The sequence below is a fragment of the Haloarcula nitratireducens genome, from assembly GCF_019599505.1.
On record NZ_RKLT01000003.1, the window covers coordinates 167388 to 276839 of the forward strand.

The following is a 109452-nucleotide window of genomic DNA, read 5'->3' on the forward strand; positions in this document are numbered from 1 at the left end:
GTACTGGCGACGTGTGCCGGCCTCATCGTCGCCGCCAGCGACGCCCACGACGACCGCGTCGAGACGCTGAACGTCCTCGACGTCTCCGTCGAGCGCAACGCCTTCGGCCGACAGAAGGACAGTTTCGAAGCGCCGCTTTCGGTAACTGGCCTCGAAGAGCCGTTCCCGGCGGTGTTCATCCGCGCGCCGGTCATCGACTACGTCGGCGACGACGTGGAGGTGCTGGCGTCGTGGGACGACCGCCCCGTCGCGGTCCGCGACGGTCCCGTCGTCGGCACCTCGTTCCACCCGGAACTGACCGAGGACCCGCGTATTCACGACCTCGCGTTCTTCGACAGCGTGGAGACGTAGCGCTTCGACGGCCTGAATAGGACCCCGGCCGACCGCCCGGTATGGACGACGCCGACGCCGATGACGTCATCGACGACCTGTTCGCGGTCATCGAGGACCGCAAGGAGAACCTCCCCGAGGACTCCTACACCACGTCGCTGTTCACCCACGAGAAGGGGGAAAACGCCGTCTTGGAGAAGCTCGGCGAGGAGACCACCGAGCTGATTCTCGCGGCGAAAGACGACGACCGCGAGGAGCTCGCTCACGAGTCGGCCGACATCGTCTATCACCTGCTCGTCTTGCTCTCGATGAAGGACATGGACGTCGAGGACTTGCGATCGGAGTTGTCGAAGAGGCGGTAACGAGGGGCGTGAGCGCAGCGGAGAGGGACCGAAAGTCCCTCGGGCAGTCGAGCGGGCAGCGCCCGCGAGACAGCGAACCGCAGAGCGCGAGGGTCTGAGTGAAACGAAGACCCTCGAATAGTGAACGAAGAGCGTAGCGACTCGTGAGCAGTAGCGGGACCCCGCTCGCAGAAACTGATCTCAGAGCTAGATTTAAACCGCTGCCAAGTGGTTCCTCGCTCGTATGAGCGGGGAGACGATACGCGGGACGATAGCGGGGTTGGGGCGGCGAGCGAACCCGGGGTTCGCGGTCGGGGTGGTCGCCATCTCGGTCGTCGCGCTCGCCTACGCCGCGACGGTCGCGTCGATCCAACAGCACACGTACGTCCACGTCATGGCGGGCGTCCTCTGGACCGGCACCGACATCTTCATCGGTGCGATTCTCGGCCCGGTCATCGGCGGTCTAGAGGAGAAACAGAGCGCCGCGGTCTTCGAGCGGCTGACGCCCAAGACCGCCTTCTTCCTGCCGTCGATGGCGTTTCTCACCATCGCTTCGGGCATCGCGCTGGCGCTCCGACTCGAGATATTCGCCCACTCGGGACCGTGGCTCGCGCTGTTCACGGCGGCCAACGTCATTCCGATATTCCTGTTACTGGGCTGGCGGCTGAACGCGTACGGGGACTGGCGCTGGCAGGTCCCGTTCGCCGTCGGCACCGTCGGATCGCTGGCGTGGGTCGCCACCACTATCGGCGCGTTCCAGATGACTTCGCCGGCCATCGTCGTGGCGCTCGTGCTCGTCACCGTCCTCTCGGTGCAGGGCTTCGGTTTCCTGATGCCCGGCGAGGTCCGCATCTACAGGGAGATGGTGTCGGCCGCCCCGGACACGAGCGTCATCTCGGCCGTCGGGCAGCAGAACGCCATGCTTGGCGGCGTGCAGGGCCTCGTCCAGTTGCTGCTCATCGCCGACATGGTGTACCTGCGCTGGGGCGGCTTTCCCGGACTGCCGTAGTCGTCGGAAGTCGCCCGCTACTCGCCTACGATTCGACGGGCGCGAACCGGTGCCGGACGACATCGTTGTCGTCGTCCCACTCGAACTCGTCGTGGACGCGGGCGAGTCGATCGCGATAGGCGGCTAAGTCCTCGGAGCCTTCGCGCCGTGCGTCCTCGTCGGTCAGGTCGCCGAGCGTCCGCTCGGTCACGTCGGTCACCTCGTAGGTGGTGCCGTCGATGTCGAACGTGTCGCCCTCGTCGGCGTAGCGGTGACCGCGGTGCATCTGCGTGATTTCCCCCTCGGCGGCCATGCGCTGGACGTGCTCGTTGGGCAGGAGTTCGCCGGCGTCGATGTGTGCCATACCGGGCGTACGCCCGGACCAGTGAAAAACGTGGGTCGCAGTTGTTTGGGCCCCCCGTCACCCAGCGTCCACGCACACTTCTCGCACAGCTGTCGTCGATTGGACGCGTTTTTACGCGCTGGCCGTCTACGACGGCCCAATGAGCCATCCTTTCGAGAATCTACCGACGACGCCGACCGCCGAGGAGGTCATCGACAAGGCCTTCTCGCGGGCGACCCGCGCCGGCGGCGCGAAAGAGGGCGTCGAGGCCCAGCAGTCAATGCTGATGACGGCCTCGAACATCGTCTCGGACAACCTCCAGAACGTCGCGCAGTCGTGGCCGACCATCGACGAGTTAGACCCCTTCTACGTCGAACTGGCCGACGCCGTCGTCAGCGAGTCCTACCCCGCCGACGACGACCCGGGCATCGACGCCCTGAAACAGCACCTCTCCGAGGTCTCGTGGGCTGGACGGAAGGCCAAGGAGATCCGACAGGAGTACGAGGGCCGACTGGTCCGCGGCGACAAGGACACCGCCCGCAAACTCCGCAAGCAGGCGTTCGCCCGCATGGCCGACGTGGTCGAGGAGGTCGAGGACGACCTCGCGGCCGTCTCGACGGCCCGGGACGCGCTGAAAGTCCTGCCCGACATCCGCCCGGACGAGCCGGCCATCGTCGTCGCGGGCTACCCCAACGTCGGCAAATCCTCGTTCGTCAACCGCGTCACGCGCGCCGACAACGAAATCGCTTCCTATCCGTTCACGACGACCCAGATCCGCGTCGGCCACTTCGAGGACCAGCGCATCCGCTATCAACTGGTGGACACGCCGGGACTGCTCGACCGGCCGCCCGAAGAGCGCAACGAGATCGAATCGCAGGCCGTCAGCGCGCTCGAACACCTCGCCGACGCCGTCCTCGTCCTCGTCGATCCGAGCGAGGAGTGCGGCTACCCGCTCGCCCAGCAACTCGAACTGCGGAACGACATCCAGGCGCGCTTCGACGTGCCGGTGCTCACGATCGCCAACAAGAGCGACCGCTCGACGGACGTGGAGGCCGACCACTACATGAGCGTCACCGAGGACGACAACGTCGGGGGCGTGTTGCAGGCGGCCGTCGACGCCGTCGGCTACGAACTGGAACTGCCGTTCGACGACGAGTAGCGAGCGGACAGTCTCAGCCGAGGACCCCGAGCAGTCCGAGCGCCCACCGGACCATCTCGGAGGCCGCGAACAGCGCCCCTTCGAGTCGCGAGAGCACCCGCCCGGTCCACAGCGCCGCGACCATGACGACCGAGATGCCGACCAGCCACAGCAGCGTCGCCGTCGCCGTCCCGCTCGCCGCGAGGGGTCGAACGAGCGCCGCGACGCCGACGATTCCCGTCAGGTTGTAGACGTTACTGCCGATGACGTTCCCGACCGAGACGCCGAGGCTTCCCCGCCGAATCGCCACCAGCGAGACGGCGAACTCCGGCGTCGACGTCCCGGCCGCGACGACGGTCCCGCCGATGACCCACTCGGAGATGCCCGCGCCGCGCGCCAGCGCCGACGCCGCCAGGACCATGTAGTCCCCGCTCACGAGCACCAGCGCCAGCCCGCCGAGCAACAGCAGGCCGTCCCGACCGCGGAGCGTCACGCGCTCGGTGACGGCGCTCGTCACCGGGTCTCCCGACCGCTCCGTCCCCGTCTTGCCCGACTGCTCGGCCCGGAGCAGGTACGCGGTGTAGGCGACGAACGCCCCGACCAGTACGACGCCCTCTAACCGCGTCACCGCCCCGTCGAGCAGAACGGCGACGCCGAGGAGGGTGCTCGCGAGCAGCGCCAGTCCGTCCCGTCGAACCAGCGTCTCGGTTATCGGGAGTACGCGGATCAGCGAGACGACGCCGAGGATGAACGCGAGGTTGTAAATGTTCGACCCGAGGACGTTCGCGACGGCGATGTCCCCCAGTCCCTTGAGCGCCGCGTCGACGGAGACGGCCAGTTCCGGCGTGGACGTTCCCATCGCCACGATAGTCAGCCCGATCGTGAGGTCCGACAGGCCGAACCGGCGGGCGAGTCGGACGACGGCGTCGACGAGGAAACGCGCGCCGACCCACAGCCCGAGAATCGACAGAACGATGACGACGAGTTGGACGAGGGGGCCACCGGCAACCATGCTCTAGTCGCTATCACCGATGGCGGGATGATGAAAACTTTGCCCGCGAGGCCGTTGGGGCGACCGCGACCCGTCGGGCCGCTCACCCGAGTTCGTAGGTCACCTGCACCGCCGCGTCGACGGTGACCGGACCGGGCGAGATGACCGTGCTCCCGCCGGCGCTCCCGGCGTCGGCGGCCATCTCGGCTCGGACGACGTATCGGCCGCTGTCGCTCGTCTGGATGGCGGCGACGCCGTCGACGGAGCGCTCCTCGGCGGCGGCGACGGTCTCGGCGTCAGTTCGCGCGCGGTCCATCGCGGTCGTCAGGGCCTCCTGTCGCGCGTCCTGTCGGGTCTGTTCGCTCAGGCCGTAAGTGATGCCCTCGACGCGGTCCGCACCCGCATCGACGGCGACGTCGATTAGCGAGCCGACCGCGTCGACGTCGCTCGTCTCGGCCTCGACGGTGTGGACGGCGACGTAGCCGACCTGTTCGCGGCCCGTCTCGGTCCGCTCGTACTCGGGGTGAATGCTGAAGCGGGCGGAGGTGACGTTCGCCCCCGCGTCTTCGAGCGCCCCCTGGACGGCGTCGGCGTCGCCGCTCAGGTTGTTCCGGGCGGCGGCGGCCGTCTCGCCGCGGCCGACGGCGGCGACGGTGACGGTCGCCCGGTCGGGCGCGCGTTCGACCGTCGCGTCCGCGCTGACGCTGACGGTGGCGTTCTCCGCCGACGGGACAGGTCCGCCGCTTGCGAGGGCGAACCCGACGCCGCCGGCCAGTAGAACGGCCAGTACACCTGCGATCGCGAGTGGTCTGGAGACCATACGCTGTCGACGCGCTCTACCGTATTTATGTAATCGTACGTTCAAAACCGCGTTTGAGCGTCAGGCGGCGCTCTCGACGACGACGTACTGGACCGACACCGAGACGTCCTGACCCGCCGCGGCGTCGGCGGCCGAGTCGATCTCGTCGACGAGGCCCGGCGGGTCAGTTCCGGGCGGGAGACCGACGGTGACGGTGACGTGACTGGGTTCCTGAAATATCACCGTGTTGGTGTGCTGAACGTCGACGGAGACGAGGTGCGCCGGGGGTTCGACCACCCCGTCTATCTGAGTCCGTATCTCCTGTTGGGTGGTCGCCCGCTGGTAGGAGTCGAGCGTCACGCCGCCGAGGAACGCCGACAGCACGAGGATGGCGACGGCGAGGACGCCGATGCGTTTGATGGTCGCCGACCGCGCCTCGCCCTTCTGGAACCACTGCTCGGGCCGGTAGCCCTGATACCAGAGCCCGATGAGGGCGGCGAGGTTGATCGAGAGGACGTTCACCAGCAGGAGGACGCCGGAGCCGAGACTGACGAACGGCGCGCCCCACGCGATACCGATGCCCACCGCGGCGGCGGGCGGGATGAGCGCGACGGCGATCATGACGCCGACCATGGCCGTCGACACCCCCGAGGTGAGACTGAGGATGCCCGCCGCGCCGGAACCGAGGGCGATGGCCAGCGAGAGGAAATCGGGGGAGACCCGCTCGCCGATCTGGTCGATCGCGGTGATGTCGGATATCGGCGGGATGAGGTTCGCCGTCCGGACGAAGAACGCGAAGACGGCGGCGCTGACGATAGAGAGGAGGAGGCCGACGACCTGTAATTTCACGCCGCGGCGGAACATATCGCGGTCGTCAACGACGGTGCCGACGTTCGCCGACAGCGCCGGGCCGATGAGCGGCGCGATGACCATCGACCCGACGATGACGGCCGCCGAGTTCAACAGGAGCCCGGCGGTGGCGACGACGGCGCTGATCACCGTCATCACGGCGTAGATCGGGAACGACGGGGCGAGTTCGTTGGCCTTCGCCATCAGTTCCTCGCGGGCGATGCGGTCCTCGCTCTCCTCGTTGGCGTACTTCTCCTGCAGCTCGTCGAACTGCCGGGAGATGACGGTGTTCGCCTCGACGACGACGGTGTACGTGTCCTCGTCTAAGCCGACCTCTCGCAGCGCCGCGAGGACGGGTTCGAGCGCCTCCGTTGGGATGGGGAACGAGACCACGGCCGCGATATCCCGGTTGCTCGTCTCGTTGGAGACGACGTAGTCGATGCCCTCGCCGTCGAGGACGTCGAGCGCGGCTTCGAGTTTGCCCGTCGGGACCGTGAGTTGTACCAACCGCACGGCTATCGGTGAGAGGGCGGCGGGTAAAAACCCGCGTGGTCGATACCGAGAACCGGCTGACCCGCCGCTCGATGCGGCAGCGATTGCCGACGACGGTCCCGCTTGCACCTAACGGCGGCCTTTTTCCCTCCCACCTCGGAGAGGGGGGTATGGAAGTCTCCCCGGTCGAGGGGTTGCCGGAGGTCCGCCCCGGCGACGACGTGGCCGCACTCATCGCGGAGCGGACGGACCTCCGAGACGGCGACGTCCTCTGTGTCGCGAGCACGATCGTCTCGAAGGCGGCGGGTCGTCAGGCTGACCTCGACGAGTTCGAGGCGGGCGAGCGAGCGGAGCGGATCGCCGAGCGAATCGGGGCCGTCACCGGCGAGGAGAAGGACCCCCGGTTCGCGCAGGCAGTTCTCGACGAGAGCGAGGAACTCGTCACCGACGCCCCGTTCATCCTCGCGGTCACGCGCTTCGGTCACATTACCGTCAACGCGGGCATCGACCGTTCGAACGTGCCCGACGCCGACCTGCTCCTCCTGCCCGAGGACCCCACCGAGAGCGCCGAGGCGATTCGGGCGGGAATCCGCGAGCGAACGGGGGCGGACGTGGCGGTCGTCGTCACGGATACCTCCGGTCGGCCGTTCCGCCTCGGCCAGCGCGGGGTCGCGCTGGGCTGGGCGGGTATCCCCGCCGCCCGCGATTGGCGCGGCGAGCGCGACCGCGACGGCCGCGAACTCGGCGTAACCGTACAGGCCGTCGTCGACGAGCTCGCCGCCGCGGGCAACCTCGTCACCGGCGAGGGCGGCGGCGGCACGCCGGTCGCTCTCGTCCGCGGCTTCGACTTCGGCGACCACGGCGAGAGCGACGCCCTCTACCGCTCGCCGGAGAGCGACGTCGTCAGGCAGGCGCTCAGGGAGTGGTCTCATGAACGCGATTGAACTCACCCCGGAACACCCGGTCGCACAGCTCTCGGACCTCGCCGTCGAGGCCGAGAAACAGGACTTCGACGCCGTCTTCGCCAGTCACCACTACAACAACCGCGACCAGTTCATGGCGCTCGCGGAGATGGCCAACAGGACCGACGAGGTCCTGCTCGGGCCGGGCATCGCCAACCCCTACGAGACCCATCCGGTGACGCTGGCCTCGCGGGTCGGGACCCTCTCGGAGATGAGCGGCGGCCGCGCCGTCTTCGGCGTCGGCCCAGGCGACAAGTCTACGATCCGGAATCTCGGGTTCGACCACGACGACGCCCTGCGGCGCGTCTTGGAGACGGTCAAGGTCGCCGAGCGGCTCTGGGACGGCGAGCGCGTCGACCACGACGGGACCTTCGAGGCGGTCGACGCGGGCCTCAACTACGAGGTCGGCGAGATCCCCACGTACGTCGGCGCGCAGGGGCCACACATGACGCGGATGGCCGCGAAGCACGCCGACGGCGCGCTGTACAACGGCGCGCACCCGAGGGATCTCGCGTGGGCGCGAGAACGGGCCGAGGAGATGGCCGACGAGCGCGTGCCCGACACCGAGTTCGACCTCGCGGCCTACGCCAGCGTCTCGGTCGCCGAGGACGGAGACGCCGCCCGCGAGGCCGCCCGGCCGCCGGTCGCGTTCGTCGCCTCGGGGTCGCCGCCGCCGGTGTTAGAGCGCCACGGCATCGACCGCGACGTCGCCGCGGACGTCGGCGACGCCATCTCGGCCGGCGAGTTCGAGCGGGCCTTCGGGCTGGTCACCGACCCGATGCTCGACGCGTTCTGTATCACCGGCACGCCCGAGGACGTGGCCGACCGGGTCGAGGCGCTGCGAGAACACGCCGACAGCGTCGTCTTCGCCTCGCCGCTCGGTCCGGATATCGAGGAGGCTATCGGTCTGCTCGGGGCGGCGACCGACCGCTCCCCGGACGCATGAACAGCGAGACGACCGCGCCGAGCGAGAGGTAGCCGAAGACGGCCGAGGCGACGCCGACCAGCAACGCGCCGACGACGATGAGAATCGCCGAGAGGGGGTCGGACATGGCGATCGTGACGAACTCGCCCGGTGCGTCGAGGATGCTCTGAACGAACTGTGAGAGGAGCCCTTGCATGCCCGGGCGTTGGCAGTGCCCCCACTTTGCGTTTCCGTTCGCGGCGACGCTCCAGACAGCTATTTGGCGCTCCCGTTCGGAGCGACTGTTATGAGCGAAGACGCCTCGCTGGACCGGTTCCTCGACGAGGACGACGCCGAGGCGGACGAGAGCGATTCGGCGGCCGCCGAGTCGGACGCGAGAGACGATCCGGTGGCAGTCGGCGCGGAGTCGGCGTCGGTAGACGGCACGGAATCGAGCGACGGGGAGCCAGGTGACGAGGAGCCGACCGACGACGGCGGTGTGACGCCGGCGACGACGACCTACGCGTGGTCGGGCGAGGGCGCGGCGTGCGGTGCGTGCGGCGGGACCGTCGAGCGCCGGTGGCAACAGGACGGCTCGCTGGTCTGTGCCGACTGCAAGGAGTGGGACCGCTCCTGACCGCCCGCGTGGGAAAGGTCTCCATCCAGCAAAGTTACGTGTACGCACTCCTAACACGTAGCTACATCGGAACTGCGCACGGTGCGGACGAGCGACGGGCGAACTGACTCACTCGTCGCGGGGTGGCGCGCTCTCCCACCGCGCGGTCGGGTGCTCGCCGCGCAGCATCTCCACACATGACAGACACGGACACAACACGCGGCCAACAGTCGGACAGCGCGCTCCGCGACGCGAGTCGCGTCGCGACACAGGTAATCGAGAACGTCGAGGAGGTCATCGTCGGCCACCACGACGAGATCGAACACATCGTGACGGCGTTGCTCGGCCGGGGCCACATCTTACTGGAGGACGTCCCCGGCGTCGGCAAGACGATGCTGGCGCGGTCGGTCGCGGCTTCCTTCGACGGCGAGTTCAAGCGCGTGCAGTTCACGCCGGACCTCCTCCCGACGGACGTCACCGGCGTCAACGTCTACAACCAGAAGACGCAGGAGTTCGAGTTCCGCCGCGGCCCCATCTTCGCCAACGTCGTGCTGGGCGACGAGATCAACCGCGCGCCGCCGAAGACACAGTCCGCCCTGTTGGAAGCGATGGAGGAGGGACAGGTTTCGGTCGACGGGACGACCCACCCGGTCCCCCAACCGTTCACCGTCATCGCCACGCAGAACACGGTCGAGCAGAACAAGGCCTACGACCTGCCGATGGCCGAACTCGACCGGTTCATGACGAAGCTCCACCTGGGCTATCCCGGAGAGGAGGAGGAGACGGCGATGCTGGGAGCGGTCGTCGGCAACCACCCTATCGACGAGCTGTCGCCCGTGGCGACGCTCTCGGACCTCCAGGCCGCCCGCGACACCGTCGCCGACGTGACCGTCGAGGAGGCGATCCGGTCGTACGCGACCCGCCTCGCGCGCTACACCCGGGAGAACGCCCAGCTCGGCGTCAGCCCGCGCGGGAGCATCTCGCTGCTGCGAGCGGCACAGGCCCGCGCCGTCCTGAACGGGCGGACCTACGTCGTCCCCGACGACGTCCAGCGGGAAGCGCCGGTCGTCCTCCCCCATCGGATCCGGACCGATAGCAGCGAGCAGACCGCCGACGCCCTCGTCGCGGCGGCCCTCGATACAGTCGACGTCGAATGAGACCGACACGTCGCGGCGTCGGCGTCCTCCTCGTCGCCGCCGCCGCCGTGGCCGTCGCCGCCCGATTCGGCCAGCAGGCGCTGGGCGCGGTCGCCGGCCCGCTGCTCGTGGGGTTCGTCGTGGCCGTCGGACAGGTGTACGTCGCCGGCACGCCGACCGTCGAGCGGTCGTCGCCGCGGCGCGGCTTTCCCGGCGAGCGCCGAACCGTCGAGCTCACCGTCGAGGGGAGCGGCGTCGCCCGCCTCACCGACCGCCTCGCCGAGGGACTCAGCGGTGGCGGCACCGTCCGCCGCTCGCTCCCGGCGACAGTCCGGTACGAGGTGACCTACGACCGGCGGGGCGAACACCGCCTCGGGCCGGTCGACGTGGCGCTGACCGACGCGCTGGGCCTCGTCGTCTCGAAGACGACGGTCGACGCGACCGCCGACGTCCTCGTCTACCCGTCGGTGTATCGGGTCGGCGGCCCGGACACCTTCGTCCAGACGCTCGTCCCCGACACCGAGGACCGGCAGTCGTTCGACCGCCTGCGCGAGTACGTCCCCGGCGACTCCCTGCGCGACGTCCACTGGAAGTCCAGCGCCAAGCGCGACGACCTCCTCGTCAAGGAGTTCGCCGACCGGCGCAGCGACCGCGGCCTCCTCGTCGTCGCGGAGGCCGAAGACGGGCACGGCGACGAGATGGCGGCCGCCGCCGCCACCGTGGCGATGGGCGCGCTGGAGACGGGATTGGCCGTCGAACTGGCCGTCCCCGGCGGGACCGTCGGGAGCGGCTACGGCGACACCCACCGCACGCGGCTGCTGGAACTGCTCGCTCGCACCCCGGCCGGCGAGACGGGCCGGGCCGACGACGCGGACGTGTTGGTCACCGCGGACGAGAGCGGCGTCACCGTCACCGTCGAGGACCGTAACCAGACCTTCGAGGACGTGACGACGAGCCGAGACAACCCGCTCGTCGGGGAGGTGGGGTCGTGAGCGGCGTCACCGGCCGGCTCCGCGGGGCGCTCCCGTGGAGCGAGACGCGGGTGCTCGCGCTGCTCGCCGTCGCGCTCGCGCTCGGCGCGCCGCTGCGGACGATGTATCACCTCATCGACGTGGTCGGCGACCCGACGCTGTTTCTCGCGGTCAGCGCCGTCTCGCTGGCCGCGGCTGCCCTGTTGGCGCGCTTCCTGCCGCCGGTAGTGGCACTCGTCATCGGTGTGGTGCTGTTCGCGGCGGGGCTGGTGTGGTACATCACGAACCTCACGACGGACCCCGCTATCGCCGACTTGCTCCGGGACACCGCGGCGCTGCTGTCCGGACGGCGACTGCTGCAGATAGCGAACGTCCGCCTGTGGGTCATCTCCTTCGCCCCCGCGCCGGTGTTTCTCGCGACGTACTTCGCGCTCCGGCGGTGGTACGTCACCGCGGTCATGGCCGCCGGCACGACGCTCACGTTCTTCGTCCTGACGACTGACGCCGGCGTCGTGACGACGCTGCTCGGCGTCGTCGGCGGGTTCGCCGCCATCGGCTTCGGCAACCTCGATACGCTCTCGCCGCCCGACGAGACGATTCCGCCGGCGTCGTCGGACACCGCTTCGGCGACCGGGGGGGACGCGGCGGAAGGCGACGCCGGCGTCGACTCCGGCCGACGGGCGGTCCTCGAACAGCTGGCCGCCATCATCGTCCTCCCGACGATCCTCTCGCGTGCGCCCTCCGTCTCGGGGAGCGCCCTCTCCTTCACCGACGAGAGCGGCACGACCGTCGAGGGCAGTCTGCTCGACGCCGACGAGTCGCTGACGGTGCAGGGCGACATCTCGCTGACGCCGACGGTCCGGTTCACCGTCGAGAGCGAGGAGCCGCGCTACTGGCGCGTCGCCGCCTACGACCGCTACACGGGCGACGGCTGGGTCCGCACCGGGAACGCGAGTCCGTACGGCGGTAACCGCCTCACCGGCCCGCCCGGCGATAGCCGCCCGCTGCGCCAGTCGTACGAAGCCGAGTCGGCCATCAGCACGGTCCCGGCGGCGTGGAAGCCGATTCGCTACGACGGGGAGATCGACGTGGAGCTGACGACCCACCGCGGCTTCCAGCCGATCGAGCAACTCACGGCGGGCGACAGCTACGAGGTCACGAGCGAGGTCGTCGTCGCCACGCCGCGGCAGTTGCGCGACGCCGGGGAGGACTACCCCGACCGGATCACGCAGCGCTACCTCCAACTGCCCGACAGCACGCCCGACCGGGTCCGCGAGACGACGACGACGCTGACCGCCAACGCGGAGAACCCCTACGAGACGGCGCTGGTCGTCGAGCGCTGGCTCCAGAACGAGCGGGAGTACTCCCTCGAAGTCGACAAGCCCGACTACAGCGTCGCCGACCGATTCCTCCACGAGATGGACCGCGGCTACTGCGTCTACTTCGCCACGACGATGGTAGTGATGTTGCGGACCCAGGGCATCCCCGCCCGATTCGCCGTCGGCTACACGTCGGGCGAGCAGGTCGACGAGAACCGCTGGGTGGTCCGCGGGCTCAATTCCCACGCGTGGGTCGAGGCGTACTTCCCCGACCACGGCTGGATCCAGTTCGACCCGACGCCGAGCGGACCGCGCGAGTCGGCCCGGCAGAACCGAATCGAGGAGGCTCGCTCGGACGGCGACGACTCGGCCGATACCGACGAGACGGGCGGCGAAAGCGGGTTCACGCCGACGCCGACGGCCACGCCGCCGCCGCTGACCGAGACCCCCGAGGAGAACGAGACGCCGACACCGACGCCGAACGGCACCGACGATGCAGGCGACACGCCGACGCCGCGGGACCGGTCCGGCGGCGGCACCGACGGCGGCGACGGCGGCACGACGCTGCCGGAACTCCCCTCGCGCGAGGAGGCCGCACTCGGCCTCGTGGCGCTACTGGGAACGGCCGCCGGCCTCCGCCGCGCCGGCGTGACCGACCGCGTCTCGCGGGCGATCTGGCTCCGGTACCAACGGCGCGAGGACCCCGAGACCGACGTCGAGCGCGCGTTCCAGCGCGTGATGGCCGTCCTCGCGGACGAACATCGTCCCCGCGAGCGCGGCGAGACGGTCCGAGCGTACCTAGACGCCATCGACGCCGGCGCGGAGGCTCGCCGAATCGCGACCCTTCGCGAACGACTTCGCTACGGCGGCGACGTCTCCGAGGCGGCCGCCGACGAAGCGGTCGAAATCGCGGACAGCGTGGTCGAAAACCGGTAGGCGCGGCTTTCGCCCGACAGTGTTTAATACGAAGGTTTCGTACGGGCCGGTGTAATGTCGGAAGTCTGCTCGCTGCTCAAGGCGAGTACACCGCAAGTCCAAAGATACGGCCAGCCAAGTACGAATAAAACACTTGGAGGATACCGTGTCTGAGGTCTGCTCGACGTGCGGACTGCCTGAGGAGCTCTGCGTCTGCGAAGACGTCGCCAAAGAGTCCCAGCAGATCAACATCCGCATCGACGAGCGCCGTTACGGGAAGGAGGTAACGATCATCGAAGGGTTCGACCCCAAAGACGTGGACATGGACTCGCTGTCTTCGGACCTCAAGTCCAAGTTCGCCTGCGGGGGGACGGTCGAAGACGGCCAGATCGAGCTCCAGGGCAACCACACCGGTCGCGTCGAGGACTTCCTCCGCGACAAAGGCTTCAACGTCGCCTGACCTCCCGATCGTCGGAACGGTTCTGCGGCAGCTGGTTTTCGAGTGGCTACGACGTCGCCGTCCTTGACCCGAGGACGAATCAGCCCATATCGGGCCGCTGTCGGCGGTGGAGCGTGAACTCCCCGTCGTCGAGTTCGATGTCGACTTCCCCGAGCGTCGACCGGTAACGCGTACACTCGCCGGCACGCCCGTTGGCACCGAGTTCCGGCGTCAGCAGGCCGTACTCGGTCAGCGTCTCGATCTGTCGGTAGATGGTCGGGAGCGACGCGTCACACTCCGCCTCCAGTTCGTAGGGGGTCATCGGCTCGGTGCTCGTGAGCCGAAGGATCTGGCGGACGTACTCGTTTCCCAAGAGGTCGAGAATCGAGTTGGCAGTCGCTCGTTCGCACATGAAGTATCGGAGCCACCACTCTTATTGTAAAGGATTTTGCGGTTTCGGTAGTACCAGAAAGATGTCTCTGAAACAATACAACGTTATCGATGAATAATAATCAACATAATTATTACACGACGTGGGGTTCGAGTCGTCGCCGGAGTGATACGCTATGGCAATCGAGTTCGCACACAGTCCGTTACTGACGTTCGTACTGGCGCTGGTAGCGGTCGTGTTCCTGTTGGTCGTTCTCGACCTCCCGGCGTTCGTCGGGTTGATAATCGCGGCGTTCTTCGTCGGCGTACTCAACGTCGTCTTCGTCCCCGACTTCGGGGCGGCACAGGCCGCCAGCGCGGTCGCAACGGCGTTCGGCAACGGGATGGCCGGCATCGGCATCCCCATCCTGATGGCCGCGGTGATCGGAAAGTCGATGCTGGAGAGCGGCGCGGCACAGCGCATCGTCAGGGGGTTCCAGAACCTGCTGGGGAAGGGAAACTCCGACTATGCGCTGTGGGGTAGCAGCACTATCCTCGCTATCCCGGTGTTCTTCGACAGCGTGTTCTACCTCATGGCCCCGCTCGCCCGGTCAATGCGCGCCCGCGTCGGGCGCGACTACACGCTGTTCATCGTCGTCGTCGGCGCCGGCGGGGCGACGGCCCACGTGTTCGTCCCGCCGACGCCCGGCCCCCTCGCCGTGGCGGCGGAGATCGGAGCCAACCTGGGGATGACTATCCTCCTCGGCATCGTCACCGCGATCCCCGTGGCGTTCGTCGCGGGAATCGTCTACGGGCGCTGGATAAACTCGCGAATAGACATCCCGCTGCGGGACGCGATGGCCACCACTACTGATGAGTTAGAGGAACTGGCCGACCGTGACACGCGGAGCCTCCCGGGCGTGCTCGAATCGCTCGCGCCCATCCTGCTCGCCGTCCTCCTCATCGCGTCGCTCACCGCGATCAATACGTTCGAAGACGCCGTCCCCGCACTGTCGGTGCTCAGACCCTACGCCGCGTTCTTCGGCGACAAGAACGTCGCGCTGACCATCGCGGCGCTCGCGGCCGCGTGGACGTTCTACCGGTACAACGATATGAGTCAGAGCGAATGGACCGACGAGCTGACGGAGGCGCTGAAAAGCGGCGGCAACATCGCCGCCATCACGGCCGCCGGCGGCGCGTTCGGTGCGCTGCTGGCCGCGTCCGGCGTCGGCGACTACATCACCGGCGCGCTCTCCGGCGTCGGTATCCCGCTGCTGGTCAGCGCGTGGCTCATCGCCGCCATCATCCGCATCGCGCAGGGCTCGGCGACGGCGGCGATGCTCACCACTGCGGGTATTATGGCCCCGCAGGTGCCGGAACTGGCCGTCCATCCGGCCTTCCTCGTGATGGCTATCGGGGCCGGCGGCAACATCTTCTCGTGGTACAACGACAGCGGGTTCTGGCTGGTCAAGGAGATCGGCGGCCTCACGCAGGCCGAGACGCTGAAGACCTGGACCGTCCTGACGACGATAATCGCCGTTACGGGCCTCATCACGACGCTCGTGTTCGCGTCCGTCGTCCCGCTGGCCTGACTGACAGATGACCGCCATTGGAGGGGGCGTTCCTCTCCGCTGGCTCGTTCGTCGAGTCCCGTCAGAAGAACTGGAAGAGGTCGTCCCGCTGTGCCTCGTGTAGATGGTGGCGAACCGCCTCGTTCAGCGCGTCGATGTTCCCGCGCTTCGCGGAGATGGGAGCGATGGTCTCCTGCCACTGCTGCCACGGCGGGTGGAGACCGAGGCGGTCGCAGAGGTCGTCTAAGCGCTCGTCCCCGTCGTCGACCTTGTCCATCTTGTTGACGGCGACGACGGGTTCGACGCCGACCTCGCGGAGGAAGTGGAACATCTCGACGTCGTGAGGGATCTCGTCGGGACCGGAGTGACGGTCGATGATGTCCACGACGCTCTTGCCGTCGACGACGAGAATGCCGACCAGAATCTTCTCGGCGTTCGCTTCGACGTAGCGGACCACGTCGGTCTTGATCTCCTCGCGGACGTCCTCGGGAACGCCCTTCATGAAGCCGAAGCCGGGGAGGTCCGTGAGGACGAAATCCGGCCCGGCCCAGTCGTAGTGATTGGGCTCGCGGGTGACGCCGGGACGCTGGCCGGTGTCGAACGTGTGGCCGGTCAGCTCTCGCATCAGCGTCGACTTGCCGACGTTGGAGCGGCCGACGAGGACCACCTCGGCGTCGCGGTCCGGGCGTGAGTCGAACATACCGCCGGTACAGCGCCGACGGGGAAAAGCGCGTCAGTTTCGCTCGGCGGATCGAGCGAGAGAACTACTGCTCGTGCAGCGTCACGTCGAGGTCGCCGTCTCGCACCGTCGCGGTCATCATCGTCGTCCGGTCGGCGGGGGCCGCGCCCGTTACGCTCCCGGGGTTCAGTAGCCGGACGCCGCCGTGAGTCGTATCCAGCACTTCGTGGGTGTGGCCCGAGACGCCGACGGCGTCGCCGTCCGCCTCCTCGGCCTCCTCGCGGACGATCCCGGCGACGCGGTCCTCGTACCCTCGATGCGAGCCGGTGCCGTGCGTGACGACGAAGGTGACGCCGTCGAGTTCGACCGTCGCTCGCTCGGGAAGCCCGATACGCGGGTCCATGTTCCCCGCGACGGCGGTCAGCCGCGCCGACATCGCTCTGACGTTCGCCAGCGCTCCTTCGCTGTCGAAATCCCCGGCGTGGATCACGTGGTCGGCCGCTTCGATGCGCTCTTGGAAGGCGGCGGGTATCTCGGCGGCCCGCGACGGGATGTGCGTGTCGCTGATGAGTGCAACGTCCATGACTGCTGGTTCGACGGCCGGCGACAAAATCGTTGGTCCGCTACTCGGCGGCTTCCGTCGTCGTAAACAGTTCTTCGAGGTCTTCGAGGCGATCGACGAGCGTCTCGATACCCTCGTTTATGTCTGCGACCCGCTGATCGATGTCGTCGGCCGGGATCGCTCCCTGCGGCGTCGGGTCGACCAGTTCGTCGTCCTCCAGCATCCGGAGCGAGTACCGTACCTTGTGTTCCGGAATCCCCGTCTCCTCGGAGAGCCGAACGATGCCGATCGGTCCGTTGTCGATGACCGCTTCGAGAATCGTCAGGTCTCGTCCCTCCTTTTCGACCTGATCGCTCAGTCTTTCCATGCCCATAGAGAATCGTATCTATCCGTACTGCGTGCCGATACATAAACGCCCCAGTTGTGACACCGTCAGCGTAGCGAATCGGTCCCGAGGCCCTCGGTTTCACCCGACCCTCGCTACCGCTCGCTCGTCCGGAGACCCCTCCCTCCGATCGGGCTCTCCCTACTCGTGGGTCACTTCCTTCCCCGTTCGTAGTTCGTGGTTCTCGCTCGCTTCGCTCGCTCCGAACCACGCGACTGCTCGCGTGTCGCTGACGCTCCCGCTCGCTTCTTCGAGGGCCTTCGCTTCGCTCAGCCCCTCGTTACTGCTCGCGGCTTCGCCGCTCACTTATCCGGAGACCCCTCCCTCCGGTCGGGCTCTCCCTACTCCTCTACGGGCGTCCGCCGCAGCTCGTCCAGCTGGTCGCGCAACTTCGAGAGCTCCGTCTCCAGTTCCTCGCGGCGGTCGATGAGCGCGCTCAGCTCCTCGGTGTTGACCGAGTAGTCGTTCTCTAGGGCCACGTCGAGGGCGTCGGTGGTCGCCGCCGCGAGGTCCGTCGAGACCCGGAGCACTTCACTCGGCGTCCCGCGCGATTCATACAGTTGCTGGTCGCCCGAGAGCGGGCTGTAAGCTATCATCGGCGCTTCGACGCCGTGGTGATACGTGACCGTGTAACTGGTGTCCGTCACCGGGTTGAGCCGATCCTCCGCCCGCTCGGTCCTGACGATGTTGAACGGCTCGGCGAGCGTCGGATAGGTCTCCGCGAGATCTCGCAGGCGGTCGGCGGCGGTCACGTCGAGTTGCGCCTCGACGTCGCCGAAGAACTGTCGGGAGTTCGTCAGACTGAACGCGACGGTGTAGAAGACGGACTCGTCGCTGTCCGCGAGGTTCCGCACCCGCTCGCGGACCTCGCCGTGACGCCCCTCGATGGTCAGCTTCTCCAGTTCTTCGAGCAGCGCCCGGACGCCCTCCTCGCGTTCGAGGAACGCCTCGACGATCGCGCCGGGCATCGCCTCGTCCTCTACGTCGTCCATGCCCTCCGTTGGGACGTACCCACTAAACAGTCTATCGGCGCGCTGGCTGGCACGCCGACGCGACAGCGGGGACAAAACATATGCCGGATTGGCGTCTTGCTTCCTACGTCCGCCTCCCGGGGCGGGCCTATGACAGGGTGAGGGGCGCACACCCCTCACACGCCACACTTTCCCCCGGTAGGTCATTGTTATAGCCGCGCTAATTCCGCTATCACTCGCGAGAGCCGTCGCTATACACGTGCTAACGGGTTCCAATCCCTTCGTCCGCGTTTCCCCGAACTCGCCGTCGCTCGGCGACGAGACGCCCCGCTGGGGAGTTGAGTTAGAGAGAAAGCGCCCGGAGCGGGAGTGAGCAATCGCTACGCGATTGCGAACGCCGAGAGACTTCGTCTCTCGGAATTTGAACCCGAGAGAGACTCGCTTCGCTCACTCGTTCCGTGCTTCAAATCCCTTTCATCGTTTCACCTGCTCACGGTGACGAGCACACGCTACGCGGTGCTCTTGGATTCGTTCGCGGTAGAAGACGCCCGGAGCGGGATTGAACCGAAACAAGAAATGCTCGCTCCCGTTGGTCGCTGCGCGTTCTCGTAGGGTTCAAACCCGTTCGTTACGCATTCACCGAACTCGTTCTTGCTCGGCGACAAAACGCCTCGCTGGAGGTCGAGTTCGGAAGAAGTACGCCCGGAGCGGGATTTGAACCCGCGTCACGACCGTGACAGGGTCGTATGATGGGCCACTACACCATCCGGGCACGCTGCCTTGCTGCACTTCTTCGTATCCCGGTGTTAGTATTAAGGCTTTCCAAAGGAAGGCGCCCTGGGATGGGTACCCGTGGCGGGACCCAAACTTCTATATCTGGGCTGGCCGAACTGGCCGGTACGCGAGGTCATCCCAAAGCTCCCGGCGTGGGGGAGATGGGTCGAGTAGCTACTGCCGGCCGAGTTAGTAAGCGTTATACCGATGCCGACAATAACGACCTGTAGTATCTCGTGACAGCAACCTTCTCCAGTAGCAGGCCCCACGCACACGCACACACATGGTAGATGTAAGTCAACACGACCTCGTCCCCGACCACAGCGTCGTCGACGAGGACGACCTCGACGCGGTGCTCGAGGAGTACGACATCAAACGAACCGACCTTCCGAAAATCAAACGAGCCGATCCGGCGCTCCCGGAGGAAGCCGAGATCGGCGACGTCATCCGAATCGAACGCGACTCGCGAACGACCGACGTCGCGGTCGTCTATCGACTGGTGGTGGAATAATGGACACACAGGACCGACGCGCAATCTCGCGTGAGTACTTCGCCAAGGAACGGCTCGCAGAACATCACTTCCGCTCGTTCAACTCCTTCCTCGACCGGGGGATGCAACAGGTCGTCGACGAGAAGGAGACCATCGACACCGACATCGGCGACAAAGAGGGGCAGGAACCGGTGTGGGTCGAACTCGGCGACGTCCGCGTCGTCACCCCCCGAGTCCGAGAGGCCGACGGCAGCGAGGAACTGCTCTACCCGCAGGAGGCTCGCCTCCGCAACATCACCTACTCCGCGCCGGTGTTCATGGAGATGGCCATCGTCCGCGGCGGCGAGGAGGAACCCGAGGAAGTCGTCGATCGGACCGAGACCAAGATCGGGCGGATGCCCGTCATGGTCGGCTCGAACAAGTGTAACATCGCCGGTTTCTCCGACGAGGAGCTCATCGACATCGGCGAGGACCCCGCCGACCCCGGCGGCTACTTCGTGGTCAACGGCTCCGAGCGGGTGCTGATGACCAGCGAGGACCTCGCCCCGAACAAGATTCTCGCCGAGTACGACACGAAGTACGGCGACGAGGTGCAGGTCGCGAAGACCTTCTCCCAGCGCCGCGGCTACCGCGCGCTCGTCCTCTGTGAGCGCACCCGCGACGGCCTGCTCGAAGTCTCCTTCCCGTCTGTTTCGGGGAGCATCGACTTCGTGACGCTCGTTCGCGCGCTGGGCCTCGAATCCGACGAGGAGATCGTCCACCGCGTCAGCGAGGACCCCGAGATCGTGAAGTTCATGCTCGAGAATCTGGAGGAGGCCGAGGTCCAGACGACCGAGGGCGCGATCGAGACCCTCGGCCAGCGCGTCGCCTCCGGCCAGGGCAAGAACTACCAGCTGAAGCGGGCCAACTACGTCATCGACCGCTATCTGCTGCCGCACCTCCACGAGGAGGGCGTCGACGAGGAGGAGGTCCGCATCAACAAGGCGTACTACCTCTGCCGGATGGCCGAGGCCTGCTTCGAACTCGCGCTCGACCGCCGCGAGTCCGACGACAAGGACCACTACGCCAACAAGCGCCTGAAGGTCAGCGGCGACCTGATGACCGACCTGTTCCGGACGGCGCTGAACAAGCTCGCCCGGGACGTGAAATACCAGCTCGAACGCGCGAACATGCGGAACCGCCAACTGTCTGTCTCCACGGTGGTCCGCTCGGACGTGCTGACCGAACGGCTGGAACACCCCATCGCGACGGGGAACTGGGTCGGCGGCCGCTCGGGCGTCTCGCAACTGGTCGACCGGACCGACTTCATGGGGGTTCTCTCCCACCTTCGCCGCCTGCGCTCGCCGCTCAGCCGCTCGCAGCCCCACTTCGAGGCGCGTGACCTGCACGCGACCCAGTGGGGTCGCATCTGCCCCTCGGAGACGCCGGAGGGTCCGAACTGCGGACTGGTGAAGAACTTCGCACAGGCGATGGAGCTGTCACAGGACGTCGAGGACAATCAGGAACTGAAGCAGGAACTCGCGGATATGGGGGTCCAGGGCATCCCCGGAATCGAATCCATCCAACAGCAGCCCGCGGACGATTAACATGAGTCAGGGACGCGAAGCCAAAGTATACGTGAACGGTAGCCTGGTCGGGACACACCCCGACCCCGAACAGCTCGCAGAACAGGTCCGGCAGGCCCGACGGCGGGGAGACGTCTCCCAGATGGTCAACGTCTCGGTCAAGGACCGCACCGAGGAGGTCATCATCAACGCCGACGCCGGCCGCGCCCGGCGTCCGCTGCTGGTCGTCGAGGACGGCGAGCCGCTCATCTCCGAGGAGGAGGTCGAGCAGGTCAAAGACGACGAGCTGGAGTTCGAAGAGCTCGTCGAACGCGGCGTGGTCGAGTTCATCGACGCCGAGGAAGAGGAGGACATCCTCGTCGGCGTCGACGAGAGCGAACTCACCGAGAACCACACGCACCTCGAAGTCGACCCGCAGCTGATGTTCGGGATCGGCGCGGGGATGATTCCGTACCCCGAGCACAACGCCAGCCCCCGCATTACGATGGGGTCGGGGATGATCAAGCAGTCGCTCGGGCTGCCGAGCGCGAACTACCGCATCCGCCCCGACACGCGCCAGCACCTGCTGCACTACCCGCAGCTCTCGATGGTCAAGACCCAGACCACCGAGCAGATCGGCTACGACGACCGGCCGGCCGCACAGAACTTCGTCGTCGCCGTCATGAGCTACGAGGGGTTCAACATCGAGGACGCGCTCGTGATGAACCAGGGGTCGGTCGACCGCGCGCTCGCCCGCTCGCACTTCTTCCGGACCTACGAGGGCGAGGAGCGGCGCTACCCCGGCGGACAGGAGGACCGCTTCGAGATGCCCGACGACGAGGTTCGCGGCGCTCGCGGCGAGGAGGCGTACACGCACCTCGACGACGACGGACTGGTCAACCCCGAGACGGACGTCGGCGAGAACGCCGTCCTGCTCGGGAAGACCAGCCCGCCCCGGTTCCTCGAAGAGCCGGACGACATGGGCGGTCTCTCCCCGCAGAAGCGTCGTGAGACGTCCGTGACGATGCGTTCGGGCGAATCGGGCGTCGTCGACACGGTCACGCTGATGGAGGGCGAGGACGGCTCGAAGCTCTCGAAGGTCTCGGTGCGCGACGAGCGCATCCCCGAACTCGGGGACAAGTTCGCCAGCCGACACGGCCAGAAGGGCGTCGTCGGCCACATCGCACCGCAGGAGGACATGCCCTTCACCGAGGAGGGCGTCGTCCCGGACCTCATCATCAACCCGCACGCGCTGCCGTCGCGGATGACGGTGGGCCACATCCTGGAGATGATCGGCGGGAAGGTCGGCGCACTGGAAGGCCGCCGCGTCGACGGCACCGCCTTCACCGGCGAGGACGAGGAGCGACTCCGCGGCTCGCTCGAGGAGCACGGCTTCGATTCCTCGGGCAAGGAGACGATGTACTCCGGCGTCACCGGCGAGAAGATCGAGGCCGACATCTTCGTCGGCGACATCTTCTACCAGAAGCTCTACCACATGGTCTCGAACAAACTGCACGCTCGCTCGCGCGGGCCGGTGCAGGTGCTCACCCGCCAGCCCACGGAGGGGCGCGCCCGCGAGGGTGGTCTCCGTGTGGGTGAGATGGAACGGGACGTGCTCATCGGGCACGGCGCGGCGATGGCGCTCAAAGAGCGCCTGCTCGACGAGTCCGACCGCGAGTTCATCAACGTCTGCGGCCAGTGTGGGATGACCGCCGTCGAGAACGTCGAGCAACGGCGCGTCTACTGTCCGAACTGCGAGGAGGAGACGGACATCCACGAGGTGGAGATGTCCTACGCGTTCAAGCTCCTCTTAGACGAGATGAAGGCGCTCGGCATCGCCCCGCGAATCGAACTGGAGGACGCAGTCTAAGATGAGCTCTCAACAGACACCACAGGAGATCGGTCAGCTCAGTTTCGGGCTGATGGACCCCGAGGAGTACCGCGAGATGTCGGCGACGAAGGTCATCACGGCCGACACCTACGACGACGACGGCTTCCCCATCGACATGGGGCTGATGGACCCGCGACTGGGCGTCATCGACCCCGGCCTGGAGTGCAAGACCTGCGGGAAACACAGCGGGTCGTGTAACGGTCACTTCGGCCACATCGAACTGGCCGCGCCCGTCATCCACGTCGGGTTCGCGAAGCTCATCCGACGGCTCCTTCGGGGGACCTGTCGGGAGTGCTCGCGGCTCTGTCTCGACGAACACGAGCGCGACGAGTTCACCGACCGCCTCCAGCGGACCCGCGACCTCGGCCGCGACCTGAACGACGTGACGAAGGCCGCCATCCGACAGGCCCGAAAGAAGGACCGCTGTCCGTTCTGCGGCGAGAAGCAGTACGACATCAAACACGAGAAGCCGACCACCTACTACGAGGTCCAGCAGGTGCTCGCTTCCGACTATCCCGACCGCCTCGCCGCCGCGATGGAGGAGGCCGAGGACCGCATCTCGCCGCCGGAACTCGCGGAGGAGACGGGGATCGACTCGGACCGCGTTCAGCAGATCCTCAGCGGCGAGTTCCGCCCGCGACAGGAGGACCGCCGCGCGCTGGAGAAGGCGCTGTCGGTCGACCTGACCGAGGAGGACATGAACAAGCTCATGCCATCGGACATCCGGGACTGGTTCGAGGACATCCCGGACGGGGACATCGAAGTGCTCGGGATGAACCCCGAACGGTCCCGCCCCGAGTGGATGATTCTGACGGTGCTTCCGGTGCCCCCGGTCACCGCCCGACCCTCGATCACGCTGGACAACGGCCAGCGCAGCGAGGACGACCTGACCCACAAACTGGTCGACATCATCCGCATCAACCAGCGGTTCATGGAGAACCGCGAGGCGGGTGCCCCCCAGCTCATCATCGAGGACCTCTGGGAACTGCTGCAGTACCACGTCACCACGTTCATGGACAACGAGATCTCGGGGACGCCGCCGGCGCGACACCGTTCCGGCCGCCCGCTGAAGACCCTCTCCCAACGGCTCAAGGGGAAGGAAGGCCGGTTCCGCGGTTCGCTCTCGGGGAAGCGAGTCAACTTCTCGGCTCGTACCGTCATCTCGCCGGACCCGACGCTGTCGATGAACGAGGTCGGCGTCCCGACGCGGGTCGCCCGGGAGATGACCCAGACGATGAACGTCAACGAGCGCAACCTCGATAAGGCCCGTCGCTACGTCGCTAACGGACCGGAGGGCCATCCCGGCGCGAACTACGTCCGACGACCGGACGGCCGCCGGCTGAAGGTCACCGAGAAGAACTGCGAGGAACTCGCAGAGAAGGTCGAACCCGGCTGGGAGGTCTCCCGACACCTCGTGGACGGCGACATCATCATCTTCAACCGGCAGCCGTCGCTGCACCGGATGTCCATCATGGCCCACGAAGTGGTCGTGATGCCGTACAAGACGTTCCGGCTCAACACCGTCGTCTGCCCGCCGTACAACGCCGACTTCGACGGCGACGAGATGAACATGCACGCCCTGCAGAACGAGGAGGCCCGCGCGGAGGCCCGCGTCCTCATGCGCGTGCAGGAACAGATGCTCTCGCCGCGCTTCGGCGAGAACATCATCGGCGCGATTCAGGACCACATCAGCGGGACCTACCTGCTGACCCACACCAACCCGCACTTCAACGAGACGCAGGCGCTCGACCTGCTCCGGGCGACGCGTATCGACGAGTTGCCCGAACCGGACGGCGAGGAAGACGGCGAGGCGTACTGGACGGGACGGTCCCTGTTCTCGGAGCTCCTGCCCGACGACCTCAACTTGGAGTTCACCGCCTCCGCCGGCGACACGGTCTCCATCGAGAACGGCGAGATGACCTCGGGGACCATCGACGAGGACGCGGTCGGCGCGTTCGGCGGCGAGGTCGTCGACACCATCGCCAAGGACTACTCGAAGACGCGCGCCCGCATCCTCGTCAACGAGGTCTCGGCGCTGGCGATGCGCGCCATCATGCACTTCGGGTTCTCCATCGGGATCGACGACGAGTCGATCCCCCGCGAGGCCGAAGAGCAGATCAACGACGCCATCGACTCCGCCTACGACCGCGTCGAGGAGCTCATCGACACCTACGACCGGGGCGAACTCGAATCGCTGCCCGGCCGGACCGTCGACGAGACCTTAGAGATGAAGATCATGCAGACGCTCGGCAAGGCGCGTGACTCCGCCGGCGACATCGCCGAGGACCACTTCAGCGACGACAACCCGGCGGTCGTCATGGCCGAGTCCGGCGCCCGCGGGTCGATGCTGAACCTGACCCAGATGGCCGGCTGCGTCGGCCAGCAGGCGGTCCGGGGCGAACGGATCAACCGCGGTTACGAGGGCCGCACCCTCTCGCACTTCGAGGAGGGCGACCTCTCCGCGGACGCCCACGGCTTCGTGGAAGCCTCCTACCGCTCGGGGCTCGGGCCGAAGGAGTTCTTCTTCCACGCGATGGGTGGCCGCGAGGGGCTGGTCGACACGGCAGTCCGTACCTCCAAGTCCGGCTACCTCCAGCGCCGGCTCATCAACGCGCTCTCCGAACTCGAAACGCAGTACGACGGCACCGTCCGAGACACCTCGGACACCATCGTCCAGTTCGAGTTCGGCGAGGACGGCACGTCGCCGGTCAACGTCTCCTCCAATCAGGACGAGGCGGCCGTCGACGTCGAGCAGATCGCCGACAGCGTCCTGAACGAGGAGTTCCAGGACGACAAGCAGAAAGAGAGCTTCCTCGGGCAGCGCACCGAGCGCACCAACCTCTCGGAACACGCCGACGACTGGTGGATGGCCGAGGGAGACGACTGAACCATGACGAACGTCACCGAAGACATCGAAGCCGTCGTCGAGGACACGGAGCTCCCGCGCCGGCTGAAAGACGAAGTGTACAGTTCCATCGAAGCCCGCGACGTCACCGTCGCGGAGGCCGACGAGATCGCCCAAGCCGTCGAGACGCGCTACATGAACACGCGCGTCGATCCGCTGGACCCGGTGGGGACCGTCTCCGCGCAGTCCATCGGGGAGCCGGGGACGCAGATGACGATGAACACGTTCCACTACGCGGGCGTCGCCGAGATCGACGTGACCCAGGGCCTGCCGCGGCTCATCGAGCTGGTCGACGCGCGGAAGACGCCCGACACGCCGATGATGACCGTCCACCTGGACGAGGAGCACGCCGCCGACCGCGAGCGCGCACACGAGGTCGTCTGGAAGATCGAGGCCACGCGCATCCTCGCTCTGGGTGACATCTCGACGAACGTCGCGGACATGCTCGTCCAGATCGACCTGAACGAGGACACCCTGCTCGAGCGGTGGCCGACGATGAACGACACCGAGGCCATCGCCGAGGAGATCGCCGAGATAATCGAGTCGAACCTCGGCGTGCAGACCCAGCAGGCCGGGACGGTCATCGAGTTCGGCCCCGAGGAGCCGAGCTACCGCGACCTCCTCCAGCTCGTCGAGGAGCTGCGCGACATCGTCTTCAAGGGCATCGAGGAGATCTCCCGCGTCGTCATCCGCAAGGAGGAGACCGACAACGGCGAGGAGTTCGTCCTCTACACCGAGGGCTCGGACTTCGGCGAGGTACTGGGCATCGAGGGCGTCGACGCCTCCCGGACGACGTGTAACAACATCCACGAGATATACCGGAGCCTCGGCGTCGAGGCGGCCCGCGAGACGCTCATCAACGAGACGATGAACACGCTCGAAGAGCAGGGTCTGGACGACGTGAACGTCCGGCACCTGATGCTGGTCGCGGACATCATGACCAACGAGGGGACCATCGAGTCCATCGGCCGCCACGGGATCAGCGGGTCGAAAGACTCCGTGCTCGCGCGCGCGGCCTTCGAGGTGACGGTCAACCACCTGCTCGACGCCGCCATCCACGGCGAGGTCGACGAACTCGACGGCGTCACGGAGAACGTCATCGTCGGCAAGCCCATCAAGCTGGGCACCGGCGACGTGGACCTCCGGATGGGCGCGAGTCAGGACTGATGCGGATCGAAATCTCGGACGAAGCGCGCCGACTGGTCGCCCTCTTCGAGGACGAGGCCGACGTCACCGTCCGGGATTGCGTCGTCGACGAGGCCCACGACCAGATCGTCTATCTGATCAAGCGCGGCGAGATGGCCGACGCCATCGGCCCGGGCGGCCAGACGGTCGGCACCGTCGAGGAACGACTCGGCCGCGACGTGAAACTCGTCGAAGACGCGGAGACGGCCGAGAACTTCGTCGCCAACGCGCTCGCGCCGGCGGCGGTGTACAACGTCACCGTCTCCGAGAACGACGACACCGTCGCCTACGTCGAGGTGGCGCAGGAAGACCGCGGGGCGGCCATCGGCCGCGAGGGGCGCAACATCGACGCCGCGCGCCAACTGGCGAAGCGGCACTTCGGGATCGACGGCATCGAGCTGACCTGAAAACGAGCCGATCGAGCTTTTCACTCAGTCGTCGCCGGCCACCGAGCTATCGGTAGCGTCGGGATCGTAGACGTCCGTGTCGGTCATCGGCGTCTGTGCCGTCTCCACGTCGAACTGCGCGAGGAGGTCGCGGAGGTCGGTCGCCTTGCCGGACAGGGACTCGATGCTCGTCGTCACCTCGTTGATGGTGGCCGTCTGTTGCTCCGCGGCCGCGGCGACGTTCTCGGCCTGACTGGCGGTCTCCTCGCTGATGGAGCCGACTTCGTCCACCACGGCGACGGTCTCCTCGGTAGCGCTCGCCTGCTCGTCCGTCGCGTGGTTTATCGACTGGATACCGTCGTTGACGGCGTCGACCCGGTCGACGATGGTCTCCAGGGACTCGATGGCGTCGTCGACGGTCTCGATGCCGTCGGTGACGCTGTCGCCCATCTCCCGGATGTCGTCGACGGCGGTGCTCGTCGAGGACTGCACGTCGTCGATGACGGCCGACACCTCGTCGGTGGCCGCGCTGGTCTCCTGTGCGAGTTGCTTGATCTCGTCGGCGACGACGGCGAATCCCTCGCCGGCCTCGCCGGCGCGGGCGGCCTCGATCGAGGCGTTGAGCGCGAGCATGTTCGTCTGTTCCGCGATGTCGTCGATGAGGTCGACCACCTCGCCGATGTGAGCCATCTCCTCGTCCAGGGCTTCCACCCTGTCGATGGTCTCGTCGGCGCGCGCCTCGATATCGTTCAGCACGTCCATCGCCTCGGTGGCTCGCTCGCTGCCGGTCTCGCCGACGTCGGCGGCCTCGTCGGCGGTGCCGGCTACCTCGTCGGCCTGTGCGGCGACCTCCTCGATGGTCGCGGAGAGGTTCGACATCTCGTCCGCGGCCTGCTGGAGGTTCTCGTGCTGTCTGTCCGCGCCGGAGGCGATCTCCTGGACGGACTCGCTGACCTCCTCGCTGGCGTCGCGGACCTCGGTGGCGCTCGCGGTGATCTGGTCGGCAGAACCGTCCACGTCGGCGGCGAACTCGCGGATGTGGACGACGGTCTGACCCAGCTGGACGAGCATCGCGTTGAACGCCCGTGCGATTTCGTCCATCGCCTCGGTCCCGGTCTCGGTGTCGAGTCGCTGGGTCATGTCGCCCTCCGCGGCCAGACGCATCACGTCGGAGAACTCCTCGGCCTGTCGTTCGAGCGAATCGGCGAGTGCCTCGGCCTCTCGCTGGGCGGTCTCGGCGTCCGTCTTCGCCGCCTCGATCTCGGCGACGAACTGTTGGAGGTCGGTCTGCATGGTCGAGAGCGACTCGCCGAGGCGACCCGGCACCTCCTCGTCTAGAACCGGGTCGTCGAACTCCTGTGCGGCCAGCGCGTCGGCCTGGTTCGCGACGGTAGCGAGATACGATTGGATGTCGGTGAACGCCCGCTCGACCTGTCCGATCTCGTCCATCCGCTCGCTCGACTCGTCCTCGCCATCGATCCGGCCAGCGGCCAGCGCCTCGGCGCGGTCGGCGACGCCGGTCAGCGACCGCTTGATGTCGCGGCCGACGAACGCGCCGAAGGCGACGAACCCGAGCAGTGCGAGACCGACGAGCGCGAACAGGTACTGCTGCACCTGGTTGCGTAACGCGAAGACGTTCTCGGCGGGTGCGCGCTTGACGACGACCCAATTGGTCCCCGCCACGGGCGCGTAACTCAGCACTTCGTCGCCGGCCTGCACGACGCCGCTGGAGCCGTTCGCAGCCGCCGAGACGGCACCCCGCTCTGAATCACTTTCGTAGGAATCGAAGATGAGCGAGGTGTCGTCGGCGAAGACGATCTCGTTGTTCGCGCTGCCCGACTCGACCACCTGTGTCTCACCGCCTTCGATGGAATTACTGAACGCCTGTGAGCGCCGGCTGACGTTGTAGAAGGCGACGGTCATATAATCGGTTCGCGGGACAGTGCTGGCGAAGGCCATGTAGTAGTGATCCTCGTATTTGAACACCTTCGACCGTGCGACGTCGTCGGTACCGCTGAGGACGAGCGAGCCCCGGTTCCACGCGACGCCGAACTGGAAGAGCGAGCGGCCCGGATACTCTTCGACCGTACTCCGGTCGATTCGCATCGTCGACTGATTCACGAGGTTGATCGCGTGAATCGACCCGCCCATCCGCTGTTTTTCGTTGCTGAACGTCGCTTCGGCCCGCGTCGCCGTCGCGTCGCTGACGAAGTAGTGATTCGACAGCAGCCGCGTCGTCCGCGACTGTCGTTCGAGCCAGCCCTCCATCGAGTCCGCTTCCTGCTCGGTGGTCGTTCGCAGTTCGTTCGTTCGCTGGTCGGTCAGTTCGCCCGCGATGGCGTTCTGTGCGGTCAGGCCAGCGCCCGTCACGACGACGGCGATGACGGCCACGGCGACGGCGAACTTCCGGAGGTAGCTCCGCCGTATGAAATCTGGGAGAAGTTCGGTTGTCTTCATCGACTCTCGGCTCTTCTGTAGCGGTTTTTCGACGCTCTACCTAAGTTCTCGCCCCCAGTTATCACGAGTAAGTATCGCGGCCGAGACGGGAGAAACGATGTTCGCCGTCCACGGTGCGATCGTCGGCGTCGTGTGTGCGAACGCCACGCATCGGCCGTCTCGGTCGCCGACGAAAGAGGAGTCTTAAGTATCTCGGCAGGATACGGAAGCGTACTATGGCAAACGGCAAATACGCCGCGCGCAAACTCAAGAAGGACCGCCAGCAGCACCGGTGGTCCGACTCTGATTACGCGCGCCGCGAACGCGGGCTCGGCAAGAAGTCCGACCCGCTCGAAGGCGCGCCGCAGGGTCGAGGCATCGTCTTAGAGAAGGTGGGCATCGAAGCGAAACAGCCCAACTCCGCGATCCGGAAGTGCGTCCGCGTTCAGCTCATCAAGAACGGGAAGCAGGTCACCGCGTTCTGTCCCGGTGACGGCGCGATCTCGTTCATCGACGAGCACGACGAGGTCACCATCGCCGGGATCGGCGGTGCGAAGGGTCGTGCGATGGGCGACCTCTCCGGTGTCAACTACAAGGTCGAGAAGGTCAACGGCGTCTCGATGATCGAACTCGTCCGCGGTAACGCCGAGAAACCGGTTCGATAACCATGAGCGAGGAAGAACCACCCGAACCCGACGCCCCCGCCGGCACAGACGACGAGGAAGAGGAGACGGCCCGCGCCGAACTGTTCGGTACGTGGTCGGTCACGGACATCGAGTACTCCGACCCCTCGACCGAGCGCTACATCACGGTCACGCCCATCGCGCACACGATGGGCCGGCACGCCGACAAGCAGTTCAAGAAGTCCGAGATCAGCGTCGTCGAGCGCCTCATCAACCGCCTGATGCAGACCGACGAGAACACCGGCAAGAAGCAGCTGGCCACCTCCATCGTGCAGGACGCCTTCGACATCGTCCACGAGCGCACGGAGGAGAACCCGGTGCAGGTGCTCGTCCGCGCCATCGAGAACAGCGCTCCCCGCGAGGAGACCGTCCGCCTGAAGTACGGTGGCATCTCCGTCCCGAAGGCCGTCGACGTCGCGCCCCAGCGCCGCGTCGATCAGGCCCTGAAGTTCCTCGCCGAGGGCGTCTACGGCAGTTCCTTCAAGACGACCACCAACGCCGAGGAAGCGCTGGCCCAGCAGCTCGTCGGCGCGGCCAACGACGACGTCCAGGCGTACTCGGTCAACCAGAAAGAAGAGAAAGAGCGCGTCGCGGCCGCCGCTCGCTAGTCTGCGACTGTCTTTTTCGATTTTCTCGCTTCGAGAGCGGTCGCTGCGTCTCTCAGCGCGGTGAACCGTTGAGTATATTCTGGTTGACGAGAGAGGATAGCGCATGTCACAACAGCACGAGTCCGTCGAGTTGGTGGGCGACGAGACGGTCAGGCACTTCACGACGGCGGTGCTCATCGCGGCGCTGACGGCGGCGCTCTCGTACGTCTCGATACCGCTCCCGGGGGCGCTCCCGCCGTTCTCGCTGCAGCACTTCGGGATGTTCTTCGCGGGCTTGCTGCTCGGACCGCTGTGGGGCGGGCTGGCGCTCTCGCTCTACCTCTTGGTCGGGCTCGCCGGCGTCCCGGTGTTCTCGAACGGCGGCGCTGGACTCGGGTACTTCCTCGGGCCGACCGGCGGGTTCCTGCTCGGCTTCCTGGTGGGGGCGGTCGTCGCCGGGGCGGTCGTCCACCGCGGCGTCGAGCCGCGCTCTCTCGCGTCGGTGTCGACCGCGGTGCAGGTCGCGGGGCTGCTCGCGGCGGTGGTCGCGGTCTACGTCGTCGGCGTCCCGTGGATGGCGGCCGTCACCGGGCTGTCGCTCGGCCGCGCGGGCGCGACGATGGCCCCGTACTTCGCGGTCGACGTGGTGAAAGCCGGCGTCGCCGTCGCCATCGTCCGGGGCGGCTACCTCGCGCGTCGATGATCGCCGTCGAGGACCTCGTCTCCGGCTACGACGACCCGGTTCTCGACGGCGTCTCGATGTCGATTCCCGAGGGAGAGTTCTGCCTGCTCGTCGGCCCGAACGGGAGCGGGAAGACGACGCTGGTCCGCCACTTCAACGCGCTGTTGACGCCCGACGAGGGGACGGTCACGGTCGACGGGACCGACGTGAGCGAGCGGCCGGTCGCCGCGCGCACGAGCGTCGGGATGGTGTTCCAACGGCCGCGGGACCAGTTCGTCGCCGCGACGGTCGGCGCGGACGTGGCGTTCGGCCCGGAGAACCTCGGGCTGGACCGCGAAGAGATCGACCGTCGAGTCGGGGCGGCGCTCGCGGCGGTCGACTTAGACGGTCGCGCCGACGAGCGGCTGGACGAACTCTCGGGCGGCGAGCAGGCCCGGGCGGCCATCGCCGGCGCGCTGGCGATGGAGCCGTCGTATCTCGTGTTGGACGAACCGTTAGCGGGGCTGGACTGGCCGGCGCGGGAGTCGGTGCTCGCCCACCTCGATACGTTGCACGCCGAGGGAACCGGCGTCGTCGTCGTCACCCACGACCTGCGCGACCTCCACGAGCGGGCCGACCGCGTCGTCGGACTGCGCGACGGCCGCGTCGTTCTCGACGACGTTCCCGAGACCGCACTCGACGAAGTGGCGGCCCTCGGAGTGCGAGACCCCCGATGCTGAGCTATCGGCCCGGAAACACCGTCGTCCACCGGCTCGACCCGCGGTCGAAACTGCTGGCGCAGTTCGGGCTCGCCGTCGCCGTCGTCGCTCACCCGACCGCGCCGTGGCTCGCCGGGGCGACGCTCCTATCGCTGCTGGTGTTGGCGGCCGCGCGGCTCTCGCCCTTCGCGGTCGTTCGCTCGTATCGGGTCGTCTTCGCGGTGCTGGCGCTCGCGCCCCTACTCGCGGGCATCGCGCTCGGCTCGCCGTGGTTTCGCGTCGAACCGGCGCTGCGCTCGGCGCGACTCGTCGCCCGCGTCGTCCCCGTGCTGTTCGTGAGCGCCGCCTACCTGACGACGACGCCGGTCAGGGAGACGCGCGCGGCCGTCCAGCGGCTCGTCCCGGGCAAACCCGGGCAGTTGCTCGGCGTCGGGATGGCGCTGGTCGTCCGCCTCTTTCCGGTCGTGCTGGGCGACGTTCGGGAGGTGCGGGACGCGATGCTGGCCCGCGGGGGGGAGCGCCGCCCGGTGTGGGTCCGCGCGCGGCTACTGGCCGTCCGCTCGCTCGACCGGACGCTCGCGCGCTCCGACCGCCTGAGCGTGGCGCTCCGGGCGCGTTGTTTCGCGTGGAACCCGACGCTGCCGCCGCTCTCCTTCGAGCGGCGCGATTATCCGGTGCTCGCCCTGGGAATCGCGCTCGCGCTGTCGCCGGCGACGGCGCTCCTCTAGTCGGCGGCCCGCTCGCCGTCGCCGCTGGCGTACGCTCTGGTGACGTCGACGAGCGCCTTCCGGAACTCCGATTCGTCGGGGTCGGGCGACAGCGACTCGAAGTGGCGCTTGAACTCCGCGAGGTCCACGTCGGCGGCGTCGTGGGCGGCCGCGTGGGCGAGGTCGTACATGCGGTGGCCCTCGCCGACGAGGTCGTGGCGCTCGCAGAGCGCCAGCGCGAACGCGGCGTTGACCGCGGTGATCTCGGGATCGGACGCCGGCGTCAGCCGCTCCCAGCCCGGTTGCTCGACCGGCCGGTCGGCGACGGCCGCCGCGAGACTCGCTTCGAGGAAGCCGACGAGTTTGTCGCCCGGTGCCATCGCCATCCAGACGTCGTCGGCGTAGACGTCCTTCATGTGGTTCGCTATCTGGTAGCAGTGCGTGAGCTTCCGCCGCTCGACGGAGCGACCGGCCAGCGCGAGGAAGATGGCCTCCTCCGTCGATTGGGTGTGCGAGGGGTGGCCCCGCTCGTGGTGGTGCATGTGGGCGAACTCGTGGAGCGCGAGTTCGCGGGCCATCGCGCTGGTCGCCGCCTGCCGGGAGATGGTCAGCCGGTGGCCATGGTCGTCGTGGCTCACCCGGGTTCGCTCGTCCGGGCTCTGTTCTATCCGTACTGTCACGGGTCGCTCGAGATCGTACTCGGTCGAGAAGAGGTCCCGGGCCCCGAGAAACGGTTCGGCCGGCCCGCCCCGTACGTGGACATCCATGTGTCACGTTCACAGGCGTCGGAAACGTATGGCTCTTGTGGAGCAGACACTCGTCACCGGATTTGCGACCGTGACGTCGCTCTCGATGGCGGTCATCTTCCGTTCGCGTCGCTCGGCTTCGGACCTTCGCGTGCGAATGGCACCCTCACGCGGAAACACCGGAAGTCCGCTCGACAGGGTCGCTCCCCGCCGAGCTTCCGCGTTCGAGTGTCTCTGACACCCTCACGCGGAAACACTATCCTTTTGACCCTCCTGTTGATACGCTTCTGTATAATGGGCCGACGTAAGAAAATTGTTCAAGAATGTGAGACACTGATGGACGACCCGGAGCACATCCGGAACATCGCCATCGCCGCTCACGTCGACCACGGGAAGACGACGCTGACGGACAACCTGCTCGCCGGCGCGGGCATGATCTCCGACGACACGGCCGGCCAACAGCTGGCCATGGACACGGAGGAAGACGAACAGGAGCGTGGGATCACCATCGACGCCGCGAACGTCTCGATGACTCACGAGTACGAGGACCAGAACCACCTCATCAACCTCATCGACACCCCCGGCCACGTCGACTTCGGTGGCGACGTGACCCGCGCGATGCGGGCCGTCGACGGCGCGCTCGTGGTCGTCGACGCCGTCGAGGGCGCCATGCCTCAGACCGAGACGGTCCTCCGGCAGGCCCTGCGCGAGGGCGTCAAGCCGACGCTGTTCATCAACAAGGTCGACCGCCTCATCTCCGAGCTGCAGGAGGGTCCCGAGGAGATGCAACAGCGCCTACTCGCGGTCATCCAGGACGTCAACGATCTCATCCGCGGGATGACCGAGGAGATGGACGACATCGATGACTGGACGGTCTCCGTCGAGGAGGGCACCGTCGGCTTCGGCTCCGCGCTCTACAAGTGGGGCGTCTCGATGCCCTCGATGCAGCGCACCGGGATGGACTTCGGCGAGATCATGGAACTGGAGCGCGCCGACAAGCGCCAGGAGCTCCACGAGCGCACGCCGCTCTCGGACGTCGTGCTGGACATGGTCTGTGAGCACTTCCCGAACCCGGTCGACGCCCAGCCCCGTCGTATCCCGCGCATCTGGCGCGGCGACGCCGAATCGGAACTCGCAGAGGACATGCGTCTGGTCAACGAGGACGGCGAAGTCGTCCTGATGGTCACCGACATCGGCGTCGACCCCCACGCCGGCGAGATCGCCGCCGGGCGCGTCTTCTCCGGAACGCTGGAGAAGGGCCAGGAGCTGTACGTCTCCGGCACCGCGGGCAAAAATCGCATCCAGAGCGTCGGCATCTACATGGGCGGCGAGCGCGAGGAGGTCGAGCGCGTCCCCGCCGGCAACATCGCCGCCGTCACCGGTCTCAAAGACGCCATCGCCGGCTCGACCGTCTCCAGCGTCGAGATGACTCCCTTCGAGTCCATCGAGCACATCTCGGAGCCGGTCATCACGAAGTCCGTCGAGGCCCAGAACATGGACGACCTGCCGAAGCTCATCCAGACGCTCCAGCAGGTCGCGAAGGAGGACCCGACCATCCAGATCGAAATCAACGAAGACACCGGCGAGCACCTCATCTCCGGTCAGGGCGAACTCCACCTCGAAGTCATCGGGCAGCGGATCGAGCGCAATCAGGGCATCCCGATCAACACCGGTGAGCCTATCGTCGTCTACCGCGAGGCTCCCCAGAGCGAGTCCCGGGAGGTCGAGGGACGGTCGCCGAACAATCACAACCGGTTCTACATCACCGTCGAACCGCTCAGCGAAGACATCGTCGAGACCATCAAGCTCGGCGAAGCCTCGATGGACATGCCAGAACTGGAGCGCCGCGAGGCGCTGCAGGAGGCCGGCATGGACAAGGACGACTCCCAGAACATCGAGCACATCCACGGGACGAACATCCTGCTCGACGAGACGAAGGGTATCCAACACCTGAACGAGACGATGGAACTCGTCATCGAGGGCCTCGAAGAGGCGCTCGACGACGGTCCGCTGGCCGCAGAACCGGTACAGGGCTCGCTCCTCCGACTGCACGACGCCCGACTGCACGAGGACGCCATCCACCGCGGTCCGGCACAGGTCATCCCCGCCGTCCGTGAGGCCACCCACAACGCCCTCGTCGACGCCGACATCAAACTGCTGGAGCCGATTCAGCAGGTCCGCATCGACGTGCCCAACGACCACATGGGCGCGGCCTCGGGCGAGATTCAGGGCCGCCGTGGCCGCGTCGACGACATGTACCAAGAGGGCGACCTGATGGTCGTCGAGGGCGTCGCGCCCGTCGACGAGATGATCGGGTTCTCCTCCGACATCCGCTCGGCCACCGAGGGTCGCGCCTCCTGGAACACCGAGAACGCCGGCTTCCAGGTCATGGCCGACAACCTCCAGCCGGAGAAGATCACCGAGATCCGAGAGCGCAAGGGCATGAAGACGGAACTGCCCGCCGCGATCGACTACTTCTAAGTCGCTTTCTCTCTCGCGTTTTCTCTCGACACCGCGTAGCTCCGTTCGTCCCACAGGCTTAGGCTCTATCCCGTCCAACCGGCCGTATGGCGAATCGATTTCACCAACTCGTGGACCTCCTCGTCGCGGCGCTCATCGCGGGGACGTCGGTCGTCCTCTGGGGGCTCGTGGTCCCGCCGGCGGTCGCGCTCTGGTTGGCGACGCTCTTCGCGGCGATGTACTACTTCTCGCGGAACCCGTGGGGCACTCCGCGAGGCGAGCAGTTCAACGCGTTCATCGACGACCTCTACGACCGATACTTACCCTGACGCCGCCCGCCAAACGGACGGTTTCTTATACGTGCCCCTGCTGAGTCTCCCACAATGAGCGGCACTACTTCACAGGAGGTGAGCGGGCGATGAGCGACTCGACCGACGAGGTGCGGTCCTACACAGTTCGGCTGGAACTGGTCGACGAACCGGGCGAGCTGTTGCGAGCGCTCGGTCCCATCGCCGACAGCGGCGGGAACCTCCTCTCTATCTTCCACGAGCGGGGTAACGTCACGCCCCGCGGACACATCCCCGTTGAGGTCGACTTAGAGGCGACGCCCGAGCGCTTCGACGGGATCGTCGACGCGCTTCGGGACGCAGGCATCAACGTCATTCAGGCCGGTGCCGAGCGCTACAGCGAGACGATGACGGTCATCCTCTCCGGGCATCTCATCGATACCGACCTCTCGGATACGCTCTCGCGCATCCAGGCGGCGACGAACGCCACGGTGACCGACCTCTCGCTTTCGGCCCCCGAGGGCACCGACGACGCCTCCAGCGCCCGCATCCGACTGGCGACCGAACAGGGCGCAGCCGACAGCATCCTCGAGACCGTCCGCGGGGTCGCCGACGAGAAGGAACTGCGGGTCATCGAGCCGCTGGCGACCGGAGGCGACCTATGAGACTGGCCGTCCTCGGTGCCGGTGCGGTCGGCTCCTCGGTGGCCGAACTGGCCGCCGACTACGGGCATACCGTCACCGCCTACGCGGACTCACAGAGCGCCGCGCTCGACGCCGACGGTCTCGACGTCCCGGCCGTCTTCGACCGCAAACAGACCGACGGCATCGTCGGCGACGACGCCGCCGACGCGGCGCTGACCGGCGACTACGACGTCCTCGTCGAGGCGACGCCGACGACGCTCGGCGACGCTCAGCCCGGCTTCGGCCACGTCGAGGCGGCGCTCGAACGCGACCGCCACGTCGTGTTAGCCAACAAGGGCCCAGTCGCCGAGCGGTACGCCGACGTGCGCGCGCTCGAACGCGAGAGCGAGGGCACCGTCCTCTTCGAGGCCACCGTCGGCGGCGCGATGCCGGTCCTCTCGACCATCGACGACTTCGACCCCGAACACATCAACGCCGTCCGCGGCGTCCTCAACGGCACCGCGAACTTCATCCTCTCGCGGATGGCCGCCGAGGGACTCGGTTACGAACACGTCCTCGCGGAGGCCCAGGACCTCGGCGTCGCCGAAGCCGATCCGACCTTCGACGTGGACGGCACCGACGCGGCGCTCAAGGGCGTCATCGTCGCCAACGTCCTCTCGGGGGACGACCGAGAGTACGCGCTCGAAGACGCCGACGTCGAGGGCATCCAGGACATCTCAGGGAGCGCGCTCGAGCTGGCCGCCGAAGACGGTCGCACCGTCCGACTCATCGCCGAGGTCGCCGACGGCGAAGTAAGGGTCGGCCCGCGACTCGTCCCCGAGAACGCGCCGCTCGCGCCGACGGGTACGCGAAACATCGTCCAACTGGAGACCGAACACGCCGGGCGACTCAACATCTCCGGACGGGGCGCCGGCGGTCCCGAGACGGCGAGCGCCGTCCTCGCGGACGTCGGCCGTCTCCCGGAACTGTAGGCGGTTTCCGCCGGGAGGGGCCGTCCCCGTCGCGTGACACCGCGTCCCAAATCGCCAGACAGCGCCACTCTCCCCGGCGAGCGCTTTCGAAATCGTTTTATGAACCACTGGCTAAAGACTCCGATATAGCGCCCCTGCGCGTGAGAAACAACAATGAGCGACGAACAACACCAGAACCTGGCCATCATCGGCCACGTTGACCACGGGAAGAGCACGCTCGTCGGCCGACTCCTCTACGAGACAGGATCGGTACCGGAGCACGTCATCGAACAGCACAAGGAAGAGGCCGAGGAGAAGGGCAAGGGCGGCTTCGAGTTCGCCTACGTCATGGACAACCTCGCCGAAGAGCGCGAACGCGGTGTCACCATCGACATCGCCCACCAGGAGTTCAGCACCGACGAGTACGAGTTCACCATCGTCGACTGTCCTGGCCACCGCGACTTCGTCAAGAACATGATCACCGGCGCGAGCCAGGCCGACAACGCCGTGCTCGTCGTCGCCGCCGACGACGGCGTCCAGCCGCAGACCCAGGAACACGTCTTCCTGGCCCGCACCCTGGGCATCGGCGAACTCATCGTCGCCGTCAACAAGATGGACCTCGTCGACTACGGCGAGTCCGAGTACAAGCAGGTCGTCGAGGAAGTCAAGGACCTCCTGAATCAGGTCCGCTTCGACACGGAGAACGCGAAGTTCATCCCCGTCTCGGCCTTCGAGGGCGACAACATCGCCGAGGAGTCCGAGCACACGGACTGGTACGACGGCGAGATCCTCCTCGAGGCGCTCAACGACCTGCCGGCACCCGAGCCGCCGACGGACGCGCCGCTCCGCCTGCCGATCCAGGACGTCTACACCATCTCCGGTATCGGTACCGTCCCGGTCGGCCGCGTCGAGACGGGTATCCTCAACACCGGCGACAACGTGAGCTTCCAGCCCTCGGACGTCTCCGGTGAGGTCAAGACCGTCGAGATGCACCACGAGGAAGTCCCGAAGGCGGAACCCGGTGACAACGTCGGGTTCAACGTCCGCGGCGTCGGCAAGGACGACATCCGCCGCGGTGACGTCTGTGGCCCCGCCGACGACCCGCCGTCGGTCGCCGAGACGTTCCAGGCTCAGATCGTCGTCATGCAGCACCCGTCGGTCATCACCGAGGGGTACACGCCGGTCTTCCACGCCCACACGGCACAGGTCGCCTGTACCGTCGAATCGCTCGACCAGAAGATCGACCCGGCCTCCGGCGAAGTCGCCGAGGAGAACCCCGACTTCATCCAGAACGGGGACGCCGCGGTCGTCACGGTCCGACCCCAGAAGCCCCTCAGCATCGAGCCGTCCTCCGAGATCCCGGAGCTCGGCTCGTTCGCGATCCGAGACATGGGCCAGACCATCGCCGCTGGGAAGGTCCTCAGCGTCAACGAGCGATAACACATGTCCCAGCAGGCACGCGTTCGGCTCGCGGGCACGAGCCCCGAGGACTTAGACGACATCTGCGCCGACGTGCGGGAGATCGCCGAGAAGACGGGCGTCGAACTCTCCGGCCCCGTCCCGCTCCCCACGAAGACGCTGGAGGTTCCCACCCGCAAGTCCCCCGACGGTGAGGGGACCGCGACGTGGGAACACTGGGAGATGCGAGTCCACAAGCGGCTCATCGACATCGACGCCGACGAACGGGCGCTGCGCCAGCTGATGCGCATCCAGGTGCCCAACGACGTCTCTATCGAGATCGTCCTCGAGGACTGAGCGAAGCGCCAGCTTCACGAAGGCCGGAAAATCAGCGGTCGTCCGGAAATAGGCCATCCGGCCTACTTTCGTCGGCACTCGACCGCTTCCCGAATCGCACGCCGGGACACACACCACACACCGTGTGAATCGCTATCGAAGGTCGCCCTCACGCGCAGGGTTTTTACCACCCCGCGTTCGAGAGGGAGATGCGGGCTCGTAGATCAGTGGCAGATCGCTTCCTTCGCAAGGAAGAGGCCCCGGGTTCAAATCCCGGCGAGTCCATTTCCTTCGCTCTCTACGTTCGCTTAGTCGTGGACTCGCCGAACATCGCGCACGCTTCGCGTCTGCTCAATTCCGGCGAGTCAATGATTCTTGCGCCGCGAGTAAATCCGCGAGCGGTACGAATCGCTGTCGGTCCCTGGATTATAAGCTACGCCCGGAAATGCTCGCTCCGCTCGCGGGAACGGGGACGGCTTGATCTTCAGTCGAGTGCTAAAACTACTCGAATGGAAATCGCGTAGAATCCGGATGCCGCCTCCCGGATTTGAACCGGGGACAGCTCGATCTTCAGTCGAGTGCTCTCCCAGTCTGAGCTAAGGCGGCGCGCACTCCAAGCGAGGACGAGGGTAGAAAAAAGGATTTCGAAAGTCCGCTCGCCATCCAGCGAATCGTGTGTCGGTCACCCACGCCGCTACGGCAAAAAGAGGTCCGCACTGTCGAACTCCGCTCCGCAGTCGTCACAGACGTACTCCGTCCCGTTCACCGTCGAGACGCGCCCCCCGCATTTGGGACACGTCGAACCATCGATCATGGTCTGCGGTAGCACAGACCCCGATAAATGACTTTCGACAGGTGTCAGTTCGGTAAGAGCAGCGGAACGAGGCTGCTTGATTCGACGTGCGCACATCCGCCAGTGGCTAATACCGGACGATCGGAACGAAAACGGGAGTTCGAATCCTAGTCGCCCACACGATGCTGGCTCCTCGCTTCGCTCGTCGCAGTCGCCGTCAGAAGTGGGTCCGGGCGTCCTGTGCGAACAGAGTGAGCGCAGGGCTCAGGAGAGCTTCGCTCTCCGGGCGGTTCGAATCAGGGAACGAAGCGTAGCGGAGTGACCGTGGTTCGAATCCGCCCGGATTATAGATTCGCCGCTCACGGTTCGTTCGCGGTAGAATATATGGGTCCGGGCGGATTCGAACCACCGACCTCGGCCTTGTAAAGGCCACGTCATAACCAACTAGACCACGGACCCGTACTCTCACGTTTTCCACCGCCGGGAATAACCCTTTCTTTCTGGGGTCGGAACGCTTACCCGCTCTCTGGCCCTCAGTGACGGTATGAATCGTCGTCCGCTGGCCGTCGTCTTCGGGCTGGTCGGCGTGCTCGCGTTCGCCGTCGTCGTCCTCCAGACCGGCATGTGGGTCGACCTCGTCGGCGTCGGAGACCACGAGGAGGGGAACGTGACGGTCTACGACGAGACGCCCGACGCCACTGCGGCCCCGACGCCGACCGCGACACCGATAGAGCGAGCGACGACTGTCGCGGCCCACAGCGACGGAGGTGAGCAGTTAGCGACCGTCGAAGTCCGCATCTCGAACACTACCGCCCAACGCTATACGGGACTCAGCAACACGACGTCGCTGGGACCGAACGAGGGGATGCTGTTCGTCCACGAGGAGGAGGGGACGTACGGTTACGTGATGCGAGAGATGGACTTCCCACTGGACATCATCTTCATCGATGCGAACGGGACCATCACGACCATCCACCACGCGCCGCTGCCGCCGGAGGGGACGGACAACCTCAAGGAGTACAGGGGCCGCGGGAAGTACGTCCTCGAAGTGAACCGCGGGTGGGCCAACCGGACCGGCGTCAGCGTCGGTGACCGGGTCGAACTGCCCGAGAGCGTCGCGTAGCCCGACGCGCTTTTGCGGCTCGGGCCGCTAGACCGGCTGATGGATTTCGATGCGGCCTCGGACGACGACGTCTTCGAGGACGCCCGGGAACGCGTCGACCGGCCGATGTGGCGGCTGTTCACGGCCTACGGTCGCGGTCAGCGCGGGGCGTTTATCGTCGGCCTCGTCAGTTCGATTTTCGCCCGAATGCTGGACCTCCTGCCGCCGGTGTTGCTGGCGCTGGCCATCGACTCGGTCATCCAGGGGCGGACGAGCTACGGCCTCCCGCTGGTCCCCGACGCGTGGATCCCCGGCACGACCGTCGGGCAGTTGTGGCTGACGGCGGGGCTCATCGCCGCCTCCTTCGCCGGCGGGGCGATCTTCCACTGGAGTCGGAACTGGGGGTGGAACAAGTTCGCCCAGCACGTCCAGCACACGGTCCGGACCGACACCTACGAGACTATGCAGCGGCTGAACATGGACTTCTTCGCCGACAAGCAGACCGGCGAGATGATGTCGGTCCTCTCGAACGACGTCAACCGGCTGGAGAAGTTCCTGAACGACGGGCTGAACTCGACCTCGCGGCTGGTCATCATGGTGCTCGGCATCGCGGCGTACCTCTTCTACATGAACTGGCAGCTGGCGCTGGTCGCCCTGCTGCCGGTGCCCATCATCGCGGTGTTCACCAAGCGGTTCATCGAAACGATCCAACCGAAGTACGCCGACGTGCGCGCGTCGGTCGGGAAACTCAACTCCCGATTAGAGAACAACCTGAGCGGTATCCAGATCATCAAGACCGCCAACACCGAGGAGTACGAGTCCGAGCGCGTCGAGGACAGCTCGCAGGACTACCTCGACGCGAACTGGGACGCCATCGAGACGCGCATCACCTTCTTCCCGGGCCTCCGTCTCGTCTCGGGGCTCGGCTTCGTCCTCACGTTCGCCATCGGCGGTCTGATGGTCATCGGACAAGCGCCCGGCCCGCTCTCGCTGTCGCTCTCTCCCGGCGAGTTCGTCGCGTTCATCATCTACACGCAGCGGTTCGTCTGGCCGATGGCCCAGTTCGGGCAGATAATCAACATGTACCAGCGGGCCTACGCCTCCGCCGAGCGGGTGTTCGGCCTGATGGACACGCCCGGTCGCCTCGAAGAGGCCGACGACGCGCCGCCGCTGTCAGTCACCGAAGGAGCCGTCGAGTACGACGACGTGAGCTTCCGGTACGACGGCGACGACGACCTAATTCTCGAAGACGTCTCCTTCGAGGTCGAGGGCGGCGACACCGTCGCGCTGGTCGGCCCGACGGGCGCGGGTAAGTCGACGGTGATGAAACTGCTCCTGCGGATGTACGACGTGGACGAGGGCGCGGTTCGTATCGACGGACAGGACCTCCGCGAGGTCCAGATTCCGTCCATCCGTCGGGCCATCGGCTACGTCAGCCAAGAGACGTTCCTCTTCTACGGGACCGTCCGCGAGAACATCACCTACGGAACGTTCGACGCGAGCGACGACGAGGTGCGCGAGGCCGCGAAGGCCGCCGAGGCCCACCAGTTCATCCGGAACCTCCCCGACGGCTACGACACGATGGTGGGCGAGCGGGGCGTCAAGCTCTCGGGCGGCCAGCGCCAGCGCATCGCCATCGCCCGCGCGATGCTCAAAGAGCCGGAGTTGCTGGTGCTCGACGAGGCGACCAGCGACGTCGACACCGAGACGGAGATGCTCATCCAGCGCTCGCTCGACGAGTTGAGCGCCGATAGGACCACCTTCGCCATCGCCCACCGCCTCTCGACGATCAAGGACGCCGATACTATCCTCGTTCTCGACGACGGCCGCATCGTCGAGCGCGGCACCCACGAGGAACTCCTCGCGGCGGACGGTCTCTACGCGAACCTCTGGGCGGTGCAGGCCGGCGAGATAGACGAACTGCCCGAGGACTTCGTCCAGCAGGCGATTCGGCGCCGGGCACAGACCGATGCGGACGATTGACGCAGTGAGAAGGTCCTCTTCGAGCAGTCGATCGTTCGCAGTTGCGGACGATTGGCGGGAGTCGGCGACGCACGCCCCGCGGCGACGGCCGTGTGATTGATACGATTCCAGTCCCGTGTTACCGTGTGACAAGAGACAGTTCCACGGGCCGACGACAGTTCGTGAAGGCCGCCGGGCTACTGGCGGGCATCGGTGCCACCGGAGTCGCGGCCGGAGACGCCGAGGACACCACGCCCAAAGACGAGTCGGGAGACCGGAACGGCGACGGCGGGGAGACGAACGACGAGTGTCTCTTCGACGGCCCGGGTTTCGTGACCGTCGAGAGCGACCAGGCGTTCGACGCGACTGTCGAGGCCATAGAGAACCGTATCGAACAGAGTCCACTGACCCTCATGACGACCGTCGACCACGCGGCGAACGCCGAATCGGTCGACATGGACCTCCCGCCGACGACGCTCCTCCTCTTTGGGAACCCGGCGGTCGGGACGCAGTTGATGCAGTCGAGTCGGTCGACCGCTATCGACCTGCCACAGAAGCTACTCGTCTGGTGTGAGGAGGGGACGGTCAACGTGACGTACAACGACCCGGAGTACCTCGCGGCCCGCCACGGCATTGAGGGGAAAGAAGAGGTGATCGAAACCATCGCGGACGCGCTACGAACGCTCGCGACCGGCGAGAACGGGAACGATACAGACGGTAGCAGCGACTGAACGAGCGAACGGTAAATGCCAGGCTGACAGTTAAACGCTTCGCGCCGCAAGTCGAAGTATGCGAGTTCTCGTGACCGGCGCGACCGGTTTCGTCGGCAGTAACCTCGTCCCGGCCCTGTTAGAGCGGGGACACGAGGTGGTCGCGCTGACCCGCGACCCGGATAGCTACGACGCGCCCGACGGCGTCGAAGTCGTCGAGGGCGACGTCCTCGACTCGGACCTGACGCTGCCGTCGGTCGACGCCGCGTACTACCTCATCCACTCGATGGAGGCGGGCGAGGACTTCCGAGAGCGGGACCGGAACGCGGCGAGAAACTTCCTCAAGGCCGCCGACGAGGCCGGCATCGAGCGGCTGGTCTACCTCGGCGGACTGGGCGGCGACGACGACGAGACGCTGTCGGACCACCTCAAGTCCCGCCGGGAGGTCGAACACATCCTCGGCAGCGGCGACGCGCAGCTGACGGCGCTGCGGGCGGCCATCGTCATCGGCGACGGCTCCGCGAGCTTCCGAATCATCCGACAGTTGGCGGGCAGGCTCCCGGTGATGGTGACGCCGGAGTGGGTCCGAACCGACTGCCAACCCATCTACATCGACGACGTGGTCTCGTACCTCGTCGGCGTCCTCGACGCGCCGGAGACGGCCGGCGGCACCTACGAGATCGGCGGTCCCGACGTCCTCACCTACCAGCAGATACTGCTGACGACGGCCCGGCACGTGCGCGGCCGGGAACCGCTCATCGTCCCCGTCCCCGTCCTCTCGCCGAGCCTCTCTGCGCGGTGGCTCGGACTCGTCACGGACGTGCCCGCCAGCGTCGCCAAACCGCTCGTCGACGGCCTGCGCAACCGCGTGGTCGTCGACGACCACCGCATCGAGGAGTTGATCGACGTGGACCTGACGCCGTTCGAGGAGGGCGTCCAGCGAGCGCTCGACGAGGAGAAGGCGGCGTGGAAGCGGGTCGTCGAGGCCTGAGTCGGACGGGTCCCCGCTGCCCTCGTTCGGCGGCCCGGCACAAACAATTATGTCCGAGTGTCATGTATTGGCGTACCATGACGACGGCGTACCTCGTGAGCACGGCCCTGATGGGGGTGTTCGTGCTCGCGGTTCTGGGGTGGATCGGGCGGAGCCGCGGGTGGTACCACTACTCGCCGAGCGCCGATCGCGTCGCGTTGCCCCCCGGCGACGATCTGGACGCGCAGTTCGCTCGGTTGTCGGGCGACCCGCTCGCGCTGACGGCGGCGTTCGCGCTGCTGGTGGTCGGTGCCGTCGGCGGCGTCGCGCTGTACATCGGCGGCCCGACCGAAATGCGAGCGGCCGCGGGGATAGCCGTCGCGCTCGGCGGCGGCCTCCTGCTGGTCGGCTATCTCCTCTTCGGCGTCTACCTCTCGGCGACGCGGCGGGGCCACCCCCGGTCGCTGGCCGTCGCCGAGTCCGCGACGGTGGCCGGTGTGCTCTTTCTGGTCGCCGTGACGCTACAGTTGGTCGGCTGAGCGCCGTGCCGTCGGGCTCTCTGTTCGGTCTGGAGAAGCGAGAGCGACATTCGGCTCAGAGGATCGAGTACGCGGCGGCGAAGGTCAGCGCCATCGCCGCGACAGTCCCCCCTAAGACGAGGTACGTCACCGACCGCGGTTCCCAGCGCAGGTGCTGGTAGTAGGCGGCGACGCCGACGGCCTTGATCACCGACAGCACCATGATGACCCCGAAGGCCAGCCAGTAGGCGCTCTCGACGAGGCCGGCGAACTCCACGACGGCCTGTGCGGTCGCGAACGCGAACAACACGACGTATATGACGGTGTATCCTTTCCAGTCCATTTTCGGTCACCTCAGAGTATGTAGAACAGCGGGAACAGGAACAGCCAGACGATGTCCACGAAGTGCCAGTACAGCCCGAAGTACTCGATGGCCCTGTCGTCGCCCTGATAGGCCCCGTTCCACGCGCGAACGGTCATGTACCCACAGATGAGGAGACCGATGACGACGTGTGCGCCGTGTAAGCCCGTGGTGAGATAGAACGTCGAGGACGCGATGTTCGTCGAGAGGTTCCAGCCGTTGGGGAACAGCTCCGTGTGGATGTGGAACAGGTGCTGCCACTCCAGCCCCTTGTTTATCAGGAAGCCGACGCCGAGCGCGAACGTACCCGCCAGCGCCGCGGTCGTCCCCCGCTTGCTCTCCCGCTCGGCGGCGACCATCGCCAGCACGACGAGGAAGCTCGACGTGAGCAGGAGGTAGGTGTTGACGAGCCCCGGCATCGTGACGTGTTCGGCGGGGATGAGGTCGTGGTGCCACGCGGTCCAGCCGTAGGCGACCCGGACGAAGGCGTACGAGCCGATGAACGCCCCGAAGAGGACGATGTCGCTCGCGAGGAACGTCCACATCCCGAGTTTCGTCTTCTCGACATCGGCGAAGGGCCAGCGCTCGGCGATGGGCATCTCCGGGGCGTGGAACGGTTCGCGGGCCATTCCGAACAGCGCCCCGAACGTCGCGAGGCCGCCGACCGCGGCCAGCGTGACGTAGACGACGCTGCCGGTCCGCACGCCCGAGAGCCCGAGGAGGGCAAGGAACCCTCCCAGACTTATCAGGAACGGCCAGAGACTGGCGTGGCTCGCGTGTTCCTCGCCGCCCGTCGCGTGAGTTGTCGCCGACGGCGTCCCGGTGGCGGTCACGGGCGTCACCGACGCGGTACCGCCGCCGGGCTGATAGCCCGACGAGGCTCGCCGTCCAGTGGACGGCTCACCCCCGTCTGCCGCGGTTCCGCCGTCCGTCGCAGTCCCGACGTCGGCGGCCACGCCACTCCCGGATTTCCGAGTTCGTTCGGCCACCTCCTCGTCGTCGAGGAAGGAGAGCGAGCCGCCGGCGTAGCTCGGCACGCCGGGGAAGTTCTCCAGCGGCGGCGGCGAGGAGACGGCCCACTCCGCGGAGGTCGCGTAGGCCCACGGGCTGTCGCCGGCGTCCTCGCCGCGCCACAGCGAGGCGAAGAGGTTGTAGAACATGATGAGGAAGCTCGCACCCAACAGGAACCCGCCGGCGGTGGCCATCGAGTGCCAGATCTGGAGGTCCTGGGAGTACTGGAACACCCGTCGGGGCGTCTCCCACGCGATGAACATCGGGAAGTAGAGCAGGTTGAACCCGACGAAGTAGACGGCGAAGTGGAGTTTCCCGAGCGTCTCGTCGTACATCTTCCCGGTGATCTTCGGGTACCAGTAGTACAGCCCGCCGAAGAGGGCCGTCGCGCCCGCGACCATCACGTAGTGGAAGTGCGCGACCACCCAGTAGGTGCCCCGGAACTGGTAGTCCAAGACGATCGCGCCGAGGAAGACGCCCGTGATGCCGCCGATGATGAACAGTATCAGCGCGCCCAGCGAGAAGAGGAACGGCGTCTTGAACCTGACCCGGCCTTTCGCCATCGTGTAGATGAGCGAGAACACCATCAGGTCGAACGGCAGCGAGATGCCGATGGTGGTCGCCATGAACACCGTCTTGATGGGGAGGTTGATGCCGGTGAGGAACATGTGGTGCATCCAGACGGCGAAGCTCTGGAGCGCCACCAGCACCATCGAGATGATGAACCACTTGCGGCCGACCAGTCGCCGTCCCGTGAAGGTCTGGAAACACTCGGCCATCACGCCCAGCGCCGGGAAGAAGACGATGTACACCTCCGGATGGCCGAAGAACCAGAACAGGTGCGCCCACAGCAGCGACGCTCCCGGGTTGTCGGCGTCGGTGGCCATCGTCGTCCCGTCGATGGAGTACTGGAAGTAGTTCGTCCCGATGATGTGGTCGGAGGCGAGGATCATCAGCGCCGCTAGCAGCGCTGCGAAGGCGAAGAGCATCATCCAGACGGTGAGATTTATCGACAGCGAGAAGATGGGGATATCCCGCATCCGCAGGTTCTCGGCGCGCATCCGGTACATCGTCGTCAGGAAGTTCACCGACCCGAGCGTGACGGCGGCGGTGAACATGATGAGCGCCAGCACGACCGACGTGGCCCCGAGTCCCTCGCCGGGGATGTAGGCGGGCGTGTTCAGCGGCGCGTACATCGTCCACCCGCCGGCGAAGGTCATCCCCTGGAAGAAGGAGACGCCCATCAGGACGCCGGAGAAGAGGTAGAGCCAGTACGACAGCGCGTTCAGGCGCGGGAACGCCAGGTCGTCGGCCCCGATCTGCAGGGGGACGAGGTAGTTGGCGAAGCCGAACGCGAACGGCGAGATGAACCAGAACACCATCAACAGGCCGTGCGTCGAGACGGCCTGGTTGTACCCCATCGGCCCGAGCAGGTCGGCGGCGGGCGTGATGAGTTCGAGTCGGAACAAGAGTGCCAACGTGCCGCCGAAGACGAAGAAGAACAGCGCGGTGACTAGATAGAGGACGCCGATGTCCTTGTGGTTCGTCGTGAGGAACCAGCGGCTGATCGAGGATTTGGGCGGCAGGCCGTGCTCGTGGCTCTCGCTCATGCCGGGACACCCCCGAGAGTCGCCGGAGGTCCGACGCGAGCCGCCGTCTGGGTGGCGGTTCCGTCGGTGGCCGTCGCGGTCCCATCCGGTCCAGTACCGCTCTGCGCCGTCCCGCTCTCGGTCTGCGTTCCGTTCTCCGTCTGCGTTCCGCTTTCGCTCTCCGCCCCGTTCGCGGTCTGGTTCGACGTGTTCGCGTACCACGTGTCGAACTCCTCGTCGGAGACCACCTGCACCGGAGCGACCATCATCGAGTGGCCGCTCCCGCACAGTTCGTAGCACTTGGCCGTGTAGTTGCCCGTCCGGTTAGCCGTGAACCACGCCTGCGTGGTCTGGCCCGGGACGGCGTCGGTCTTCACCCGCAACTCGGGGATCCCGAAGTTGTGGAACACGTCCGACGACGTCACGTCCAATCTGACCACCCGGTCCTGTGGCACGCGAAGCGTGTTCGTCCGGTGCCCGTTCGGGTAGGTGAACTCCCAGCCGAACCGGAAGCCCTCGACCTCTATCTCCAGTGCGTCTATCTGCGGTCCCTCGGGACCGTTCTCGATGTAGAGTAGCGTCGTGTACGTCCACGCGATGAGCGAGACGACGATGATCGCGCTGATGCCGAACGAGTAGAACACCTTCCGCCCGCCGGACCCGCCGGTCGGCAGTTCGCCCATCTGCGGTCGCTCGACTTTCCCCTCGTAGGGGTCCTCGCCCGCCGTCTCGCGGTACTTGACGGCGTGATACAGCGTGTAGGACACGACGAGGATCCCCACCGCCGTCCCCAACAACAGGAACACCTCGAAGATGCTGTTGAAGACGTCGGCCGGTGCCCTGACGCTCCCCCCGTGAAGCGGGGACCCAGCCACGTTGCGTGGTACCGTGTGTCTCATCCTTCCTTCATGATTTTTTGTAGCGTCTATTAGGTATTGTGGACAGATATATTACATATCTGTCCCCCGATCCGAAGATGTGCGCGAACCTTTTTGTTCATTGGTATGTTACATCACGACATGGAAGATACGTCATCCGGGGTCGAAGACCCCGTGAACGGCGAGTCCGTGGCCGACAGCGAGGAGTTCGACAGTCTGCGGGGTATCCTCGCCGACGGCGTCGTCGGCGCGGCCGGCGGGTTGGTCGGCACCGCGATGATGACGGTGGTCTTCCTCATCGCGCAGTCGCTCGGCGCGTTCGACCTCTCCGACTTCGCCATCCTCACCGAACTGGTGGGACTGTCCGGGGTCGTCCCCGAGGTGCTGTTCGGCTTCTTCATCTTCCTCGGCGGCGGGATGTTCCCCTGGCCGCTCCTCTTCGCGGCGCTCAAGGAGTACCTGCCCGGGCGAACCGACCCGGTCTCCGGGGCCTTCTTCGGCGCGGCGATGTGGACCGGGTTCGTCCTGGCCTTCTACACCGGCCAGACCGGCCTCTCGCTGGTCCTGTACGCCGTGTTGACCCTCGTCGCCCACGTCGTCTACGGGATGGGGCTCGGAGCCGTCTTCAACTACTTCGCCACGCGACCGGACTCGATCGTCTGAGTCGTCGCGAGGTGCGGCGTCGGGGCTTCGCGGACCGCTACGCTTGTGTCCCCGCGCGCACACCGCACACGCATGAACCTGCAGTCGGCGACGTGGACCGACGCCGAGCGCGCCGAGACCGATCTCGCGCTCCTCCCGGTCGGGAGCACCGAACAGCACGGCCCGCACGCGCCGCTGGGGACCGACGCGTTGACCGCCCGGACGGTCGCCGAAACGGGTGCGGGCGAGTACGACGGCGAGGTGATCGTCGCCCCGCCGGTCAACGTCGGTATCGCCGAGGAGCACCGCCACTTCGCCGGAACGCTGTGGGTCAGCGAGGACACTTTCCGGGACTACGTCCGCGAGACGGTCGCAAGTCTCGCCCATCACGGCTGGGACCGGGTCGTCGTCGTCAACGGCCACGGCGGCAACGTCGGGCCGTTGCGAGAGGTCTGTGCGCGTATCAGCCGCCACGACGACGCGTACGCGGTCCCCTTCACCTGGTTCGACGCCGTCGACGCCGACGACATGGGCCACGGGGGACCGCTAGAGACGAGTCTGCTCCGACACAGCCACCCCGAACTCGTCCGCGAGGACCGGCTCGACGAGGCCGCAGACGGCGCTGCCGACGGCTGGGGCGAGTGGGTCAGCGGCGTGAATCTGGCCTACGATGCCGCGGAGTTCAGCGAGAACGGGACCGTCGGCGACCCGCGCGAGGGCGGGGCCGACCGGGGCGCGCGACTGCTGGACGAAGCGAGCGCTGCGCTCGTCGAACTGCTCGACCGGGTGGCGACCCGCGAGCGGTGACTGCGGGTTAGGCCTCGGCCTCTTCCGCGTCGCCGTCCGCGTCCGCGTCGGATTCGGATTCCGCTTCCGCCTCTTCCTCGCCGAAGTCTTCGAGCGTGCTCCGCAGCTGCGGGACGGTCGACGTGAGGTCGCCGACCTGTTCGCGCGCGTCCTCGACGTCCTCGATGAGCTCTTCGATCTCCTCGATGGCCTCGGCGAGGTCGTCGGCGTCCTCGAAGGCGTCGGCGCGTTCGCCCATCGTGTACCACTTCTTGGCGTCCCGCAGGTGGTCCTCGGCGTCGCCCACGTCGAGTGCGTCCTTCAGCGCGTTGAGCGCGCCGAGCGTGTTGTCGGCGTCGAGCTCCCACACGTCGTCGCCCTCGGGGAGCGCCCCGCGCGCTTCCTCCAGCGAGGCCTCCACGTCCGAGCGCATCTCGTCGGCGGCGTCGGCGAACAGTTCGTCGTCGTCCAGACTCGTCTGACTCATACTGATTCGTTGGCGCGGTGACGGGTTAAAAGCCCGCCTGAAAGTGAAAGTGTAATCGCCGGACTGCAGTGGTCAATAAAATCGGAAACCGAAACCGAAGGTGTGCCGGGAGCTCCGTAGTAAGCGCCGTCGAGCGCAGAGCCGACGCGGAGAAGCGAAGCGGGAACCAACGTTTATCCACGTCGCACCGCTAGCTTCGCGGATGGGACTCTTCAGCGATGTCGGGCGGAAAGTCGAGAAGACGAAACAGGCGTTCACCGACGGCGAGCGAGCGGAGTACGTCTGTGTCGCCTGCGAGGAACCGCTCGACGAGAACTACGAATACTGTCCCCGCTGCGGCGAGGATTCGGTCGAACCCGCCGCGTAACCCCGCCTCGACAGCCGCCGTTCTCGGCTGCGGTAGCGGCTGTGACCGTCTCGAGGTGAGAGTCGATCGCCGTCTCTCACGCGCCAAGAGGCGCCGCCGTCGCGGATCTCGATAGCGCGAGACCGAACCCTTAGCTCCGGACGTCCTCGCGGACCGTCGGAATGGGGTCGAGCGTCTCGTCGATGTCGCCGAGCACCAACATGGCGTAGTAGCGCAGGAACGCCACCAGCGGGACGTTGATGAGGAGGCCGACAACGAACAGCAGCAGCAGGAACAGGACCCCGACGATCCCGGCGAGGACGCCGGCAGCGAAGCCCTGCCCGAGCGCGAACCAGACGACCAGCCCGACGACGAAGAACGGAATTCCCAGCGCGACGAAGGCGACCGCACCGAGGACGGCACCGACGATGCCGACGCCGATACCGAGGACCACCGAGAGGAGCAGATACGCGAGGTACTGCTTGGGCCGGTCGCGAATAGAGCCGAGGAGACGCTGCCACCCGTCGAGGATACTGTCGTCCCGCGTGACCATCAGCGGGACGACGAAGACGTTCGTGAACCCGGCGACGACGCCGACGGCGACCAGTCCGAGGGCGACGAGGACGACGAGCGGTAGCGAGAGGGCGGCGACGATACTCCCGCCGAGGTCACTCGTCTCCCCGCCGAGGGCGAGGAGGAAGAACGCGCCGAGGACGACGATACCGACGATCGCCGTGACGATATCGAGGACGACGCGGAACGCCAGCAGTTGCAGTCCGTCGCCCAGGTGGTCGCTGAAGTACCGCCGGACGCGTACCTCCCGGGAGACGAGCGACTGCACGAAGACGAACTCCACGAAGTTGCTCACCAGTCCCTGAACCAACCGCACGAACACCAGGAAGACGAACGCGGCGACGAGGATCAAGCCGAACCCCGCGACGAGCGCCTCGGCGGAGCCGGGCATTTCTGAACCGGGACCCGACACCTGCGCCGCGAGACCGCCGATGTCGGGGAGTGTGCCGAGCGCTCGGGTCACCGCGAACTCGCTGCCCGACCCCATCGGCCCGGTCGGGTCGGCCGGACCGGTCGGTCCCGACTCGCCGGCGAAGTTGGTGAGCACGTTCAGGATTCGGAAGGAACCCAATCCGCCGCCGCCGCCGATGAAGAACATCACGAACGCCAGTCGGAGCCACGTCCCCCGCTCGATGGGGAAGAGGAAGGACTGCGTGGCGTCGATCGCGTCGCCGATGTCGTCGATTGCGTGGAGGGCCATCGACGGAACTGCACCGGGACGCGGGGTAAGATTTTCGACGCCGCCCGACGAATCAGCCGGCGAAGAGGCGTCACTCCCGGACGGTCTCGACTCCCATCAGCGGATAGCCGTCCTCCATCGCCATGCTCGTCTCGACGACGACCCCCTCGTAGTCGATGGTCATCATCACGTCGAGAAAGCGGCCCGTGAGTTCGGTGTAGTCGGCTCCGGCCGACTCGATGGCCTCCCGAAGCTCGTTCTCGCGGACCGAGACCGTGACCGCCTCGCAGTAGGGCTGGTTCTCGATGGCCTCCTCCATCGCCGCCGTCAGCGAGTCGGCGCTGGCGGGGCTGACCGGCGTCCCCGCGAACTGGTGGTACAGCGACCCGAACTTGATGCCCGCTTCGAAGCACGCGACCTGCGCGTCTGTCGGTTCCATACTCGCCCGTCGACCCGCGCGGCCATAACTGAACCGCAAGCTACCTATTGTGCGCTCTCTATCCCCCGCATACGAATGGACGAGCCGGTTCTACTCACAGGTGCTGGCGGCGCGGTCGGGAAGGCCATCCTCGAAGGGATCGGGGACGCCTACGAGTGGAAACTCATGTTCCACAGCCCCCCCGCCGAGGAGCCCGACCACGAGTACCTCGTCGGCGACGTCATCACCGCCGAAGACGTCGAGTCCGCGGTCGAAGGCGTCGGTGCCGTCATCCACCTCGCCGGCGACCCGCGCCCGGAGGCCCCGTGGGACTCGGTCCTCTCGAACAACATCGACGGCACGAAGAAGATGTACGAGGCCGCCGTCGAGGAGGGCGTCGAGAAGTTCGTCTACGCCTCCTCGAACCACGCCGTCGGCGCGTTCGAGACCGACCGCCGCACCCCCGAGATGTACCGCGCCGACGACGACTTCCTGCTCGACGGCTCGGAGTTCCCCCGCCCCGGCAACCTCTACGGCGTCTCGAAGGCCACCGGCGAGGTGCTCGGTCGGTACTACCACGACGAGTACGGCATCGACGTCTGTAACATCCGCATCGGCAACCTCACGCGCGGCCACCCGCCCATCGACTACGAGCGCGGCCAGGCGATGTGGCTCTCCTACCGCGACTGCGCCAACATCCACGCCTGCGCGCTCGACGCCGACTACGACTTCGAGATCGTCTACGGCATCTCCGACAACGACCGGAAGTACTACTCCATCGAGCGGGCGAAAGACGTGCTCGGCTACGACCCGCAGGACAACTCCGCGCACTTCGACGGCGAGGATAGAGTCGTGGAACGGGACGCCTGAACACCCCTCGTATTCGTTGGTCCGAAGCAGCGCGAACCGGCTGTCCACTCGAAGTTTCTAATCGAACAACCCGGCCACGTCGTCGTCTTTCTGCCGTTCGCGCTGGACGTGGTCGCGCAGGCGGTGATACACCACGGCGCGGTGCTCCTCGTCCCGAACAAGTGCGAACAGCAATCCGACGAACCGGCCCTCGCCGCGCTCGTCGAGTTCGTCGCGGGCGTACGCCACTGCGTCCGCGATGGCGTTCTCGTCGTAGCCGTCGGCCTCCGCCAGCACATCGGCGGCGACGGCCGTCGCGTCGAAGTCGAGGTCGTCGTAGCCGATGGCGTCGCCATTGTGGGTCAACCTCGGCGGGTCGTCCCACTCCATCGCTTCGGGGTCGGCCGCCACGCGGTCGAGAAACGAGCGAACCGAATCGAGGTCGACGCCGCGGTACTCCGACGGCAGGTCGGCGAGGTACTCGCCCGCGCTCTCGGCCAGTCCGCGCGCGCCAGACCAGTTCTCGTCGCCGCCGTGGTGGACGACGGCGGTGAACTGGATGAGACCGTGGAGGAACCGCTCGTCGTCGCCGGAATCGAGGTCCAGCCAGTAGTCCTCCCACGCGTCGTGGGCGGCGTGGTACCGGCCGGCGTTGTAGACGGCGATGCCGGCCCGGAGGTGGGCGTCCATAGCTGTCGGTAGCGCGGCGGGGCCGAAAACAGCGTCGCCCGCGACGGACCGCTATTCCATGTAGCCGAGTTGCTGGAGGCGCTCGGTGACCTCCTCGGAGTTCTGCCCGCCCGCGCCGTCGCCGATGTCGATGGGGTCCCGCCGCTCCTCGGGGACGTCCCCGGCGACGATGGGAAGCACCTCGCCGACCATGTCCGTCGCCGGCGCGGTGCCGCTGGCGGCCAGGATCGTCGGGGCCATGTCGGTGATGCTGATCTGGTCGAGTTCGCCCTCGCTCTCGAAGTCGGGGCCGGAAGCGAGGAAGATGCCGTTGGGCGTGTTCTCGGCCGCCCAGCGGTCGGGGCCGGTCTGGATGGTGCCGCCGCCGATGCCGTCGTTGACGTGGACGCCGGGGCGCTGGTCCACGACGATCTCGGGCGCTTCGTCCACGTAGGGACCGTTATAGATGTCCTCGCCGCGGTAGACGTCGGTGAAGATGTTGCCGTGTTCGTCGGTGACGCCGCGCAAATCCTCAATGAGGCGGTCCCGAACCGAGTCGCCGACGCCGGGCATCAGATAGACGGGACCCTGTCCGCTGGCGACGGCCTGCGTCCGCGAGAGGTCGATGGCTTCGAGCTTCCGGTCGCGTTTCAGCCCCGCGCTCTGGGGGACGAGTTGCTGGATGCGCTCGGGGACGGTGGCGGCCAGGAGGTCCACGATACCCGCTCGTTTGGCGACGCTCAGCGCGCGCTCGCGGGTGAGACCGAGGGGACGGAGGAAGTCCTCGACGGTCCGCTCGTGGGCCTGATAGCCGTTCTCGGCCAGCCACTCGTTGACGTAGAACTCGGTCGTGGTGGGGGCGCTCCCGTGGTCGGACATCAGGACGAGGTTCGTGTCCTCCAAGTCCCGTAAGCGGCCGAGCCACTCGTCGATGAGCTCCCACGCGCGCTTGGTCGGCTCCTCGTCCCAGAAAAAGTGCTGGAGGACGTTGAGGTAGAACAGCGTGACGTGGACGAAATCGAGGTCGCGCTCCTCGAAGAGCCACAGCGCCACCTCGAAGCGCTTTTCGAGCACGTCGAGGATGGCGTCGACCTCCGCCCCGCGCTCGTCGTTCGAGGACAGCAGCGGGTCGGGGTGAACCCGGTAGTCGAAGCGCTCTGCCAGTTCGTCCTCTAAGTCCGACGGCGACGTGTAGCCGCTGTCTATCGTCCGGTACTCGCCCTGGACGGCGTCGGGACCGCCACAGATGACCGGGCCGTCGATGTCCCGCGGGGGAAACATCGTCGGCATGTTGACGACGCCGGTCGACCGCCCCTCGTCGTTGAGGTAGTCCCACAGTTCGGCGGTGTGGAAGTCGCTGCCGTTGGTCACCTCGATGCGCTCGTTCGCCAAATCCACGCGCTCGAACCAGAAGACGCCGAATCCGCCGGGGTCTTTCCCCGAGGAGTAACACTTCCAGTTGGGGAAAGTCACCGGCGGGAGACAGCTCCGCGTCTCGGCCCACGAACTCTCCGCGCGCAGCGCGGCGAGGTTCGGTAAGTCGCCGGCCTCGATCCAGGGGTCGAGCAGCCGCCAGCTCGCGCCGTCGAGTCCGACGACGAACGTCCGCGTCATACTGTATCTCGGAGCGACAGCCCCAATAGGTCTTTTCGTCTCCGCGCTCGCGGCGTTGGGACACAACGCCTATATCCGATTGCCGAATTAGCGTCACACAGTGCGCACAGTCGCCGTCATCCCCGCGTACAACGAGGCCGACACCATCGGCCCGGTCGTCGACGAGACCGGCGAGTACGTCGACCGCGTCGTCGTCGTGGACGACGGGTCCAGCGACGGCACCGCCGCCATCGCCCGCGAGCACGGTGCCGTCGTCGTCGAACACGTCTTCAACACCGGCGTCGGCGGGGCCGTCAGGACCGGCTATCAGTACGCCATCCAGCACGACTTCGACATGGTGGTACAGGTCGACGCCGACGGCCAGCACGACCCGGCGAAGATCCCGGAACTGCTGGACGTGGCCGAGGACTACGACATGGTCATCGGCAGTCGGTACCTGAACGATAGCTATCAGAACTACTCGGCGACCCGCAACGTCGGCATCCGATTTTTCACCGAGGTGGTCAACCGCCTGGGCGGGATCGAGATCACCGACGTGACCAGCGGCTTCCGGGTCTATCGCGTCTCGATGCTCCGGCGCATCCTCCACCGCTCCGATAAGCACTGGGCGATCGAGCAGACCCTGGAGGCCGCGAAACGGGACTTCCGCATCACCGAGGTATCGACCGAGATGCCCGTTCGGGAGGAGGGCGACTCCCAGTTCACGCTGGACACGTTCGTCCTCTACCCCGTCCGGATGACTGATACGATCCTGCGGGTCCTCCTCTTTCGCTGACCATGGCATACACCCTCGTCAACCTCATCGCGCTCGTCGTCGGCCTCGCGTTCCTGATTAACGGCTACGTCATGGTCAAGCAGGGCCGAGAGGCCATCGCCCTGTTCGTCGTCTCGGTGGCCATCGGGTCGGGCCTCATCTTCGTCGCCGTCTTCCCGGACGTCTTCCAGGTCGTCGCCACCGTCCTCGGCCTCGAACTGAAGGCGCGGGCCATCCTCGTCATCTCGAACCTGACGCTGTTCGTCGTCGCCACCTACCTGTTCAACCGCATCGGCAAGCTGTACGACCGCCTCTCGCGGCTCAACGAGGAGGTCAGCTTGCTGCGGACCGAACTCGAGGAACAGCGAAATGAGTGAGGCGGTGCTCTCGATCGACGTCGAACTGTTCGATCAGACACCGGCTTACCGCTCCGCCGAGGGGACAACCGACCGCGAGAACGTCGGCCTCGGCGGCCTCGACTTTCTCCGCGAGACGCTCGGAGCGCGCGACGCGACCGCCACCTGTTTCGTCGTCTCGTCGCTGGCCGACCGGTGTCCCGACGCTATCCGTGCGCTCGCCGATTCGGGCTTCGAAATCGGCTCGCACACCCATCAACACCGCCTGCTCTCGACGCTCGACGCGGAGGAGCGGCGGGAGGAACTCGACCGCTCTCGGCGGGTGCTAGAAGAGCTCACCGACCGATCGGTTTCGGGATTTCGCGCGCCGGCGTTCGACATCACCGACGACCACTTCGACCTGCTCGGTTCGACGGGGTACGGCTACGACTCAAGTATCGTCGCCAGCCGGCGGATTCCGGGGTGGTACGGCGGCGAGTACGACCTCCAGCGGCCCGCGCCGGCGACGGCGGTCGACCCCGACGCGCCCGCCGATTTCGCGGAACTGCCGGCCAGCGTGATGCCCGGCCTCCGACTGCCGCTGACCGGGACGTGGCTGCGCTTTTTCGGCCCGCGATACACGGCGCTCGGGATGCGACTGCTCGCTCGCCGGGACATCACGCCCGTGCTGTACGTCCACCCGTGGGAACTGGCCGACCTCCCCGACGTGGAGGGTGTCCCCTCGCGCGTCTACTGGCACACCGGCGAGTGGATGCGCGAGGCGGTCGAGTACCTCCTCGACCGGCCGTTCGAGTGGACGACCGCCGAGTCCGTCGTCGAGCGCTGCGTCCCGCGCGCCGCCGGAGGTGCCCGGTAGCGTGGCGACGACGCGGCGCGACCTCCTCGTCTCCGTCCTCCAGTACGGCGTCGGCATCGTCGCCCTCGGCGTCTTGCTCACGCAGGTCGACTTCGCGGTCGTCGTCGACCGCCTCTCGAACACCTCGCCCGCCGTCGTCGCCGCACTCGGCGTCGTGACCGTCGCCGGACTGGTCGCCCGCTTTTACACGTGGAGCGCGGTCATCTCGCCGTTCACGTCGATTCCGCTGGGGACCGCCGGTCGCATCGACCTGACGGTGAACTTCATCAACCAGTTGCTTCCCTCGCGTCTCTCTGGACGCGTCGCCGCCCCATTCGTCCTCCGGGCCGAGACGGGGATGGAGTACGCCGACGCGACCGCCGCGACGGGCGCGCACACCGGCATCTACGCCGTCCTCTACGGGGCCGCGTCGCTTGCCGGACTCGCCGCCGCCTACGACCGGCTCTCGACCGGCATCCTCCTTCTTCTCGCGCTCTCGACGGCCCTCTACTTCGTCGCCGGCGCGGTCGTCCTGCTGGCCGGCGTGAACCTGACGCTGTTCGACCGCGTGGTCGAGGCGACGGCCGACCTCGCGGCCCGCGTCCCGCGCGTCGGCGCGGCCGTCGCCGGGAAAGTCCGGGGAATCACGGAGATCACGTCGTCCTCGACGGAATCGTTCCGCGCCGTCGCCGGGGATGCGGCGGTCTGGCTCCGGTACGCCGTCGGCTGGACCGGCGCGTTGGTCCTCGCGCCGGGTCTTCGAGTCTGGCTGCTCTTTACCAGTTTCGGCGCGAGCGTCGAACCCGCGGCGCTGCTCCCGCTGTACCTCGTCGCGGCCTACAGCGTGACGCTGCTCCCGCTGACGCCCGGCGGCATCGGCGTGACCGAGGCGACGGCGACGGCGGTGTTCGTCGGCCTCGGCGTCCCGAGCGACGTCGTCATCCCCGTCATCTTCGTCGACCGGTTCCTCGGCGTCTACCTGCCGGCGCTCGCCGGGTGGTACCCGTCGCTCTCGATGGACCTCTCGGTGCTGTGAGTCGACGACCCGGCGCTCTCCTCAGAACGGCGGGTTACGCCGGGCGCTGCACTCCCCGGTGCGCTCTAAGATGACGGTGTACTGGTTGGCGGCCAGCTCCTGCTCGTCGGCGAACTGGTCGGTCTGGGGGACGACGCCGTAGCGCAGGAGGTCCACGAACGACCCCGGCGTCGCTCGCTGCGGGACGAAGTTCGGCGGCCGTTCGCCGAACTCCGCGACGATCTCGTAGTTGTACTCGCCCTCCAGTAGCCCGCGGATGTACTCCGCCTGCGCTTCGCCGTTGCGGTAGTAACTCCCCTCCTTCAGATAGAGGAGGTCGCGATACCCCAGTTGGATGTACCGCGGACAGCGGACGAGGCGTTCGCCCTCTCCCTCCTCGCCGAACGCGTGGTTGATGTCCATCCCGTGGGGGATCGCCGCGTCCTGGAAATCCCGCCGATAGACCTCCATCGTGTCGCCCTCCTCGGAGTGCTCGTTCAGCCACGCCGTCGCCTCGTCCCGCGGCATCGAGGCGAACCCGAGGGTGCCGACGCCGGCGTAGATGCTCGTCGTCACCAACAAGAGGGCGACGGCGGGCCGGGCGATCGAAGGGTTCCACTCGTCGAACTCGCCGAGCGAGCGCGCGAGCAACAGCGCGATCAGCGGGAACGTCGGGAGCAGGTGGTGAACGCGGAAGTCGTGCCACTGGCTGAACATCGCGACGTACACCGCGAGCGTGAACAGGACGAGCGCGGTGCCGTACACCTCGGAGCGCCAGCGGCGGAGGCGCGCCACGCTCACGAGGACGCCACCGAGGGCAGCGGCGAACAGCGGCAGTCCCAGCGCGCTGAAGTAGCCGCGCAGGAACCACCACCAGATCGGGGCGTCCGGTCCGGTCGGGTGACTCATCCGCGACATCGACCCGCCGAACACCCGCTCGACGAGCGGGTCGAACCCGGCGACGAGGAACGTCGGAAAGCCGAGTAGGATGGCGATGAGACCGAGCGCCGCCCCGCCGACGAGGAGGCGCGGCGCGAACAGCGCCGCCAGGAGGCTCCGCTCGTCGTCGTACGCCCAGACGAGGTCCGCCCGGAAGAGGTAGGCGACGCCGATGACCGCGACGATGGGCGCGGCGGTGAGCTTGAAGGCGATGGCGACGCCGCCGAAGGCCGACGCGGCGAAGAACGACGCGTCGTCGCCCGTCTTGACGAAGACGTAGAGGAGATACAGCGTCAGCAGGCTGAAGAACAGCGCCGGCATGTCCTCGCCGCCCTCGTGTGCGATGGTGAGGAAGCCGAAGGTGAGCGTCAGCAGGATGGCCGACAGCCGCCCGGTGGTCCGGTCGCCCATCGCCGTCCCCAGTCGGTAGGTGAGGTACACCGACCCGACGGCGAACGCGACGTTGAACAGCCGGACGAAGACGAGACTCCACGTCCAGACCCACCGCGGCGTCTCGTGCCACACCGGGTAGTGGCCGAACTCCCAGCTGGGGAAGCCGACGGAGGCGAAGATCTCCGACTGCCCGGTCAGGAGCGCCACGACCACCACCGGGAGCATGGCGAGGGCGAACACGTACAGCGTCGCTCCGAAGGGCACGCGGCTCCACTCGACGCCCGCCCGCAGCGACTCGAAACTCGGGTCCGCGAGCGTCGTCCCGTAGGGGACCATCGCGTCCAGTAGCCGGCTCTTCTCGTCGCGCGTGGCGAAGTTCGGGATGCGGTGCCAGAACCAGAAGCTCGTCAGGAGCGCCGCCCCGACGAGGATGTAGAGGAGGTACGGATCGGCTCCGAGGTCGTCTCGAACCTGCCGTTTCGCGCGGCCGAACAGTTGCCGTCCCGCACCGAGCATGCTCTCAGAATGCAGCAGCGCGGGTAAAAGCAAACCGGTCTCGGGCCAGTCGTGACGGCGTTCCAGGCGAGCGACAGAGCCGTCGCTCGCCGAGTAGTTCGCGGAAATGTAGCGTCCGGACGGAGTTCCACGCGAACGAAGTGAGCGTGGAGTACGTCCGGTCGTTCACGACCGGACGGAGATTTGAACTCGCCGAGAAATGCTCGCTTCGCTGCGCGTTCCTCGTCTGCTCCAATCTCCGCAGAACGCATAACCGCTCACGGAAGCGAGCGACAGAACCGTCGCTCGCCGAGTAGTTCGCGGAAATGTAGCGTCCGGACGGAGATTTGAACTCCGGTCCCTGGCTCCGCAAGCCAAGAGGATAGTCCACTCCGCTTCGCGGCCTATCCCGGGCCGATTAGACCTCTAACGACAATTTGCTAGCTTCGACAATACACAATAAATACTCCGCCCTTATAAAACCTAGGTCACTGGCTCTGGGCCAAGTTGGGTTCAGTCCAGAATCCAACAGTGTATGTTATTACTCATCAGCAGGTAGTGTCCAGTTAAGCGTGAAACGTGAAATGAGTGATTTTTTGTTTCATACCAGAAATAGCCGAGTTATCGGTCATAGAGACTGGATTGACTAGGATGTTGTTGGGCGTAATCAGATTCCTGAGTCGGCGGTGTCGTGGAATCTTTGTCTACTGCGGAATCATCATCCGTGGTAGTCTGGTCAGTAGAGCGGTCAAGGATAGAAAGTGCCTCAACTACAACCAGTATCGCCACAAAACGCATCCATAGTGTCCCGGGAGACATATTGAGAAGTACTAATACAATCTCTACGGGAATTGTGACTAGCACGGCAACTATGAGACCGCTGGCGAAAACACTGGTATCAACTTCGTCTGATTCGGATTCCTCTCTTGTATTCCGTTTGCTGTCAGTAGTGGACGAAGCTATCTCTACGCCAGTCTGTTGACTGTTTTTAGTGTCTGTATCTGGAGACGATTCTGAGCTGTGGGAGGTACTTGCAGTAGATGTGGCCCTATTGACTTCGCTCTCATCTTTTGGAGTTGGATTAGACGATGAGCCTTGCTTGCTGAATCCGTCAGCATAGGGGTCTGAAGCTGGGGTGCTGTTGCGTTGCCTCACCGTATCTGCAACAGTGTTTGTTAGACCAGCCTGTGAATCAGTATCCATCTCCATTTTTACGTAGAGGATGTGCTTGCAGCCGCCGCTGGGTTGTCGTTTCTGCCAATCTGGACATTCACAAGAAGGTGTATCAAGTTCAACAAGATATTCAATGCCACGTGACCCGTTCACAAGATACTCGTTACTTCCAAAGCGTGCTGAAATGGTGATATTCTGATTCCTCGCGCGTCTTTTCCGTCTATCATCAACCATAAGCAGAGAAATATATTTGTAAATATAATAATGTTCCTTACACTATGCTATAGCAGGCAGCACTCAAATGTCATTTCTGTCAAATATCAATCTAACACTATTGTCTTTTAGCCATCCAGCTTTCTGCCCAAACTCTGGTATCTGATTACTAACTACGTCCCAGAACTCATCACCGTGATGCTGCTCAATCAAATGTGCAAGCTCGTGAACGACCAGATAATCCACAACTTCAGGGGGAGCCATAATCAGCCGCCAGTTCAAACTAATCGTCCCTCCAGTTGAACAACTCCCCCATCGGGTTCGCTGATTGCGAAGCTCTAGGCTCTCGTAGCTTACACTCATGGACTCCGCGTAGTGGTCCAGTCGCTCAACGAAGTGTTCCCGAGCTTGGCTCCGATAGAAATTCTCCAGTACTTGCTTGACTGACGACTGTTCGACAGCACTCTTTCTCAGCCGAATCGCACCATCAGAGACCTCGTGTTTCGAGCGCGGTTCAATAACCAGTTCGTGGTCCTTGCCGAGAAACGGAAACTCTTCGCCGGCCTCGAAGGAACGCTCAGGAATATCCTCTCGATAGGATTCGTATGTGCGCTGTTTGTCTATGACCCACGCCGCGTTATCTTTGAGCAAGTCGCTGGGCTGCGTCTTATCCGATTCTGGAAGCACGACAGATACCCCATGTATGTCAATATCAATCCGGGGCCCCGTCGAATCGGGGCTATATCGCACGTCGTACTCGATTGTCTGGCCCAGCAGTTCGATTTCCTGAGCGTGGGCTTCAGCCATAGTTCTGAATCAGGTACTCTCGAATGGTGTCGATAAATTCGTCGTCGTCCCGAACCAGATGCCCAAGCTCTCGCTCGACAACCAGAACCTCAAGCAAAATCCGCTCGACTTCAGCGATGGTCTGCTGATTAGTTTTCCAGCCGGCGTAGCCCCGGTCAACACGCTCATCGAATTGCGAGACGATTTCTTCAGCGACAGCTTCAGCTTGGTCGTCTGACTCAATAGCGGAGGGCGTCTCCTCAGTCAGATGCGTGTAGATAGCAAACTCGGCGTCGTCCATGCCCTGCTGTGCTGCTTCCTCTTCGACACTCATTATCTCATCTTCGACCGATTGTAGGGCATCGACGGCCTCGGGGTCGCTAATCTGGTCGCCTTGCCAGCGCTCGATGATATCAGTCACGCGCTCACTCAACCGCTTGTATCGAGGATTCTGATTCTCGCGGGGATGCAGATGCTCTCGGGTAGCGTGCGCAATCTGTGACGCCTTCACACCGGGATTGTCCAGCCCTTCTACGTCTTCGAGGTACTCTTCCCCGAGCTTGTAGGTCGGGAAGTCCCGCTTGATTTCCGTGATTTCGACGTTCTCGCTAATTATGTCCCTCGTCTTCTCACGCATATCCTCTTCCGGAGAGTCCTCGCCCCTGGTCGTGCGCTTGAACGCGACGTGGATACGACTCAGCCACTTGTAGTCGCGTTCAATGCCCTCACTAACGAGTCGGCCATCCGGGGCGACAGCTTCGTAGAGGTTCTGAAGGCGACGGAAGCCCTGTTTGAACTTCCGACGTTCTGGATGGGTGCTGACACGCTCGACGGCCTCGTAGGTCGCTTCTTGGGTGTCGTTCTTGGGAATGCCGTCGAAAATGTCCATGACCATCTCTAACTGGTCAACGAGGTCGTCAAAGAGTTCGTCCTTATCTCGGGCAGCGTAGGCTTGGGTCTCAGCGTCGTAGTCCAGCGCCTCATCAATATTCTCGAACACGCCCTGAAAGTCCACAATCTCGCCGTTCTCCTTCCCCTCAGCGGGGCGGTTCGTCCGGGCGATAGCCTGCATCAGATTGTGGTTCTTCAGGTTGCGGTCGAGATACATCGTTTTTAGAATCGGAGCATCGAAGCCCGTTAGAAGCATATTGTGGACAACCAGCAGCTTCGGCGTTTCTTCGTCTGCCTCCTCGTCGGTCTGCTTGAACGCATTGACGATGCTGTCTCGCTCTTCAGAATCGGTATGGAACTGCCGAATTAACTGGGGGTCGTCGTTGGTCGCCGTGTAGAGAACTTCCACCTCGTCCTCGCCTCGACGGTCGATGAGTCGCTCACCGTACATCGCGGCAGAGCGTCGACTGGGAGTGACGACCATCCCCTTCCAGCCGTTCGGAGCAATCTTCTCGGAATAATGGTGGTCAATCTCTTCGACCGCTCGCTCTACCCGAGGTTCGATTTCCGCGAGTGTAGTAGCATTGACGGTCTCGCGGATGAACTCTCGTTTCTCATCGGTAGTCATTCCCCGAAACTCTGCCTCGAATTCTTCGTCAAGTCCGGCCTCGTCTATCTCCCACCGCATATCGTGACGCAGCGTGAAGTAGACCGGCAGAATCAGCCCGTCGTCAATGCCTTGCTTGACCGAGTACCTATGAAGGTAATCCTCACCCTCGGGGGAGAACTCTCGGAACGTGTTCTTGTCCTTCTCTCGTTCTCCTTCTCGAACCGGTGTGCCGGTAAACCCGAAGTGGTAACAGTTGGGCAGCGCAGCATCGAGGCGGCTTCCGAGGTCGGCTTCCATAAATCGGTGAGCCTCGTCGGACATGACGACAACTTCGTCGTTGCCCTGTACGTCCGGGTCCACGTTTTCGAATTTCTGAATCGTCGTCAGGACAAGCTCGCTCTGCCCCTCCTCAATGAGCCGCTGGAGGTGGTCGATGCTTTCCGCCTCGGTCCAATGTTCCAGCGACAGGTTCGCCAGTTGGTCTCGCATCTGGCTGTTGAGCTTGTCCGTATCGACAATGATGAACACCTGCGGGTTGCGAGCTACCGAGCTTGTCAGGAGATTCTGCGCCGCGTAGAGCATCGTGAACGACTTGCCCGAGCCTTGGGTATGCCAGATGAGACCGCGTTTGTGGACACCCTCGCTCACGCGGTCTAAGATAGCATTGACCGCGTAGTACTGCATATACCGAGGTACGATTTTCGCGTCTCCCCCGGCCCTACGCTCGTAGAAGACGAAGTTCTTTAGGAGGTTCAGTAGCGTCCGAGGATTGCAGAGCGCTTCGACCGCCTGCTTCACGTCGTTGTCGTCAGCGTAGGCTTCAGGGGCGTCGTTCCATGGTTCGTAGAATTCCTTGGGTGCGCCGACAGCTCCATAGCGGAACTCAAACTGGTCGGCAGCTATGTTGAACAGGCCCGGCACGAACAGCCGGGGCACATCGTCCTCGTAAGCATCGAGGTCGCTCACAGCGTCGTGCCAATCGTTGTCCTGTGTTTGGCTCTTGAGTTCCATCGTAACCAGCGGAATCCCGTTGATAAATAGGCTCACGTCTGGGCGGATGGTCGTCTCACGAGAGACAGAGAACTGATTCACCGCGTGGAAGCGATTATTCTCCGGGTCCTCGTGGTCGATGAGGTCAACATAGACCGTCTCCGTCGAGCCGTCAGTGTGTTGTACATTGAACGTTTTCCCCTTAGTGAGCAACTGATGGAACGCTCGATTGCCGTCCATCAGGTTCTCGGTGTCGAGGTCTCGGCGGAGAGAGGAAACGAACTTGTCTACGTTGTCCTCGGTCACGGCGTCGTTGAGCGCGACGACTTGCTCTTTCAACAGGTTCCAATAGATTACTTCGTGACTGTCGCGCTCGTAGGCCTCATCGAGAACGTTCGCACCACGGTCGCCATCTTGTCCATGAGTTTCCCAGCCAACACCGTCGAGCCACGAGAGAAGCGAACGTTCGACGCCGCCCTCGGATGGATTGCTAACCATACTTGGCGATTTCCCCGGGCACTTCTATGGTCGTGTCAGTCGTGCGTACTGTTCCCGAGAGAAGGTCTTGCATTAGACCGCGTTTGAGGGCCTTTAAGTGACTCACTAGTCGATTTTCTACTTGTATTTCTTGGTTAATACTTTCGATAATATCCTTCAACCTTCTTTGCTGTTCAACAGGCGGTAGAAGTACCTCCACACGCTTGGCACGGAATAAAGAAAGTTTGGGCTGTCCCGAACCAACAGTATGGCGACTAATTTCTCCCTGCCCATAGTATGATTGCAAATAAGCGAGAAGATACTCTGGAATCGCACCGTTTAAATTTGTGATTTTAGCCGCGTTATCGGTAAAGTGCACTCCATCTAGTTCCGGTGGAACGATGCCAATGCCACCGATGCTGTGTCCATTAAGAGTGAGGAACAAATCCTTGCTATTGATGTATCCTCTATTCATCTCTTCAAATGAGTCCTCTTTCAGATGTTTTACCTCATCCTCAACTATCACACCGTCTTCCAAATCTGAAATCCGAATAAATCGATAGCCGGTGTCTTCATCAGAGTAGTCGTCACCAGGGGGGATTCTAATGCCGTTTTTCACATCCGCAATATTCCCTAACTCTATGATGTCCCACGATTCCGGGATTTGGATTGGTTTGGGTCCTAGTCGTCTTTCAACTAATTCTTCTTCAGTAAAACCGCCAGATAGGAAATCGGATATGAGCGCTTCCTTAATTCTATCATATTGGCTGAGCACAGCGTCCGTTTTCTCAATCGCCCGGTCAACCGTGTAGAGTACGGTGGCAATTTTGCGCTGTTCCGAGAGTGGGGGAACAGGTAGGTTGATTTTGTTTAATGCTTCTAAGTATAATCCCCCCTGTGCCGTTGCTCTTGAGCGTGAATCTGCTTGTTTGTGGAATCGCTGACTATCAGTAACAAATTTTAGAAATTGAGAAGATACTTGTTTATTTGTTCTGAGAAGTGCAACGCTCCTCTGGAGAGCAAAACCTGACCTTTTACCAACAACTGCTGAACGTCCGATGCTCCCTACGATTGTCATCAGTAAATCACCCTGTTGAATTGAATGGTTATTGTCCATCTGCTCAAAATCAGATGGAGAAATATAGCTCGGGTTTTTGTCAAAATCTATCCTCCCATTTTGTATATTCTGACTGCTAAGAATCTGAATCCCGTTTGACACACGCTTTGGCGGATTGTGGCTCCCATCGGAGACTAATTCAGTTACTTCGTGAATTTTTCTCTCATCCCAATCTGATGGAACATTCCCCCAATTGGTAGGTTTAATATTCTCTTGCTGTTCAGATTTATTATTCTCATCCGCAAAATCGCTTAGCGTCATATCCTCACTCATAGTTTAATACCTCCATATGCTCATTCATTGACGCCTCTATTTCGTCGCGCTCGGCCTGCAATTCGCGTAACTTTGCCAGTTCCTCCTCCACGTTAATGTTTTCTTCCGGTTCGGTCGTATCGACGTACAGAGCGATATTGAGGTTGTAATCGTTCTCTCGAATCTCATCAAGCGACACCGTACGACTCACACGCTCTTCGGTCGCCCACTCTCGGAAGTTCTCGATAATGTGGTCGAGTCCATTCTCGGTGAGTTCGTTCTGATTCGATAACTCCTCGTAGAATGCCTCATCTGCGGCGTGGATAAACTGCACCTCGCCCTCGCGCTCGGCAGGCTTGTCCGAATTCAACACAAGGACGGCGGAGGGAATTGAGTTGTTTTGGAACAGGTTTTCCGGAAGCCCGACAATGGTCTCAATCATATCGTTTTCCAGCATCGGCTTTCGATACCGTTGCTCGTGCTTGCGGAACAGCACACCGTGAGGAATGACGATAGCGGCCTTTCCTCCGGAGTCGTCACCACGCTCGGGGTTCTTCAGTTGCTCCGCCATATGCATAATGAAGGCGTAGTCCCCTCGGTCAGCACGCGGCAGTTTCTCGTGCCAGTCGAAGCGCCCGTATGGGTCATCTTGGAGGTCGCTCTTGGCCCAGTCTGCCGAGAACGGGAAGTTCGCCAGCACTCGGTCGAAGCGCTCTAGTTGGTTGTCGTCCTCGGAGGTGAACGCCGGACTGGACAGCGAATCTTCGCGCTCTATCTCTCCGTTCAGCCCATGGATAGAGAGGTTCATCTTCGCAATCGCCGCGATATCCGGGTTGATTTCCTGTCCGGTGAACGTTAGCTTCGATGGGTCGCCGCCTTGCTCTTCGCGGTAGTAGCGAGCGGCCTCTATGAGCATCCCTCCAGAGCCGACAGTCGGGTCGTGGAAAGTATGCCCGTCCTCAAACTCGTCTACCAGCCGAACACAGAGACGCACAATGTGGGGCGGCGTGAAGAATTGACCCCCAGACTTGCCCTCTTCTTCCGCGAAGTGGCGAACGAGGTCCATATACGCCTCTCCGAGCATATCCGGCGGCACGCTGTCTCGGGAGAGGTCATATTTCGAAAGGTGTTCGACTAGCTTCCCGAGCCGGTCGTCGTCCAGCGCGTCGGCGTCAATGTAGTCAGCTCTGAAAACGCCTTGTAGTTCGGGATTCGCTTCAGTCAGCTTATCGAACGCCTCGTTGAGTGCTTGGTCTACGTTATCATTGACGGCGCGAATGTCTTCCCAGAGGTAGCCTTCAGGAACGACAGGCACGTCGTAGAGGTTATCCCTACGAGCGAAGTCCTCGCCGTATTCCTCAATGTTCTGCTCGTACTGCTTCTCAAATTCATCAGAGATAGATTTGTAGTACACCAGCGGCAGAATGTATTCCTTGTAGTCGGTCGGGTCAACAGCGTCCCGAATAATGTCAGCACACTTAAAAAGGTGCGACTCTAGGTCGTTCAGCGAGAGAGGCATACCCCGACTGTTCCTTGCAATCATCATATGTCCTGCGGTGACAGTCGCCTACTGTATCGCCTGCTCTCGTAATTCGGTTAGGAAAATACAGAATATTTACACTAGGCTCCGTACAGAGGGTACTATGAAACCACAACCGGGTGACGTTGTGGGGTGTATGGACTGTCAAGCAGACTTTGAACTTCCACCTCCCGCTGAGGATATCATCTATATTCCAACCTGCCCAGAATGTGGTTCGGTCGTTGATGGGTACGAGGATGCGGTTGATTTTAGGAAGCGAAATTCAGAGGCTCAGGAGGCCTGCAAGACACTCGAAAGAGAACTAGAGGAGATTATCGACCAAACCCAATCTATGCGAAATCGAGTTCCCGAAGGTTCATCACTAGAAGCCCTTCGTGAAGCGACTACAAGACTACAGAGTCTTACGGCGTTTGCTACTAATAGAACTGAAGAGCTTACAGATGAAGACTGAAGGATAGTCCCTCGAAAGAGACCACCTTCCTGACCTAGTATCTGTCAGCATGGAGGTCGGCAGGTTCCCATCGGTATTGAGGTCGCCCCTCGGCGGGATTACCACAATGCATACTTCCATGGATTGGTGAATTTGCTCCATTCGAGCGCTGAATTTTCTGGCGCTTCCGAGGTCTGGGTAACTGGGTCTCGGTCTGGACCATTTCGTCAGCTGTCGAAGTTTTCAAAATCCCATCTCAGAGGACAGAATGCCGAAAAATCAGGCAAATTGCGCAGAATTTTGTGCGGCGACTTGCGTAGGTACTACCTCTAGGGGCGGGGTCTAAAAGTCAAAACTCCAATACTAATACATAAACATAATAATTACGATACTATATGCCAGATAGTAGCTTCCGTTGTACAGCGTTTTCAGGAACTACTCTGTTTTCACTAGTTTAGAAATGCCACTTGAGAAAAGGAATAGCTGTATGTAACATCTGTTAGATGTGATACGTATTTGTAAGCATGGAGGGCTCTATGCTTCCTAGTTCGCTGGTTCAGTAGATGATTCAGCTAGATGGACCTAGTTCACTAATTCAGTTAGAATAGGTCTATACAATAGATTCGAAACATCGAGGGCTCTATGCTTTCAAGTTCGTTGATGTAGCTAGAGTTCTAGATACGTAGATAGAACTACTGAGTAAAAAGACTATAAGAAAAACAGCATCAGTATCTTCGCGTGGGCGCGGGCAGCGCGACCCTGCCGACCAAGAGCCGACAGATTGCAACGGCCTCAGAGGCGACTGTAGCCGTTCGACGGGGTAAACGTAGGTTTGGTCTTGGACACGTCAGGAATCGCTCAGAAACAATCTGGGACGACATAGAGCGACGATATGACTCACGCCGAGAGTGACTTGCCCTCTGCGTGTTCAGTCGGGATACTGGTGGTCGGTATGGATTCCGCGATTCATCTAGTGCTTCTGAGAGGCGACTGAATCCGTTTGAAGGAGCAGATGGGGGAAACATCATGGAGGCCCAAAATATCGTTATGAGCCGGACTGAGCCATCTCAGAATCGACGCTGAGTGGCTTTGGGTATAGCTACTCGCTAGTGAGACCGGAGCCAATCAGCATGGACGCTCTCGACTGGACGCCGTGATTTGCCACAGTGATAACAGAGACGACATTGGGCCATGAGATGGATGTATCGAGCCGAGAGGATGGTTGGGCCTCGGAACTCTTTCGAGCCTTTTGAGAAACCTTCCGAGCCACTCACCAGCAAATGTGACTAAGCAAAACGGCTGGTAATGCGGTCGGTCGGGATAAACCTCAACGTCCAAGAGACTAGAATCATATCATATCTTAGTTCATATAATAATTATTATCACTTCTCGCCGCTGGCCATCCTGTGAGGAAAACGGGTTCGACAAGCGCCGCTCCATGCTTCGAAGCTAGCCGAGGAAAAATGCAGACTGGAATCCGCTGCTGGACGACTTCTTCCGACGACTCATCGTCTTCCCAGAAGAGTTACCGGGTTTGCTCCGAAGCTTGCCACCCTTGGGAGACGACCGAATCTTGTGGGAATGGGAAGAGGAGCCACGGTCGTAGTTGAGCAGGTCGCTGGTATCGGTCGTAGAGGAGCCGATACTCGGCTGGCGTGGCTGGACTTCTCCGGCTCGGTCAACGAGTCGAGCTTAGAAATAGCCGCCCTTGTCTACCAACTGAACCTCAAGCGTATCTCCGATTTCCCCAGCAGGGACGTGGATAGTCTTTGAGTTCAGGAGACGAACTCAGGTCAATAACTATGGATTGTTCGTCGAATCCGTACGTGGATAGTGGTCTAAGCAGTAGTTTCGAGTGCCGATGAGAACATTTATTTAATTATGATTTGAACCCAGAGTTAGCGATTTGGTGTGGCGTTGAGAAAGGATGTTTGAGAAACAGACACTCACTATTGTCGGCGTTGTGGCAACTGGGGCTGGGGTGGTTTTAACGATGTTAAGTAAGATGGTCAATTTATTTTCAAACGATATGTCTACAATGGGAGCTGTAGTCCTTGCCGGAATGGGCGGTTTTCTTATTTCGACTTTAATTCTAACTATTGATAATAGAATTAAAATGAAGAAGATAATGGAGGGAGAGAAATGAATCCCGATGGACTTGTTGATGCCTTTGTCTCAACAATTATGCTCGGAGTGTTGCTTGTCGTCGCTGTCTATCTTCTCAACCCGGATATTGGAAAGGTATTAATAGATATTCTTCCAGGATTTATTGAGTTGATAATATATACTATTATTATAATTGTATTAGTGTCAATGATTTCTCAGATGTTTGAGTAGAGACTCAGTTTGTGAGGTGGTGAGTCATGTGATATGGAGTGTTGGCAAAGTACAGGTCGTCGGACTAATCAGGTTACCACCCAATAGTAGGTTGGATGCAAAGGGATAACGGGGCATACCCACTCTGAGCTCAGCACGACCGCTGTAACAATTATAAATATATAAATTACGCCAATTTCATTCTTATCATACAGTGGTTCAAGCCAAAATAAGATACAGTGCCGCTGGTGGTATTGTATTAATAGCTGTTCTTATTGGGGTCTTAGCAGATGTTATTAGTCCGAATGAAGGGCTTGCAATAGGTCTGCTAATTGGATTTGTTGGGATTGTATTTTCACAGATGCTTAATCTCATGGTGGTAGGAATTAGCGAATGGCGGTTAAGAACGATAGGGGGCGCTGTAATCGGATTGGTTGCTGCAATCGGGCTTCCAGCAATTATACTGGCTATCTTGGGGCTTCTTAATTTAGAACCGGGTAATACTCTTGGTCGAACGTACTTTGTAACAATTGTTTCTAGCGGAGTGAGCTCTATTATTAGCTTAGATAATAATATGTAATTTAGGCTGGAGAACATCATAGCAAAGAGACTGGACTTGATATAACCTATAGTAATGGACGGCTTCGCTATCTATGTTCCCAAGTTGATACGCGAGATTCCACATTATTCAGCACGACCACTGAAACTTATTGCCGGTAAAGGCTATCAATAGGACCAGAAATAATAGAGACGCTAGGTCAACCCCACCTCGCTTCAATGCTTTTCAACTAACGCTAAATGAATGCTAGTGTGTACTTGTTCGGTTAGAAATCGAGGAGCCCCCTTCTCAGTAGTCTTCTCGCTTCCAGAGCGTCTTCAGGTAGTTCGTCGTGGATGATTTCTAACTCTCGCTGACTGAAGCTGAACTCGTCTTTTGCTGGTTCCGTGGGCGTCCTCCAGACGGTCTCGGCAAGCACCCGATTCTCAAGCTCGCGCTGCTGCTCTCGGTCGTCTGTCTCTCGGTACTGTCGGATGTACTCAGCAAGCTGTTCGGTGTCGATTTCGACGTTGGTGGTGTTGTCGGTCATGGTTTACCCCATCTTGTCGAGTGCGTCTCGACGCTCTTCTACGGGAACCTGGTCGTAGCGCATCGTCGTCGTCTCTGACTTGTGGCGGAGTTGGGCCTGCGCTGCTGCTAGCCCCTCTTCTCGGGTCATATAGGTACCAACAGAGTGGCGAATCATGTACCACGAGATTTTCCGATTTTGCGCGTCTATGCCTGCAATCTCGAAGAGTCGCTTGAGGACGTGACGAAGAGCAGAGGTTCCGTAGGGATTCCCCTCGCGCGTCAGCCAGAGTTCGTCACGGCCTTCGTAGACCTCGTAGCGCTCTCGTTCGGTCAACCAAGCATTGAGCGCGTTTGCTGTTTCTTCGCGAATACTGACCGTCCAGTTGCCGACGTTCTTGCTGCTCTCTTCCTTTGGGATACGAAGCAGTGCGTTCTCAGCATCGACCCACGAGACGGTGGCTCGCTCGACCTCGACGGGACGAAGCCCGGCGTCCAAGGATGCCCACACGAGGCTGGGGAACTTCCAGCTATTCGCTTTCTCCCAGTCCTCTGGTGTGACCTCGGCCTTCGGTTTCGAGAAGCGCTGTGCCAGGTAGCTCTTCCACTTCTCCCGCTCAGTCGAAGTGAGACCACTGTAGCCAGGAATTGAGCCGTACTCAAGTGCTGCTTCTCGGGTTTGTCGCCGTTCTTCTTTCACCAAGAAGTCGCGCGGTTCAGTGCTGGCTGACGGCTCGGTGAAGGTGATGCTCGGCTCCCACGTTTCACCTCCTCGCTCGTGAGCTTTCCATTTGAATAGCCGCTTGATTGCACTCTGGGTGTTGTTCCGCGAGTAGTCACCCTCGTCCTTGCGCGCGAGATGCCGCATATAGGCATCGGCGTCTCCGTGGTCAATGTCAGTCGTGAAGCTCTCCCGCTCGTCCCAGACCCAGCGGTAGAACAGGTCAAGCCGCTGAGCGGTGTTGAGAACGGTGCGCTGTGCATATCCGTCTGCTTTTTCCGGGTGCTTGCCAAACACCAGCAGCCACTCTATCAGGTCTCGACGGTGTTCTCGGTAGGTCATCTGCTGGCGTTCGTCGAGTCTCGCGCGCGCAGGTTCGGGTACGAGGGGAATGCCTTGGTATTCTTCAGGCATCGTGGTCCCTCCCGGCAGGTTCGAAGCGCCGCGCTCTATGCTTTTCAGTGAGCTTGGTCTGACACGTTGGCCGAATCGCCAGACGGCGGTCGATTGGCCTGTTGTGCGTGGTCGGCTTGGCTATAGGCGTCATGTTTTTGTGCCCTGCCAAAGCCAGCAGCTTGCCGTTAGAAGGTCTGAGAAACGTCCGGACGGAGATTTGAACTCCGGTCCCTGGCTCCGCAAGCCAAGAGGATAGTCCACTACCCTATCCGGACTCATATTGACGGAGGGTGGTCGGTATGAAAAGGGTGACGGTTCGCCCCCCGCCACGCGACGGGAGCGCACACCACGCTCAAAGGCCGATTTGAACCAACGCAAGACCAATTCTTTATCCGAGAGATAAGCACGTATGGAGCGAAGAGCCCTCCTCAGTGGAATCGGAACGACCGCCGTGGCCGCACTCGCCGGATGCGCGTCGAACGCGAACCCCGGCGACGGCGGTACTCCGACCGATACACCCACGGACACGCCCGACCCAGAGCCACGTATGACCGACTCGACGTTCACCGTCACCGACGTTAGCTCTGGAACGCAGAGAGACGAGGCGAGCGTCGCCTTCGACGGCGATACGGTAACTGTCGAGGGGACGATCTGGGGAGCCAACGGCTGCAAGACCGGGGAACTACTCAGCGCCGACTACGACGCCGAGGCCGGCGAACTGACCGTCGTCGTCGGCACGAAAGACCGGGAGGACGCCGGAGGCGGATGTACGCAGGCCATCGTCGAAGTCCGGTATCGCGCGACGGCCACTTTCGAAGGCGGCCTGCCCGATGCCGTCGTCGTCACGCACGACCACGGCGACGGCGGCAAGGAAGTGACGACAGTCACGCAGTAGCTGTCGAGAACCCCGATCGGTCCCCGCTCCGAGACTTTATATTCGGTAGCGACGCCACCGATAGCTATGCCGACCGTAGCGACGAAACCACCAGACGGCAGCGGCCCACTCGACCAACGACAACGCTTAAGCGCGCCCCATCCCTGCGTCCCATAGATAGATGGGTGCGATAGAGGAGATCTACGGCGACCTGGAGACGGACGTCTCCGAGGAGGAGTTTCGGGAGGCCGTCGAGGAGAAGGTCGAACAGATGGGAGGTCTCGCGGACGAGGAGACGGCCGCGATGCTGCTGGCCCACGAGCTCAACGAGGGCGAGGTCGAGACCGTCGCCGACATCGAACCCGGGATGGACGAGGTGAAGTTCATCGCGAAGGTGATGGCCATCGGCGAGTTGCGGACCTTCGAACGCGACGGCGAGGACGAGGACGGCCGGGTCATCAACGTCGACGCCGCCGACGAGACCGCGAGCGTCCGACTGGCCTTCTGGGACGGGCAGGCCGTCGACATCGACGAGGGGAGCCTCGAAGTGGGCGACGTGCTCCGCGTGAAGGGCCGGCCGCAGGACGGCTACAACGGCCTCGAAGTCTCCGTCGACAAGGCCGAACCCGACGAGGACGCGACCGTCGACGTCGAACCCGGCGAGGGCGCGACCGCGGCGTCGCTGACGATGGGCCAGTCCGACGTGACCCTCCGCGGACTGGTCCTCGACACCGACGCCGTCCGGACGTTCGACCGCGACGACGGCAGCGAGGGCCGCGTCTCGAACCTGCTGCTCGGCGACGAGACCGGCCGTATCCGGGTGACGATGTGGGACGACCGGGCCGACCGCGCCGAGGAGATCGACCCCGGCACGGCCGTCGAGGTGGTCGACGGCTACGTCCGCGAGCGCGACGGCTCGCTCGAACTACACGTCGGCGACGACGGGGCCGTCGACGAGGTCGAGGACTCGGTGGCCTTCGAACCCGACGCCGACCCCATCGAGCGCGTCGAGATCGACGAGACGGTCGACATCGCGGGCGTCGTGCGCTCGACCGACCCGGTCCGGACGTTCGACCGCGACGACGGCAGCGAGGGCCAAGTGCGGAACATCCGGATCCAGGACGCCACCGGCGACATCCGCGTGGCGCTGTGGGGCGATAAGGCCGATAAGGAGATCGCGCCGGGCGACGAGGTGCTGGCCGCCGACGTGGAGATCCAGGACGGCTGGCAGGACGACAAGGAGGCGTCGGCCAACTGGGCCTCCTCAGTGGTCGTTCTCGACGACGCCGCGAGCGTCGGAACGACGCCCGCCGACGAAGCGGACGACGAACACGCCGGACTGTCGTCGTTCGGTAGCGAGGGCGGAAACGAGAGCGACCGGAGCGACGACGGTGAAGCGTCGTCAGCAAGTGCTACGGCGACTGCCGGGAACGGGTCGGACGGAGAGACCGCGGGCGGGGGCGCACAGGCCGCAGAGCAGGTGGAGTTCACCGGCACCGTCGTCCAGACCGGCGACCCCGTGGTGCTCGACGACGGCGAAGAGACGATGAGCGTCGAGACGAGCGAACACGTTCAGTTGGGCCAGGAGATAACCGTTCGCGGACTGCTGGACGACGGACGACTCGACGCCGACGACGTGTTCTGAGCGGAGGAACACTCCTACGGAAACTCTTAAGGCCGCAACACTCTCGATTGTGGGTATGAGCGTCGAGCTGCCGTTCGCACCGGTGGACACCGTTATCCGCCGGAACGCGGGCGGATTGCGAGTGAGTGCCGGTGCGGCGGAGGAACTGGCGCGCCGGATTCAGGAACGGGGAGCCGAACTGGCAGTCGTCGCCGCCGAGGAGGCGACCGCCGACGGGCGAAAGACGCTGATGCCCTCGGACTTCGGCGTCGAACGCTCCCCCGATAAGGACCGGCTGGAACTACCCGTCGCTCCCATCGACCGCATCGCACGGCTCGACATCGACGACGACTACCGCGTGGCGATGGACGCCCGCGTCGCGCTGGCGGACATCTTGGAGACGTTCGCCGACGACGTGGCCGCCGCCGCCGCCGACCTCGCCCGCCACGCCGACCGGCGGACGGTGAAGGCGGCAGACGTCGAGACCTACTTCGAACTCGCCCAGTACTACTGAATGAACTTCGGCTACCGAGAAGTCTGCTTAGACCACGACACCGGTCCGCGCCACCCCGAGAGTCCCGACCGTCTTCGGGCGGTTCGACGCGCGCTCAAGGAGCGCCACGGCGTCGAGTACGTGGCCGCCAACGACGCCGATTTGGACCTCGTTCAGGAAGTTCACGACGCCGACTACGTCGAATCGTTCCGGGAGTTCTGCGCCGACGGCGGCGGCAACTGGGACGCCGACACCGTCGCCGTCGAGGCGACGTGGGACGCCGCGCTCGCTTCGGCCGGGCTGGCGGTCTGGGCCGCCGAGATGTCCGGACCGGGGGTGGCCGACCGCGATACGCCCTTCGCGCTCGGTCGGCCGCCGGGCCACCACGCCGTCACGGACGACGCGATGGGGTTCTGTTTCATCAACAACGCCGCCGTCGCCGCACAGGCGGCCCTCGAAGACGACGCCGAACGGGTCGCCATCTTCGACTGGGACGTCCACCACGGCAACGGCACGCAGGACATCTTCTACGACCGCGGCGACGTGTTCTACGCCTCGATCCACGAAGACGGGCTCTACCCCGGAACGGGGGCCATCGACGAGACCGGCGAGAGCGACGGCTCGGAGACCACCCTCAACGTGAAGTACCAGCCCGGTGCCGATACCGCGGACTACCTCGCGGCCATCGACGAGGCCGTCGCACCGGCCATAGAGGACTACGACCCCGACGTCCTCATCGTGAGCGCGGGCTTCGACGCCCACGAGCACGACCCGATCTCGCGGATGCGCGTGAGCACGGAGGGGTACGGCGCGATGGCTTCGCGGATGATGGACCTCGCGGAAGACTGCGGAGCGGGTCTGGCGCTCGTCCTCGAGGGCGGCTACGGGCTGGATACCCTTTCGGATTCGGTGACGACCGTCCACGAGGTGTTCGACGGCTATACGCCGATGGAACCCGACGACGACGTGAGCGAGGACGCCCGCGAGGTCCTCGACCGGCTCGCGGCTCAGGGCTTCGGCTCGAAGTAACGGGCCAGTTGGACGCCGAAGGTATCGGCGAGTTCCGCGATATCGTCGCCGACGAGCACCTCGTGGCCCGATTCGAGCGCCGACTCGACGTGGGGGCCGAGACTCACGTCGAAGACGGCGTCGCTGCGGAGAAACGACGTCGCCGTCTCGAACTCGCGCGACCGCTCGACGACGTAGCGGTCGCCGTCGACGTAGGGGCCGGTCACGTCGGGGTCGGCGGCGTACTTCTCGTAGAAGCCCTTGGCGTGCCGGCGGACGTGGACCGGCGGCCCCTCGTGGCGTTCGATCGCCGGCCGCTGGGCGACTTCGAGCTCCGCGAAGAGGACGGCTTCGGCGCCGTCGCCCGCCGTCGATTCGCGCTCGGGTCCGTCCGCCGGCTCGACGGTTTCGGTGGCGAACGCCGCCGAGCGGAGGACGTCGAACCCGCGGCGGTCGAGTTCGTCGGTGAGGCCGTCGAGTGACTTTCGGAGCTGCGGCCAGAGCTGGTCCTCGACGACGTCGGGGGCGGGAAATCGCAGGGCGATCGGCGTCGTCCGGCGGCGGTCGAGCGCCTCGGAAACGTCGTCGGCGTCGTAGGGAGTCGGCTCGCTCGCCTCGAACAGCCCGACTCGCGGGTCGGCCAGCGAGTCGCGCGCGTAGTGCTGGAAGCGCGCGACGTTGGTCGCAGAACACACCGCCGCGACGTTCCGCTCGGGATCGGTCGGGTCGATGACCACCAGCGGGTCGTCGAAGGAGGCTCGCCCGTGACCTTCGGGGTCGAACTCGACCGGGGGGTGCCAGTCGGCGGCCGCGTCGAGGAGGGCGCGGAAGCCGCCGTACTCCAGTACCAGCAGCTCGGTCAGATAGCCCGAAAAGCCCCGCGTGCGGAGGTTACTCCCGTAGACGCCGATGCCCTTCAGGAACTGCTTGGTGACGCGGACCTCCCCGGCGAGTTCGTCGTTCAATCGGGCTTCGAGATAGCGCGTGTGAAACGGCGTCCGGTCGACGGCCGACTGGATCGCCGTCGCGTCCTCGACGGCGTAACACGGCACGAGGTCGACGTCGTAGCCCTCGCACTCGCCGACGACGTAGGGGTGCTCGGCGTACTCCTCGCGCCCGTCGGGCAACACCGCGTGGCCGACCTCGAGCCCGTACTCCTCTAAGGTCTCTCGGGGCAACTCCGGCGGGAACGCGACGAAGACGTCGACGTCGCGGTCGCCGGCGGTCCACGTCCCCCGCGCCGTCGACCCGACCCGTATCACCTCGGCCTCGACCGGGAGCGCGGCGACGGCCTCGCGCGCCCGCTCCATTACCGTCTCGGCGGCCCGCTGTAACCGCTCGCGTTCCTCGGCGTCGGGCGAGACCCGCGCTCGGACCCGCTCGACGACGGCGTCGAACTCGTCGCTCATGCCCGGCCGTTCTCGGAGAGTGCGTGAAAGCGTGTCGATGGGAGTCAGAAGCGAAAGCCCTAATTACCAACTCTGGTTACAAACGGGTGCGAGCAAGCCGCCGTAGCTCAGTTGGTAGAGCACCTGGTTGTTACCCAGGTTGTCCCAGGTTCGAGCCCTGGCGGTGGCGTGAATTTCTGCGAAATTCACGGCCTAGCGGACGGAGTCCGCTTATGGCGTGAATTCCTGCGGATGACGACTCGTGAGGAGCGGCGGCTCCGAACGCGGTCGTCCGCGAATACGCATCCCAGCGGACTCGAACGCGTGATGTCGGCCGCGAACCCACCGACGCGGACCCGACAGGCTAAAGACGCGGAATCGAGAAGCAACCCACGAGGGCCCTTAGCTTAGTCTGGTTAAAGCGATCGGCTCATAACCGATTGAGCGCTGGTTCAAATCCGGCAGGGCCCATCGAACACCCGAGCGAAGCGGGCGTGTGAACGTACTGCGGATTCGAACCCCGGCAGGCGAGTGCGACGAGTCTGCAGTCGGTTCCAGATCCGGCAGGGCCAATCGTTCTGCGGGAGAGCGGCATCGTCGAGCCGACATACGGAAACCCGTCTCGCTCGTACGCTTCGCTAAACCATGTCTGAGCTGGACGCGACGGACGTTACCATCTTGGAGTTGCTCATGGAAGACGCCCGGCGGTCGTATCGCGAGATCGCGGAGGACGTCGGTCTCTCGCCGCCGACCGTCTCGAATCGCGTGGACCGGCTGCGCGACCTCGGGATCGTCCAGGGGTTCACCGTCGAGGTGGACCGGACGGCGTTCTCCGGCGAGGACGAGTGTCTCGTCGTCGTCGAGACGTCGTTCGAGGAGACCGAAGCCGTCTTCTCTCGGTTGCGGGACGCCGACGACGTCGAACACGTCTTTCGAACCGCCGAGTCGACGGTAGTCGCCAAGGTGGTGTCGTCGCCGTCTGCGGTTCACGGGCTGTTGGGGGACGCGCTGAACGACGACCAAGTAACGGATTATCATATCGAGTCGGTACTGGCGTCGGCGTGGCAGCCGCAACTCGGTGCCGACGAACTCGACGTCGAGTGTTCGATCTGCGGCAAGCGGATCACCGGCGACGGCGAGACGGTCGAAGTCGATTCCGACGACACGTACCACGTCTGTTGTTCCGCGTGCGCCGAGAAGATCGCCGAACAGTACGAATCGCTCGAGGAAGGGCTCGGCGAGTAGCGCCGCAACTCGAAGGTGGGTTTGAGACGCGAGTTTTACGAACCGGCCGTCGTCCGGTCCGCTATTTTTGAGTCGTAAACCGTCGTGCGCGAACGTCGGTCCCATATCTCGGCCAACTCGACAGCATCCCGGGGAGTGGTGGGCTGAGAGCGGCGCTCGACGCGGAATCGCGCTCGTCGAAGCGAGGCCGACGATGATAGCCACAACCCAGGAAAACGTGGCACCCCTCCTTCTACATGCAATGTCACTCTCCGAGACGGTTTCCGAGATCGATCGACTCGACGACGAACAGCGCGAATGCATCGAAATCTGTACCGAGGCCGCCGAGGTCTGTGAGTGGTGCGCCGACGAGTGCCTCGGCAGCGAGGACATGGAAGAGTGTGCCCGCCTCTGTCGGGACGTCGCCGACATCGCGTCGCTGCACGCTCGGTTCATGGCGCGGGACTCGCAGTTCAGTTCGCAACTCGCCGAGGCCTGCGCGGACGCCTGCGAGGCGTGTGCCGACGAGTGCGAACAGCACGACGCCGACCACTGTCAGCTCTGTGCCGACGTGCTCCGAGAGTGCGCGGAGCACTGCCGCGACATGGCGAGCGCGTAAGGCGAAACCGAACGCGTCGGCCGCTGGGTGCTCGTCCGCTGACGACAGACGCTTTTTTTTCGAACTGGAGCCGGATAGCCGGCGCTCTGTCGATCCTCCCAGTACGCTCCGGGGCCGCGAAACGGCGTCGCACGACGCGGTAGCGATATCCGTCCGGCGGAAACGACGCGGAACGGGGACGCCGTCAGTCGACGCCTGTGCCTGTCCCCTTTCTGGCTCTGTCCCGTCCCGGCGGGGTTCTCTCCCTCTTTGACGCCGAGGTAGACGAGCGCGACGTCGCGAGTCGATAGACAGGGAATCGTCGGCCGGCCGGTTCTTGTACAGCTTCGGTTACCGTTCCGAAGCCCGCGGCGACGGAGACGTCGGTATCGAAACCGTCGGCAGTAACGTCCCCGGAGAAGCGTTCAGCGGTCCGTCTACCGACCGACTAGAGGGTCGTCCCGCGAGCGACGCAGTACATGAGCACGACTCCGGTCCCGACGGCGAGGACGAACTGGCCGAGGACGGAGAAGAGAGCGCCGAGGGCCGAACTGCCGAACAGGAAGAAGGCGAGCGCGTAGGGGACGAGCGCGACGCCGACGAACGCGGCGATGAGTTTGGCGAGCGGCAGCGCTTCCCGCAGCAACTGCGTCGTCTTCAGTTCGCCCGTCGCGGAGTCGATGAACGGTCGGCGAGGCATTCACCTGGGAGTTCCGAGCCACTCGTAAGTATTGCTCGGTCCCGAGCGAGGACGGACCGAGAAACGGACGGTCGGTCGCGTGCGGCGTTACCGCGCCGGTGCGGCAAGCGGTAGACGATGTAGCCGACGCCGTCGGTCTAGTCCACTCTGCCGCTACCGTCCGTCCGGGCGGAGTGAGCCGACTCCTGACGAGAGGACGGTTCCGAGGGGGAGAGCGAGCGGTCGCTTCCGTCGTCGATGCGGTCGAGGAGCGGCATGTTGAGGAAAGTGGCGAGCGTGTACAGGTCCTTCATCCGATCCTCGCCGCGACAGTGGGCCTCGTAGCACTCGACGACGCCGTCCCAGTCGAGGAACGGGAGCTCTCGGATCCGCTCTTCGTTCGCGTCGATGGTGTCGCGGATGAACGAGTTGTTCCGGATGAGGTTGTTGTGGTCCGTCCACGGGCCGCGCGTCCAGTGAGCGCGCGCCGGGTCCGACCGGAGATGCGTGTCCGCGAACGAGAGCGCGATGTTGCTCGTCCAGTTGAGCGCGAACGGATAGCGGATCGGAAAGAGACCGCGACCGTGCGGAATCTCGGCGAGCGGGGGCGAGAGCTTCGCCGTCGCCCTGTTGATGAGGTCGCCCCGCAGGAAGTGCTCGGCGGGGATCTTCAGGAACAGGTCGATGAGGCGGTTGTCGAGGAACGGCGTCCCCGAAGGGATGAACTGCGCCGTCGCGTAGAGGAAGAACTGGGACGCGCTGTTGGTGACCGGATAGCGCTTACAGACCGTCGCCTCTCTGAGCGAGCGGTACTCGACGCCGTGATCGACGAGAGAATCGCCCCGTCTGGTGACGTTCTCGGCGTAGATCTCTTCGGTACTTCGCGGCGACCGGAGGTAGGACGGTTTGCTCTTGGCCCGCTCCCCGATGAGCGCGTCGAGGTCTTCGAATCGGCGCTCGACCGGGAGGTCGAACGACCCCGCCGGTCCGAGGTCGATGTCCGCCGTCGGGAGGTCGTCGCCCTTGAACAGCGTGTCGCCGTAGTGTCCGGTCAGCAGCATATCACACTCCGATCGCAGTCGGTCCGCGAAGCCGCCGGCGTGGTTCTGGTTGAAGTAGCCGACGAAGTTCGATCGCTTCGACTCCCGCTCGAGGGCCTCCGCCTGATAGTCCTCGCCGCGTTTGAGCAACTGGAAGTCGATACCGACGGCGTCGGCCACGCGTTCGGCGATTCTGGCCTCTCGGTTTCGCCACTCGTTGAGGTGGAACCCCGTCACCGGGACGTCCAGCGAGTCGAGGGCGGCGAGAACGAGTCGCGAGTCGCTGCCGCCGCTCAACAGGAGTCCGTAGTCCGTCTCCGAGTCGGCGGTCCAGTCGGCGACGACGTCCTTCATCGTCTCAGCCAGTTGCTCGGCCAGTTGCTCCGCCGAGGCGTCGACCGGGTCGTACACCGGTTCCCAGTAGCGCTCGGTCGTCGTCTCACCGGTATCGACGTCGACGGAGACGACGCTCCCGGGGTGGACCTTCTCGACGCCGCGCAGCGGCGTCTTGACCCCGTACGTCTGTTTCATCGAGAAGTACTCCGTGAGGTAGTCGAGATCGAAGTCGGTATCGACGGCCGGGTGGAGCGGAAGCGACTGGATGTTCGTAGAGAAGACGACGCCGTCGTCGGTTTCGTAGTAGTGGATGGGACGCGTCCCGAGCCGGTCAGAGAGCAGTAGGAGATCGCCGCGGGCTCGGTCGTAGATGACGCCGGTGAAGTTCCCGTTCACCCCCGACAGAAACGACGTGCCGTCGGCGGCGTACCGTTCGGCGCAGTAGGCCGCACCGTCGGTCTCGACGGTGACGTACCCGTCGTCGGTCTCGTCGCCCCAGACGTCGCCCCAGAGCCAGACGGCGACGTCGCCGTCGGCGGCGGTTGCCGGTTTATCACCGGTCTCGCCGGGATGACGAACGCTCGCGACGGCGACTCTGTCGTCGCTAAACGCGTCCCGGTGATCGCTATCGTTATACTCGATATCGGCAGCGAGCGCCTCCGCCGAGAGCGGGGAGACGCCGGTAGCGCCGCAAAGACCAACCATGCGCTGGCTAGTTCTCGGGCGGTATTTATTATGGTGTTGCTCAGAGGCCGCGACGTATCTTAGCCGGACGATAATCCCCCTGTAACAGTCGGAACGGCGGAATCGAACAACGGACGACCGCGGCCCGCTACCCGTGACTGACCGCCTCGGGAAGGCGATGAAACCGTTTCGTGGCAACGTTTCTCACTACCGGTATCTCTATATACTGTTGTGCTATACCATAGCATGTATGGCTACCACCCCGAGTGGTGACGACATGTTCGACGACTTCCTCTCACAGCGCGGTCACGACGTCGAGGAGACCGGTTGGGAGGAGAGCTACAACAAGAAACAGTGTCCCGACTGTGGCGGTATTCACGAGACGGCCGCGAGCGAGTGCTCGGTGTGTGGGTGGACACCGGTAAACTGAACGGGGACGTGGGGTAGGCGGCTTTTCCTTCGACGACCGGACAGCGACGCGACTGTCGGCGTCGCGAGCGGTACTGCGCGGGACGACGCCGCACTGCCGAGAATACCGGCTGCCAGCCAGCGGTCGCGAACTCGGCCGCGAAAGCGGTCACTCCGACCGGAGCCAGTGATCGGCCGCGACTGAGGAAAGGAAAGAGAGGACGGGACTCACAGCGCGTCGAGCGACGCGCGCAGGAACATCCCGACGAGGAGATGACGGTACGCCGCTCGTTCGATCTGTGCCCCCGCGTCGGCGGCGTCGTCGATGAGATACTGTTTCGTCTGTACCAGTTCGTGCATCGTGAGCGTCCCGTCCGCTTCGAGGTCGTGCAGACGCGGGTAGACGGTCCCCGGACTCAGTTGCGCATCGAAGAGCCGCGAGAGGTCGTCCATGAGACCGGTCCCGTGGGTGCCACCGTCGGACAGCGCGATCAGCGCGAGCAGGATCTCGTCCAGGCTCTGGGTCACGAGCCCGTCGTCGACGGCGAGGTCGCCGTCGGCGACGTCGTCGATGACCGAAGTCAACAGCGACTCCGGGATGGCGTCACGACTGGCAGTATCACTGTTCGATCGCGGGTCGTCGACCGTTTCGAGGGGGGTCAGTCGCTCGTCGGGTCGATCGCCCATCGCCTTGCCCGTCGTCACGCGACGGAGGTTGTCTCCAGACATCATCTCACCTGAGCGGAATCCGCACTCGACCGTACCGGCGATACCGGCATATAAACCTACCAGCGTTTTCGGAGCGTGAAACAACCCCCGCGCTCGAAAACGCTTATGGTACCTGACGCGAACGCATCAACAGTGGCAGAGGACGAGAGCATCGAGGAGATTCTCGACACTATCGGGGACCAGCACGCTCGCCGGGTGCTGGCGGCGATCAGTCGCCAGCCGCACTCAGCGAAGGAGCTCGCAGAGACGTGTGACCTCTCCCTGCCGACGGTGTACCGGCGGATCGAACTGCTCGACGAGTACGACCTGATCACCGACCGGACGCTCATCGCGGACGACGGCAACCACTACAAGGTGTACGAATCGAACTTCGAGTCGACCGTCATCTCGCTGGAAGACGAGGAGTACAAGGTCCGCATCTACCGCGAAGAGAACCTGCCCGATCGGTTCAGCCAGCTGTGGGACGAGCTGAACCCGGAGTGACCCGATGAGAGAGAACCCGAGAGGATGACTGACGGCGTCGCGATCGCCCGCGGGGCACTCGTACTGATGCGGATGGTCGTCTTCGGGCTGACGCTCGGTATCACGCTCATCAGTTTCCAGGCCTACCGCAAACGCCCCTCCGAGCGGCTGCAGTACGCGTTCGTCGGCTTCGCCTTCATCAGCATGGGCGTCGCCATCACCAGCGTCATCACGCAGTTGAGCGCCGGCGAAGTGAGTCCGTTCGAGCAGGTGTTCTTCCAGATGGCTGAGACGATCCCTTTCATCATCGGCTTCGCGATGCTGTACGTCTCCCTGTATCGATAGCCCGGAAATCGCGGCTATTTTCCGCCGCTCTCCAAAGCACGTGGTTTATTGCGTCGGGGGCCTAGTATAGGTGCAATGACTGATTCGACCACCGAGGTCGTCCGCCTGTTCGGTGGGCCGGGAAGCGGGAAGACGACGGCGCTGCTGGACCGCGTCGAGGAGATACTCGAAGACGACGACGTCGACTTCCGCGACGTGCTGGTCGTCTCCTACACGCGTGCCGCGGCCGCAGAGATCCGCGAGCGACTGGCCGAGCGACTGGGCCTCACGCCGCGCGCGCTTCGGGGCAACGTCTGTACGATGCACGCGAAGGCGTACGAGCTGCTGAACCTCTCGCGCGGCGACGTGGTCGGCGAAGACGACAAGGAGGAGTTCTGCGACCAGTTCGGCATCGAGTACGAGGACGAATACGAGGGCTCCCGGCGGCGCTCGGCCCGGTCGACGACGCTCGGGAACAAGATCATCGCCACGAGCCAGTGGCTCCAGCGGACCCGCCGCGACGTGGCCGACTGGTACGACGTCCCCTTCAAGTGGGACGAGGAGGAAGTCCGGCTCCCCCCCGAGATCGACGACAACGCCCAGACCGGTAACAAGTACACGCCGACGTGGCCCACCGACGACGACCGGGTGGACGTGCCCAACGCCATCCGCGGCTGGCGCACCTACAAGGGCGACAACGACGTCATCGGCTTCGCGGACATGCTCGAACGGGTCGCCCAGCGTTCCCTGCTTCCCAACGTCGACTACCTCATCATCGACGAGTTCCAGGACATCACGACGCTGCAGTACGACGTCTACGAGGAGTGGAAACCCCACATGAAGCGGGTCCTCATCGCCGGCGACGACGACCAGGTCGTCTACGCCTGGCAGGGCGCGGACCCCGACCTCCTCTTAGAGGAGGACGTCACGCAGGACGAGATTCTGCCCAACTCCTATCGGCTCCCCTCGCGAATCCTGAACGTCGTCAACCGCGAGGTGCGCCACATCGAGAAGCGCCAGGAGAAGGACCTCAACCCGCGCAAGGAGGGCGGCCGCGTCGAGGCGGTCCAGAACCCCTCGATGTTCGACCTCGCGCGCAACGTCAAGGGCACCATCGAGCAGTCCGACGAGACGGTGATGGTGCTGTTCCGGGCGCGCTATCAGATGTTCCAGTTCATCGACGAGTTCATCGACGACGGCATCCCCTTCTCCTGTCTGACCGACCAGCGGATGTGGACCGACCGGCTCAGCCAGTACGTCCGGGCCGTCGAGTCCGTCCAGGACGACGAACCGCTGTCGGTGCTCGAAGCGCGCCGACTCGCGGACATGCTCGTCGACTCCGCGTTCGGGACCGGCGAGCGCGACGACTTCTTCGACGCCTTAGAGGACATCGAGGAGTCCCACGAGGCCGACGACATCGCCGAGATCGAGATCGAACCCGACGTGGTCACCGACCACGTCCCGTTCGTCCCCGACGACGCGTCCGCGGGCGACATGCTCCGGAAGGTGACCAACTTCCAGCAGCGCAGCGTCGACGCCTACTTCAAGGGCGACTACCGCGGGATGGACGCCGACCGGGTCCGACTGGGGACCATCCACTCCGCGAAGGGCCGCGAGGCCGACCACGTCTTCGTCGGGACGGACCTCACCGAGAAGGTGGTCGAGCAGATGGCCGCGACGGTCGACCAGCAGGGCATCGATATCCCCAGCGTCGACGAGTTCACGAAACACACCAGCCCGGTTCCGACCCTGACCGACAACGAACGCCGCGTCTTCTACGTCGGGATGTCCCGAGCGCGTGAGCGACTCGTGCTGATGGAGAACCTCGTCGACGGCGCGCCGACCCTGCCCATCGACGTGCTGCTGGAGAACGCGCCGAGCGACCGGTCCATCGACGAACTGCTCGACGAGGCCGGCGAGACCGTCGTCGCCGACTGAAATCGCGTCTCGCTTCCGTTTTCGCCGTAGACCGGGTTTCGCCCGCCTCTATTCGTCGACCGTCCCACCGTCGAGGTAGTACGCCGTCTTGTCCCGCGTCGAGCGGGCGATCTTCGTGAACTCGACCACTCGACGGTCGCCCTCTCGCTCGTCGCGCTCGACGGCCAGTTTCAGCCCCTTATCGCGGAAGTGCGAGAGCAACGCCTCGACGACGGCGGGGTCGGCGCGGACGGTGTGGGTATCGCCGACCGCCTCGCCCGCCTCGACGGCCCGGACGGTTTCGACGGCGGGTAGCAGGATCGACTCGCCGAGTTTCCGCGCCCGTTCGCGGGCTTCCTCGGGAGATTCGCCGAACTCGACGGCCTGAAACGCCTCTCGCATGACACGGGTGAAGAGGAAGTCCCGGCCGTAGTCAAAGGGGAGGCCGAAGGCGTGTTCGAGGTCCGAGCGGTGGATGGCGCTGGTGGTGTGCTTCAGCGCTCGCTCGCCGTCGACCGATTTGAGGACGATTCCCTCTCGACCCCGCGCGTCGAGGTCACGAATCGTCTCGATGGCCGCTTCGGCGGCGGCCTCGGGTGCGAACGTCCCGTAGTGGCTGACCGAAGCGACCCCGTACTCGGCGCAGCACTCGCGGCGGCGGGGGACGTCCATCGGGTCGCCAGTCTCGCGGTGGCGGACGTCGAAGACGTAGAACGCCGCCTCCTCGACCTCCGGGTAGTCGTGTTCCGTGTAGGGGTTCTCCGGGCCGACCAGTTCCCCACAGAGCACCTGCTCCGGGTAGTCGGCGAAGAAGTCGCCGAGGTCGAGCAGTTCCCCGACCTTCGCAGTGGTGTACGGACAGACGAAGCCGCTTCGGGTGAACGCCAGCAGGTCGCCGTCGATGCGGGCGAGACGGACGTTGTAGCCGTCGAGTTTCTCCTCGACGGCGACCGGCCCCTCGAAGTGCGCCTCGACCGCGGGTTCCAACACGAGGGCGCGGGGGATCGAGGGGTACCCCCGGACGACCACGTCGTCGAAGATGGCGGTGCCGCGTTCGACGCCGTGACGGGCGTCCGGGAGATGCCGGTAGGACCGCCCGCGGAACCACTCGCGGTCGAAGTGTTCCAGTAAGTCTTCGGCGTCGGTGTCGAGGTCGAACACCGCTGCCCAGTCCCGAACCATACCCGAAATCGGTCTCGGACCGACTAAAGTTCTCGCACAGCAATCATTTGTGTATAGACACCGTACCGCGCGTATGGCCGACCGCCCGCTCAAACAACGGTTCGTCCTCGATACGTCGCTGTTTCTCACGACGGAAATACGCGGCCCGGACCAGGACGTCGAGGCCGCCTGCCGGGATTTGCTCGAACTCATCGCGGCGGCCAAGCAGATACACAACATCTCCTGTTACATGCCGCCCTCCATCAAGAGAGAACTGACGCGGATGCTGGAGAGCCGCGGCGTCGACGACGAGGTGCTGATGAAACTGGAGACGTGGGTCATCACGAAGGCCCCGGCCCACCACGAGGTGATGGTGCCGGCCGACCACGTCTACGCGTTCATCGACGAGATGTCCGACCGCGTCGACCGAGGCCTGCGCGTCTCCGAGAAGGCCGTCCGCAAGGCCGAGGAGTCCCGCGCCGAGACCGTCGAGGAACACGACCACATGACCGAGGTGGACAAGGTCATCTCGGAGCTGCGCGACGAGTACCGGGATACGCTCAGGCAGGGCGTACTTGACTCCCGAGAGGACTTCGACTTGCTCATCCTCGCGAAGGAACTGGACGCCGGCGTCGTCACGGAAGATCAGGGCATCATCAACTGGGCGGAGGACTTCGGCCTGCGCTATCTCGAGGGGAGGAACTTCCCGGTGTTACTGAGAGAGTACTTGGCGGCCGACGACCCCGACCGCTGGCGCGACGAGCGCTAGTCCTCTTCGGATGGCTCCTCGGTCTTGACGACGGCACCGACGGTCTTCTCCGCGACCATCCCCGGGATGTCCGTCGGCGTGGTGAGGTACTGCTCGATGGCGACCATCAGCGCCGCGATGCCGAGGTAGACGCCGCCGGCCAGCAGCTCGCCGCGGACGAGGTGTTCGGCACCGAACAGCGCGATGGGGATAGCGAGAACGACGACCGCCATCAGGCCGATGGTGTCGAGGATGCCCTGTGCCATTGCCCCCCGTTCGCGTCTCCGGGACAAAAGCTTCGCGGGACCGGCTCGACCGTCTCCGATTACGTGAATCGACCCGTCCCCTCGCCGCAACTCGCACAGAGCGTCAGGAGCGCGTCGCGGTCGTCGGCCAGTTCGACGCGCTGTTCGGTGCGCTCGCCGCAGGACTCGCAGTGGCGGACCATCTCCGTCTCGCTCTCGTCTCTGGGTGCGCCGAGCGCCAGCGCGACCACGCGCTCGTCGCCGTCGTTGCGACCGAGCTGCCACTCGCCCGGGGCGAACCGGACGGCCTCGTCCGGGCCGACCGCGACGTCGCCGTCCTCGGTCTCGAAGGTGGCCGTCCCCGACTGCACGTAGAAGACCTCCTCCTGGTCGGGGTGGCGGTGATACCCCAGACCGAACGTCTCGCCGGGCGCGAGTTCGTAGTAGTTGACCGCGAGGTCGCTCGTCTCGAGCGCTCTCGACAGCGAGCGCTTGACGTCGGCGGAACCCATGCGCGAATCGACGGCGTCGACGCTGACTCTCTCCATGTTCGAAACCGAGAACGCCAGCGACAAAACGTTGGGCGGCGGGGCCGTTTACTCCCGTCGGTCGATGTCGAGTTCCTCGTCGAGTTCCTCCAGCCACTCGGCGTCTTCGAGTTCGGCCATCTGCTCGCGGAAGTGCGTCTTGCAGACTCCGACTTTCACACCGTCGCTCTCGACGGCGAGGTCAGCGTCGTCGTCGCAGTAGTGACACTGCATATCTACTCGTTGTGGCTCTGACGCATTGAACCCTCGCATTGCGTCTGCCGGTCGTCAGACGATTTCCGCCCGGACCCGCTCCCACGCCGTCGCGTCGAGACCCGCCTTCCCCAACTCCTCGTCGTGGGCGTCGCTGCCACCGGTCGGGACGAGGTCGTAGCGCTCGATCGCGTCTTCGAGAAGCCCGGTGTCGATCGACTCCTCGTAGGGATACCACTGTTCGACGGCCGAAAGCGACTCACAGCGGGCCAGCGCCGCCTCGGGATCGGGATAGCGGAACGGGTGCGCGAGACTGACCAGTCCGCAGGCGTCGGCGAGCAGCTCGCGACCGCGTTCGAAATCCGGAACCTCGCGGGCCACGTAGCAGGGACAGTCGTCGCCGATGAGCTCCTCGAACGCCTCTTTGTAGCCGTATTCGGACGCCTCGTCGATGGCGCGCGCGATGTGCGGGCGGCCGAGTCCCTCGCGGGGTTCGACCGGCAGCGAGACGTCGAGTCGATCCTCGACGCAGTCGATGATGCGCCGACCCCGATCCAGGCGGTTCTGCTGGATGCGGTCGCACTCGGCGACCAGTTCGTCCGTCGGGTCGACGCCGTATCCCAAGAGATCGAGGCGCTGGTCGTCGGTCTCGACGCGCAGCTCGATGCCGTGGACGACGTCGACGCCGTCGCGCGTCGTCATCGGGCCGTCGAGTTCGGGGTGGATTCGGTCGTGGTCGGTGACGGCGACGGCCTCGACGCCCGCCCGACGCGCGGCGTCGGGAAGCGTTTCCAGAGTGAGCGTTCCATCCGAGCGCGTAGTATGTAGGTGGAGGTCCGCGACAACCATACGAAGCGATTCCCGCCCAGCCACAAGCAACTTCGCCTTGATTGTGGGTCGTGGTATCGCCCCACCCATGTTCATTAAACGCATTAAGGTATATTAACATCATAAATAGTGAAGGTTTATTATCGACCATCCACTTTACCCCTGTATGCGAATGTTGACCGACGCGACGGAGGCGTTCGAAGCGCACGACTACCCGATGACCACCGAAGAACTGATCGAGGCCGACGGCGACGTCACGCTGGAGCTGCCCAACGGCACCGAGACGGTCGCCGACGCGCTCAGTCGCTCGGCCCCGGAGACCTTCGAGAGCGCGGAAGACGCGCGGATGACGGCGTGCGCGGGCCTCTCGAGTAAGGCGATCGGCCGCAAGGGCTACTCGGACCGCGACCCGGTCTGCATGGGCGAGGACGGCCCCGAAGAAGTCTCGTTCTGAGCGACGCGCGTCGCTCGGTTCGGTCCCAGCTATCGTTTTTTGACGTGAATCGCGAGTAGCGGCGGCGCGGTCGACGGCCTCAGAAACCGAGCTCGTCGTCGTCCTGCATCGCCGGGTCCTGCTGTTCGTTCGTCGTCTGGCCGAACATGTCGTCGTCCACGTCGGTGGTGTCGTCTTCGGTCGTCGTGTTGTACGCCGAGATACCGCGCGAGAGGAGTTCCTCGACGGCCTGGTCGCGGTTGATGAACTCGCCCTGTTCGACGAGGCGGTCGATGTCGGAGTCGACTTGGTCCGGCAGTGACACCTTGATTCGGCTCATGTGAGCCGGCTTATCCGGTCGAACGTATAACGCTGTTGCCGAAGCGGCGTCGGGCCGGCGCTATCGTTCCAGGAAATCGGGCCGGTCGACGGCCTCGGTGCTGTCGACGTTCTGTCGATCGAGCAGTTCCGACGGTTCGAGCGCTTCGGGCAGCCCGTCGCGGCCCCCGGTCGGACGGTCGGCTTCGTCGAGAGCGACCGTCTCGCCCTCGACCAGCTCCGCCCAGACGGCGTCGGCGTCGGCGCTCCCGCTCTCGGCGGCCGCCTTGGCCTCGTTCCGCCCCTCGTCGTACGCGAGTTCGACCATGCTCCGGTGGTACGCCGAGTCCATCTCGACGTAGATCGCTTCGAGTTCCTCCCGGTTGTACTCCCCGAGGCGCTCGGCGACGCCGATGGCGTAGGCGCGGTCGGTGGCGGCGTCTTTATCGAGCGCGTCCCAGTCGGTCTCGAACTCGCGTTCGTAGCGGCTCATGTCTCGACCTTCGTCTCCGCGTGAACCCGCAGCCCGCGGTCGCTGAAGGAGATCTGCCGGATGTCACAGTCGATGGCCGTCCCGCGCATCTTGATGACCTGCACGCCGCGGGTCATGCTCCCGCCCTCCAGGAAGTTGTGGAAGAAGACGACGCCGTGGGCGAGATAGTGTTCGTCGCTGTACGACGAAGGGTCTGTCATCTCGGAGATGAGCAGCGTCGTCGCGTCGGTCTGTTTCAGCGCCGAGAGAAAGCCCGTGATCTCGCTGTCCACGTCGTTCATGAAGTGCTGGAGCAGCATCGTCGAGTCGATGACCACCCGCTGGATGTCGTTCTGTTCGATGTAGGCGACCAGCCGGTTCGTCAGGCCCCCCTCGGTCCCGAACTGCGTGATGGTGCGCTTGCCGCTCTCGGTAACGAGATTCAAGAACTGGACGGCGTCCGACTGCATCGCCCGGTCGAAGCCGAACTCGTAGCCCGCCATGTCCTGCATCAGCTCGGATTTCGTCTCGTGCATCGTCACGTAGAGGCACGTCTCGCCCTCCTTGGCCCCCCGCGTGATGAACTGCGAGCAGAACGTCGTCTTGCCGCTTCCGGGCGGCCCGCTGACCACGTACAGGCGGTCCGGAAGCAAGCCGCCCTGCACTAAGTCGTCGAAGCCGGGAACCCCACTCGATATTCGCATATCACCAGCATGCGCGCGTCTCGAGTCTTGGTGCTCCGTTTTCACCCGTGATAACTCACTCGGCTCCTTCAGCGCTCGGCGACCGCCCGCGGGGGCTCGTCGACGAGCGACAGCAGCGTCTCGGTCCCGTCCTCGTCGAAGCGCATCGGTCGCCGCCACCACGGCCCTTTCCCCGAGTCCGAGGAGCGCTCGGTGACCAGCCAGTTGGCGTCCGTGCCGCCGCTGGGCCGAGAGAGCGGGACGACCGTCTCGTAGAGGCGCGAGGCGTCGGGGTCGCCCAGTACCAACACCTCCGCGTCGAACTCGGCGCGCCGGACGTGGGCGTTCGAGTCGAAGACGGCCCGTTCCTCCGAGGGGAGGTCGCGGTACGCTTCGCCGGTCACCGGGTCCCGCGCCAGACGGAAGTGGCCGATGACGCACGCCCCCCACCGCTCGGGTGCCCACGCGGGCGGGTCGCCGGTAGTCGAGAGCGTGGCGTAGAAGAAGAGGTAGTCGCCCGCCGATAGCTCCGAGAGCGGGCGGGCCTTGACGCCGTGTTCGTCGCCGTAGGTGTACCGTTCGCCGCCGACCTCGGGGAACTCCGGGTCGAAGTGGACCGGCCGGTCGGCGACGCCGCTCACGTCGGTCGTCACGTCGAGGTCGGCGTAGGTCGGGACCGACTGGGCCGTGGGTTTCGCTTCCGGAATCGGGATGTACTCGAAGGAGCCGTCGGGGTAGAGCGGGCCGCGAAACCCCGGTTCGTTGGTGTTTGCCGCGACGTTGATGGCGACGCTCCGCATGAGTTGTAGTCGTCTCCGCCGGCAAAAGGGCTACCGGAGCGACTCGGTGCAGGTCCCGCAGTACCGGAGCATCAGGTGAGACTCGTTGGCCGCGCCGCAGTGCCGACAGCGGACGACGCTCTCTTCGTGCCGCGTCGGGTCATCGCCGGCGCGGCTTCCGGAACCGTTCACCGCCCCCGCCGTCCGCTCCGGCGTACTCTCCGGCGTCGGATCGGTCGTCTGGACGTACTGATAGAGCAGCACCTGCAACAGGCCGAAGCCGACGACGTACGCGGTGAGCCACGCCCAGGCGTTCATAGCGGTACGTCGCACGAACTCCTATTTTTGTATTCGGGACACAGTATCAGACGTGATACTCAGACGGCAAAACGGCGCGTCTCGGCGGAACCGGTCAGCGGTCCGGCGGGTGGAGGTCGCGTTTGAACTCGTCGAAGTCGTCTACCCCCTCCGGGAGTTCGTACTCGATACCGCGCTCCGCGCGCCGGTCCTCGTTCGCGTCTTCGAGGGGGTCGGCGACCTGCTCCCATCCGTCTTTGATAGCGATGGACTTCGCGGGGGTGCCGGCGGCGATGTGGTGGGCGGGGATGTCACTGCCGGCGATGGACTTCGCGGCGAGGATGGCGTTCTCGCCGACGCGGACGCCCGCGCGAACCATCGAGTCGTAGGTGAGGCGCACGTCGTCCTCGACGATGGTGTGGAAGTTGTCGATGTGGGTCTGATCGACCGCGTCGTGGTCGTGGCTGTAGATGTGCGTGTCGTCGGAGATGGAGACGCGGTCGCCGATAGTGAGCCTCCCGCGGTCGTCTAAGTGGACGTCGTCGTGGACGACGACGTTGTCGCCGATTTCGATGTTGTGTCCGTAGGTGAACGTGATCCCCTTGAAGAACCGGCAGCCGTCGCCGCAGGACTCGAAGAGGTGATCCGCCAGCATCTGCCGGAACCGGAGCGCGAACTCGACGTTGTCGGCCATCGGCGTCGCGTCGAACTGCCGCCAGAGCCACTGGAGGTGTTTCGAGTGCTTGAACTTCTCCTCGTCCTTCTCGGCGTAGTACTCGCTCTCTAAGGTCGTGTTACAGGGGTCGTATCCCTGGAGGCGGACGCGTTCGGCCGGCGAGACGTCCTCGCCGGACTGCCAGCGTTCGTACGCGTCGCGGTCGCCGTGGAGGTCGACGAGGATGTCCTCGACCACGTCGCAGGTGTCTTCCTCGCCGGAGAGGCGTTCGTCGACTTCGTCTAGGAACGCCCGGAGGCCGTCTTCGGCCAGCGGTGGAAGCGATACGTGACGCTTGGTCATGTGCCGTCGGATGACCCCGCCGACAATAGGAGTTTCCTTACCGGCCGGTAAGGGGGTAACACCGACGACACCGGCCGGTCGCGTCGGGCGGTTAGACCCACGACGCGCCGACGTCGCCGGGGGTCGTCGTTCGGCGGACGCCGGGCCGCTATCGGCTCCGCCGACCGTCGGGGCGTCGACCACGCCCTCGGACGAGCCGCGAGCCGATAGTATAAACCGCCGCCGTCTAAACCCACCGACATGAGCAGGTCGGACTTCATCATGGAGGTGCGGGGGTATCTCGTCAACCCCGCGGAGCGGCGGTTACGAACGCCGTGGCGCGTCGTCGTCTGGCTGTTCGCCGCCGGGTTCGTCGTCGTCGTTCTCAGTGCCCTCTTCGGAATCGTCCCCGCCCCCGAGCGCGCGACCGGGCTCACGCAGACCCTCTACGTCGTTACCGAGCAGATATGGGGCTTCATCGCGCTGTCGGTCGGCGGGCTCGGTATCGGCTATCTGCTCGACCGCCGGACGATAGCGGACTACGGACTGCTCCCCGACCGACAGTGGTGGCGCGACGCCGGGTTCGGGCTGGTACTGGGCTTCGGTCTGCCGACGCTCGTCCTCCTCGTGCAGGTCGCCGTCGGGTTCACCGTCGTCACCGGCGTCCTCGTGACGAGTCCGAGCGAACAGTTCCCGTTCGGAGGCACCGGCGCAGCGGTCCGGCTGGCGCTGCTCGCGGCCTTCTTCCTCGTCCAGGCGACCACCGAGGAGATACTGGTTCGGGGCTATCTCCTGACGAACCTCGCGGAGGGGCTCGCCGGCACGCTCGGGAAGTGGCGCTCGGTCGTCGCCGCGACCGCGGCTACCGGCGCGCTGTTCGGCGTCCTCCACTGGACCAACCCGAGCGCGTCGCCGCTCAGCACCCTGAACATCACGCTCTACGGCGTCCTGCTGGGTGCCTGCTACGTCCTCACCGGCCGACTGGGAATCGCCTGCGGCTTTCACGTCGCCTGGAACTACACGCTCTCGCTGTGGAGCTTCCCGGTCAGCGGCCTCGTGACCGGTGCCGCCCTGCTCGGGACGCGCTCGACCGGTCCGGCGCTGGTGACCGGCGGCTCCTTCGGTCCCGAGGGCGGCCTCGTCGCGCTCCCGCTGCTCGTCGTCGGCGCGGCGGCGCTGGGCTGGTGGGTCCGCCGCGAGTACGGCAGCGTCGAGATTCTGGAAGCGATCGCGACCCCCGACCTCCGGATTCGGACCCGCGGCGGGCAGTGAGTCTGAGGAACGCGAGGCGAGAACCGCGGCGGATAAGTGCGGCGACGCCCAACGCGCGAACATGAAGTACGATACGCTGGGGAACACGAGCGTCGAAGTCTCGGAAGTCGGCTTCGGCGCGTGGGTCGTCGGGACGGACTGGTGGGGCGACCGAACCCGCGAGGACGCCGTCGAGATGGTCCACCACGCCGTCGAGGAGGACGTGACCTTCTTCGACACCGGCGACGTCTACGGCCACGGCGACAGCGAGGAGATCATCGGCGAGGCGCTGGCCGAGGTCCGCGACGAGGTGACCGTCTCCACGAAGGTCGGCTACGACTTCTACAACAACCCGCAGGCCGGCCACGGCGAACTGCCGAAGAAGGTAACGCCCGAGTGGATCCGCACCGCGCTCGACCGCTCGCTCGACCGACTCGGCATGGACCACGTCGAACTGCTGATGCTCCACAACGCCAACGTCGGCGAAGTGGACGAGGACGTCCTGGAGACGCTCGACGAACTCCGCGAGGAGGGGAAAGTCGAGGCCATCGGCTGGGCGCTCGGCCCCTCCATCGGCTGGCTGGCCGACGGCGACGCCGCCGTCGCCAACGAGTTCGACGCGCTCCAGACCGTGTTCAACCTCTTCGAGCAGACACCGGGCCGGCACTTCATCGACACCATCCGCGAGCGGAACGCCGACACGTCGGTCCTCGCCCGCGTCCCCCACTCCTCTGGCCTCCTGAACGAGCAGGTCACCCCCGACACCGAACTCGGCGAGGGAGACCACCGCTCGCACCGCCCGACCGAGTGGTACGAGACCGGCTGGGAGAAGGTGGAATCCATCCGCTTCTTAGAGCGGGACGGCGAGCGGACGATGGGACAGGCCGCGATCCAGTGGCTGCTGGCCCACGACGAGGTCGCGTCGGTCACGCCGACGTTCCGGACGAACGCCGACATCGACGAGTGGGCCGCCGCGCCCGACACGCCGCCGCTCAGCGACGAGGAGTTCGAGCGCGTTCAGGACCTCTACGCCGACAGCTTCGGTATCGACCGCGACGACGGGATGGACGCGCTGCGCTCCTCGGTCGGCGGCGAGGACCTAGACGGCACCGGCATGAAGTCCGCCGGCGACTGACGCCGTAAGCCGTCCCCGCCCGTCGAGCGAACGACCCGCGACCTTCGGCCGGCGAGCGACCGCCCGTCCAGCCGCGTGAATCGAACGTCGTCGTGTGACTTCTCTCGAACCCCTCGGTTTCCACAGGAGATAGCTCGCCGTCCGGCGATTTGCCCGCCGTTACGTTACTTTCACTCCGGCCCGTCAGACGAGCGTTGGACGCCAGAGAGGAGCGGGTTCAAATCGAGGGGAACCGCCGAGTCACTGCTCGACGGCGACGCCCGAAACGACGAACGCCGCGCCGCCGTCCGGCCCGTCGGTCGCTCGGATCGACCAGCCGTGCAAGTCCGCGATTCGACTGACGATGGCGAGACCTAGCCCGGTGCCGCCGCCGTCCTGGTTAGTCGTGTAGCCCGACTCGAAGACGGCGTCGCGCTCGCTCTCTGGGATCCCGGGACCGTCGTCGGCGACGACGAAGCCGCCCTCGCGGGACGAGACGGTGACGGTCACGTCGCCGCCTCCGTGCTCCACCGCGTTCCGGAAGAGGTTCTCCAGCAGCTGCGCCAGCAGCGTCTCGTCCGCCTCGACGGTCGCGTCCGCCTCGACGACGAGCGTCGCGTCGCCGGTGGCGACCTGTTCCCAGGCCCGTTCGGCGCACGCACGGAGGTCGAGCGCTTCGAGCGACTCGGGTTCGGTCTGGCGAGCGATGAGCAGCGCGTCGTCGATGATGTCCCGAATCCGTTCGAGCGAACGTTCGATAGCGGCGAGGTCGTCGTTGTCGCTCCCGTCGCTTCGCTCCCGCAACAGCTCCGTGCGGGCCGTCGCCACCGAGAGCGGGTTCCGCAGGTCGTGGCTGAGGATGCCGGTGACCATCTCCAGGGTCTCGTTCCGCTCGCTGACATTAGTCTCGGCGCGGTGACGGTCGGTGATGTCCGTGTGGACGATCAGGACGAGCGTCTCCCCCTCGAACTCGAACGGCGTCGCCCGCATCGTGAACCAGCGTCTCTGGTCGGGTTCGTGACACGGATACTCGAAGGAGAATTCGTCTCTCCGCCCGTCGATGACGGCGCTGATACCCTCGGCAGCCGTCGCCGAGTCCTCGTCCTCGCCCGCGCGACAGACGGCGAGGTAGTTCTCGCCGACCATGTCGGCTTCGACGCCCACGTCGTTCTCGATGCCGAACGTCTCCCACGCTCGGTTGGTCGCGCGGATGACTCCCTCGTCGTCGAGGACGGCGACCTGATGGGGGAACTCGTCGAAGACTCTCGTGGCGATGCGGACGCGTTCAGCCACCTCGTCGTCGCTCACTCTCGTGAGATACGGGCGCGAACGTAAAAAGCCGTTACCCCGCTACTCGTTCATCAGGCCGCCCTCTTCGACGCGCATGACGCCCTCACCGTCGGGCAGGTTCGGCGCGTCGACGAGCTTGACGATTCGCTTGTTCCCCTTGGACTTCCGGAGGTAGATGCGGAACGTGGAGGTGTGGCCGAGGATGTTGCCACCGATCGGCTGTGTCGGGTCGCCGAAGAACGAGTCGGGGTTCGAGGCCACCTGGTTGGTGACGACGACGGCGGTGTTGTTCAGGTCGCCGACCCGCATCAGGTCGTGGAGGTGCTTGTTGAGCTTCTGCTGGCGTTCGGCCAGTTCGCCGCGGCCGACGTACTCGGCGCGGAAGTGCGCGGTCAGCGAGTCCACGGCGAGCAGTCGCACGGGGAACTCCTCGTCCTGGGTCTCGCTGGCGATCTCCTGGGCCTTCTCGGCGAGGAGAATCTGGTGGTTGGAGTTGAACGCCTTGGCGACGTGGATCTTGTCCAGCACGGACTCCAAGAGGTCGTCGAGCAGGGTCTGGTCGGTGGGGTCGGCCTCGCCGTCTTCGACGATGCCGTGGAGCTCCATCATGTCGGCGAGCACCTCGTCGTCCTGGCCCTCGAGCATCTGCTCGATACGCTCGGGGCGGAAGGTGTCCTCGGAGTCGATGAAGATGGCGCTGCCCTCCAGACCGCCGTGTTCGGCCGGCAGCTGGACGTTGACGGCCAGCTGGTGGGTCACCTGTGACTTCCCGGCACCGAACTCGCCGTACACCTCGGTGATCGATTGAGTTTCGACGCCGCCGCCGAGCAGTTCGTCGACCTCGTCGACGCCCCACGAGAGCTTGCCGATCTGCTCGCGGCGTTCCAGGACGGTCGCGCCGGTCTCGAACCCTCCGATGTCGGCGGCGTCGCGGGCGGCGTTGATGATGTCGGCGGCCGAGGACTCGCCGATGTCGGCCGTGTTCGACAGTTCACCGGGGGAGGCGACGGCGATCCCCTGATAGGAGTCGAAGCCGTTCTCTTTGAGTTTCTCCGCTGTGGCCGGGCCGACGCCCGGGAGGTCTTCCAGGTCTTCTGTTGCGGCCATGGACGTTGGTTACGCCCGGTGGCATATAAACCCCCGTTAACACCGTAGTGAAAGTGAAACTGCGGGACGGCGGTGGCCTGTCGAAGCGGGTGTCCGAAAGATGAAGTGTCAGGCCGCGTCAGAGCGGCGCGTGGGTGGCCGTCCCCGCCACCAACGTGAAAGTGACGAGCAACGCGTTGACGAACGCACCGGTCCAGATGCGACCCGTCAGTCGGAAGAAGTACGTCGAGACGGCAGTCACGATCGAGAGCAACGCGACGAACTGGAACGCCACGATGGTCAGCAACGGTTGGCCGAACGGGAGCGGACTCCCCGAGAGCAAGACGGCGTACTGCACGCTCAGTAGCAGGACGAACCCACCGACGACGGCGATCCAGTTGTGCGCGAGCGCCGTGCGGAACTCTCGGTTACCCGACCGCAGTTGGCCGTGCAGCAGGACTTCGAGCACGAGGAAGAAGGCCAGTAGCGGCGAGAGATAGCGGAGGCCGATGCCGAACTGGGTAGTCGTCGGGAGCTTGACGGCGAACACCCAGAAGCGGAAGTCGGTGTCGAACAGGAAGCCGACGGCTCCCAACAGGAGAGAGAACCCGCCGACAACTACGACGGCGGCGACCAGGGACCGAACCACGGTCCGCCACCCATCGCCGGTGTCGAGGCCGTAGTGTTCGAGCGGCGTCCCGCTATTCGCGACCCGATGCCACCCGCCCAGTAACGCGGCGGTGATGAGGGCGTTCCCCAGTGCCCATGCCATCACACCGTTAGTTATCTGCTGGGGGAACAACCACGACACCGGGACGAATCCCTGTCCGAGCAGGTTCAGTGGGAAGTACGTGAGCACGGGGATGATCGCCGCGAGCGCGACGCCGACGGCCCATCCTCGACCCTCGGCCCCGCGTGCGGACAGCACCTCTCGTCTAATACGCTCGAATCGGTGGTCGCCGAGGACTGCGGCACCGAACGGGAACAGGAAGAGGACGCCCCCGAGCAAGGAGAGGAGCGTCCCGAGCTCCTTCAGCCACCAGGTCTGGTTCCCCGGCGGCATCTCGTCCTCGCCCTCCAGCGTGAGTTGCATCCACTCCACGGCGTCGCCGACGGCGGTCGTCGAGAGGTGATCACCCGGATGCGTCGTCGCGGGCGTGTAGAGCCGTCTGGCGGTCCCGTCCTCGATGCTGCCGTAGGTCCGCCCCTCGACGACCCGCTCGTCGGTGCCGAACAGCGTCCGGAGTTTCTCACTCTGCCCGACGTTCGAGGCGTGCGGTACACCCCACATCAGCGTCGAGAACTCGTCGTACTCGCTGAAGACGACGGCCGTGTTCCGCGGGAACGTCGCGTTGCCCGCGGGGACGCCCGAGGACCCGGTCGAGGAACCGACGAGCGCCATCGACTCGTAACCGTCGGGTTGGGTGCCGGCGGCGGCGACGCTCGCCCACCCACCCATCGAGTGGCCCTCTAGACCGATGTTCTCGTCGTCAACGAACGCGAGCGAGCGCATGTACTGGAGGGCGGGCGGTCCCCCGAACCCGTTGGCGAAGGCCGGTGGGTCTGAGTGGCCGTGTCCCGTCTGGTCGATCGCGAGGACGACGAAGCCGCGCCGCGCGAACTCGATGGCGAACGGCGACTGCGTCTCGCGCGTGTTGATATACCCGTGGGTGGCGACGATCCCCGGCGACGGGTCGGAACTGGTCGCGTCGGGTGGGACGTACAGCGTCCCCTCTATCACCTGTCCGTTCGACGCGGCGAACCGAACCTCGCGCGTTTCGATGGTTCCACCGTCGGTCTGTACCCAGTACGCGGTCGCACCGCCCCCGAACACCAACAGCAGTGCGAGGGCGAACGCTAGTGAGCGGTTTGTCACCACGCCCCAACGTGGTGATGTCAGTTGATACTACTTTTGCCACCGTTCGCTGTTCATTTCAGTTGATTCGTCGCTCTCAGAGCCGACCGCTTCCGATGTAGACGAGCGAGAGCCCGCCGACGATAATCAGCGCGCTGGCCACGAGCGGAGAGAGCGAGAGGGCCCCCTGTCCGAACTCGCCGGCCAGAAACAGGGCGAGGGCGATCGCCGATGCGATGGGGTGGGCGGCCAGCGACCGGACGAACACCCGCGCCGACCAGTAGAGGCGGTCCAGCGACGAGCGCATCGTGGCCGTCGCCGGGCGGTTCCCGTCGGGGTTCTCGGCCGGTTCGAACGCCGAGCGGTCGGCGGCCGGGACATGGTAGAGTTCCCCCGTGTTCACCCGCCGGTCGTCGGCGTCGGCCACGCGCAGGAGGGCGAGATCGCCTTCGCTCGCGCCGACGACGCGATAGATGCCCGCCGGATAGCCGCCCGTCGTCGGCCGGAGATGATCGTAGACCGACAGCGCGGCGTCAGCCAGCGTCTCGTCGGCCGGTGTGTCGTCTACCATCTACTCCCAGGGGTGGTTTCCGGGGCGGTCGGGCCACAGCGGATACCAGAACTCCTTGTCGCCCTCGACGGACAGTTCCCCGTCTAAGTTGCTCTCCAGTTTGAACTCCGCCGTCGTGTCCCGCTCGTGGTCCCGGTCCGGGTCGGGCGCGAACGGGTAGTACGCCCCCCGGCGGAAGGAGTAGACCCAGTAGACGAGTTGCCCGGTCCGTTCGTCTTCGAAGCCGAAGAGCGCGGCGAGGAGGCGAGAGCCGTAGCGCCGCTCGATGAGCGTGTCGGCCGCGAAGTGGATCGAGGTCACCAGGTCCTCGAAGTCGTCGTCGTGGAGGACGACCCACTGGTAGCCGTGGCTGTCCCGCGTGAACTCGGCGCTCGTCCCGGTCTCGGCTTCGCCCGCGCCGAGGATCGTCTCCACCTCGTCTTTCGCGTCCTGGAAGTCCGTGCTGTCCACGTCACCGAAACAGAGGGCGGCGTCGCCGGTCGGGGCGTACCCGAGGTTGGCCTCCATCGTGACGTACGCCGTCGACATGCCGAAGAGGTCCTCCGGGTCGGCGTCCCGGGTCGCGTCGGCCTCGGCTTTCACGCCGAGGACGCTCTTGAGTCCGTCCAGCAGTCCCATGTACCGGCACAACGCGCGCCGAGGGTAAGGTCGTTTTCGTCCGTCCGCGAGAGGGGACGGAACTCGCGGATTACTTCCGATCGAAGCGGTCGTGGGTCATCACCTTGTGCCAGGTGTCCACGAAGTCCCGCACGAACTTCTCCTCGCCGTCGTCGCTGCCGTAGACCTCCGCGACGGAGCGGAGGCGGGCGTTCGACCCGAAGACGAGGTCGAAGCGGGTCCCCTTCCGGACGACCTCGCCCGTGTCGCGGTCGTGCCCCTCGAAGACGTACTCGTCCTCGTCGGCCGGCTCCCACTCCACGTCCATGCCGAGCAGGTTCACGAAGAAGTCGTTGGTCAGCGTCCCCGGTCGGTCGGTGAAGACGCCGAGGTCCGACCCGTCGTAGTTCGCGTCGAGCGCCCGCATCCCGCCGACGAGAACCGTCATCTCGGGAACCGTCAGGTCCAGGAGTTCCGCCTTGTCGACCAGCAGCTCCTCGGCCCGTTCGTCGGCCTCGTCGCCGCGGTAGTTCCGGAACCCGTCCGCGTCGGGCTTGAGCGCCTCGAAGGACTCGACGTCGGTCTGTTCCTGCGAGGCGTCCGTGCGGCCCGGCTCGAACGGAACGTCGACGTCGTACCCGGCGTCCGCCGCCGCCTGCTCGACGGCGACGTTGCCGCCGAGGACGATGAGGTCGGCGAGCGAGATCGCCGTTCCGTCGGAGCGCGAACTGTTGAACTCTTCCTGTATCTCTTCGAGGGTGTCGAGTACGGTCGTCAGCTCCTCCGGGTTGTTCACCTCCCAGTCGCGCTGTGGCCGGAGGCGGACCCGAGCGCCGTTGGCACCGCCGCGCTTGTCGCTGTCGCGGTACGTCGACGCCGACGCCCAGGCGGTCCTGACGAGCTGGGGGACGGAGAGCTCCGAGTCGCGGATCTCCGCTTTCAGTTCCTCGACCTCCTCCTCACCGACGATGCCGTAGTCGGCGTCGGGGATCGGGTCCTGCCAGAGCATCTCCTCGTCGGGCACCTCGGGACCGAGGAGACGGGACGGCGGGCCCATGTCGCGGTGGATCAGCTTGTACCAGGCCTTCGCGAAGGCCTGCTGGAACTCGCCGGGGTTCTCCTGGAAGCGCTCTAAGACCTCCCGGTAGTCCTCGTCGCGCTTCAGGGCGACGTCCGTCGTCAGCATCATGGGGTCCACCATCTCCGAGGAGTCGTGGGCGTCCGGAACGGAGCCCTCCAGTTCCTCGTCGACCGGTCGCCACTGCCACGCGCCGCCGGGACCCTTGTGGGGCTCCCACTCGTGGTCGAGCAGGTTGTCGATATACCCCATGTCCCACTGGATCGGCGCGCTGTTCCACGGACCCTCTATCCCGCCGGTGATCGTGTCCTGCCCGCGTCCGGATTCGAAGTCGCTCTCCCAGCCGAGTCCCTGATTCTCGATCTCGGCGGCGGCGGGCTCGGGACCGAGGTAGTCGGGGTCGTCGGCGCCGTGGACCTTCCCGAAGGTGTGTCCGCCGGCGATGAGCGCGACCGTCTCCTCGTCGTTCATCGCCATGTGGCCGAACGACTCGCGGATGTTCTTCGCCGACCCCTCCAGGTCGGGCTCGCCGTTCGGCCCCTCGGGGTTCACGTAGATGAGGCCCATGACGGTGTTACCGAGCGGGTCTCTGAGGGAGCCGTCCTCGTCGAAGCGCTCGGGGGAGGTCTGCTCCATCTCGTCTTCCGGACCCCAGTCGACGGCCTCGTCGGGCATGTAGGCGTCGTCGCGGCCGCCGCCGAAGCCGAACGTCTCGAAGCCCATCGACTCCAGGGCGACGTTCCCGGTCAGGACCAGCAGGTCAGCCCACGAGAGCTTCTTGCCGTACTTCTGCTTGACGGGCCAGAGCAGTCGGCGCGCCTTGTCGAGGTTCGCGTTGTCGGGCCAACTGTCGAGGGGCGGGAAGCGCTGCCCGGCGCGGTTCGCGCCGCCGCGGCCGTCGGCGACGCGGTACGTGCCGGCGCTGTGCCACGCCATCCGAATCATCAGCGGTCCGTAGTGGCCGTAGTCGGCCGGCCACCAGTCCTGCGACGTCGTCAGGACGTCCTCGATGTCCGCCTTCACCTGCTCGAAGTCGAGCTTCTGGAACTCCTCGGCGTAGTCGAAGTCCTCGTCCATCGGGTCCCCGGGACGCGTGTTGTCGTCGAGGATCTCCAAGTTCAGCTGATCCGGCCACCAGTCCTGATTAGACCTGGTCATCAGCAGGTGATTGCTCCGTTCGCAAGTTAAAATTGACTATTTCGGAAACGAAGTTTCGCTCCGACGCAAGCAATCTACCGTGTTTATAAACGATGATTGCTAAGAATCGTGTTTTCTCTCCGGGGTCAGATAAAGTGGCTGAACAGTATCGGCCGATGACAGGAGCTGCAGATGGAGGGACGGCCGTTTCGTGTCGCCGCTGATCGGTCGTCTCGGCGGTCCGAGCGCCGATAGCGTCTCGACGTGTCGAAACCGCCCGCAGTTGACGAGGCGTGAGAAGGCGTTACCGGCTGTGCTCAGCGGCTCTCTAAGTTCCGCTCTAAGTCCCGCAGGCGCTCGATGCGCTTCTCGGTGGTCGGGTGCGTGCGGAACAGCTTCCCGATCCAGCCGACGCTGATGGGGACGATGAAGAAGGCGTTCATCTCCGACTGGCCGCGCAGGTCGTCCTTGGGCACTTTCTCCATGCCGCTGTCTATCTTCATCAGCGCCGACGCGAGCGCCGAGGGGCGGCCGGTGATGGCCGCGCCGCCGCGGTCGGCGGCGAACTCGCGGTAGCGGCTGAGCGCGCGGATGAGCAGGAACGAGACGATCCACACGACCAGCGAGGCGAGGATGGCGACGATGACCGGGGCCTGCTGCTGGCCGCCGCGGTCGCGGCCGCCGCTGAACAGCCACCCCCAGCGGACGATGAGGAAGGCGATGGTCGAGAGGAACGAGGCGATGGTCATCACCATCACGTCGCGGTTCTTGACGTGGGCGAGTTCGTGGGCGACGACGCCCTCCAACTCGTCCTCGTTCAGCATGTTCATCAGCCCCGTCGTCACGCAGACGGCGGCGCTCTTCTGGGAGCGGCCCGTCGCGAAGGCGTTCGGGGTGCGAGAGTCGGCGACGGCCACCTTCGGTTTGGGGAGGTCGGCCTGCTGGGAGAGGCGCTCGACCATCCGGTGGAGTTCGGGGTACTCGTCGGGTTCGACCTCGCGCGCGCCCATCGAGTACAGCGCGAGCTTGTCGCTGAAGAAGAACTGCGCGCCCAGGAACAGCGCCATCACGAGGACGACGGGGAACAACCGGTTGCCGAAGAAGAGGACGACGAAACCGAGGAACGTGACGTACAGCGCGAACAGCAGGAACATCGTCACTGCCATCCGGCCGCGCAGTCCCCAGTCGGTTTGCCACTGCATGCGGATAGATAGCGGGCGGAGACGGTAAAAGGTCGCTATCCTGTTCCCGAATCGCACACCGGCGAGCGGACGGCCCCGCCGCCGGGGCTTTGTGCCGTCGGCGAGAACGACGGTCATGACCGAGACAGTTCTCGTCACCGGCGGCCGCGGCCGCTCCGGACGCTGGATCTGCGACCGCCTCGCGGGCGAGTACCACGTCGTCTGCGCCGATCTGGACCACCCGGGCTGGGAAGTCCCCGAGCGCGAGCACGTCGAGTTCAAGGCCGTCGACGCGACCGACGGGGCCGAGGTCCGCGACCTGGTGAGCGAGTACGACCCCGACGCCGTCGTCCACTGGGCGGCGATTCCGGCCCCCGAGCGCCACGCCGGCACGCGCGTCTTCGAGACGAACGTCTCGGCGGCGTACAACGTCCTCGACGCCGCCGGGCGCGCCGGGGCGGACGTCGTCTGGGCGTCCTCCGAGAGCGCCTACGGCCTGGCCTTCGCCGAGGAGACGCCCCTGCCGGCGTATCTCCCCATCGACGAGAATCATCCGATGGCCCCCGAAGACCCCTACGGCACCTCGAAGGTGACTGGCGAGGAGATCGCGAAGATGGTCGCGCGACGCGACGGCGTCTCCATCGCGTCGATCCGACCGTCGTGGATTCAGTACCCCGGCGAGTACGCCTGCCGCGACGCGGCCGAGGGCGACCTCGACGGCGGCGCGGGCAACTGCTGGTCGTACGTCGACGTCCGGGACGTGGCGGCGCTCGTCGACGCGGCGCTCGACGCCGACTTCGACGGCCACGAGGCGTTCCACGCCGCCGCGGCCGAGAACTACGTCGGCCGGCCGACCGCGGAACTGGTCGAAGAGCACTGGGGCGAACTCCCCGAGGAGTGCGAACTCGACGGCGAGCAGTCCGCGCTCTCGACGGCGAAGGCCCGGAGTTTGCTGGAGTGGGCACCCGAACACGACTGGCGCGAGGCCGCCGACGCCGACGTCCCGGAGCCGACCCTCCTCGGAACGTAGGCCGACGGCGAGCGTCGGAACGCACGACTTAACCGACTGACCGGACTACGGAGCGTACATGAGCCGGTCCGGAGCCTTCTGTCCGCGGTGCGGCGAGGAGATGGCCGAGCCGCCCACGGACCGACCCGAGCTGCCGGGCGCACGGCGGGACTCCGAGCGAGTCCTCTGTGACGCCTGCTACTTCGAGGAGTTCGACCTCGTGGACGCCCCCGAGGAGATCCAGGTGCGGGTGTGCGCCCAGTGCGGCGCGGTCCACAAGGGCAACCGCTGGGTCGACGTGGGCGCGGAGGACTACACCGACATCGCCGTCGAACAGGTGAGCGAGGCGCTGGGCATCCACGTCGACGCCCAGTCCGTCGCCTGGCAGGTCGCGCCCGAACAGGTCGATAAGAACAACATCCGGATGCACGCCGAGTTCTCAGGCGTCGTCCGCGGGACGCCCGTTACCGAGGAGGTCGTCGTCCCCGTCAGCATCTCCCGACAGACCTGCGAGCGCTGCGGGAAGATCGCCGGCGGTTCCTTCGCCAGCATCGTGCAGGTGCGCGCCGAGGGCCGCGACCCGACCGACGAGGAGGTCGCGCGCGCGAGGACCATCGCCGAGGAGTACGTCGCGGCGCGGGAGGCCACGGGGTCCCGCGACGCGTTCATCACCGAGACGAAGGAGCTGGACGAGGGGCTGAACATGAAGATCTCGACGAACAAGCTCGGCCAGGGCGTCGCGAAGCGCATCACGGAACAGCTGGGCGGGTCCTACTCCGATTCGAAGCGCCTCGTCACGGAGGACGAGGACGGCCAGAAGCTCTACCGGATGTCCTACGCCGTCCGCCTCCCTCGCTATCAGCAGGGCGAGGTCATCGACCCCGAGGACGGCGACGGCCCCGTGCTGGTCCGGTCGATACAGGGCAACCTCAAGGGGACGCGGCTGGCCACCGGCGAGCAGTACGAGGCCAGTTTCGAGGAGAGCGAGGCCCCCGACGCCACCCGCCTCGGGTTCCGCGAGGACGGCGAGCGGACGACGCTCGTCGCCTTCGAGGACGAGAACGCCGTCCAGGTGTTAGACCCCGAGACCTTCGAGAGCAAGACGGTCGCCCGGCCGGAGTACCTCGACACCGACGCCGACGAGGTGCCGGTCATCAAGAGCCGAGCGGGCCTGCACGTCTTACCGGAGAGCGACGAGCGCGAGGACGGGGCG

The 109452-nt window shown here is 64.9% G+C and carries 114 protein-coding genes and 7 tRNA genes (2 of these 121 running past the window's edge); 66 read left to right on the forward strand and 55 right to left on the reverse strand.

From position 1 onward, the window contains the following. From pdxT to EGH23_RS10770, 3 genes are all read left to right on the forward strand, one after another. Window positions 1-351, forward strand: partial view of a pyridoxal 5'-phosphate synthase glutaminase subunit PdxT gene (gene pdxT, locus EGH23_RS10760; protein WP_220580011.1) — the 3' portion only. Its footprint begins 243 nt before the window's first position; only the last 351 of its 594 coding nucleotides appear in the window; the start codon falls outside the window, past its left edge; its stop codon occupies window positions 349-351. A gap of 41 nt (window positions 352-392) precedes the next feature. After that, complete coding sequence (hisE, locus tag EGH23_RS10765; protein ID WP_220580012.1) at window positions 393-692, forward strand: phosphoribosyl-ATP diphosphatase; 300 nt, start codon at window positions 393-395, stop codon at window positions 690-692. A 259-nt stretch (window positions 693-951) separates the two neighbouring features. Continuing rightward, window positions 952-1680, forward strand: a complete 729-nt coding sequence (locus EGH23_RS10770; RefSeq protein WP_425433220.1) for a hypothetical protein — start codon at window positions 952-954, stop codon at window positions 1678-1680. A 25-nt stretch (window positions 1681-1705) separates the two neighbouring features. Here EGH23_RS10770 and EGH23_RS10775 read toward each other — a convergent pair whose 3' ends face one another. Further along, window positions 1706-2023 carry an ASCH domain-containing protein gene (locus tag EGH23_RS10775; protein ID WP_220580014.1) on the reverse strand — a complete coding sequence of 106 codons (318 nt, stop codon included), beginning with the start codon at window positions 2021-2023 and terminating at the stop codon, window positions 1706-1708. 139 nt (window positions 2024-2162) lie between these two features. On the opposite strand from EGH23_RS10775, the gene EGH23_RS10780 reads away from it, so the two are divergent. Beyond that, window positions 2163-3161, forward strand: coding sequence for an NOG1 family protein (locus tag EGH23_RS10780; protein WP_220580015.1), 999 nt, complete (start codon window positions 2163-2165; stop codon window positions 3159-3161). A gap of 13 nt (window positions 3162-3174) precedes the next feature. Here the strand turns inward: EGH23_RS10780 and EGH23_RS10785 are convergent, their stop codons facing one another. The 3 genes from EGH23_RS10785 to EGH23_RS10795 form a co-directional block, all read right to left on the reverse strand. After that, window positions 3175-4152, reverse strand: coding sequence for a calcium/sodium antiporter (locus tag EGH23_RS10785; protein ID WP_220580016.1), 978 nt, complete (start codon window positions 4150-4152; stop codon window positions 3175-3177). Between the two features lie 82 nt (window positions 4153-4234). After that, on the reverse strand, window positions 4235-4951 hold the full coding sequence (locus EGH23_RS10790; RefSeq protein ID WP_220580017.1) for an SIMPL domain-containing protein: 717 nt from the start codon (window positions 4949-4951) through the stop codon (window positions 4235-4237). Window positions 4952-5011: 60 nt separating this feature from the next. Then, window positions 5012-6292, reverse strand: a complete 1281-nt coding sequence (locus EGH23_RS10795; protein WP_220580018.1) for a TIGR00341 family protein — start codon at window positions 6290-6292, stop codon at window positions 5012-5014. A gap of 149 nt (window positions 6293-6441) precedes the next feature. Here EGH23_RS10795 and EGH23_RS10800 point away from each other — a divergent pair, with 149 nt between their 5' ends. After that, complete coding sequence (locus EGH23_RS10800; protein WP_220580019.1) at window positions 6442-7215, forward strand: coenzyme F420-0:L-glutamate ligase; 774 nt, start codon at window positions 6442-6444, stop codon at window positions 7213-7215. Continuing rightward, on the forward strand, window positions 7202-8179 hold the full coding sequence (locus tag EGH23_RS10805; RefSeq protein ID WP_220580020.1) for a 5,10-methylenetetrahydromethanopterin reductase: 978 nt from the start codon (window positions 7202-7204) through the stop codon (window positions 8177-8179). Before EGH23_RS10800 ends, EGH23_RS10805 begins: the two co-directional genes overlap by 14 nt. On the opposite strand, the gene EGH23_RS10810 is transcribed toward EGH23_RS10805, so the two are convergent. Then, complete coding sequence (locus EGH23_RS10810; RefSeq protein ID WP_220580021.1) at window positions 8133-8354, reverse strand: DUF8024 family protein; 222 nt, start codon at window positions 8352-8354, stop codon at window positions 8133-8135. The genes EGH23_RS10805 and EGH23_RS10810 overlap by 47 nt on opposite strands. 90 nt (window positions 8355-8444) lie before the next feature. Between EGH23_RS10810 and EGH23_RS10815 the strand changes: the two genes are divergently transcribed. From EGH23_RS10815 to yciH, 5 genes are all read left to right on the forward strand, one after another. After that, window positions 8445-8774 (forward strand): DUF7573 domain-containing protein, encoded by a 330-nt coding sequence (locus EGH23_RS10815; RefSeq protein ID WP_220580022.1) that lies wholly within the window; start codon window positions 8445-8447, stop codon window positions 8772-8774. 176 nt (window positions 8775-8950) lie between these two features. Next, on the forward strand, window positions 8951-9910 hold the full coding sequence (locus tag EGH23_RS10820; RefSeq protein ID WP_220580023.1) for an AAA family ATPase: 960 nt from the start codon (window positions 8951-8953) through the stop codon (window positions 9908-9910). Then, window positions 9907-10881 (forward strand): DUF58 domain-containing protein, encoded by a 975-nt coding sequence (locus tag EGH23_RS10825; protein ID WP_220580024.1) that lies wholly within the window; start codon window positions 9907-9909, stop codon window positions 10879-10881. Before EGH23_RS10820 ends, EGH23_RS10825 begins: the two co-directional genes overlap by 4 nt. Beyond that, on the forward strand, window positions 10878-13115 hold the full coding sequence (locus tag EGH23_RS10830) for a transglutaminase TgpA family protein (protein WP_328765937.1): 2238 nt from the start codon (window positions 10878-10880) through the stop codon (window positions 13113-13115). Before EGH23_RS10825 ends, EGH23_RS10830 begins: the two co-directional genes overlap by 4 nt. A gap of 145 nt (window positions 13116-13260) precedes the next feature. Further along, complete coding sequence (gene yciH / locus EGH23_RS10835; protein WP_135305337.1) at window positions 13261-13554, forward strand: stress response translation initiation inhibitor YciH; 294 nt, start codon at window positions 13261-13263, stop codon at window positions 13552-13554. A 79-nt stretch (window positions 13555-13633) separates the two neighbouring features. Here the strand turns inward: yciH and EGH23_RS10840 are convergent, their stop codons facing one another. Continuing rightward, window positions 13634-13945 (reverse strand): ArsR/SmtB family transcription factor, encoded by a 312-nt coding sequence (locus EGH23_RS10840; RefSeq protein WP_220580025.1) that lies wholly within the window; start codon window positions 13943-13945, stop codon window positions 13634-13636. 154 nt (window positions 13946-14099) lie between these two features. Here EGH23_RS10840 and EGH23_RS10845 point away from each other — a divergent pair, with 154 nt between their 5' ends. Further along, window positions 14100-15494 (forward strand): GntP family permease, encoded by a 1395-nt coding sequence (locus EGH23_RS10845; protein WP_220580026.1) that lies wholly within the window; start codon window positions 14100-14102, stop codon window positions 15492-15494. A 61-nt stretch (window positions 15495-15555) separates the two neighbouring features. Here the strand turns inward: EGH23_RS10845 and engB are convergent, their stop codons facing one another. The 6 genes from engB to EGH23_RS10875 all read right to left on the reverse strand — a co-directional run bounded on the left by engB (window position 15556) and on the right by EGH23_RS10875 (window position 18842). Beyond that, window positions 15556-16173 (reverse strand): GTP-binding protein EngB, encoded by a 618-nt coding sequence (gene engB / locus EGH23_RS10850; RefSeq protein WP_220580027.1) that lies wholly within the window; start codon window positions 16171-16173, stop codon window positions 15556-15558. 64 nt (window positions 16174-16237) lie between these two features. Continuing rightward, entirely contained in the window at window positions 16238-16735 is a 498-nt protein-coding gene (locus EGH23_RS10855) for a metallophosphoesterase family protein (protein WP_220580028.1), read from the reverse strand. A gap of 40 nt (window positions 16736-16775) precedes the next feature. Beyond that, window positions 16776-17081, reverse strand: a complete 306-nt coding sequence (locus EGH23_RS10860; RefSeq protein WP_220580029.1) for a winged helix-turn-helix transcriptional regulator — start codon at window positions 17079-17081, stop codon at window positions 16776-16778. Window positions 17082-17240: 159 nt separating this feature from the next. Next, window positions 17241-17405: a hypothetical protein gene (locus EGH23_RS10865; protein ID WP_220580030.1), complete on the reverse strand. Its 165-nt coding sequence runs from the start codon at window positions 17403-17405 to the stop codon at window positions 17241-17243. Window positions 17406-17440: 35 nt separating this feature from the next. Then, window positions 17441-18091, reverse strand: coding sequence for a hypothetical protein (locus EGH23_RS10870; protein WP_220580031.1), 651 nt, complete (start codon window positions 18089-18091; stop codon window positions 17441-17443). A gap of 678 nt (window positions 18092-18769) precedes the next feature. Then, window positions 18770-18842 (reverse strand) — tRNA-Asp (locus tag EGH23_RS10875). A gap of 285 nt (window positions 18843-19127) precedes the next feature. Between EGH23_RS10875 and EGH23_RS10880 the strand changes: the two genes are divergently transcribed. Genes EGH23_RS10880 through EGH23_RS10905 form a run of 6 tightly spaced genes read left to right on the forward strand, consistent with a single transcriptional unit; the run spans window position 19128 to window position 27266 of the window. Continuing rightward, entirely contained in the window at window positions 19128-19355 is a 228-nt protein-coding gene (locus tag EGH23_RS10880) for a DNA-directed RNA polymerase subunit H (protein WP_220580032.1), read from the forward strand. Then, on the forward strand, window positions 19355-20920 hold the full coding sequence (locus EGH23_RS10885) for a DNA-directed RNA polymerase subunit B'' (protein ID WP_162317246.1): 1566 nt from the start codon (window positions 19355-19357) through the stop codon (window positions 20918-20920). The genes EGH23_RS10880 and EGH23_RS10885 overlap by 1 nt, the downstream gene beginning before the upstream one ends. A 1-nt stretch (window position 20921) precedes the next feature. Beyond that, window positions 20922-22748, forward strand: a complete 1827-nt coding sequence (rpoB, locus tag EGH23_RS10890) for a DNA-directed RNA polymerase subunit B (protein WP_220580033.1) — start codon at window positions 20922-20924, stop codon at window positions 22746-22748. Window position 22749: 1 nt separating this feature from the next. Then, window positions 22750-25656, forward strand: coding sequence for a DNA-directed RNA polymerase subunit A' (locus EGH23_RS10895; RefSeq protein ID WP_220580034.1), 2907 nt, complete (start codon window positions 22750-22752; stop codon window positions 25654-25656). A 3-nt stretch (window positions 25657-25659) separates the two neighbouring features. Continuing rightward, window positions 25660-26841 (forward strand): DNA-directed RNA polymerase subunit A'', encoded by a 1182-nt coding sequence (rpoA2, locus tag EGH23_RS10900; protein ID WP_220580035.1) that lies wholly within the window; start codon window positions 25660-25662, stop codon window positions 26839-26841. Next, window positions 26841-27266, forward strand: a complete 426-nt coding sequence (locus EGH23_RS10905; protein ID WP_220580036.1) for a NusA-like transcription termination signal-binding factor — start codon at window positions 26841-26843, stop codon at window positions 27264-27266. Before rpoA2 ends, EGH23_RS10905 begins: the two co-directional genes overlap by 1 nt. A 24-nt stretch (window positions 27267-27290) precedes the next feature. Here EGH23_RS10905 and EGH23_RS10910 read toward each other — a convergent pair whose 3' ends face one another. Beyond that, complete coding sequence (locus EGH23_RS10910; RefSeq protein ID WP_220580037.1) at window positions 27291-29702, reverse strand: methyl-accepting chemotaxis protein; 2412 nt, start codon at window positions 29700-29702, stop codon at window positions 27291-27293. A 215-nt stretch (window positions 29703-29917) separates the two neighbouring features. On the opposite strand from EGH23_RS10910, the gene EGH23_RS10915 reads away from it, so the two are divergent. The 5 genes from EGH23_RS10915 (at window position 29918) to EGH23_RS10935 (ending at window position 33059) form a co-directional block, all read left to right on the forward strand. Next, window positions 29918-30346, forward strand: a complete 429-nt coding sequence (locus tag EGH23_RS10915; RefSeq protein ID WP_162317252.1) for a 30S ribosomal protein S12 — start codon at window positions 29918-29920, stop codon at window positions 30344-30346. A 2-nt stretch (window positions 30347-30348) separates the two neighbouring features. Beyond that, window positions 30349-30972 carry a 30S ribosomal protein S7 gene (locus EGH23_RS10920; protein WP_220580038.1) on the forward strand — a complete coding sequence of 208 codons (624 nt, stop codon included), beginning with the start codon at window positions 30349-30351 and terminating at the stop codon, window positions 30970-30972. 103 nt (window positions 30973-31075) lie between these two features. Continuing rightward, window positions 31076-31654 carry a biotin transporter BioY gene (locus EGH23_RS10925; RefSeq protein WP_220580039.1) on the forward strand — a complete coding sequence of 193 codons (579 nt, stop codon included), beginning with the start codon at window positions 31076-31078 and terminating at the stop codon, window positions 31652-31654. Beyond that, a complete protein-coding gene (locus EGH23_RS10930; RefSeq protein ID WP_220580040.1) occupies window positions 31651-32352 on the forward strand; it encodes an energy-coupling factor ABC transporter ATP-binding protein in 702 nt (233 codons plus the stop codon). The genes EGH23_RS10925 and EGH23_RS10930 overlap by 4 nt, the downstream gene beginning before the upstream one ends. Beyond that, a complete protein-coding gene (locus EGH23_RS10935) occupies window positions 32346-33059 on the forward strand; it encodes an energy-coupling factor transporter transmembrane component T family protein (RefSeq protein ID WP_220580041.1) in 714 nt (237 codons plus the stop codon). The genes EGH23_RS10930 and EGH23_RS10935 overlap by 7 nt, the downstream gene beginning before the upstream one ends. On the opposite strand, the gene EGH23_RS10940 is transcribed toward EGH23_RS10935, so the two are convergent. Continuing rightward, window positions 33056-33805 (reverse strand): DUF5781 family protein, encoded by a 750-nt coding sequence (locus tag EGH23_RS10940; RefSeq protein WP_220580042.1) that lies wholly within the window; start codon window positions 33803-33805, stop codon window positions 33056-33058. The genes EGH23_RS10935 and EGH23_RS10940 overlap by 4 nt on opposite strands. A gap of 273 nt (window positions 33806-34078) precedes the next feature. On the opposite strand from EGH23_RS10940, the gene EGH23_RS10945 reads away from it, so the two are divergent. From EGH23_RS10945 to EGH23_RS10975, 7 genes are all read left to right on the forward strand, one after another. Beyond that, window positions 34079-36265, forward strand: a complete 2187-nt coding sequence (locus EGH23_RS10945; RefSeq protein ID WP_220580043.1) for an elongation factor EF-2 — start codon at window positions 34079-34081, stop codon at window positions 36263-36265. An 86-nt stretch (window positions 36266-36351) separates the two neighbouring features. After that, complete coding sequence (locus tag EGH23_RS10950) at window positions 36352-36573, forward strand: hypothetical protein (RefSeq protein WP_220580044.1); 222 nt, start codon at window positions 36352-36354, stop codon at window positions 36571-36573. Between the two features lie 89 nt (window positions 36574-36662). Further along, window positions 36663-37196 (forward strand): amino acid-binding protein, encoded by a 534-nt coding sequence (locus EGH23_RS10955; protein ID WP_162317260.1) that lies wholly within the window; start codon window positions 36663-36665, stop codon window positions 37194-37196. Further along, window positions 37193-38146: a homoserine dehydrogenase gene (locus EGH23_RS10960; RefSeq protein ID WP_220580045.1), complete on the forward strand. Its 954-nt coding sequence runs from the start codon at window positions 37193-37195 to the stop codon at window positions 38144-38146. The genes EGH23_RS10955 and EGH23_RS10960 overlap by 4 nt, the downstream gene beginning before the upstream one ends. A gap of 153 nt (window positions 38147-38299) precedes the next feature. Beyond that, window positions 38300-39565, forward strand: a complete 1266-nt coding sequence (tuf, locus tag EGH23_RS10965) for a translation elongation factor EF-1 subunit alpha (RefSeq protein WP_220580046.1) — start codon at window positions 38300-38302, stop codon at window positions 39563-39565. A 3-nt stretch (window positions 39566-39568) separates the two neighbouring features. Beyond that, the gene (gene rpsJ / locus EGH23_RS10970) at window positions 39569-39880 is read left to right on the forward strand and encodes a 30S ribosomal protein S10 (RefSeq protein ID WP_135305362.1); all 312 of its coding nucleotides are present in this window, start codon (window positions 39569-39571) and stop codon (window positions 39878-39880) included. A 192-nt stretch (window positions 39881-40072) separates the two neighbouring features. Beyond that, a tRNA-Ala gene (locus tag EGH23_RS10975) sits at window positions 40073-40144 on the forward strand. 247 nt (window positions 40145-40391) lie between these two features. On the opposite strand, the gene EGH23_RS10980 is transcribed toward EGH23_RS10975, so the two are convergent. Further along, a tRNA-Phe gene (locus EGH23_RS10980) sits at window positions 40392-40465 on the reverse strand. 572 nt (window positions 40466-41037) lie between these two features. After that, window positions 41038-41111, reverse strand: a tRNA-Val gene (locus EGH23_RS10990). Between the two features lie 85 nt (window positions 41112-41196). On the opposite strand from EGH23_RS10990, the gene EGH23_RS10995 reads away from it, so the two are divergent. The 5 genes from EGH23_RS10995 (at window position 41197) to EGH23_RS11015 (ending at window position 45935) form a co-directional block, all read left to right on the forward strand. Further along, window positions 41197-41775: a DUF192 domain-containing protein gene (locus EGH23_RS10995; RefSeq protein ID WP_220580048.1), complete on the forward strand. Its 579-nt coding sequence runs from the start codon at window positions 41197-41199 to the stop codon at window positions 41773-41775. Window positions 41776-41814: 39 nt separating this feature from the next. After that, on the forward strand, window positions 41815-43737 hold the full coding sequence (locus EGH23_RS11000) for an ABC transporter ATP-binding protein (protein ID WP_220580049.1): 1923 nt from the start codon (window positions 41815-41817) through the stop codon (window positions 43735-43737). A gap of 125 nt (window positions 43738-43862) precedes the next feature. After that, window positions 43863-44447, forward strand: coding sequence for a DUF302 domain-containing protein (locus EGH23_RS27015; protein ID WP_220580050.1), 585 nt, complete (start codon window positions 43863-43865; stop codon window positions 44445-44447). Between the two features lie 58 nt (window positions 44448-44505). After that, window positions 44506-45417 (forward strand): NAD(P)H-binding protein, encoded by a 912-nt coding sequence (locus EGH23_RS11010; protein WP_220580051.1) that lies wholly within the window; start codon window positions 44506-44508, stop codon window positions 45415-45417. 77 nt (window positions 45418-45494) lie between these two features. After that, a complete protein-coding gene (locus tag EGH23_RS11015; RefSeq protein ID WP_220580052.1) occupies window positions 45495-45935 on the forward strand; it encodes a hypothetical protein in 441 nt (146 codons plus the stop codon). Between the two features lie 55 nt (window positions 45936-45990). Here the strand turns inward: EGH23_RS11015 and EGH23_RS11020 are convergent, their stop codons facing one another. From EGH23_RS11020 to coxB, 3 genes are read right to left on the reverse strand one after another with little or no spacing between them, the layout of a single operon-like run. Then, window positions 45991-46257 carry a cytochrome C oxidase subunit IV family protein gene (locus EGH23_RS11020; RefSeq protein WP_220580053.1) on the reverse strand — a complete coding sequence of 89 codons (267 nt, stop codon included), beginning with the start codon at window positions 46255-46257 and terminating at the stop codon, window positions 45991-45993. An 11-nt stretch (window positions 46258-46268) separates the two neighbouring features. Further along, window positions 46269-48896 (reverse strand): cbb3-type cytochrome c oxidase subunit I, encoded by a 2628-nt coding sequence (locus tag EGH23_RS11025; RefSeq protein ID WP_220580054.1) that lies wholly within the window; start codon window positions 48894-48896, stop codon window positions 46269-46271. Next, complete coding sequence (gene coxB, locus EGH23_RS11030; protein WP_220580055.1) at window positions 48893-49774, reverse strand: cytochrome c oxidase subunit II; 882 nt, start codon at window positions 49772-49774, stop codon at window positions 48893-48895. Before coxB ends, EGH23_RS11025 begins: the two co-directional genes overlap by 4 nt. A 120-nt stretch (window positions 49775-49894) precedes the next feature. Here coxB and EGH23_RS11035 point away from each other — a divergent pair, with 120 nt between their 5' ends. After that, window positions 49895-50416 (forward strand): DUF6789 family protein, encoded by a 522-nt coding sequence (locus EGH23_RS11035; RefSeq protein ID WP_220580056.1) that lies wholly within the window; start codon window positions 49895-49897, stop codon window positions 50414-50416. A gap of 72 nt (window positions 50417-50488) precedes the next feature. Then, window positions 50489-51202 carry a creatininase family protein gene (locus tag EGH23_RS11040; RefSeq protein ID WP_220580057.1) on the forward strand — a complete coding sequence of 238 codons (714 nt, stop codon included), beginning with the start codon at window positions 50489-50491 and terminating at the stop codon, window positions 51200-51202. 7 nt (window positions 51203-51209) lie between these two features. On the opposite strand, the gene EGH23_RS11045 is transcribed toward EGH23_RS11040, so the two are convergent. Beyond that, on the reverse strand, window positions 51210-51668 hold the full coding sequence (locus EGH23_RS11045; RefSeq protein ID WP_220580058.1) for a DUF5790 family protein: 459 nt from the start codon (window positions 51666-51668) through the stop codon (window positions 51210-51212). Window positions 51669-51870: 202 nt separating this feature from the next. On the opposite strand from EGH23_RS11045, the gene EGH23_RS11050 reads away from it, so the two are divergent. Continuing rightward, window positions 51871-52035 (forward strand): hypothetical protein, encoded by a 165-nt coding sequence (locus EGH23_RS11050; RefSeq protein WP_220580059.1) that lies wholly within the window; start codon window positions 51871-51873, stop codon window positions 52033-52035. A 130-nt stretch (window positions 52036-52165) separates the two neighbouring features. Here EGH23_RS11050 and EGH23_RS11055 read toward each other — a convergent pair whose 3' ends face one another. Both EGH23_RS11055 and EGH23_RS11060 read right to left on the reverse strand, forming a co-directional pair. Then, window positions 52166-53287 (reverse strand): DUF7544 domain-containing protein, encoded by a 1122-nt coding sequence (locus EGH23_RS11055; RefSeq protein WP_220580060.1) that lies wholly within the window; start codon window positions 53285-53287, stop codon window positions 52166-52168. Window positions 53288-53357: 70 nt separating this feature from the next. Then, entirely contained in the window at window positions 53358-53705 is a 348-nt protein-coding gene (locus EGH23_RS11060; protein ID WP_220580061.1) for a dihydroneopterin aldolase family protein, read from the reverse strand. A 75-nt stretch (window positions 53706-53780) separates the two neighbouring features. On the opposite strand from EGH23_RS11060, the gene azf reads away from it, so the two are divergent. Next, window positions 53781-54554 carry an NAD-dependent glucose-6-phosphate dehydrogenase Azf gene (azf, locus tag EGH23_RS11065; protein ID WP_220580062.1) on the forward strand — a complete coding sequence of 258 codons (774 nt, stop codon included), beginning with the start codon at window positions 53781-53783 and terminating at the stop codon, window positions 54552-54554. 57 nt (window positions 54555-54611) lie between these two features. Here the strand turns inward: azf and EGH23_RS11070 are convergent, their stop codons facing one another. Both EGH23_RS11070 and EGH23_RS11075 read right to left on the reverse strand, forming a co-directional pair. Further along, window positions 54612-55223, reverse strand: coding sequence for a DUF309 domain-containing protein (locus EGH23_RS11070; RefSeq protein ID WP_220580063.1), 612 nt, complete (start codon window positions 55221-55223; stop codon window positions 54612-54614). 51 nt (window positions 55224-55274) lie between these two features. Next, window positions 55275-56816 (reverse strand): alkaline phosphatase family protein, encoded by a 1542-nt coding sequence (locus tag EGH23_RS11075; RefSeq protein ID WP_220580064.1) that lies wholly within the window; start codon window positions 56814-56816, stop codon window positions 55275-55277. Window positions 56817-56916: 100 nt separating this feature from the next. On the opposite strand from EGH23_RS11075, the gene EGH23_RS11080 reads away from it, so the two are divergent. From EGH23_RS11080 to EGH23_RS11095, 4 genes are read left to right on the forward strand one after another with little or no spacing between them, the layout of a single operon-like run. Next, a complete protein-coding gene (locus EGH23_RS11080) occupies window positions 56917-57591 on the forward strand; it encodes a glycosyltransferase family 2 protein (protein WP_220580065.1) in 675 nt (224 codons plus the stop codon). Window positions 57592-57593: 2 nt separating this feature from the next. Further along, complete coding sequence (locus EGH23_RS11085) at window positions 57594-57947, forward strand: DUF2304 domain-containing protein (RefSeq protein ID WP_220580066.1); 354 nt, start codon at window positions 57594-57596, stop codon at window positions 57945-57947. Then, window positions 57940-58782 carry a polysaccharide deacetylase family protein gene (locus tag EGH23_RS11090; RefSeq protein WP_220580067.1) on the forward strand — a complete coding sequence of 281 codons (843 nt, stop codon included), beginning with the start codon at window positions 57940-57942 and terminating at the stop codon, window positions 58780-58782. Before EGH23_RS11085 ends, EGH23_RS11090 begins: the two co-directional genes overlap by 8 nt. Before the next feature lies 1 nt (window position 58783). After that, the gene (locus EGH23_RS11095; protein WP_220580068.1) at window positions 58784-59797 is read left to right on the forward strand and encodes a lysylphosphatidylglycerol synthase transmembrane domain-containing protein; all 1014 of its coding nucleotides are present in this window, start codon (window positions 58784-58786) and stop codon (window positions 59795-59797) included. Between the two features lie 21 nt (window positions 59798-59818). Here EGH23_RS11095 and EGH23_RS11100 read toward each other — a convergent pair whose 3' ends face one another. From EGH23_RS11100 to EGH23_RS11125, 6 genes are all read right to left on the reverse strand, one after another. Continuing rightward, window positions 59819-61624, reverse strand: a complete 1806-nt coding sequence (locus EGH23_RS11100) for an ArnT family glycosyltransferase (RefSeq protein WP_220580069.1) — start codon at window positions 61622-61624, stop codon at window positions 59819-59821. 600 nt (window positions 61625-62224) lie between these two features. After that, window positions 62225-63010 carry a hypothetical protein gene (locus tag EGH23_RS11105; RefSeq protein WP_220580070.1) on the reverse strand — a complete coding sequence of 262 codons (786 nt, stop codon included), beginning with the start codon at window positions 63008-63010 and terminating at the stop codon, window positions 62225-62227. Between the two features lie 63 nt (window positions 63011-63073). Further along, a complete protein-coding gene (locus tag EGH23_RS11110; protein ID WP_220580071.1) occupies window positions 63074-63796 on the reverse strand; it encodes a M48 family metallopeptidase in 723 nt (240 codons plus the stop codon). Further along, complete coding sequence (locus tag EGH23_RS11115; protein ID WP_220580072.1) at window positions 63789-66764, reverse strand: type I restriction endonuclease subunit R; 2976 nt, start codon at window positions 66762-66764, stop codon at window positions 63789-63791. The genes EGH23_RS11110 and EGH23_RS11115 overlap by 8 nt, the downstream gene beginning before the upstream one ends. After that, window positions 66757-68133 (reverse strand): restriction endonuclease subunit S, encoded by a 1377-nt coding sequence (locus EGH23_RS11120; protein ID WP_220580073.1) that lies wholly within the window; start codon window positions 68131-68133, stop codon window positions 66757-66759. Before EGH23_RS11120 ends, EGH23_RS11115 begins: the two co-directional genes overlap by 8 nt. Then, window positions 68126-69631, reverse strand: a complete 1506-nt coding sequence (locus tag EGH23_RS11125) for a type I restriction-modification system subunit M (protein ID WP_220580074.1) — start codon at window positions 69629-69631, stop codon at window positions 68126-68128. The genes EGH23_RS11120 and EGH23_RS11125 overlap by 8 nt, the downstream gene beginning before the upstream one ends. A 124-nt stretch (window positions 69632-69755) precedes the next feature. On the opposite strand from EGH23_RS11125, the gene EGH23_RS11130 reads away from it, so the two are divergent. From EGH23_RS11130 to EGH23_RS11150, 5 genes are all read left to right on the forward strand, one after another. Beyond that, a complete protein-coding gene (locus tag EGH23_RS11130) occupies window positions 69756-70103 on the forward strand; it encodes a hypothetical protein (RefSeq protein WP_220580075.1) in 348 nt (115 codons plus the stop codon). A gap of 1560 nt (window positions 70104-71663) precedes the next feature. Continuing rightward, window positions 71664-71855, forward strand: coding sequence for a hypothetical protein (locus tag EGH23_RS11135; protein WP_220580076.1), 192 nt, complete (start codon window positions 71664-71666; stop codon window positions 71853-71855). 154 nt (window positions 71856-72009) lie between these two features. Beyond that, window positions 72010-72228: a hypothetical protein gene (locus tag EGH23_RS11140; protein WP_220580077.1), complete on the forward strand. Its 219-nt coding sequence runs from the start codon at window positions 72010-72012 to the stop codon at window positions 72226-72228. Further along, window positions 72225-72419: a hypothetical protein gene (locus tag EGH23_RS11145; RefSeq protein ID WP_220580078.1), complete on the forward strand. Its 195-nt coding sequence runs from the start codon at window positions 72225-72227 to the stop codon at window positions 72417-72419. The genes EGH23_RS11140 and EGH23_RS11145 overlap by 4 nt, the downstream gene beginning before the upstream one ends. Window positions 72420-72612: 193 nt before the next feature. Continuing rightward, a complete protein-coding gene (locus EGH23_RS11150) occupies window positions 72613-72978 on the forward strand; it encodes a hypothetical protein (protein ID WP_220580079.1) in 366 nt (121 codons plus the stop codon). 244 nt (window positions 72979-73222) lie between these two features. On the opposite strand, the gene EGH23_RS11155 is transcribed toward EGH23_RS11150, so the two are convergent. The 3 genes from EGH23_RS11155 to EGH23_RS11165 form a co-directional block, all read right to left on the reverse strand. Beyond that, a complete protein-coding gene (locus EGH23_RS11155; protein WP_220580080.1) occupies window positions 73223-73486 on the reverse strand; it encodes a hypothetical protein in 264 nt (87 codons plus the stop codon). A 3-nt stretch (window positions 73487-73489) separates the two neighbouring features. Then, window positions 73490-74599: a tyrosine-type recombinase/integrase gene (locus EGH23_RS11160; protein WP_220580081.1), complete on the reverse strand. Its 1110-nt coding sequence runs from the start codon at window positions 74597-74599 to the stop codon at window positions 73490-73492. A gap of 184 nt (window positions 74600-74783) precedes the next feature. Beyond that, a tRNA-Arg gene (locus EGH23_RS11165) sits at window positions 74784-74856 on the reverse strand. A gap of 134 nt (window positions 74857-74990) precedes the next feature. Between EGH23_RS11165 and EGH23_RS11170 the strand changes: the two genes are divergently transcribed. From EGH23_RS11170 to EGH23_RS11185, 4 genes are all read left to right on the forward strand, one after another. Beyond that, complete coding sequence (locus EGH23_RS11170) at window positions 74991-75476, forward strand: hypothetical protein (RefSeq protein WP_236044765.1); 486 nt, start codon at window positions 74991-74993, stop codon at window positions 75474-75476. A 160-nt stretch (window positions 75477-75636) separates the two neighbouring features. Continuing rightward, on the forward strand, window positions 75637-77100 hold the full coding sequence (locus tag EGH23_RS11175; RefSeq protein WP_220580082.1) for a single-stranded DNA binding protein: 1464 nt from the start codon (window positions 75637-75639) through the stop codon (window positions 77098-77100). Window positions 77101-77155: 55 nt separating this feature from the next. Then, window positions 77156-77593 (forward strand): histone, encoded by a 438-nt coding sequence (locus tag EGH23_RS11180; RefSeq protein WP_162317287.1) that lies wholly within the window; start codon window positions 77156-77158, stop codon window positions 77591-77593. Continuing rightward, a complete protein-coding gene (locus EGH23_RS11185; RefSeq protein WP_220580083.1) occupies window positions 77594-78601 on the forward strand; it encodes a histone deacetylase family protein in 1008 nt (335 codons plus the stop codon). It abuts the gene before it with no gap. On the opposite strand, the gene cca is transcribed toward EGH23_RS11185, so the two are convergent. Continuing rightward, on the reverse strand, window positions 78580-79989 hold the full coding sequence (gene cca, locus EGH23_RS11190; RefSeq protein ID WP_220580084.1) for a CCA tRNA nucleotidyltransferase: 1410 nt from the start codon (window positions 79987-79989) through the stop codon (window positions 78580-78582). The genes EGH23_RS11185 and cca overlap by 22 nt on opposite strands. Window positions 79990-80085: 96 nt before the next feature. Between cca and EGH23_RS11195 the strand changes: the two genes are divergently transcribed. The 4 genes from EGH23_RS11195 (at window position 80086) to EGH23_RS11210 (ending at window position 81811) form a co-directional block, all read left to right on the forward strand. Further along, window positions 80086-80158, forward strand: a tRNA-Asn gene (locus EGH23_RS11195). A 206-nt stretch (window positions 80159-80364) separates the two neighbouring features. Then, window positions 80365-80439, forward strand: a tRNA-Ile gene (locus EGH23_RS11200). A 174-nt stretch (window positions 80440-80613) separates the two neighbouring features. After that, window positions 80614-81213, forward strand: a complete 600-nt coding sequence (locus EGH23_RS11205; protein WP_220580085.1) for an Lrp/AsnC family transcriptional regulator — start codon at window positions 80614-80616, stop codon at window positions 81211-81213. 241 nt (window positions 81214-81454) lie between these two features. Further along, a complete protein-coding gene (locus tag EGH23_RS11210; RefSeq protein ID WP_220580086.1) occupies window positions 81455-81811 on the forward strand; it encodes a four-helix bundle copper-binding protein in 357 nt (118 codons plus the stop codon). Between the two features lie 427 nt (window positions 81812-82238). Here EGH23_RS11210 and EGH23_RS11215 read toward each other — a convergent pair whose 3' ends face one another. Then, complete coding sequence (locus EGH23_RS11215; protein WP_220580087.1) at window positions 82239-82490, reverse strand: hypothetical protein; 252 nt, start codon at window positions 82488-82490, stop codon at window positions 82239-82241. 137 nt (window positions 82491-82627) lie between these two features. Then, the gene (locus EGH23_RS11220) at window positions 82628-84550 is read right to left on the reverse strand and encodes an asparagine synthase-related protein (protein ID WP_220580088.1); all 1923 of its coding nucleotides are present in this window, start codon (window positions 84548-84550) and stop codon (window positions 82628-82630) included. A 229-nt stretch (window positions 84551-84779) separates the two neighbouring features. Between EGH23_RS11220 and EGH23_RS11225 the strand changes: the two genes are divergently transcribed. Continuing rightward, window positions 84780-84959, forward strand: coding sequence for an HVO_0416 family zinc finger protein (locus EGH23_RS11225; RefSeq protein ID WP_135305260.1), 180 nt, complete (start codon window positions 84780-84782; stop codon window positions 84957-84959). A 206-nt stretch (window positions 84960-85165) separates the two neighbouring features. On the opposite strand, the gene EGH23_RS11230 is transcribed toward EGH23_RS11225, so the two are convergent. Continuing rightward, window positions 85166-85666, reverse strand: coding sequence for a PadR family transcriptional regulator (locus tag EGH23_RS11230; protein WP_220580089.1), 501 nt, complete (start codon window positions 85664-85666; stop codon window positions 85166-85168). A 132-nt stretch (window positions 85667-85798) separates the two neighbouring features. Here EGH23_RS11230 and EGH23_RS11235 point away from each other — a divergent pair, with 132 nt between their 5' ends. The 3 genes from EGH23_RS11235 to EGH23_RS11245 all read left to right on the forward strand — a co-directional run bounded on the left by EGH23_RS11235 (window position 85799) and on the right by EGH23_RS11245 (window position 88390). Next, window positions 85799-86149, forward strand: coding sequence for an ArsR/SmtB family transcription factor (locus EGH23_RS11235; protein WP_135305258.1), 351 nt, complete (start codon window positions 85799-85801; stop codon window positions 86147-86149). Between the two features lie 24 nt (window positions 86150-86173). Beyond that, window positions 86174-86473: a DUF7521 family protein gene (locus tag EGH23_RS11240; RefSeq protein ID WP_220580090.1), complete on the forward strand. Its 300-nt coding sequence runs from the start codon at window positions 86174-86176 to the stop codon at window positions 86471-86473. Between the two features lie 75 nt (window positions 86474-86548). Continuing rightward, window positions 86549-88390 (forward strand): UvrD-helicase domain-containing protein, encoded by a 1842-nt coding sequence (locus EGH23_RS11245; protein ID WP_220580091.1) that lies wholly within the window; start codon window positions 86549-86551, stop codon window positions 88388-88390. A 48-nt stretch (window positions 88391-88438) separates the two neighbouring features. Here the strand turns inward: EGH23_RS11245 and EGH23_RS11250 are convergent, their stop codons facing one another. Then, window positions 88439-89551 (reverse strand): RNA ligase, encoded by a 1113-nt coding sequence (locus EGH23_RS11250; protein ID WP_220580092.1) that lies wholly within the window; start codon window positions 89549-89551, stop codon window positions 88439-88441. Between the two features lie 73 nt (window positions 89552-89624). Here EGH23_RS11250 and EGH23_RS11255 point away from each other — a divergent pair, with 73 nt between their 5' ends. Further along, window positions 89625-90299, forward strand: a complete 675-nt coding sequence (locus EGH23_RS11255) for an RNA ligase partner protein (protein ID WP_220580093.1) — start codon at window positions 89625-89627, stop codon at window positions 90297-90299. On the opposite strand, the gene EGH23_RS11260 is transcribed toward EGH23_RS11255, so the two are convergent. The 4 genes from EGH23_RS11260 to EGH23_RS11275 are packed head-to-tail and all read right to left on the reverse strand — an operon-like array spanning window position 90296 to window position 92112. Further along, a complete protein-coding gene (locus tag EGH23_RS11260) occupies window positions 90296-90544 on the reverse strand; it encodes a DUF7533 family protein (protein WP_220580094.1) in 249 nt (82 codons plus the stop codon). The genes EGH23_RS11255 and EGH23_RS11260 overlap by 4 nt on opposite strands. Before the next feature lie 59 nt (window positions 90545-90603). Beyond that, the gene (locus EGH23_RS11265) at window positions 90604-91071 is read right to left on the reverse strand and encodes a cupin domain-containing protein (protein ID WP_220580095.1); all 468 of its coding nucleotides are present in this window, start codon (window positions 91069-91071) and stop codon (window positions 90604-90606) included. Window positions 91072-91119: 48 nt separating this feature from the next. Next, window positions 91120-91284: a DUF6757 family protein gene (locus EGH23_RS11270; RefSeq protein ID WP_164509628.1), complete on the reverse strand. Its 165-nt coding sequence runs from the start codon at window positions 91282-91284 to the stop codon at window positions 91120-91122. 54 nt (window positions 91285-91338) lie between these two features. Next, window positions 91339-92112, reverse strand: coding sequence for a PHP domain-containing protein (locus EGH23_RS11275; protein ID WP_220580096.1), 774 nt, complete (start codon window positions 92110-92112; stop codon window positions 91339-91341). Between the two features lie 145 nt (window positions 92113-92257). Here EGH23_RS11275 and EGH23_RS11280 point away from each other — a divergent pair, with 145 nt between their 5' ends. Further along, window positions 92258-92545, forward strand: a complete 288-nt coding sequence (locus EGH23_RS11280; protein ID WP_220580097.1) for a DUF5789 family protein — start codon at window positions 92258-92260, stop codon at window positions 92543-92545. A 79-nt stretch (window positions 92546-92624) separates the two neighbouring features. Here EGH23_RS11280 and EGH23_RS11285 read toward each other — a convergent pair whose 3' ends face one another. From EGH23_RS11285 to EGH23_RS11310, 6 genes are all read right to left on the reverse strand, one after another. Further along, a complete protein-coding gene (locus EGH23_RS11285) occupies window positions 92625-92864 on the reverse strand; it encodes a ribbon-helix-helix domain-containing protein (RefSeq protein ID WP_220580098.1) in 240 nt (79 codons plus the stop codon). Window positions 92865-92924: 60 nt separating this feature from the next. After that, window positions 92925-93335, reverse strand: a complete 411-nt coding sequence (locus EGH23_RS11290) for a DUF8057 family protein (protein ID WP_220580099.1) — start codon at window positions 93333-93335, stop codon at window positions 92925-92927. Further along, entirely contained in the window at window positions 93332-94018 is a 687-nt protein-coding gene (locus tag EGH23_RS11295) for an RAD55 family ATPase (protein ID WP_220580100.1), read from the reverse strand. Before EGH23_RS11295 ends, EGH23_RS11290 begins: the two co-directional genes overlap by 4 nt. A 68-nt stretch (window positions 94019-94086) precedes the next feature. Then, window positions 94087-94797 (reverse strand): Nmad3 family putative nucleotide modification protein, encoded by a 711-nt coding sequence (locus EGH23_RS11300; protein WP_220580101.1) that lies wholly within the window; start codon window positions 94795-94797, stop codon window positions 94087-94089. Window positions 94798-94827: 30 nt separating this feature from the next. Next, on the reverse strand, window positions 94828-95094 hold the full coding sequence (locus EGH23_RS11305) for a DUF7577 domain-containing protein (RefSeq protein WP_220580102.1): 267 nt from the start codon (window positions 95092-95094) through the stop codon (window positions 94828-94830). Window positions 95095-95188: 94 nt separating this feature from the next. Continuing rightward, window positions 95189-96091, reverse strand: coding sequence for an acyltransferase (locus EGH23_RS11310; RefSeq protein ID WP_220580103.1), 903 nt, complete (start codon window positions 96089-96091; stop codon window positions 95189-95191). 240 nt (window positions 96092-96331) lie between these two features. Here EGH23_RS11310 and EGH23_RS11315 point away from each other — a divergent pair, with 240 nt between their 5' ends. Together EGH23_RS11315 and EGH23_RS11320 are read left to right on the forward strand one after the other, a co-directional pair. Then, on the forward strand, window positions 96332-97342 hold the full coding sequence (locus tag EGH23_RS11315; RefSeq protein ID WP_220580104.1) for a CPBP family intramembrane glutamic endopeptidase: 1011 nt from the start codon (window positions 96332-96334) through the stop codon (window positions 97340-97342). A 61-nt stretch (window positions 97343-97403) separates the two neighbouring features. Further along, a complete protein-coding gene (locus EGH23_RS11320; protein ID WP_220580105.1) occupies window positions 97404-98456 on the forward strand; it encodes an aldo/keto reductase in 1053 nt (350 codons plus the stop codon). Between the two features lie 240 nt (window positions 98457-98696). Here EGH23_RS11320 and EGH23_RS27020 read toward each other — a convergent pair whose 3' ends face one another. The 7 genes from EGH23_RS27020 to htpX all read right to left on the reverse strand — a co-directional run bounded on the left by EGH23_RS27020 (window position 98697) and on the right by htpX (window position 107251). Beyond that, the gene (locus tag EGH23_RS27020) at window positions 98697-99743 is read right to left on the reverse strand and encodes a sensor histidine kinase (protein ID WP_220580106.1); all 1047 of its coding nucleotides are present in this window, start codon (window positions 99741-99743) and stop codon (window positions 98697-98699) included. Window positions 99744-99785: 42 nt separating this feature from the next. Then, window positions 99786-100832: a DNA repair and recombination protein RadA gene (gene radA / locus EGH23_RS11330; RefSeq protein ID WP_220580107.1), complete on the reverse strand. Its 1047-nt coding sequence runs from the start codon at window positions 100830-100832 to the stop codon at window positions 99786-99788. A gap of 118 nt (window positions 100833-100950) precedes the next feature. Next, a complete protein-coding gene (locus tag EGH23_RS11335) occupies window positions 100951-102690 on the reverse strand; it encodes an alpha/beta hydrolase family protein (protein WP_425433215.1) in 1740 nt (579 codons plus the stop codon). A 73-nt stretch (window positions 102691-102763) separates the two neighbouring features. Then, window positions 102764-103237 carry a hypothetical protein gene (locus tag EGH23_RS11340; protein WP_220580108.1) on the reverse strand — a complete coding sequence of 158 codons (474 nt, stop codon included), beginning with the start codon at window positions 103235-103237 and terminating at the stop codon, window positions 102764-102766. Next, on the reverse strand, window positions 103238-103855 hold the full coding sequence (pspAB, locus tag EGH23_RS11345) for a PspA-associated protein PspAB (protein WP_220580109.1): 618 nt from the start codon (window positions 103853-103855) through the stop codon (window positions 103238-103240). Window positions 103856-103925: 70 nt separating this feature from the next. Next, entirely contained in the window at window positions 103926-106070 is a 2145-nt protein-coding gene (gene katG / locus EGH23_RS11350; RefSeq protein ID WP_220580110.1) for a catalase/peroxidase HPI, read from the reverse strand. Window positions 106071-106366: 296 nt separating this feature from the next. Then, window positions 106367-107251 (reverse strand): zinc metalloprotease HtpX, encoded by an 885-nt coding sequence (htpX, locus tag EGH23_RS11355; protein ID WP_220580111.1) that lies wholly within the window; start codon window positions 107249-107251, stop codon window positions 106367-106369. Between the two features lie 115 nt (window positions 107252-107366). Here htpX and EGH23_RS11360 point away from each other — a divergent pair, with 115 nt between their 5' ends. Beyond that, window positions 107367-108260, forward strand: coding sequence for an NAD-dependent epimerase/dehydratase family protein (locus EGH23_RS11360; protein WP_220580112.1), 894 nt, complete (start codon window positions 107367-107369; stop codon window positions 108258-108260). Between the two features lie 58 nt (window positions 108261-108318). After that, window positions 108319-109452: the 5' portion of a 60S ribosomal export protein NMD3 gene (locus EGH23_RS11365; RefSeq protein WP_220580113.1), read on the forward strand. Its footprint extends 3 nt past the window's final position; the window shows 1134 of its 1137 coding nt (coding positions 1-1134); it begins with the start codon at window positions 108319-108321; its stop codon lies off the right edge, out of view.

What these genes read in the sequence shown, in the direction of transcription:
- hisE (WP_220580012.1), top strand. Translation starts at nt 393, where the DNA reads ATGGACGACGCCGACGCCGATGACGTCATCGACGACCTGTTCGCGGTC.
- EGH23_RS10775 (WP_220580014.1), bottom strand. Translation starts at nt 2,023, where the DNA reads ATGGCACACATCGACGCCGGCGAACTCCTGCCCAACGAGCACGTCCAG.
- EGH23_RS10780 (WP_220580015.1), top strand. Translation starts at nt 2,163, where the DNA reads ATGAGCCATCCTTTCGAGAATCTACCGACGACGCCGACCGCCGAGGAG.
- EGH23_RS10785 (WP_220580016.1), bottom strand. Translation starts at nt 4,152, where the DNA reads ATGGTTGCCGGTGGCCCCCTCGTCCAACTCGTCGTCATCGTTCTGTCG.
- EGH23_RS10790 (WP_220580017.1), bottom strand. Translation starts at nt 4,951, where the DNA reads ATGGTCTCCAGACCACTCGCGATCGCAGGTGTACTGGCCGTTCTACTG.
- EGH23_RS10800 (WP_220580019.1), top strand. Translation starts at nt 6,442, where the DNA reads ATGGAAGTCTCCCCGGTCGAGGGGTTGCCGGAGGTCCGCCCCGGCGAC.
- EGH23_RS10805 (WP_220580020.1), top strand. Translation starts at nt 7,202, where the DNA reads ATGAACGCGATTGAACTCACCCCGGAACACCCGGTCGCACAGCTCTCG.
- EGH23_RS10810 (WP_220580021.1), bottom strand. Translation starts at nt 8,354, where the DNA reads ATGCAAGGGCTCCTCTCACAGTTCGTTCAGAGCATCCTCGACGCACCG.
- EGH23_RS10815 (WP_220580022.1), top strand. Translation starts at nt 8,445, where the DNA reads ATGAGCGAAGACGCCTCGCTGGACCGGTTCCTCGACGAGGACGACGCC.
- EGH23_RS10820 (WP_220580023.1), top strand. Translation starts at nt 8,951, where the DNA reads ATGACAGACACGGACACAACACGCGGCCAACAGTCGGACAGCGCGCTC.
- EGH23_RS10825 (WP_220580024.1), top strand. Translation starts at nt 9,907, where the DNA reads ATGAGACCGACACGTCGCGGCGTCGGCGTCCTCCTCGTCGCCGCCGCC.
- EGH23_RS10840 (WP_220580025.1), bottom strand. Translation starts at nt 13,945, where the DNA reads ATGTGCGAACGAGCGACTGCCAACTCGATTCTCGACCTCTTGGGAAAC.
- EGH23_RS10845 (WP_220580026.1), top strand. Translation starts at nt 14,100, where the DNA reads ATGGCAATCGAGTTCGCACACAGTCCGTTACTGACGTTCGTACTGGCG.
- engB (WP_220580027.1), bottom strand. Translation starts at nt 16,173, where the DNA reads ATGTTCGACTCACGCCCGGACCGCGACGCCGAGGTGGTCCTCGTCGGC.
- EGH23_RS10855 (WP_220580028.1), bottom strand. Translation starts at nt 16,735, where the DNA reads ATGGACGTTGCACTCATCAGCGACACGCACATCCCGTCGCGGGCCGCC.
- EGH23_RS10860 (WP_220580029.1), bottom strand. Translation starts at nt 17,081, where the DNA reads ATGGAAAGACTGAGCGATCAGGTCGAAAAGGAGGGACGAGACCTGACG.
- EGH23_RS10870 (WP_220580031.1), bottom strand. Translation starts at nt 18,091, where the DNA reads ATGGACGACGTAGAGGACGAGGCGATGCCCGGCGCGATCGTCGAGGCG.
- EGH23_RS10880 (WP_220580032.1), top strand. Translation starts at nt 19,128, where the DNA reads ATGGTAGATGTAAGTCAACACGACCTCGTCCCCGACCACAGCGTCGTC.
- EGH23_RS10885 (WP_162317246.1), top strand. Translation starts at nt 19,355, where the DNA reads ATGGACACACAGGACCGACGCGCAATCTCGCGTGAGTACTTCGCCAAG.
- rpoB (WP_220580033.1), top strand. Translation starts at nt 20,922, where the DNA reads ATGAGTCAGGGACGCGAAGCCAAAGTATACGTGAACGGTAGCCTGGTC.
- EGH23_RS10895 (WP_220580034.1), top strand. Translation starts at nt 22,750, where the DNA reads ATGAGCTCTCAACAGACACCACAGGAGATCGGTCAGCTCAGTTTCGGG.
- rpoA2 (WP_220580035.1), top strand. Translation starts at nt 25,660, where the DNA reads ATGACGAACGTCACCGAAGACATCGAAGCCGTCGTCGAGGACACGGAG.
- EGH23_RS10905 (WP_220580036.1), top strand. Translation starts at nt 26,841, where the DNA reads ATGCGGATCGAAATCTCGGACGAAGCGCGCCGACTGGTCGCCCTCTTC.
- EGH23_RS10910 (WP_220580037.1), bottom strand. Translation starts at nt 29,702, where the DNA reads ATGAAGACAACCGAACTTCTCCCAGATTTCATACGGCGGAGCTACCTC.
- EGH23_RS10915 (WP_162317252.1), top strand. Translation starts at nt 29,918, where the DNA reads ATGGCAAACGGCAAATACGCCGCGCGCAAACTCAAGAAGGACCGCCAG.
- EGH23_RS10920 (WP_220580038.1), top strand. Translation starts at nt 30,349, where the DNA reads ATGAGCGAGGAAGAACCACCCGAACCCGACGCCCCCGCCGGCACAGAC.
- EGH23_RS10925 (WP_220580039.1), top strand. Translation starts at nt 31,076, where the DNA reads ATGTCACAACAGCACGAGTCCGTCGAGTTGGTGGGCGACGAGACGGTC.
- EGH23_RS10930 (WP_220580040.1), top strand. Translation starts at nt 31,651, where the DNA reads ATGATCGCCGTCGAGGACCTCGTCTCCGGCTACGACGACCCGGTTCTC.
- EGH23_RS10935 (WP_220580041.1), top strand. Translation starts at nt 32,346, where the DNA reads ATGCTGAGCTATCGGCCCGGAAACACCGTCGTCCACCGGCTCGACCCG.
- EGH23_RS10940 (WP_220580042.1), bottom strand. Translation starts at nt 33,805, where the DNA reads ATGGATGTCCACGTACGGGGCGGGCCGGCCGAACCGTTTCTCGGGGCC.
- EGH23_RS10945 (WP_220580043.1), top strand. Translation starts at nt 34,079, where the DNA reads ATGGGCCGACGTAAGAAAATTGTTCAAGAATGTGAGACACTGATGGAC.
- EGH23_RS10950 (WP_220580044.1), top strand. Translation starts at nt 36,352, where the DNA reads ATGGCGAATCGATTTCACCAACTCGTGGACCTCCTCGTCGCGGCGCTC.
- EGH23_RS10955 (WP_162317260.1), top strand. Translation starts at nt 36,663, where the DNA reads ATGAGCGACTCGACCGACGAGGTGCGGTCCTACACAGTTCGGCTGGAA.
- EGH23_RS10960 (WP_220580045.1), top strand. Translation starts at nt 37,193, where the DNA reads ATGAGACTGGCCGTCCTCGGTGCCGGTGCGGTCGGCTCCTCGGTGGCC.
- tuf (WP_220580046.1), top strand. Translation starts at nt 38,300, where the DNA reads ATGAGCGACGAACAACACCAGAACCTGGCCATCATCGGCCACGTTGAC.
- rpsJ (WP_135305362.1), top strand. Translation starts at nt 39,569, where the DNA reads ATGTCCCAGCAGGCACGCGTTCGGCTCGCGGGCACGAGCCCCGAGGAC.
- EGH23_RS10995 (WP_220580048.1), top strand. Translation starts at nt 41,197, where the DNA reads ATGAATCGTCGTCCGCTGGCCGTCGTCTTCGGGCTGGTCGGCGTGCTC.
- EGH23_RS11000 (WP_220580049.1), top strand. Translation starts at nt 41,815, where the DNA reads ATGGATTTCGATGCGGCCTCGGACGACGACGTCTTCGAGGACGCCCGG.
- EGH23_RS11010 (WP_220580051.1), top strand. Translation starts at nt 44,506, where the DNA reads ATGCGAGTTCTCGTGACCGGCGCGACCGGTTTCGTCGGCAGTAACCTC.
- EGH23_RS11015 (WP_220580052.1), top strand. Translation starts at nt 45,495, where the DNA reads ATGACGACGGCGTACCTCGTGAGCACGGCCCTGATGGGGGTGTTCGTG.
- EGH23_RS11020 (WP_220580053.1), bottom strand. Translation starts at nt 46,257, where the DNA reads ATGGACTGGAAAGGATACACCGTCATATACGTCGTGTTGTTCGCGTTC.
- EGH23_RS11025 (WP_220580054.1), bottom strand. Translation starts at nt 48,896, where the DNA reads ATGAGCGAGAGCCACGAGCACGGCCTGCCGCCCAAATCCTCGATCAGC.
- coxB (WP_220580055.1), bottom strand. Translation starts at nt 49,774, where the DNA reads ATGAGACACACGGTACCACGCAACGTGGCTGGGTCCCCGCTTCACGGG.
- EGH23_RS11035 (WP_220580056.1), top strand. Translation starts at nt 49,895, where the DNA reads ATGGAAGATACGTCATCCGGGGTCGAAGACCCCGTGAACGGCGAGTCC.
- EGH23_RS11040 (WP_220580057.1), top strand. Translation starts at nt 50,489, where the DNA reads ATGAACCTGCAGTCGGCGACGTGGACCGACGCCGAGCGCGCCGAGACC.
- EGH23_RS11045 (WP_220580058.1), bottom strand. Translation starts at nt 51,668, where the DNA reads ATGAGTCAGACGAGTCTGGACGACGACGAACTGTTCGCCGACGCCGCC.
- EGH23_RS11050 (WP_220580059.1), top strand. Translation starts at nt 51,871, where the DNA reads ATGGGACTCTTCAGCGATGTCGGGCGGAAAGTCGAGAAGACGAAACAG.
- EGH23_RS11055 (WP_220580060.1), bottom strand. Translation starts at nt 53,287, where the DNA reads ATGGCCCTCCACGCAATCGACGACATCGGCGACGCGATCGACGCCACG.
- EGH23_RS11060 (WP_220580061.1), bottom strand. Translation starts at nt 53,705, where the DNA reads ATGGAACCGACAGACGCGCAGGTCGCGTGCTTCGAAGCGGGCATCAAG.
- azf (WP_220580062.1), top strand. Translation starts at nt 53,781, where the DNA reads ATGGACGAGCCGGTTCTACTCACAGGTGCTGGCGGCGCGGTCGGGAAG.
- EGH23_RS11070 (WP_220580063.1), bottom strand. Translation starts at nt 55,223, where the DNA reads ATGGACGCCCACCTCCGGGCCGGCATCGCCGTCTACAACGCCGGCCGG.
- EGH23_RS11075 (WP_220580064.1), bottom strand. Translation starts at nt 56,816, where the DNA reads ATGACGCGGACGTTCGTCGTCGGACTCGACGGCGCGAGCTGGCGGCTG.
- EGH23_RS11085 (WP_220580066.1), top strand. Translation starts at nt 57,594, where the DNA reads ATGGCATACACCCTCGTCAACCTCATCGCGCTCGTCGTCGGCCTCGCG.
- EGH23_RS11090 (WP_220580067.1), top strand. Translation starts at nt 57,940, where the DNA reads ATGAGTGAGGCGGTGCTCTCGATCGACGTCGAACTGTTCGATCAGACA.
- EGH23_RS11100 (WP_220580069.1), bottom strand. Translation starts at nt 61,624, where the DNA reads ATGCTCGGTGCGGGACGGCAACTGTTCGGCCGCGCGAAACGGCAGGTT.
- EGH23_RS11105 (WP_220580070.1), bottom strand. Translation starts at nt 63,010, where the DNA reads ATGGTTGATGATAGACGGAAAAGACGCGCGAGGAATCAGAATATCACC.
- EGH23_RS11110 (WP_220580071.1), bottom strand. Translation starts at nt 63,796, where the DNA reads ATGGCTGAAGCCCACGCTCAGGAAATCGAACTGCTGGGCCAGACAATC.
- EGH23_RS11115 (WP_220580072.1), bottom strand. Translation starts at nt 66,764, where the DNA reads ATGGTTAGCAATCCATCCGAGGGCGGCGTCGAACGTTCGCTTCTCTCG.
- EGH23_RS11120 (WP_220580073.1), bottom strand. Translation starts at nt 68,133, where the DNA reads ATGAGTGAGGATATGACGCTAAGCGATTTTGCGGATGAGAATAATAAA.
- EGH23_RS11125 (WP_220580074.1), bottom strand. Translation starts at nt 69,631, where the DNA reads ATGCCTCTCTCGCTGAACGACCTAGAGTCGCACCTTTTTAAGTGTGCT.
- EGH23_RS11130 (WP_220580075.1), top strand. Translation starts at nt 69,756, where the DNA reads ATGAAACCACAACCGGGTGACGTTGTGGGGTGTATGGACTGTCAAGCA.
- EGH23_RS11135 (WP_220580076.1), top strand. Translation starts at nt 71,664, where the DNA reads ATGGGAAGAGGAGCCACGGTCGTAGTTGAGCAGGTCGCTGGTATCGGT.
- EGH23_RS11140 (WP_220580077.1), top strand. Translation starts at nt 72,010, where the DNA reads ATGTTTGAGAAACAGACACTCACTATTGTCGGCGTTGTGGCAACTGGG.
- EGH23_RS11145 (WP_220580078.1), top strand. Translation starts at nt 72,225, where the DNA reads ATGAATCCCGATGGACTTGTTGATGCCTTTGTCTCAACAATTATGCTC.
- EGH23_RS11155 (WP_220580080.1), bottom strand. Translation starts at nt 73,486, where the DNA reads ATGACCGACAACACCACCAACGTCGAAATCGACACCGAACAGCTTGCT.
- EGH23_RS11160 (WP_220580081.1), bottom strand. Translation starts at nt 74,599, where the DNA reads ATGCCTGAAGAATACCAAGGCATTCCCCTCGTACCCGAACCTGCGCGC.
- EGH23_RS11170 (WP_236044765.1), top strand. Translation starts at nt 74,991, where the DNA reads ATGGAGCGAAGAGCCCTCCTCAGTGGAATCGGAACGACCGCCGTGGCC.
- EGH23_RS11175 (WP_220580082.1), top strand. Translation starts at nt 75,637, where the DNA reads ATGGGTGCGATAGAGGAGATCTACGGCGACCTGGAGACGGACGTCTCC.
- EGH23_RS11180 (WP_162317287.1), top strand. Translation starts at nt 77,156, where the DNA reads ATGAGCGTCGAGCTGCCGTTCGCACCGGTGGACACCGTTATCCGCCGG.
- EGH23_RS11185 (WP_220580083.1), top strand. Translation starts at nt 77,594, where the DNA reads ATGAACTTCGGCTACCGAGAAGTCTGCTTAGACCACGACACCGGTCCG.
- cca (WP_220580084.1), bottom strand. Translation starts at nt 79,989, where the DNA reads ATGAGCGACGAGTTCGACGCCGTCGTCGAGCGGGTCCGAGCGCGGGTC.
- EGH23_RS11205 (WP_220580085.1), top strand. Translation starts at nt 80,614, where the DNA reads ATGTCTGAGCTGGACGCGACGGACGTTACCATCTTGGAGTTGCTCATG.
- EGH23_RS11210 (WP_220580086.1), top strand. Translation starts at nt 81,455, where the DNA reads ATGTCACTCTCCGAGACGGTTTCCGAGATCGATCGACTCGACGACGAA.
- EGH23_RS11215 (WP_220580087.1), bottom strand. Translation starts at nt 82,490, where the DNA reads ATGCCTCGCCGACCGTTCATCGACTCCGCGACGGGCGAACTGAAGACG.
- EGH23_RS11220 (WP_220580088.1), bottom strand. Translation starts at nt 84,550, where the DNA reads ATGGTTGGTCTTTGCGGCGCTACCGGCGTCTCCCCGCTCTCGGCGGAG.
- EGH23_RS11225 (WP_135305260.1), top strand. Translation starts at nt 84,780, where the DNA reads ATGGCTACCACCCCGAGTGGTGACGACATGTTCGACGACTTCCTCTCA.
- EGH23_RS11230 (WP_220580089.1), bottom strand. Translation starts at nt 85,666, where the DNA reads ATGTCTGGAGACAACCTCCGTCGCGTGACGACGGGCAAGGCGATGGGC.
- EGH23_RS11240 (WP_220580090.1), top strand. Translation starts at nt 86,174, where the DNA reads ATGACTGACGGCGTCGCGATCGCCCGCGGGGCACTCGTACTGATGCGG.
- EGH23_RS11245 (WP_220580091.1), top strand. Translation starts at nt 86,549, where the DNA reads ATGACTGATTCGACCACCGAGGTCGTCCGCCTGTTCGGTGGGCCGGGA.
- EGH23_RS11250 (WP_220580092.1), bottom strand. Translation starts at nt 89,551, where the DNA reads ATGGTTCGGGACTGGGCAGCGGTGTTCGACCTCGACACCGACGCCGAA.
- EGH23_RS11255 (WP_220580093.1), top strand. Translation starts at nt 89,625, where the DNA reads ATGGCCGACCGCCCGCTCAAACAACGGTTCGTCCTCGATACGTCGCTG.
- EGH23_RS11260 (WP_220580094.1), bottom strand. Translation starts at nt 90,544, where the DNA reads ATGGCACAGGGCATCCTCGACACCATCGGCCTGATGGCGGTCGTCGTT.
- EGH23_RS11265 (WP_220580095.1), bottom strand. Translation starts at nt 91,071, where the DNA reads ATGGAGAGAGTCAGCGTCGACGCCGTCGATTCGCGCATGGGTTCCGCC.
- EGH23_RS11270 (WP_164509628.1), bottom strand. Translation starts at nt 91,284, where the DNA reads ATGCAGTGTCACTACTGCGACGACGACGCTGACCTCGCCGTCGAGAGC.
- EGH23_RS11275 (WP_220580096.1), bottom strand. Translation starts at nt 92,112, where the DNA reads ATGGTTGTCGCGGACCTCCACCTACATACTACGCGCTCGGATGGAACG.
- EGH23_RS11280 (WP_220580097.1), top strand. Translation starts at nt 92,258, where the DNA reads ATGCGAATGTTGACCGACGCGACGGAGGCGTTCGAAGCGCACGACTAC.
- EGH23_RS11285 (WP_220580098.1), bottom strand. Translation starts at nt 92,864, where the DNA reads ATGAGCCGAATCAAGGTGTCACTGCCGGACCAAGTCGACTCCGACATC.
- EGH23_RS11290 (WP_220580099.1), bottom strand. Translation starts at nt 93,335, where the DNA reads ATGAGCCGCTACGAACGCGAGTTCGAGACCGACTGGGACGCGCTCGAT.
- EGH23_RS11295 (WP_220580100.1), bottom strand. Translation starts at nt 94,018, where the DNA reads ATGCGAATATCGAGTGGGGTTCCCGGCTTCGACGACTTAGTGCAGGGC.
- EGH23_RS11300 (WP_220580101.1), bottom strand. Translation starts at nt 94,797, where the DNA reads ATGCGGAGCGTCGCCATCAACGTCGCGGCAAACACCAACGAACCGGGG.
- EGH23_RS11305 (WP_220580102.1), bottom strand. Translation starts at nt 95,094, where the DNA reads ATGAACGCCTGGGCGTGGCTCACCGCGTACGTCGTCGGCTTCGGCCTG.
- EGH23_RS11310 (WP_220580103.1), bottom strand. Translation starts at nt 96,091, where the DNA reads ATGACCAAGCGTCACGTATCGCTTCCACCGCTGGCCGAAGACGGCCTC.
- EGH23_RS11315 (WP_220580104.1), top strand. Translation starts at nt 96,332, where the DNA reads ATGAGCAGGTCGGACTTCATCATGGAGGTGCGGGGGTATCTCGTCAAC.
- EGH23_RS11320 (WP_220580105.1), top strand. Translation starts at nt 97,404, where the DNA reads ATGAAGTACGATACGCTGGGGAACACGAGCGTCGAAGTCTCGGAAGTC.
- radA (WP_220580107.1), bottom strand. Translation starts at nt 100,832, where the DNA reads ATGGCCGCAACAGAAGACCTGGAAGACCTCCCGGGCGTCGGCCCGGCC.
- EGH23_RS11340 (WP_220580108.1), bottom strand. Translation starts at nt 103,237, where the DNA reads ATGGTAGACGACACACCGGCCGACGAGACGCTGGCTGACGCCGCGCTG.
- pspAB (WP_220580109.1), bottom strand. Translation starts at nt 103,855, where the DNA reads ATGGGACTGCTGGACGGACTCAAGAGCGTCCTCGGCGTGAAAGCCGAG.
- katG (WP_220580110.1), bottom strand. Translation starts at nt 106,070, where the DNA reads ATGACCAGGTCTAATCAGGACTGGTGGCCGGATCAGCTGAACTTGGAG.
- htpX (WP_220580111.1), bottom strand. Translation starts at nt 107,251, where the DNA reads ATGCAGTGGCAAACCGACTGGGGACTGCGCGGCCGGATGGCAGTGACG.
- EGH23_RS11360 (WP_220580112.1), top strand. Translation starts at nt 107,367, where the DNA reads ATGACCGAGACAGTTCTCGTCACCGGCGGCCGCGGCCGCTCCGGACGC.